This window comes from Prescottella subtropica (assembly GCF_005434945.1).
In the GTDB taxonomy this organism is placed as follows: domain Bacteria; phylum Actinomycetota; class Actinomycetes; order Mycobacteriales; family Mycobacteriaceae; genus Prescottella; species Prescottella subtropica.
Genome location: NZ_SKCH01000004.1, coordinates 115,343 through 230,685, shown reverse-complemented (window position 1 = coordinate 230,685; position 115,343 = coordinate 115,343). Strand labels below are relative to the sequence as shown.

General features: G+C 69.2%; 108 protein-coding genes and 1 pseudogene (2 of these 109 running past the window's edge). 50 read left to right on the top strand and 59 right to left on the bottom strand.

What is annotated here, in order from left to right:
* Positions 1–886, bottom strand: the 5' portion of a protein-coding gene (locus E0497_RS06895) for a glycosyltransferase 87 family protein (protein WP_241665755.1). The gene continues 293 nt to the left of window position 1, outside the view; only the first 886 of its 1,179 coding nucleotides appear in the window; the start codon lies at positions 884–886; its stop codon lies beyond the left edge, outside the window.
* 220 nt (positions 887–1,106) lie between these two features.
* On the opposite strand from E0497_RS06895, the gene E0497_RS06890 reads away from it, so the two are divergent.
* Positions 1,107–1,502 carry a phage holin family protein gene (locus E0497_RS06890; protein WP_137724039.1) on the top strand — a complete coding sequence of 132 codons (396 nt, stop codon included), beginning with the start codon at positions 1,107–1,109 and terminating at the stop codon, positions 1,500–1,502.
* Positions 1,503–1,509: 7 nt separating this feature from the next.
* On the opposite strand, the gene E0497_RS06885 is transcribed toward E0497_RS06890, so the two are convergent.
* Positions 1,510–2,016: a winged helix-turn-helix transcriptional regulator gene (locus tag E0497_RS06885; protein ID WP_137724038.1), complete on the bottom strand. Its 507-nt coding sequence runs from the start codon at positions 2,014–2,016 to the stop codon at positions 1,510–1,512.
* A gap of 57 nt (positions 2,017–2,073) precedes the next feature.
* Between E0497_RS06885 and E0497_RS06880 the strand changes: the two genes are divergently transcribed.
* Positions 2,074–3,465, top strand: coding sequence for an MFS transporter (locus E0497_RS06880; RefSeq protein WP_137724037.1), 1,392 nt, complete (start codon positions 2,074–2,076; stop codon positions 3,463–3,465).
* 56 nt (positions 3,466–3,521) lie between these two features.
* Here E0497_RS06880 and E0497_RS06875 read toward each other — a convergent pair whose 3' ends face one another.
* Complete coding sequence (locus E0497_RS06875; protein WP_137724036.1) at positions 3,522–4,361, bottom strand: NUDIX hydrolase; 840 nt, start codon at positions 4,359–4,361, stop codon at positions 3,522–3,524.
* Between the two features lie 161 nt (positions 4,362–4,522).
* Between E0497_RS06875 and E0497_RS06870 the strand changes: the two genes are divergently transcribed.
* Genes E0497_RS06870 through E0497_RS06860 form a run of 3 tightly spaced genes read left to right on the top strand, consistent with a single transcriptional unit; the run spans position 4,523 to position 9,051 of the window.
* Positions 4,523–5,833, top strand: a complete 1,311-nt coding sequence (locus E0497_RS06870) for a hypothetical protein (RefSeq protein WP_137724035.1) — start codon at positions 4,523–4,525, stop codon at positions 5,831–5,833.
* Positions 5,830–6,810, top strand: a complete 981-nt coding sequence (locus E0497_RS06865; RefSeq protein WP_241665754.1) for a glutamate ABC transporter substrate-binding protein — start codon at positions 5,830–5,832, stop codon at positions 6,808–6,810. The genes E0497_RS06870 and E0497_RS06865 overlap by 4 nt, the downstream gene beginning before the upstream one ends.
* Before the next feature lie 9 nt (positions 6,811–6,819).
* Positions 6,820–9,051, top strand: a complete 2,232-nt coding sequence (locus tag E0497_RS06860; protein WP_137724033.1) for a serine/threonine-protein kinase — start codon at positions 6,820–6,822, stop codon at positions 9,049–9,051.
* 24 nt (positions 9,052–9,075) lie between these two features.
* Here E0497_RS06860 and ctaD read toward each other — a convergent pair whose 3' ends face one another.
* Positions 9,076–10,830, bottom strand: a complete 1,755-nt coding sequence (gene ctaD, locus E0497_RS06855; protein WP_137724032.1) for an aa3-type cytochrome oxidase subunit I — start codon at positions 10,828–10,830, stop codon at positions 9,076–9,078.
* 175 nt (positions 10,831–11,005) lie between these two features.
* Between ctaD and E0497_RS06850 the strand changes: the two genes are divergently transcribed.
* The gene (locus E0497_RS06850) at positions 11,006–11,515 is read left to right on the top strand and encodes a nitroreductase/quinone reductase family protein (protein ID WP_137724031.1); all 510 of its coding nucleotides are present in this window, start codon (positions 11,006–11,008) and stop codon (positions 11,513–11,515) included.
* A 102-nt stretch (positions 11,516–11,617) separates the two neighbouring features.
* Here E0497_RS06850 and E0497_RS06845 read toward each other — a convergent pair whose 3' ends face one another.
* The 4 genes from E0497_RS06845 to E0497_RS06830 form a co-directional block, all read right to left on the bottom strand.
* Positions 11,618–12,220, bottom strand: a complete 603-nt coding sequence (locus E0497_RS06845) for a suppressor of fused domain protein (RefSeq protein ID WP_137724030.1) — start codon at positions 12,218–12,220, stop codon at positions 11,618–11,620.
* A 43-nt stretch (positions 12,221–12,263) separates the two neighbouring features.
* Positions 12,264–13,277, bottom strand: coding sequence for a glucose-6-phosphate dehydrogenase (coenzyme-F420) (gene fgd, locus E0497_RS06840; protein WP_137724029.1), 1,014 nt, complete (start codon positions 13,275–13,277; stop codon positions 12,264–12,266).
* Positions 13,278–13,351: 74 nt separating this feature from the next.
* Entirely contained in the window at positions 13,352–13,828 is a 477-nt protein-coding gene (locus E0497_RS06835; protein ID WP_137724028.1) for an RDD family protein, read from the bottom strand.
* Positions 13,825–14,499: a hypothetical protein gene (locus E0497_RS06830; protein WP_137724027.1), complete on the bottom strand. Its 675-nt coding sequence runs from the start codon at positions 14,497–14,499 to the stop codon at positions 13,825–13,827. The genes E0497_RS06835 and E0497_RS06830 overlap by 4 nt, the downstream gene beginning before the upstream one ends.
* A 151-nt stretch (positions 14,500–14,650) precedes the next feature.
* Between E0497_RS06830 and E0497_RS06825 the strand changes: the two genes are divergently transcribed.
* The gene (locus E0497_RS06825) at positions 14,651–15,625 is read left to right on the top strand and encodes an alpha/beta hydrolase (protein WP_137724026.1); all 975 of its coding nucleotides are present in this window, start codon (positions 14,651–14,653) and stop codon (positions 15,623–15,625) included.
* Between the two features lie 26 nt (positions 15,626–15,651).
* Entirely contained in the window at positions 15,652–16,413 is a 762-nt protein-coding gene (locus E0497_RS06820; protein ID WP_137724091.1) for an HAD-IIA family hydrolase, read from the top strand.
* On the opposite strand, the gene E0497_RS06815 is transcribed toward E0497_RS06820, so the two are convergent.
* The 7 genes from E0497_RS06815 to E0497_RS06785 form a co-directional block, all read right to left on the bottom strand.
* On the bottom strand, positions 16,344–17,207 hold the full coding sequence (locus E0497_RS06815) for an MBL fold metallo-hydrolase (protein WP_137724025.1): 864 nt from the start codon (positions 17,205–17,207) through the stop codon (positions 16,344–16,346). The two genes, E0497_RS06820 and E0497_RS06815, sit on opposite strands and share 70 nt — an antisense overlap.
* Entirely contained in the window at positions 17,207–18,001 is a 795-nt protein-coding gene (locus E0497_RS06810; protein WP_421958316.1) for an ABC transporter ATP-binding protein, read from the bottom strand. The genes E0497_RS06815 and E0497_RS06810 overlap by 1 nt, the downstream gene beginning before the upstream one ends.
* On the bottom strand, positions 17,995–19,017 hold the full coding sequence (locus E0497_RS06805) for a FecCD family ABC transporter permease (RefSeq protein WP_137724024.1): 1,023 nt from the start codon (positions 19,015–19,017) through the stop codon (positions 17,995–17,997). The genes E0497_RS06810 and E0497_RS06805 overlap by 7 nt, the downstream gene beginning before the upstream one ends.
* Before the next feature lie 7 nt (positions 19,018–19,024).
* Positions 19,025–19,912, bottom strand: coding sequence for an ABC transporter substrate-binding protein (locus tag E0497_RS06800; protein ID WP_170312895.1), 888 nt, complete (start codon positions 19,910–19,912; stop codon positions 19,025–19,027).
* A 17-nt stretch (positions 19,913–19,929) separates the two neighbouring features.
* Positions 19,930–21,153 carry an O-succinylhomoserine sulfhydrylase gene (locus E0497_RS06795; RefSeq protein WP_170312894.1) on the bottom strand — a complete coding sequence of 408 codons (1,224 nt, stop codon included), beginning with the start codon at positions 21,151–21,153 and terminating at the stop codon, positions 19,930–19,932.
* A complete protein-coding gene (locus E0497_RS06790) occupies positions 21,150–21,569 on the bottom strand; it encodes a rhodanese-like domain-containing protein (RefSeq protein ID WP_137724023.1) in 420 nt (139 codons plus the stop codon). The genes E0497_RS06795 and E0497_RS06790 overlap by 4 nt, the downstream gene beginning before the upstream one ends.
* Positions 21,570–21,644: 75 nt before the next feature.
* Positions 21,645–22,067, bottom strand: coding sequence for an Rv0361 family membrane protein (locus E0497_RS06785; protein ID WP_137724022.1), 423 nt, complete (start codon positions 22,065–22,067; stop codon positions 21,645–21,647).
* Between the two features lie 253 nt (positions 22,068–22,320).
* Here E0497_RS06785 and E0497_RS06780 point away from each other — a divergent pair, with 253 nt between their 5' ends.
* Positions 22,321–23,685, top strand: a complete 1,365-nt coding sequence (locus E0497_RS06780; protein ID WP_137724021.1) for an FAD-dependent oxidoreductase — start codon at positions 22,321–22,323, stop codon at positions 23,683–23,685.
* Positions 23,686–23,800: 115 nt separating this feature from the next.
* Positions 23,801–24,544 (top strand): amidohydrolase family protein, encoded by a 744-nt coding sequence (locus E0497_RS06775; RefSeq protein WP_137724020.1) that lies wholly within the window; start codon positions 23,801–23,803, stop codon positions 24,542–24,544.
* A gap of 14 nt (positions 24,545–24,558) precedes the next feature.
* On the opposite strand, the gene purT is transcribed toward E0497_RS06775, so the two are convergent.
* On the bottom strand, positions 24,559–25,770 hold the full coding sequence (gene purT, locus E0497_RS06770) for a formate-dependent phosphoribosylglycinamide formyltransferase (protein WP_137724019.1): 1,212 nt from the start codon (positions 25,768–25,770) through the stop codon (positions 24,559–24,561).
* Positions 25,771–25,811: 41 nt separating this feature from the next.
* Between purT and E0497_RS06765 the strand changes: the two genes are divergently transcribed.
* Positions 25,812–26,237, top strand: coding sequence for a hypothetical protein (locus tag E0497_RS06765; RefSeq protein WP_137724018.1), 426 nt, complete (start codon positions 25,812–25,814; stop codon positions 26,235–26,237).
* On the opposite strand, the gene E0497_RS06760 is transcribed toward E0497_RS06765, so the two are convergent.
* Positions 26,234–26,947, bottom strand: a complete 714-nt coding sequence (locus tag E0497_RS06760) for an alpha/beta fold hydrolase (protein ID WP_137724017.1) — start codon at positions 26,945–26,947, stop codon at positions 26,234–26,236. The two genes, E0497_RS06765 and E0497_RS06760, sit on opposite strands and share 4 nt — an antisense overlap.
* Position 26,948: 1 nt before the next feature.
* The gene (locus E0497_RS06755) at positions 26,949–27,326 is read right to left on the bottom strand and encodes a VOC family protein (RefSeq protein ID WP_137724016.1); all 378 of its coding nucleotides are present in this window, start codon (positions 27,324–27,326) and stop codon (positions 26,949–26,951) included.
* A gap of 128 nt (positions 27,327–27,454) precedes the next feature.
* Here E0497_RS06755 and E0497_RS06750 point away from each other — a divergent pair, with 128 nt between their 5' ends.
* Entirely contained in the window at positions 27,455–28,555 is a 1,101-nt protein-coding gene (locus E0497_RS06750; protein WP_137724015.1) for a CaiB/BaiF CoA transferase family protein, read from the top strand.
* Positions 28,556–28,615: 60 nt separating this feature from the next.
* Here E0497_RS06750 and yczR read toward each other — a convergent pair whose 3' ends face one another.
* Positions 28,616–30,079 (bottom strand): MocR-like transcription factor YczR, encoded by a 1,464-nt coding sequence (yczR, locus tag E0497_RS06745; RefSeq protein WP_137724014.1) that lies wholly within the window; start codon positions 30,077–30,079, stop codon positions 28,616–28,618.
* A gap of 63 nt (positions 30,080–30,142) precedes the next feature.
* Between yczR and E0497_RS06740 the strand changes: the two genes are divergently transcribed.
* From E0497_RS06740 to E0497_RS06715, 6 genes are all read left to right on the top strand, one after another.
* Positions 30,143–30,448, top strand: coding sequence for a hypothetical protein (locus tag E0497_RS06740; RefSeq protein WP_137724013.1), 306 nt, complete (start codon positions 30,143–30,145; stop codon positions 30,446–30,448).
* Between the two features lie 208 nt (positions 30,449–30,656).
* Positions 30,657–32,075, top strand: coding sequence for an Ig-like domain-containing protein (locus tag E0497_RS06735; RefSeq protein ID WP_137724012.1), 1,419 nt, complete (start codon positions 30,657–30,659; stop codon positions 32,073–32,075).
* Positions 32,076–32,111: 36 nt separating this feature from the next.
* Positions 32,112–33,281, top strand: a complete 1,170-nt coding sequence (locus tag E0497_RS06730) for an Ig-like domain-containing protein (RefSeq protein ID WP_137724011.1) — start codon at positions 32,112–32,114, stop codon at positions 33,279–33,281.
* A 321-nt stretch (positions 33,282–33,602) separates the two neighbouring features.
* A complete protein-coding gene (locus E0497_RS06725; RefSeq protein WP_137724010.1) occupies positions 33,603–34,187 on the top strand; it encodes a hypothetical protein in 585 nt (194 codons plus the stop codon).
* Between the two features lie 156 nt (positions 34,188–34,343).
* Positions 34,344–35,432 (top strand): S-(hydroxymethyl)mycothiol dehydrogenase, encoded by a 1,089-nt coding sequence (locus tag E0497_RS06720; protein ID WP_137724009.1) that lies wholly within the window; start codon positions 34,344–34,346, stop codon positions 35,430–35,432.
* The gene (locus E0497_RS06715; RefSeq protein ID WP_137724008.1) at positions 35,429–36,055 is read left to right on the top strand and encodes an MBL fold metallo-hydrolase; all 627 of its coding nucleotides are present in this window, start codon (positions 35,429–35,431) and stop codon (positions 36,053–36,055) included. Before E0497_RS06720 ends, E0497_RS06715 begins: the two co-directional genes overlap by 4 nt.
* 80 nt (positions 36,056–36,135) lie before the next feature.
* Here the strand turns inward: E0497_RS06715 and E0497_RS06710 are convergent, their stop codons facing one another.
* Complete coding sequence (locus E0497_RS06710) at positions 36,136–36,741, bottom strand: maltokinase N-terminal cap-like domain-containing protein (protein ID WP_137724007.1); 606 nt, start codon at positions 36,739–36,741, stop codon at positions 36,136–36,138.
* A 44-nt stretch (positions 36,742–36,785) separates the two neighbouring features.
* On the opposite strand from E0497_RS06710, the gene E0497_RS06705 reads away from it, so the two are divergent.
* Entirely contained in the window at positions 36,786–37,328 is a 543-nt protein-coding gene (locus E0497_RS06705; RefSeq protein ID WP_137724006.1) for a DUF488 domain-containing protein, read from the top strand.
* A gap of 92 nt (positions 37,329–37,420) precedes the next feature.
* Here E0497_RS06705 and E0497_RS06700 read toward each other — a convergent pair whose 3' ends face one another.
* On the bottom strand, positions 37,421–38,710 hold the full coding sequence (locus E0497_RS06700) for an adenylosuccinate synthase (protein WP_137724005.1): 1,290 nt from the start codon (positions 38,708–38,710) through the stop codon (positions 37,421–37,423).
* Positions 38,711–38,999: 289 nt separating this feature from the next.
* Here E0497_RS06700 and E0497_RS06695 point away from each other — a divergent pair, with 289 nt between their 5' ends.
* On the top strand, positions 39,000–39,674 hold the full coding sequence (locus E0497_RS06695) for a hypothetical protein (RefSeq protein WP_137724004.1): 675 nt from the start codon (positions 39,000–39,002) through the stop codon (positions 39,672–39,674).
* Positions 39,675–39,740: 66 nt separating this feature from the next.
* Positions 39,741–40,517 carry a site-2 protease family protein gene (locus E0497_RS06690; RefSeq protein WP_137724003.1) on the top strand — a complete coding sequence of 259 codons (777 nt, stop codon included), beginning with the start codon at positions 39,741–39,743 and terminating at the stop codon, positions 40,515–40,517.
* Between the two features lie 55 nt (positions 40,518–40,572).
* Here the strand turns inward: E0497_RS06690 and E0497_RS06685 are convergent, their stop codons facing one another.
* Complete coding sequence (locus E0497_RS06685) at positions 40,573–40,878, bottom strand: chorismate mutase (RefSeq protein ID WP_137724002.1); 306 nt, start codon at positions 40,876–40,878, stop codon at positions 40,573–40,575.
* A gap of 69 nt (positions 40,879–40,947) precedes the next feature.
* Positions 40,948–41,862 carry an aminotransferase class IV gene (locus E0497_RS06680; protein ID WP_137724001.1) on the bottom strand — a complete coding sequence of 305 codons (915 nt, stop codon included), beginning with the start codon at positions 41,860–41,862 and terminating at the stop codon, positions 40,948–40,950.
* A 106-nt stretch (positions 41,863–41,968) separates the two neighbouring features.
* Between E0497_RS06680 and E0497_RS06675 the strand changes: the two genes are divergently transcribed.
* Together E0497_RS06675 and E0497_RS06670 are read left to right on the top strand one after the other, a co-directional pair.
* Positions 41,969–42,931: a DUF389 domain-containing protein gene (locus E0497_RS06675; RefSeq protein ID WP_137724000.1), complete on the top strand. Its 963-nt coding sequence runs from the start codon at positions 41,969–41,971 to the stop codon at positions 42,929–42,931.
* A gap of 43 nt (positions 42,932–42,974) precedes the next feature.
* Positions 42,975–43,436, top strand: coding sequence for a pyridoxamine 5'-phosphate oxidase family protein (locus E0497_RS06670; RefSeq protein WP_137723999.1), 462 nt, complete (start codon positions 42,975–42,977; stop codon positions 43,434–43,436).
* Here E0497_RS06670 and E0497_RS06665 read toward each other — a convergent pair.
* From E0497_RS06665 to E0497_RS06655, 3 genes are read right to left on the bottom strand one after another with little or no spacing between them, the layout of a single operon-like run.
* Complete coding sequence (locus E0497_RS06665) at positions 43,426–44,361, bottom strand: cation diffusion facilitator family transporter (RefSeq protein WP_137723998.1); 936 nt, start codon at positions 44,359–44,361, stop codon at positions 43,426–43,428. The genes E0497_RS06670 and E0497_RS06665 overlap by 11 nt on opposite strands.
* Positions 44,362–44,420: 59 nt before the next feature.
* On the bottom strand, positions 44,421–45,566 hold the full coding sequence (locus tag E0497_RS06660; RefSeq protein WP_137723997.1) for an FUSC family protein: 1,146 nt from the start codon (positions 45,564–45,566) through the stop codon (positions 44,421–44,423).
* Entirely contained in the window at positions 45,553–45,969 is a 417-nt protein-coding gene (locus E0497_RS06655; protein WP_137723996.1) for a DUF3151 domain-containing protein, read from the bottom strand. Before E0497_RS06655 ends, E0497_RS06660 begins: the two co-directional genes overlap by 14 nt.
* A 91-nt stretch (positions 45,970–46,060) precedes the next feature.
* Here E0497_RS06655 and E0497_RS06650 point away from each other — a divergent pair, with 91 nt between their 5' ends.
* Entirely contained in the window at positions 46,061–46,594 is a 534-nt protein-coding gene (locus E0497_RS06650; protein WP_194150308.1) for an Rv0361 family membrane protein, read from the top strand.
* Positions 46,595–46,722: 128 nt separating this feature from the next.
* Here the strand turns inward: E0497_RS06650 and fbaA are convergent, their stop codons facing one another.
* A complete protein-coding gene (gene fbaA / locus E0497_RS06645; protein WP_137723995.1) occupies positions 46,723–47,757 on the bottom strand; it encodes a class II fructose-bisphosphate aldolase in 1,035 nt (344 codons plus the stop codon).
* 191 nt (positions 47,758–47,948) lie between these two features.
* Between fbaA and E0497_RS06640 the strand changes: the two genes are divergently transcribed.
* The gene (locus tag E0497_RS06640) at positions 47,949–48,686 is read left to right on the top strand and encodes a VTT domain-containing protein (RefSeq protein WP_170312893.1); all 738 of its coding nucleotides are present in this window, start codon (positions 47,949–47,951) and stop codon (positions 48,684–48,686) included.
* A gap of 42 nt (positions 48,687–48,728) precedes the next feature.
* Here E0497_RS06640 and E0497_RS06635 read toward each other — a convergent pair.
* From E0497_RS06635 to E0497_RS06620, 4 genes and pseudogenes are all read right to left on the bottom strand, one after another.
* Positions 48,729–49,850 (bottom strand): annotated as a pseudogene (locus tag E0497_RS06635) (glycoside hydrolase family 76 protein).
* Between the two features lie 34 nt (positions 49,851–49,884).
* On the bottom strand, positions 49,885–50,565 hold the full coding sequence (locus E0497_RS06630) for a TrmH family RNA methyltransferase (protein ID WP_137724086.1): 681 nt from the start codon (positions 50,563–50,565) through the stop codon (positions 49,885–49,887).
* Between the two features lie 131 nt (positions 50,566–50,696).
* Positions 50,697–51,854 carry a hypothetical protein gene (locus E0497_RS06625; protein WP_137723994.1) on the bottom strand — a complete coding sequence of 386 codons (1,158 nt, stop codon included), beginning with the start codon at positions 51,852–51,854 and terminating at the stop codon, positions 50,697–50,699.
* Positions 51,854–52,783: a metal-dependent hydrolase gene (locus E0497_RS06620; protein WP_137723993.1), complete on the bottom strand. Its 930-nt coding sequence runs from the start codon at positions 52,781–52,783 to the stop codon at positions 51,854–51,856. The genes E0497_RS06625 and E0497_RS06620 overlap by 1 nt, the downstream gene beginning before the upstream one ends.
* Positions 52,784–52,916: 133 nt before the next feature.
* Between E0497_RS06620 and E0497_RS06615 the strand changes: the two genes are divergently transcribed.
* Both E0497_RS06615 and E0497_RS06610 read left to right on the top strand, forming a co-directional pair.
* Entirely contained in the window at positions 52,917–53,537 is a 621-nt protein-coding gene (locus E0497_RS06615) for a TetR/AcrR family transcriptional regulator (protein ID WP_137723992.1), read from the top strand.
* 25 nt (positions 53,538–53,562) lie between these two features.
* Positions 53,563–54,018 (top strand): hypothetical protein, encoded by a 456-nt coding sequence (locus E0497_RS06610; protein ID WP_137723991.1) that lies wholly within the window; start codon positions 53,563–53,565, stop codon positions 54,016–54,018.
* Here the strand turns inward: E0497_RS06610 and E0497_RS06605 are convergent.
* On the bottom strand, positions 54,015–54,758 hold the full coding sequence (locus E0497_RS06605) for a lysoplasmalogenase family protein (RefSeq protein ID WP_137723990.1): 744 nt from the start codon (positions 54,756–54,758) through the stop codon (positions 54,015–54,017). The two genes, E0497_RS06610 and E0497_RS06605, sit on opposite strands and share 4 nt — an antisense overlap.
* 174 nt (positions 54,759–54,932) lie before the next feature.
* Here E0497_RS06605 and E0497_RS06600 point away from each other — a divergent pair, with 174 nt between their 5' ends.
* Positions 54,933–55,403, top strand: a complete 471-nt coding sequence (locus tag E0497_RS06600; RefSeq protein ID WP_137723989.1) for a MarR family winged helix-turn-helix transcriptional regulator — start codon at positions 54,933–54,935, stop codon at positions 55,401–55,403.
* Positions 55,400–56,650 (top strand): MFS transporter, encoded by a 1,251-nt coding sequence (locus tag E0497_RS06595; RefSeq protein WP_137723988.1) that lies wholly within the window; start codon positions 55,400–55,402, stop codon positions 56,648–56,650. Before E0497_RS06600 ends, E0497_RS06595 begins: the two co-directional genes overlap by 4 nt.
* 125 nt (positions 56,651–56,775) lie before the next feature.
* Here E0497_RS06595 and galK read toward each other — a convergent pair whose 3' ends face one another.
* Both galK and galT read right to left on the bottom strand, forming a co-directional pair.
* Entirely contained in the window at positions 56,776–57,930 is a 1,155-nt protein-coding gene (gene galK, locus E0497_RS06590) for a galactokinase (RefSeq protein ID WP_170312900.1), read from the bottom strand.
* A gap of 2 nt (positions 57,931–57,932) precedes the next feature.
* On the bottom strand, positions 57,933–59,033 hold the full coding sequence (gene galT / locus E0497_RS06585) for a galactose-1-phosphate uridylyltransferase (protein WP_170312891.1): 1,101 nt from the start codon (positions 59,031–59,033) through the stop codon (positions 57,933–57,935).
* A gap of 127 nt (positions 59,034–59,160) precedes the next feature.
* On the opposite strand from galT, the gene E0497_RS06580 reads away from it, so the two are divergent.
* Positions 59,161–59,670 (top strand): hypothetical protein, encoded by a 510-nt coding sequence (locus E0497_RS06580; protein WP_137723986.1) that lies wholly within the window; start codon positions 59,161–59,163, stop codon positions 59,668–59,670.
* 78 nt (positions 59,671–59,748) lie between these two features.
* Here E0497_RS06580 and pyrE read toward each other — a convergent pair whose 3' ends face one another.
* The 5 genes from pyrE to E0497_RS06555 form a co-directional block, all read right to left on the bottom strand.
* Entirely contained in the window at positions 59,749–60,282 is a 534-nt protein-coding gene (gene pyrE / locus E0497_RS06575; RefSeq protein ID WP_137723985.1) for an orotate phosphoribosyltransferase, read from the bottom strand.
* A gap of 84 nt (positions 60,283–60,366) precedes the next feature.
* Complete coding sequence (locus E0497_RS06570) at positions 60,367–60,969, bottom strand: LemA family protein (RefSeq protein WP_241665752.1); 603 nt, start codon at positions 60,967–60,969, stop codon at positions 60,367–60,369.
* A gap of 102 nt (positions 60,970–61,071) precedes the next feature.
* Positions 61,072–61,758, bottom strand: a complete 687-nt coding sequence (locus tag E0497_RS06565) for a type III secretion system chaperone family protein (protein ID WP_137724083.1) — start codon at positions 61,756–61,758, stop codon at positions 61,072–61,074.
* A 62-nt stretch (positions 61,759–61,820) separates the two neighbouring features.
* On the bottom strand, positions 61,821–62,675 hold the full coding sequence (locus tag E0497_RS06560) for a DUF5666 domain-containing protein (protein ID WP_137723984.1): 855 nt from the start codon (positions 62,673–62,675) through the stop codon (positions 61,821–61,823).
* Between the two features lie 90 nt (positions 62,676–62,765).
* On the bottom strand, positions 62,766–63,143 hold the full coding sequence (locus E0497_RS06555) for an RNA-binding S4 domain-containing protein (RefSeq protein ID WP_277751668.1): 378 nt from the start codon (positions 63,141–63,143) through the stop codon (positions 62,766–62,768).
* A 167-nt stretch (positions 63,144–63,310) separates the two neighbouring features.
* Between E0497_RS06555 and E0497_RS06550 the strand changes: the two genes are divergently transcribed.
* Entirely contained in the window at positions 63,311–64,921 is a 1,611-nt protein-coding gene (locus tag E0497_RS06550) for a flavin-containing monooxygenase (protein WP_137723983.1), read from the top strand.
* A gap of 69 nt (positions 64,922–64,990) precedes the next feature.
* On the top strand, positions 64,991–65,575 hold the full coding sequence (locus E0497_RS06545; RefSeq protein WP_137723982.1) for a DUF1707 SHOCT-like domain-containing protein: 585 nt from the start codon (positions 64,991–64,993) through the stop codon (positions 65,573–65,575).
* Between the two features lie 54 nt (positions 65,576–65,629).
* Here E0497_RS06545 and clpB read toward each other — a convergent pair whose 3' ends face one another.
* On the bottom strand, positions 65,630–68,182 hold the full coding sequence (gene clpB / locus E0497_RS06540) for an ATP-dependent chaperone ClpB (RefSeq protein ID WP_137723981.1): 2,553 nt from the start codon (positions 68,180–68,182) through the stop codon (positions 65,630–65,632).
* A 292-nt stretch (positions 68,183–68,474) separates the two neighbouring features.
* Here clpB and E0497_RS06535 point away from each other — a divergent pair, with 292 nt between their 5' ends.
* The 4 genes from E0497_RS06535 to E0497_RS06520 all read left to right on the top strand — a co-directional run bounded on the left by E0497_RS06535 (position 68,475) and on the right by E0497_RS06520 (position 71,752).
* Positions 68,475–69,593, top strand: coding sequence for an FAD-binding oxidoreductase (locus E0497_RS06535; RefSeq protein ID WP_421958314.1), 1,119 nt, complete (start codon positions 68,475–68,477; stop codon positions 69,591–69,593).
* 33 nt (positions 69,594–69,626) lie between these two features.
* Positions 69,627–70,046, top strand: a complete 420-nt coding sequence (locus tag E0497_RS06530; protein ID WP_137723979.1) for a hypothetical protein — start codon at positions 69,627–69,629, stop codon at positions 70,044–70,046.
* 46 nt (positions 70,047–70,092) lie between these two features.
* Positions 70,093–70,851 (top strand): FAD-binding oxidoreductase, encoded by a 759-nt coding sequence (locus E0497_RS06525; RefSeq protein WP_137723978.1) that lies wholly within the window; start codon positions 70,093–70,095, stop codon positions 70,849–70,851.
* Positions 70,852–71,023: 172 nt separating this feature from the next.
* Positions 71,024–71,752 carry a hypothetical protein gene (locus E0497_RS06520; protein ID WP_137723977.1) on the top strand — a complete coding sequence of 243 codons (729 nt, stop codon included), beginning with the start codon at positions 71,024–71,026 and terminating at the stop codon, positions 71,750–71,752.
* A 61-nt stretch (positions 71,753–71,813) separates the two neighbouring features.
* Here E0497_RS06520 and E0497_RS06515 read toward each other — a convergent pair whose 3' ends face one another.
* From E0497_RS06515 to E0497_RS06500, 4 genes are all read right to left on the bottom strand, one after another.
* Complete coding sequence (locus tag E0497_RS06515; protein ID WP_137723976.1) at positions 71,814–73,391, bottom strand: AMP-binding protein; 1,578 nt, start codon at positions 73,389–73,391, stop codon at positions 71,814–71,816.
* Positions 73,392–73,618: 227 nt separating this feature from the next.
* Positions 73,619–74,437 (bottom strand): SDR family NAD(P)-dependent oxidoreductase, encoded by an 819-nt coding sequence (locus tag E0497_RS06510; protein ID WP_137723975.1) that lies wholly within the window; start codon positions 74,435–74,437, stop codon positions 73,619–73,621.
* An 11-nt stretch (positions 74,438–74,448) separates the two neighbouring features.
* Entirely contained in the window at positions 74,449–75,282 is an 834-nt protein-coding gene (locus E0497_RS06505; protein WP_137723974.1) for a mycofactocin-coupled SDR family oxidoreductase, read from the bottom strand.
* On the bottom strand, positions 75,282–76,091 hold the full coding sequence (locus E0497_RS06500; RefSeq protein WP_137723973.1) for a mycofactocin-coupled SDR family oxidoreductase: 810 nt from the start codon (positions 76,089–76,091) through the stop codon (positions 75,282–75,284). The genes E0497_RS06505 and E0497_RS06500 overlap by 1 nt, the downstream gene beginning before the upstream one ends.
* A 155-nt stretch (positions 76,092–76,246) precedes the next feature.
* On the opposite strand from E0497_RS06500, the gene E0497_RS06495 reads away from it, so the two are divergent.
* The 5 genes from E0497_RS06495 to E0497_RS06475 all read left to right on the top strand — a co-directional run bounded on the left by E0497_RS06495 (position 76,247) and on the right by E0497_RS06475 (position 81,497).
* The gene (locus E0497_RS06495) at positions 76,247–77,428 is read left to right on the top strand and encodes a 3-ketosteroid-9-alpha-monooxygenase, oxygenase component (protein ID WP_137723972.1); all 1,182 of its coding nucleotides are present in this window, start codon (positions 76,247–76,249) and stop codon (positions 77,426–77,428) included.
* Positions 77,425–78,606 carry an acyl-CoA dehydrogenase family protein gene (locus E0497_RS06490; RefSeq protein WP_137723971.1) on the top strand — a complete coding sequence of 394 codons (1,182 nt, stop codon included), beginning with the start codon at positions 77,425–77,427 and terminating at the stop codon, positions 78,604–78,606. The genes E0497_RS06495 and E0497_RS06490 overlap by 4 nt, the downstream gene beginning before the upstream one ends.
* 43 nt (positions 78,607–78,649) lie before the next feature.
* Complete coding sequence (bphC, locus tag E0497_RS06485; protein ID WP_137723970.1) at positions 78,650–79,582, top strand: biphenyl-2,3-diol 1,2-dioxygenase; 933 nt, start codon at positions 78,650–78,652, stop codon at positions 79,580–79,582.
* Positions 79,583–79,756: 174 nt separating this feature from the next.
* Positions 79,757–80,548, top strand: coding sequence for an IclR family transcriptional regulator (locus E0497_RS06480; RefSeq protein WP_137723969.1), 792 nt, complete (start codon positions 79,757–79,759; stop codon positions 80,546–80,548).
* Positions 80,549–80,564: 16 nt separating this feature from the next.
* The gene (locus E0497_RS06475; protein ID WP_137723968.1) at positions 80,565–81,497 is read left to right on the top strand and encodes an alpha/beta hydrolase; all 933 of its coding nucleotides are present in this window, start codon (positions 80,565–80,567) and stop codon (positions 81,495–81,497) included.
* Positions 81,498–81,538: 41 nt separating this feature from the next.
* Here E0497_RS06475 and E0497_RS06470 read toward each other — a convergent pair whose 3' ends face one another.
* A complete protein-coding gene (locus tag E0497_RS06470; protein WP_137723967.1) occupies positions 81,539–82,234 on the bottom strand; it encodes a PadR family transcriptional regulator in 696 nt (231 codons plus the stop codon).
* A 151-nt stretch (positions 82,235–82,385) separates the two neighbouring features.
* Between E0497_RS06470 and E0497_RS06465 the strand changes: the two genes are divergently transcribed.
* Both E0497_RS06465 and E0497_RS06460 read left to right on the top strand, forming a co-directional pair.
* Positions 82,386–82,637 carry a hypothetical protein gene (locus tag E0497_RS06465; RefSeq protein ID WP_137723966.1) on the top strand — a complete coding sequence of 84 codons (252 nt, stop codon included), beginning with the start codon at positions 82,386–82,388 and terminating at the stop codon, positions 82,635–82,637.
* A 69-nt stretch (positions 82,638–82,706) separates the two neighbouring features.
* A complete protein-coding gene (locus E0497_RS06460; protein WP_137723965.1) occupies positions 82,707–83,573 on the top strand; it encodes a TIGR03619 family F420-dependent LLM class oxidoreductase in 867 nt (288 codons plus the stop codon).
* 85 nt (positions 83,574–83,658) lie between these two features.
* On the opposite strand, the gene E0497_RS06455 is transcribed toward E0497_RS06460, so the two are convergent.
* From E0497_RS06455 to dnaK, 8 genes are all read right to left on the bottom strand, one after another.
* Positions 83,659–84,378, bottom strand: a complete 720-nt coding sequence (locus E0497_RS06455) for an ABC transporter ATP-binding protein (RefSeq protein ID WP_137723964.1) — start codon at positions 84,376–84,378, stop codon at positions 83,659–83,661.
* Positions 84,378–86,201, bottom strand: a complete 1,824-nt coding sequence (locus tag E0497_RS06450) for a branched-chain amino acid ABC transporter ATP-binding protein/permease (protein WP_137723963.1) — start codon at positions 86,199–86,201, stop codon at positions 84,378–84,380. Before E0497_RS06450 ends, E0497_RS06455 begins: the two co-directional genes overlap by 1 nt.
* Positions 86,202–86,204: 3 nt before the next feature.
* The gene (locus E0497_RS06445) at positions 86,205–87,062 is read right to left on the bottom strand and encodes a branched-chain amino acid ABC transporter permease (RefSeq protein ID WP_137723962.1); all 858 of its coding nucleotides are present in this window, start codon (positions 87,060–87,062) and stop codon (positions 86,205–86,207) included.
* A gap of 43 nt (positions 87,063–87,105) precedes the next feature.
* Complete coding sequence (locus E0497_RS06440; protein WP_137723961.1) at positions 87,106–88,320, bottom strand: ABC transporter substrate-binding protein; 1,215 nt, start codon at positions 88,318–88,320, stop codon at positions 87,106–87,108.
* Positions 88,321–88,685: 365 nt separating this feature from the next.
* On the bottom strand, positions 88,686–89,093 hold the full coding sequence (locus E0497_RS06435) for a heat shock protein transcriptional repressor HspR (protein ID WP_421958313.1): 408 nt from the start codon (positions 89,091–89,093) through the stop codon (positions 88,686–88,688).
* 31 nt (positions 89,094–89,124) lie between these two features.
* On the bottom strand, positions 89,125–90,297 hold the full coding sequence (gene dnaJ, locus E0497_RS06430) for a molecular chaperone DnaJ (protein ID WP_137723959.1): 1,173 nt from the start codon (positions 90,295–90,297) through the stop codon (positions 89,125–89,127).
* An 88-nt stretch (positions 90,298–90,385) separates the two neighbouring features.
* Complete coding sequence (grpE, locus tag E0497_RS06425; RefSeq protein WP_137723958.1) at positions 90,386–90,952, bottom strand: nucleotide exchange factor GrpE; 567 nt, start codon at positions 90,950–90,952, stop codon at positions 90,386–90,388.
* The gene (gene dnaK, locus E0497_RS06420) at positions 90,949–92,790 is read right to left on the bottom strand and encodes a molecular chaperone DnaK (protein ID WP_137723957.1); all 1,842 of its coding nucleotides are present in this window, start codon (positions 92,788–92,790) and stop codon (positions 90,949–90,951) included. The genes grpE and dnaK overlap by 4 nt, the downstream gene beginning before the upstream one ends.
* A 342-nt stretch (positions 92,791–93,132) precedes the next feature.
* Here dnaK and E0497_RS06415 point away from each other — a divergent pair, with 342 nt between their 5' ends.
* Positions 93,133–94,548, top strand: coding sequence for a phytoene desaturase family protein (locus E0497_RS06415; protein WP_137723956.1), 1,416 nt, complete (start codon positions 93,133–93,135; stop codon positions 94,546–94,548).
* A 19-nt stretch (positions 94,549–94,567) separates the two neighbouring features.
* On the opposite strand, the gene E0497_RS06410 is transcribed toward E0497_RS06415, so the two are convergent.
* The 4 genes from E0497_RS06410 to E0497_RS06395 all read right to left on the bottom strand — a co-directional run bounded on the left by E0497_RS06410 (position 94,568) and on the right by E0497_RS06395 (position 101,334).
* Complete coding sequence (locus tag E0497_RS06410; RefSeq protein ID WP_161987389.1) at positions 94,568–96,643, bottom strand: M13 family metallopeptidase; 2,076 nt, start codon at positions 96,641–96,643, stop codon at positions 94,568–94,570.
* A gap of 117 nt (positions 96,644–96,760) precedes the next feature.
* On the bottom strand, positions 96,761–98,230 hold the full coding sequence (locus E0497_RS06405; protein WP_137723954.1) for a dynamin family protein: 1,470 nt from the start codon (positions 98,228–98,230) through the stop codon (positions 96,761–96,763).
* Positions 98,227–100,047, bottom strand: coding sequence for a dynamin family protein (locus E0497_RS06400; protein ID WP_137723953.1), 1,821 nt, complete (start codon positions 100,045–100,047; stop codon positions 98,227–98,229). The genes E0497_RS06405 and E0497_RS06400 overlap by 4 nt, the downstream gene beginning before the upstream one ends.
* 84 nt (positions 100,048–100,131) lie before the next feature.
* On the bottom strand, positions 100,132–101,334 hold the full coding sequence (locus tag E0497_RS06395) for an IniB N-terminal domain-containing protein (RefSeq protein ID WP_194150307.1): 1,203 nt from the start codon (positions 101,332–101,334) through the stop codon (positions 100,132–100,134).
* A 328-nt stretch (positions 101,335–101,662) separates the two neighbouring features.
* Between E0497_RS06395 and E0497_RS06390 the strand changes: the two genes are divergently transcribed.
* The 4 genes from E0497_RS06390 (at position 101,663) to E0497_RS06375 (ending at position 108,729) form a co-directional block, all read left to right on the top strand.
* Positions 101,663–103,285 (top strand): Hsp70 family protein, encoded by a 1,623-nt coding sequence (locus E0497_RS06390; protein WP_241665751.1) that lies wholly within the window; start codon positions 101,663–101,665, stop codon positions 103,283–103,285.
* A 2-nt stretch (positions 103,286–103,287) separates the two neighbouring features.
* Positions 103,288–105,858 carry a LuxR C-terminal-related transcriptional regulator gene (locus E0497_RS06385; protein ID WP_137723951.1) on the top strand — a complete coding sequence of 857 codons (2,571 nt, stop codon included), beginning with the start codon at positions 103,288–103,290 and terminating at the stop codon, positions 105,856–105,858.
* A 25-nt stretch (positions 105,859–105,883) separates the two neighbouring features.
* On the top strand, positions 105,884–107,263 hold the full coding sequence (locus E0497_RS06380; RefSeq protein ID WP_170312889.1) for a S1 family peptidase: 1,380 nt from the start codon (positions 105,884–105,886) through the stop codon (positions 107,261–107,263).
* 152 nt (positions 107,264–107,415) lie between these two features.
* Positions 107,416–108,729 (top strand): S1 family peptidase, encoded by a 1,314-nt coding sequence (locus E0497_RS06375; protein ID WP_137723950.1) that lies wholly within the window; start codon positions 107,416–107,418, stop codon positions 108,727–108,729.
* A 70-nt stretch (positions 108,730–108,799) separates the two neighbouring features.
* Here E0497_RS06375 and E0497_RS06370 read toward each other — a convergent pair whose 3' ends face one another.
* Positions 108,800–109,429, bottom strand: coding sequence for a DUF8020 domain-containing protein (locus E0497_RS06370; protein ID WP_137723949.1), 630 nt, complete (start codon positions 109,427–109,429; stop codon positions 108,800–108,802).
* Between the two features lie 456 nt (positions 109,430–109,885).
* On the opposite strand from E0497_RS06370, the gene E0497_RS06365 reads away from it, so the two are divergent.
* Both E0497_RS06365 and E0497_RS06360 read left to right on the top strand, forming a co-directional pair.
* Complete coding sequence (locus E0497_RS06365; protein ID WP_137723948.1) at positions 109,886–112,993, top strand: (Fe-S)-binding protein; 3,108 nt, start codon at positions 109,886–109,888, stop codon at positions 112,991–112,993.
* Positions 112,994–113,285: 292 nt separating this feature from the next.
* Complete coding sequence (locus E0497_RS06360) at positions 113,286–114,245, top strand: hypothetical protein (protein ID WP_137723947.1); 960 nt, start codon at positions 113,286–113,288, stop codon at positions 114,243–114,245.
* Positions 114,246–114,394: 149 nt separating this feature from the next.
* Here E0497_RS06360 and E0497_RS06355 read toward each other — a convergent pair whose 3' ends face one another.
* Positions 114,395–115,343 carry the 3' end of a dipeptidyl-peptidase 5 gene (locus tag E0497_RS06355; RefSeq protein ID WP_137723946.1) on the bottom strand. Its footprint extends 995 nt past the window's final position, so 949 of the gene's 1,944 nt are visible here — the last part of the coding sequence; its start codon lies beyond the right edge, outside the window; it ends in the stop codon at positions 114,395–114,397.

Here is a 115,343-nt window from a genome sequence, read left to right as displayed (position 1 = left end):
ACGAGAACGGGGACACCGCGGCCGCGGTGAGCCCGGCGAGCGTCACCGCGAGCAACTGCTCCCCCCGTGCATGCAGTCGCACCACGATCCACATGCTGACGGCGACGACCGCGACGGCGAGTGCCAGCCACAGCAGGACCGGCGCGTCCCGGCCCAGCACGTGGGCGATCGCGCCGCGCAGGGACTGGTTCGCCGGGTGCGTGTCGGGGGCGATGCGGGTGGATTCGAAGAACGTCTTCGTCCAGTACTGCCACGAATCGTCCGGCAGCAGCAGCCAACTCACCCCGACGGTCGCGGCGACGGTGGCGACGGCGACCGCCGCGGCCCGCCACCGGCGCAGCACCAGGTAGTAGAGGACGAAGTAGCCGGGTGTCAGCTTGATACCGGCGGCGATGCCGATCCCGACCCCTTTGATCCGACTGCGGTCGCCGCGGGAGACGTCCCACAGCACCAATGCCATCAGCACGAGGTTGATCTGCCCGTAGAACAGGGTGGTGCGGACGGGTTCGACGAACGTGCATGCGAGCGCCAGCAGCCCCGACGTGGCCACCGTCGACCCGGTGATGCGTTCCCCGAGCATCCGCCGGCAGGCCGCGACGATCACCGCCAGCAGCACCAGGTTCGCGACCATCCAGAGGTACTTGTCGTAGCCGCCGGGCAGCAGGCCGAACGGGATGAACACCAGCGTCGAGAACGGCGTGTACGTGTACAGCAGGCCGTAGATGACGGGCTGGGTGTACAGCGGCAGGTCGGACACGATGTGCCGGGCACCGTCACGGTAGACGTCGAGATCGGTTCCGCCGGCGAAGATCCCGGCCTGCGGCGCCCACGGCGGCACCGTCGCGAACACGAGGATCACGGACACGATCGCCCACAGAGCGAGCACGATCGTATGTCCGGTCCGGCGCGACGCAGCCCGTTCGTCGGTCGTCCCGGTCGGTACCGAACCCTCGAACACAGTCTGTCCCCTCGTCGATCTGCGAGCCCAGCCTAGGTAACACGGCCGATGCCGACGTACCCGGGATCACCGCCCGCACTCACTACACTCACGATCGAATGGACCATCCGGTCTTGCACCGTATGCGGCACACCACGAAGGATCGACCATGATGCGTTTCCTCATCCGTTCCGCGATCTTCCTCGGCTCCGCCGCGATCGGCATCCTCGTCGCGGTGCTGCTGCTGCCCGAGGTGTCGGTGAGTATCGGCGGATTCGTCACCGCCGTCGTACTGTTCGCGATCGCGCAGAGCCTGCTGTCGCCGTTCATCATGAAGGTCGCGGCCCGCAATGCCCCGGCGTTCCTCGGCGGGATCGGCCTGGTCACCACCTTCGTGGCGCTGATCATCGCGTCGGTGTTCGGCGGTCTGTCGATCTCCGGTTGGCGCACCTGGGTTCTCGCGACGATCGTCGTGTGGCTGGCCACCGCACTCGCCACCGTCCTGCTGCCGATGGTCGTGCTGCGGAACAAGGTGGCCGAGAAGAAGGACGGCACCGCGGCCTGATCGGGTCTCAGCCCATCGAGCGGCGCGCCTGTTCCTCCGTGATGTTCGGGACCACCCGGAGTTCGTCGAGCGCGACCCGGCGGCCGGATTCGCTGCGGACCTCGACGTGCACCGGTTCGCCCGTGGTGTCGTCGGCGAGGTCGAGCGGACCGCCGCGGTCGCCCTGCAGGTACCGGTCCCCCCACTGCATCAGCGCGATCACCGCCGGCAACAGATCGCGCCCCTTGCCCGTGAGCGCGTACTCGTAGCGGGTGCGCTGCCCGGGCTCCTTGTACGGGCGCTTCTCGAACAGGCCTTCCGCCGTCAGTTCCCGCAGGCGTGCGGCCGCAACCGCCTCGGTGATGCCCACCCGCCCGGCGAAATCATCGAACCGCGTTGTCCCGTAGTAGGCCTCGCGCAGGATCAGCATCGCCGAGCGCGTGCCCACCATGTCCATGGCCTTCGCGATCGAACAGTGCGTGGCACGCCACGCGGTGCGATCGGAGAGGAAACCGTCGAGTCGTGCCGCCTGCATGCCCCCAACCTACCTGCTGACTTGCCAATTCCATAGCCAGGGGTCACACTCCTGGCTATGGAAAAGCAAAGTCAGCGATTCGGCGTGTTGCTCGCCGTCCTCGCCGGGGCACCGTTCGTCGCGAGCCTCGACCTCTTCGTCGTCAACGTCGCCCTCGACGACATCGCCTCGGACTTCTCCGGACCACCCCTCGCCCAACTCAGCTGGATTCTGAGCGGATATGCGATCGTCTACGCCGCCCTGCTGATTCCCGCGGGACGATGGGCCGACCGGGTCGGGCGGCGCCGCGCGTTCCTCGCCGGCCTCACCCTGTTCACCGCCGCCAGCGCCGCGTGCGCCCTCGCGCCGTCCCTGTGGACGCTGGTCGCGTTCCGCTCGGCGCAGGCCGCAGGTGCCGCGATCCTGACGCCGGCGAGCCTCGGACTGGTCATCGCCGCGCTGCCGGAGGAGCGCCGGGCATCCGGCGTCCGACTGTGGGCCGCGACCGGCGCCGCGGCGGCCGCCCTCGGCCCGGCACTCGGCGGCCTGATGGTGGCCGTGTCGTGGCGATGGATCTTCCTGATCAACCTCCCGATCGGCCTGGTCCTGCTGTGGGCGGCCGCGCGCACGGTCCCCGAGTCGCGTGATCCGCACCCCGTGCCCGTCGACGGGCCGGGCGCGACCCTGCTCGGGTTCGGGGTCGGCGCGGTCTCCCTCGCCCTGGTCCAGGGCCCGGACTGGGGGTGGACGCACGCCGGGACACTCACGGCCGCGAGCCTGGGTGCCGTCGCCCTCGCCTGGTTCGCCCGGCGCACGGTGCACCACGACAGCCCCCTGCTCGATCCCGCGATGCTCCGGGTGCGACCGTTCACCTGGTCGAACGTCACCGCGATCGCGTTCAGCGCGTCGTTCGCCGCGGGACTGCTCGCGAACATCCTGTGGATGCAGAACCAGTGGGGGTACTCGGCACTGCGCACCGGTCTCGCCATCGCGCCCGGACCGATGCTGGTCCCGGTGTTCGCCGTCGTCGGGCAGGTGCTGAGCCGGCGCCTGACGTCGGGCACGGTGGCCGCCCTCGGCAGCGCCCTGTGGGGCGTCGGGACCGTGCTCGTGCTCGCGGGTGTCGACACCGCACCCAACTATGCGACCGGGATGCTGCCCGGCTGGCTGATCGCCGGCGCCGGTGTCGGCCTGGCACTGCCGACGATCCTGTCGACGGCCGCCGCGGCGCTGCCACCCGCCCTCGGCGCGACCGGGAGCGCGGTCGTCAACACCGGTCGCCAACTCGGCAGCGTCCTCGGCATCGCGATCCTCGTCGCCGTCCTGGCGTCGTCCGGGTCCACCGCGGCATGGTGGGCGACCGCGGCGCTCGCCGCCGTCGGCGCACTCACCGCACTGGGCATGTCCCCCCACCCCAGCGGGCCGACAATGTCCGCGAAACCGATTACTGCACAGGAACTCTCGTCGTGATCCCATTCACCGGCATCGAACATGTCGTCGTCCGGCTCGATGCCCTGCCGCCGGGTTCAGCCCAGCCAGTCCCACACCGTCGACGGCGACAGCGGCAGCACCGTATCGGGCAGCCGGCTGCGCAGACCCCGGTCCGCGGTGACGACCGCGGTCATCGTGCCGGGAAGAGATGCCTGCCGGGCGAGTTCGTCGTCGCCGCTGCCGCCGGCGACGTGCACGGGGATCCGCGGGTCGGTGTGCCCGGCGCCGCGGGCCTGCCCCTCGAGCACGGCCTCGATCCTCGGTAGCCACCCGAAGCGGCCGTCCGGCAGTTCGATCGTGCGCGGCAACGCCTGCGCCAACTGCTCCAGCAGGTCGGTCGTCGCACCCGCACGATCACGCCACCATCCGTTCGGGCGGGAACCCAGCACGTTCGCGGTGTCGAGCAGCACCCGCACCTCACGGGTCCGCAGCCCCGGCCACGCGTCCGCGAATCCCGGGTGCAGCGGCAACTCCTCCACCTCGGCCTCCCGGACCCAGCGGAGTTCGGTGCTCTCCCCGTTCGGGACGAGTGACAGGACCTTCTCGGAGTCGGCGACGACCGTCGTGTACGTCCAGCCGCCCGCGACGGCCGCGGTGACCCGCTCGGCCCGCACCCGGACCGCGTCGACGTCGATACCGGTCTCCTCCTGCGCCTCGCGCACCGCGGCGTGGACCGTCGTCTCGTGGCTGTCGCGGGCACCGCCGGGCAGCGCCCACGTCCCGCCCTGATGGCTCCACGCCGCCCGATGCTGCAGCAGGACGGCCGCCGAACCGTCGGGCAGCGGCGCACGCAGCAACAGGCCCGCCGCGCCGTACCTGCCCCACTGCCGAACCCCGTCGGGCGTCGTCGCCCAGCCGTCTCCGTCACCGCGCATGAAGTGCCTCTCACCTGCCTGTCCGCCGAGCCTCGTGTCGCCCTCACACACCCCCAGGATGCCACCCCAGTATCGCCTGCAACATCGCGAAACGGCGGAACAACGCGTCGGCGAGACCTATATGCTCGGCAGCAGTCGAGCGGCGAACCGAGGATGAGGCCGTGGTGGTACCGGAGCGGGTGCATGCCCTGCGTGGCTTCATGCCGGTGCGCGCCCGCCAGATGTCGACCCGGGAGTTGCTCCGGGCCACCCCCGCACGCATGCTCCTCATCGGGATCGCCCTGCTGATCGCGACGCTCGTCGCCGGGATGGTCGCCTCGAACATCGCGAACCAGCGCAAACAGGCCCTGGACACGCTGCTGTCGACCACCGAACCGCTGGCCCGCTCGGCCCAGAACCTGTACGCGTCGCTGTCGCTCGCCGACGCCGCGGCCGCCACCGCGTTCCTGTCCGACGGCACCGAGTCCGGTGCTGCCCGCGACCGGTACGCGCAGGCACTCGGGACGGCGTCCGCCGAACTGGTCGCCACCTCGGACGAGCTGGGCGGAGACGACGAGGGCCGGCGCCTGCTCACCTCGATCGCCACGAAACTGCCGACGTACACGGGTCTGGTGGAGACCGCGCACGCCAACAGCCGGGTCGGCAACCCCGTCGGCGGCGCCTACCTGGCGGAGGCGTCGTCGCTGATGCAGGCGGAAATCCTGCCGTCGGCGCAGGCCCTGCACGCCGAACGCGCGGCGGAGGCCCGCGCCCCGCAGGCCGGATTCGGGCATCCCCCCTGGGCCGCGATCGGTGCGCTCGTGGCCCTGATCGCGGCACTCGTGGCGACGCAGGTCGTGCTGGCCCGCCGCACCCGCCGCACCCTCAACGCAGGACTGCTGTTCACGACGGTGGCACTGTCGGCGCTGCTGGTGTGGGTCCTCGGGGCCGGCATCGTCTCGGCGACGGCCGCGCACCGCGCCGTCCGGCAGGGCGCCGACCCGCTCGCGACCCTGTCCCAGGCCCGCATCCTCGGGCAGCAGGCGCGAGCCCAGGAGAACCTGCAACTGGTCCGCCGTGAGGAGAACGCCGTGCACGCGGCCCGGTTCCGTGACGACACCGACCGGCTGCGCGGCCTGCTCGACGACTATCCGCACACGGTCGGCTCCGACGAGGCCGCGGCGGCAGCGCAGGCGCTCGGCACGTGGGTGGCCTCGCATCAGCGCATGACCGATGCACTCGAGGTCGGCGACGTGGCGGTGGCCACCGCCACGATGGTCGGTACCGGCCCCGACTCGTCGGCAACACATGTCGACACCGTCGACGGATCCCTGGCCACCGCCGCCGACCGGGCGCGCGGCGAACTGCGCGACGACGTCGGATACGCGTCCCGGGTGCTGTCCGCGCTGGGGCCCGGTGCGGTGACGATCACCCTGATCGGTGCCGTCGGGATTCCGCTCGGGTTGTGGCCCCGACTGCGGGAGTACCAGTGACCGGCCGCGTGCGGGCCGGGGCGGTCGTGGCCGCGACGGTGGCCGCGGTCGTCGTCGGCGGATGCTCGGCGCCGCCCGGACCGTCGATCGCGCCACCTGCGGGCCCGTACTACACGGCCCCGCAACCGGAGGGGGCGACGGTCGTCCCCCCGACGTCGCCGCCACCGCGCCCCGTCGACTGCCACGAGCCGACCGCGAGCCTGCGGCCGTTCCCCGACGGGGAGCGTCCCACCGGCCCCACCGTCGACGCGATCCGGGCCCGGGGCCGGCTGATCGTGGGTATCGACACCGGCAGCAACCTCATGAGTTTCCGGGCCCCGGCGACCGGCACCGTCGAGGGCTTCGACGTCGACGTCGCCCGCGAGATCGCACGTGATCTGCTGGGCAGCCCCGACGCCGTCGACTTCCGGATCCTGCCGTACACCGAACGTGAGCACGCACTGTCCGACGGTGTCGTCGACATCGTCGCCAAGACCATGTCCATCACGTGCGAGCGCCGGGAGCACATCGACTTCTCCTCGGTGTACTACATTGCCCACCAACGCATTCTGACGGTCGACGGCTACCCCATCGGAGGGGTCGGCGACCTGGCGGGCAAACGGGTGTGCGTCGGCGACGGTACGACGTCGCTCGACCGGATCCGGGCGCTGCAACCGGCCGCGGTCGTCGTGTCGGCACCGATGTGGGCGGACTGCCTGGTGATGCTGCAGCAACGGCAGGTGGATGCGATCACCACCGACGACACACTGCTCGCCGGGCTGTCGACGCAGGACCCGTACACGCGCATCGTCGGCGGCAGCCTCGGCGACGAACCGTACGGCATCGGGATCGCACACCATCACGACGACCTGGTGCGGGCCGTCAACGGCACCCTCGACCGGATCCGCCGGGACGGCACGTGGGAGCAGCTCTACCAGCGGTGGCTCACCGTCCTGGGGCCGGCACCCACCCCGCCGGCCGCGACGTACCGGAACTGAGAGGGTGCCATGACCGACGACGGAACGGATCCCGGGGACCTCGTCCACACGCAGGCCACCGGCCTCGGCGACGAGCCGATCGCGACCGCCGCGCAGGAGATCGTTCCCAGCACCGGCCGCCGTGCCCGCACCCAGCGGGTCCGCACCCGGCGACTGCTCGGCGGCGGACTCGTCGAGGTTCCCCCGGTTCCGGCCCGCGACCCGCAGTCCGTGGTGCTCACCGACCCGGAGGTCCCCGAACGGCGGCGTTTCTGCTGGAAGTGCGGCGCACCGGTGGGCCGCGGCACCGACGACGGTCCCGGGGCGACGTCCGGACTCTGCCCGAACTGCGGGTCGCGGTTCGAGTTCTCGCCGCTGCTGCAGCCGGGCACCGTCGTCGCGGGCCAGTACGAGGTACAGGGCTGCATCGCGCACGGCGGGCTGGGCTGGATCTATCTGGCGATCGACCGCAACGTCGACGACCGGTGGGTGGTACTCAAGGGGCTGCTCCAACTCGGTGACACCGAATCGCGTGCCGTGGCCGTCGCCGAACGCCAGTTCCTGGCCGAGATGGAGCATCCGAGCATCGTCAAGATCTACAACTTCGTCGAGTCGCGCCGACAGGCGGACCTGACCGCGAGCTACCTCGTGATGGAGTACGTGGGCGGCAGCTCGCTGCGGGAGATCCTCGCCCGGTACCGGCGGCCGGAGCGGATGCCCGTCGACGAGGCCGTCGCCTACATCCTCGAGATCCTTCCCGCCCTCGAGTACCTGCATTCGATCGGGTTGGCGTACAACGATCTCAAGCCGGACAACATCATGGTGACCGACGAGCAGATGAAACTGATCGACCTGGGCGCGGTGGCACCTTTCGAGAGTTACGGATACCTGTACGGCACCCCGGGATTCCAGGCCCCGGAGATCACCGAGACCGGGCCGACGGTCGCATCCGACATCTACGGTGTCGGACGGACCCTCGCGGCGTTGACGTTGAATCTGCCGGCCGCCGACGGGCATTACGCGGACGGGTTGCCGTCGGCCGAGCAGTCCCCGGTGCTCGCCGAGTACGGCTCGTTCCACCGACTGCTGCTGCGGGCCACCGACCCCGACCCGCGGCGCCGCTTCCGGTCGGCGACCGAGATCGCCGGGCAGCTCGGCGGGGTGCTGCGGGAGATCGTCTCCCGTCGATCCGACCGGGATCATCCGGCCCTGTCGACGATGTTCACCCGGCAGCGCTCCGTGTTCGGGTCGGACGAGGTGGTCGAGCAGACCGACGTGTTCGCCGACGGGATCGAACGCGACCGCAAACTCAACGCCCGTCGGGTCGCGGCGGCGCTCGCGGTCCCGCTCGTCGACGCCGACGATCCGGGCGCACCGCTCGTCAATTCCGCGGCGCACAGCGATGCGCGGGTGACGCTCGACGTGCTCGACCGGTCCCGCGCGGACCGGGACGACGACACCCCCGAATCCCCGGAACTCGTGCTCGCGGAGGTGCGCGCACACCTCGACCTCGGGGACGCCCGTCGCGCACGCGCACTGCTTCAGCCGCTGGGGGCGGCGCACCCGTACGACTGGCGGATCGAGTGGTACTCGGGCATCGCATCGCTCATCGCGGACGACATCCCTTCCGCCCGAGACTCGTTCGACGCGGTCGACGCGGCACTGCCCGGCGAGCTCTCCCCCAAGCTCGCGCTGGGCGCCACCGCCGAACTGCTGCTCGCCGCGGACGGCGGTCAGGACACCGACCGGTGGCGGCGTTCGGCGACCGAGAACTACCGCACGGTGTGGCAGATGGACCGCAACATCGTCAGCGCCGCGTTCGGGCTGGCGCGTTGCCTGTCCGCCGACGGCGACGTGCACGGGGCCGTCACGGCCCTCGACCAGGTGCCCACCGGGTCCCGCAGCTACGGGGTGGCCCGGATGACCGCGGTCCTGACGTACCTGTCGGTGCGGCCGATCGGGTCGATCGACGAGGCCACGCTGCGCGAGTGCGCGAGCCGCATCGACGCCCTGCCGCACAAGGAGATCCGGCGCCCGCAGATGCGGACCGTGGTGCTGGGGACCGCGCTGCAATGGCTGCTCGCCGGCCACACCTCCACCACGGCACGCGAGCCGCTGCTCGGTGTCCCCTTCACCGAGCGCGGCCTGCGTGCCGGTACCGAGGCCGCACTGCGTGCGATGGCGCGCGGCGCCCCCACCGCCGCGCACCGCTACACGCTCGTCGATCTCGCGAACGTCGTGCGGCCCCGGAGCCTGTTCTGACCGGTGGCCCGTTCCGGCCGGGTGTCAGACGCTCGCCGACTCCTTCGCCTCCGACGCCTTGCCGCCGTGCCCCCACCCGACGTGGGCCTCGGCCCGGATCTGCTCGACCATGTGCGGGTAGTGCAACTCGAACGCCGGACGCTCCGACCGGATCCGGGGCAGTTCGGTGAAGTTGTGCCGCGGCGGCGGGCAGCTGGTGGCCCACTCGAGGGAGTTGCCGTAGCCCCACGGATCGTCGACGGTGACGACCTGGCCGTACCGGTAGCTCTTGAACACGTTCCACAGGAACGGCAGCGTCGACGCACCGAGCACGAACGAGCCGATCGTCGAGAACGTGTTGAGCGTGGTGAACCCGTCGGTGGGCAGGTAGTCGGCGTAGCGGCGGGGCATGCCCTGGGTGCCCAGCCAGTGCTGGACGAGGAACGTGGCGTGGAAGCCGACGAACGTGGTCCAGAAGTGCCACTTGCCGAGACGCTCGTCCATCATCCGGCCCGTCATCTTCGGGAACCAGAAGTAGATGCCGGCGTACGTCGCGAACACGATGGTGCCGAACAGCACGTAGTGGAAGTGCGCGACGACGAAGTACGAGTCGGTGACGTGGAAGTCGATCGGCGGGCTCGCGAGGAGCACACCCGACAGGCCACCGAACAGGAACGTCACCAGGAAGCCGACCGAGAAGAGCATCGGCGACTCGAACGTCAACTGGCCACGCCACATGGTGCCGATCCAGTTGAAGAACTTCATCCCGGTCGGGACCGCGATGAGGAACGTCATGAACGAGAAGAACGGCAGCAGCACCGCTCCCGTGGCGTACATGTGGTGCGCCCACACCGCGATCGACAGCGCCGCGATACCGATCGTCGCGTACACCAGACCGCTGTAACCGAAGATCGGCTTCCGCGAGAACACCGGGAAGATCTCCGAGACGATACCGAAGAACGGCAACGCGATCACGTACACCTCGGGGTGACCGAAGAACCAGAACAGGTGCTGCCACAACATGACCCCACCGGTGGCCGGGTCGAAGATGTGCGCGCCCAGGTTCCGGTCCACCCACAGTCCGATCAGTGCCGCCGCGAGCAGCGGGAACACGAACAGGATCAGCAGTGACGTCACGAGAATGTTCCACGTGAAGATCGGCATCCGGAACATCGTCATACCGGGTGCGCGCAGGCACACGATGGTGGTGATGAAGTTGACCGCGCCGAGGATCGTGCCGACACCGCCGAGTGTCAGGCCGATGATCCACAGGTCCGCCCCCAGGCCGGGGGCGTGCACCGAATTCGACAGCGGCACATAGGCGGTCCACCCGAAGTCGGCGGCACCACCGGGGGTGACGAAGCCGGCCGTCGCGATGAGACCACCGAACAGGTACAACCAGTAGCTGAACGCGTTCAGCCGCGGGAACGCCACGTCCGGCGCACCGATCTGCAGCGGCAGAATGTAATTCGCGAAACCGAACACGACCGGCGTCGCATACAGCAGCAGCATGATCGTGCCGTGCATCGTGAACAGCTGGTTGAACTGCTCGTTCGACAGGAACTGCAGACCCGGGACCGCGAGCTCGGTCCGCATCAGCAGCGCCATGAGACCGCCGACGAGGAAGAAGGCGAACGCGGTGACCAGGTACATGATCCCGAGCACCTTGGGATCGGTGGTCGTGATCATCTTGTGGATGAACGACCCCTTGGACGCGGCTGCACCACGGCGGGCGGGCATCGGCCGCGACGCCGTCGGCGTGCGTGGTGGAGCGAGATCGATCTCGGGGTTGGCAACCATACCGGACATGGTCGGACGTCCGAGGGTTCCGCGGCGAGGGGACAAAGTCCCGTCACCATCGGCCGACCGTCCCCGATTCGCCGGAATCGGGTCGGTGGCGTCGAATCTCGTGCGACGACACGAGTTCGACCGTGACGGCCACCACGTTACCGCCCGTCGCGCATAATCGGCACCCATGAATGATTCGGAATTTCCGGACGTCCGGTGGGGGTCGGAGAACAGTCCCCTGCGCCGCCCCGGCATCGCGTTCGCAGCGACCCGGCTCGGATCGTGGACGATCCGCAATCTCGCCGGCGTGGACCGGCGGCTACTCGAACGCAGCAAGGGCCGGTTCACCGTGCTCGGCCCGATCGGGGCACCCACCGTGCTGCTCAACACGATCGGCCGCAAGTCCGGGCAGCGTCGCACCAGCCCGCTGCTCTACATTCGCGACGGCCACCGACTGGTCGTCGTCGGCAGCAACTTCGGGCAGGCCCACCACCCGGCGTGGACCGCGAACCTGATCGCGCAACCGGAAGCGAGCGTGACGATGGCCGGCGACGACATTCCCGTCCTCGCCACCCTCGTCACCGACGACGAGAAAGACCGGCTGTACACCCGGTTCGTCGACCTCGCCGGCGCCTACGGCGTGTACCAGGGCCGCACCGACCGCGACATCCGAATGTTCGTGCTCACCCGCCGCTGATCCACTTGCCTGTGTGGCCGAATGTCACATCGGTTCAGTTGGACTGAACGCATGTGACATTCGGCCACACAGTGGGGTCAGACGACCTCGGCGGTGCCGAGATCAGACGACCGACGGCCGGTCGATGTTCGACACGTCCGCGCCGGCCGTCTCGAGTCGGGTGAACAGTTCGTCGGTGCCGTAGCGGGATGCGAACTGCAGTTCGGTGTCGGTGATGGGGACGGCCTGCAGCCACGTGTCCACGGCGTCGTCGTGTTCGACGAGGATCTCGAGGTCGGCCCAGATGAACGGGACGACGAGCAGCACGTGCCGGGTGGACCGGCCGGGGTCGGCGTCGTGGACAGCGTTGGGGACGACGGTGTTCGGGGTGACGTGCAGCGATCCGGCTGCGACGTGGAACGCGCACCGGGCGAGGATGTCGGACATGGTCCGGTAGTCGGCGCGGCCGACGGTGATCAGTTCGGTGCGGATCGGCCGGCCGTCGTCGGTGGTGACGTTGGTCGGGAACCGTGCCGTGTCCAGCGTCGCGTACGACGCGTACCCCGGGCCGGGGCAGCCGTCGCCGACCGCGACCGCCACCTCGTCCGGATCCTCCCCGTCCGCGTCGGGGGCGACCGGCGCCCGGAACCGCAGCACCTGGGGTGTTCCTCCGAACACCTCGGCGATGCGGCGTGCTGCGTCCCGGGCTTCTTCGCTGGCTTCCATGGGAAACGAGCCTAGAGGGTGGTCCTCGACGGCTCGTCTCCTGTCACCCCAGTGCGCGCAGGCGCGGTGCGAGGTCGCGTTCGAACAGGTCGAGGAACCGCTTCTGGTCGTGGCCGGGGGCGTGGAACACCAGGTGGTTGAGGCCGGCGTCGAGGTAGGGCTTGATCTGTTCGACGGCGGCGTCGGGGTCGGATGCGACGATCCACCGCTTGGCGACCTGCTCGATCGGGAGGGCGTCGGCGGCGGCCTCCATCTCGATGGGGTCGTCGATGCTGTGCTTCTGCTCGGCCGTGAGCGACAGCGGCGCCCAGAACCGGGTGTTCTCCAGTGCCGCGGCCGGGTCGGTGTCGTACGAGATCTTGATCTCGATCATCCGGTCGATGGCGGCGACGTCGCGTCCCGTCTTGTCGGCGCCTTCGCGCACGGCGGGCATCAGCTTCTCGGTGTACAGGTCCATGCCCTTGCCGGACGTGCAGATGAAGCCGTCACCGGCGCGGCCCGCGTAGCGGGCGACGACGGGGCCGCCGGCCGCGATGTAGACGGGGATGCCGCCGGAGGGGACGTCGTAGATGGAGGCGCCCTTGGTGCGGTAGTACTGGCCCTCGAAGTCGACGCGGTCCCCGGTCCACAGCTCGCGCATCAGCTGCACCGACTCCCGCAGCCGCGCGAACCGCTCCTTGAACTCGGGCCACTCGCCCTGGAAGCCGGTCGCGATCTCGTTGAGCGCCTCGCCGGTGCCGACACCGAGCATGACGCGTCCCGGGTACAGGCAGCCCATCGTCGCGAACGCCTGCGCCACGACCGCCGGGTTGTAGCGGAACGTCGGCGTCATCACCGACGTGCCGAGTTGCAGCCGCCGGGTGCGTTCCCCGACCGCCGTCATCCACGCGATCGAGAACGGGGCGTGCCCTCCGTTGTGCCGCCACGGCTGGAAATGGTCACTGACGGTGACGCTGTCGAGGCCGTGTTCCTCGGCCATCACCCCCAGCTCGACCAGATCACGCGGACCGAACTGCTCCGCGGACGCCTTCAACCCCAACTTCAGTGCCTGTGCCACCGGTTCTCCGATCGTCTACCCGATTCGATTGGTTCGAGTATGCCCGCCGCCGGGACCCGGATGTGGGTCGCGTCTCACTCGTGGTCGGTCGCCAGATGCGGGTCCGGTTTCCAGTCGTAGACGACGGACGTCCGCAGTGCGATGTCCTGCAGGGACCGCCGACGCGGGTCGACGGCCACCCAGGCCAGCCCGAAACCGCACAGCACGCACAGCACGGCGCGGGCCGCGCACCGCGGCCATCGCACCAGCCGCCCGCTCCGACCGACCAGCCGCAGTCCCATCGCGACGGCCCCGATCGTGCGACCGTTCGTCGTCCAGCACACCGTCAGGTAGGCGACGGACAGGACGACGAACGTGGTGGCCGACAGCAGGAACTGGGCCTGCGGGAATCGGAACTCCTGCGGCGAGAACAACAATCGGGTGAACGTGAGCCCCACGTAGATCACCCCCATCAGAAACAACACCACCCCGATGTCGATCAGGGCCGCGATCCCTCGGGTGACGATGCCGGCCGGCCGGTGTTCGGGGTCGGACCTCGCGGGAGTGCTCACTCGGCGCCGCCGTCGCGGCCGAACAGGCGTCCGACGAACCCGGAGACGGCGTCGTCGGCGGCCATACCCTGCGCCCGCGCGCCCCGCACCGCCTCGGTGGACATGGTGCTGGTGGATTCGCGGATGATCCGCTGCAGATCGACACCGTCGATCACCTGATTCGACAATCCGACCAGGTCGATACGCGCGATGATCCGCTGCAGATCGACACCGTCGGCGATCGCATCCACGTCCACGCGGTCCAGGATCGGGGCGATGTCGACCTTCGCAGCGATGTCGTCGACGTCCACCCGGTCGACGATGCGGTCGATGTCGACGGTGGCGACGATCCCGTCGATGTCGATCCGGTCCACGATCCGTGTCAGGTCGACACCCTCGACGATCGCGTCCAGATCGACGTGGTCGCGGACGACGGCCGTGAGGTCCACCTCGGTGAGTGCGACGGCCACCACCTTGCGCAACACGACCCGCAGGACGGCGTCGACGGTCGTTGCCGCGGCTCGGACCGCGGTGTCACCGCGGGTCTCGAGCGCGGCGATCCCGTCCCCGACCACCGGCAGTCGGGACGCGGCATCGAGTGCGGTGCTCGCGGCGGACCGGGCGCTGTCACCGACGAGCGCGACGAATCCGGCGATCACCCGCACCGGGTCGGGAGTTCGGTTGCCGTCCATACCGACATCCAAGACTCTGCGGGCACGAATGTCGATATTCGATCCCGGTCGTGTCCGCGATCGCCACCGCACGCTCCCGCTCGACCTCTATGCTGAGGCGAACATCATTCAGCCCTAATGCAATTCACGCCGATTCGGCGGGAGGTGCGCGATGAGACGCTTCGGTGCGATTCTCGCGATGGTCGGAATACTCGTGCTCGCAACACCCGGTGGTACGGCCACCGCGCAGGCGGCGCCGTCACCCGTCGGGTCCGTCACGGGCACCACGGTGGTGAGCGATCGGGTGACGCGGGTGTCGGTGTTCTCGCCGTCGATGGGCCGCGTCGTCACGAGCGACGTCATCCATCCGGCCGGCGGCGGACCGGCACCCACGTTCTATCTGCTCACCGGCATCACCGGCGGCGAGGACGGCGTCTCGTGGTTCAACAACACGAACGTCACCCAGTTCTTCGCCGACAAGCACGTCAACGTGGTGCTGCCGGTCGGCGGCGCGTTCTCGATGTACACCGACTGGGTCGCCGACGACCCGGTGCTGGGCCGCAACCAGTGGCAGACGTTCCTCACCCGGGAACTGCCGCCGGTGATCGATCGTATGTTCGGGACGACGGGTGTCAACGCGATCGGCGGGGTGTCGATGGCGGCCGGCCCGGTCCTCGACCTCGCGATCCAGGCGCCCGACGTGTACCGGGCCGTCGGGTCGTACAGCGGCTGCGCGGGCACGAGCAGTCCGGGCGGGCAGGCGATGGTGCGGTCGATGGTGGAGTTGCGCGGCGGCGGCAACGTGAACAACATGTGGGGTCCCGGCGGCGGCCCGCTGTGGGTGCAGCACGACCCGCTGGTGCAGGCGGAAGGCCTGCGCGGCAAGGCGTTGTATCTGTCCGCGGCGTCCGGGGTGCCCGGCGCGATCGACCAGCTCGACCCGAGGTGGGCGCTGCCGCAGGCCATCGGCGGCGGAGTGGTTGAGGCCGTCACCGACAACTGCACCCGCATGATGGACACCCGGCTGCGGTCGCTCGGCATTCCCGCGACCGTCGTGTACCGCGACGTCGGCGGGCACACGTGGGGTGTGTTCGAGGCGGAGATGCGGGATTCGTGGGCCGTGATCGGCCCGGCGATCGGAGCGTGACGGTGAGTGGCAGCTGGACCTACCTCATGGACATGGACGGGGTTCTCGTCCGCGAGGAACACATCGTTCCCGGCGCCGACACCTTCCTGGCCGAATTGCAGGACGCGGCAACACCGTTCGTCGTGCTGACCAACAACTCGATCCGCACACCCCGGGACCTGCGGGCCCGGTTGCTGCGCAGCGGACTCGACATCCCCGAGGAGTCGATCTGGACGTCGGCGCTGGCGACGGCGACGTTCCTGAAGAATCAACGTCCGGGCGGAAGCGCCTACGTGGTGGGCGAATCCGGGCTCACCACCGCACTGCACGAGATCGGCTACGTCCTCACCGACAGCGACCCCGACTACGTCGTGCTCGGGGAGACCCGCACGTACTCGTTCGAGGCGATCACCACCGCGATCCGGCTCGTCGAACGCGGCGCCCGGTTCATCGCCACCAACCCGGACGCCACCGGACCGTCGCGGGAGGGATCGCTGCCGGCGACCGGGGCGATCGCCGCCCTCATCACCCGCGCCACCGGCCGGGAGCCGTACTACGTGGGCAAACCGAATCCGCTGATGATGCGGTCGGCACTGCGCGCGATCGGCGCGCACTCGGAGACGACGCTCATGATCGGGGATCGGATGGACACCGACGTCGTGTCCGGTCTCGAGGCCGGACTGCAGACGATCCTGGTACTCACCGGCATCTCCACCCGTGCCACCGTCGAGGCGTTCCCCTACCGCCCGACGCTGGTGCTCGAGTCGGTCGCCGACCTGGTGGGGCGCACCTCCGACCCGTTCGGCTGATCTCCGCACATCACCACGGTGCCGTCGTCGACGACGCGGGCGCCGCACGGCCGCAACCGGTCCGGCAGGTCGACGGGATTGTGGTGGCCGAGATGCACGGCGATCACGTCGGTGCGGTCGGTGACGGCACCGACGTCCCGGAGCGCCGCGAGGGCCTGCCCGAACGTGTGCAGGTCGAGGTGGTCGGGTGCGTGGTCGAGCAGATCCCCGAAGGTCTCCTCGAGGAACACCGTGTCGTATCCGGCGCCGCGCACCTGTTCGAGGGCGTTCGACAGGAAAGGGCCGGTGTCCGTGGCCCACAACAGTTTCCGTCCGGCCCGGTCGGACACCTCGTACAGCACGCAGTCCCCGTCGCGCTGCACGCGATGCGCGGCACCCAGAACCCGCACCCGGTACCCGCCCCGGTCGACGACGTCACCGGGCGCGACGGGAATCCAGCGGACCGGACCATCGGGACCGACCCAGTCCCGGCACAGATCGAGCGCCTCCGACGGGCCGATCACGTCCAGTGGCGCGCCGGTCACCCACGACCGCATCAGCAGCGCCATCGGCCCGACATGGTCGGGGTGGGCGTGGGTGAGCAGCAGGTGCCGCACCCCGGACAGGGATCGTCCGGCCCGCAGCGCGGATCGGGGCGCCTCGTGGCCGCAGTCGAGGAGCAGGACGTCGTCGACGAGGGCCGCGGTCTGGGCGCGGATCTGCCCGCGCGCCAGCATGATCCGGCACGAGTCGCAGTCGCAGAACGGGTTGGGCCAGCCGTCGGCGGCGCCGGTGCCGAGCAGTACGACCTCCATCAGAGGCCCGCGACCGGCAGCACCACCGGGCCGCCCGGCCGGTCGAGGACCTCCACCCGCGCCCCGTACACGGCGCCGATCCGGTCCGCGGTGAGCACCTCGGCCGGCGTGCCGTCCGCGACGACACCGCCGCCTGAGAGCATCACGATCCGGCGTCCGTACTGGCCGGCGAGGGTGAGGTCGTGCATCGCCGCGACCACCGTCAATCCGTCGGACGCCTGCAGCGACCGCACCAGGTCCAGAACCTGCTGCTGGTGGCCGATGTCGAGGGCGCTGGTCGGTTCGTCGAGCAGCAGGACCCGCGGCTGCTGGGCGAGGGCCCGGGCCAGCACCACCCGCTGCAGCTCGCCACCGGACAGGGCGGTGGCCGGCCGGGACGCCAACTCCCGCAGGTCGAGCCGGTCGAGCAGGTCGTCGACGATCGCCAGGTCGGTGGCGGTCTCGGTGCCGAACCGCGGCACGTGCGGGGTGCGGCCGAGCAGGATCAGTTCCCGCACGCCCACCCCGTCGGGGACGATCGGCCGCTGCGCCATCAACGCCACCGACCGGGCCATGATCCGGCGCGGTGTGCGGGCCGGATCGCGGCCGTCGACGGTGACCGTCCCGGTCGCCGGCACCAGACCGGCGAGGGCGTGCAGCAGGGTGGTCTTGCCGGCCCCGTTGGGTCCGACGACCGCCACCCACTCCCCCGGCGTCACCGTGAGGTCGACACCGTCCAGGACGACGGCGCGCCCCCTGTCGACGTGCAGGCCCGCGGCTGTGACGATGCACCGCCCCGCGGTGGTGATCACGATGCCGTCCGGGCTCTGCGCAGCACCAGCAGGAAGAACGGGGCACCGATCGCGGCGGTGACCACCCCGATCGGCAGTTCCGCGGGCGCGGTCAGGGTGCGGGCGAGGACGTCGGCGGACACCAGGAACGCGGCACCGAGCAGCAGGGACAGCGGCAGCAGCAGCCGGTGCCCGGGGCCGACGACGAGCCGGATCGCGTGCGGCACCACGATGCCCACGAACCCGATGAGCCCGCTGACCGACACCACCGCGGCGGTGCCGAGGGTTGCGGCCGCCACCAGCGTCAGCCGCACCCGGGTGGGGTGCACGCCGAGGGACGCCGCCTCGGTGTCCCCGACCGCCATCACGTCGAGGACCCGGCGGTGCAGGGCGATCACGACGGTCGCGACCAGCACGTACGGCAGCACCATCACGACCTGCGTCCAGCCGTCGGTGGCGAGCCGGCCGAGGAGCCAGTTGTACACCTGCCGCAGGGTGTCGTCGTGCCGTTGCTGCAGGAACGTCTGGGCGGCGTTCGCGAACGCGGCGACCGCGACACCGGCGAGGATGATCACCACCTCGCTGCGGGCACCACCGACACCGCGGCCGAGCAGGTAGGTGACGGTCACCGCGAGCACACCGCCGACGAACGCGGCCGCCGGAATCCCGAACGTGCCCAGTGCCAGCCCGGACACGATCGCCGCGGTCGCGCCGAGTCCGGCGCCGCTCGAGACGCCGAGCAGGAACGGGTCGGCGAGCGGGTTGCGGAACACCCCCTGGTAGGCGGCGCCGGCGAGCGCGAGCATCGCTCCGACCACCGCGCCGAGCACCACCCGCGGCAGCCGGATCTGCCACAGGATCGCGTGCTGCTGAGACGTGAGCCCCGAGTCGACGTCGATGCCGGGCACGGCGTCCAGGAGATCGAGGAACACCCCGCGGGCCGTCAACCCGGCCGGGCCGACGGTGATCCCGACGGCCAGGGCCGCCAGTAGCAGGAGCGCGGCGGCGCCGACGACGACGGCCCGCCGGGTGGTCGTCACGTCCGGCTCACCGGGCCGGGGCGGGTTGCGCCGCGACGACGGCGCCGATGTCGCGGACCAGGTCCACCACACGTGGACCCCAGCGGCTCGCCGGGTCCGCGTCGAGGACGTGCACCTGGCCGTCTTCGACCGCGCGGATGCCGGACCAGCCGGGCCGGGCCGCAACGGTGGCCGTGGTGACGCCGTACTCGCCGTCGGCGAGGAAGATCAGGTCCGGGTTCGCGGCCACCACGAATTCCGCGGACAGTTGCGGGTAGGTGTCGGCGGATCCGTCGGCGATGCTCTCGAGTCCGAACAGACCGTAGATCTCGCCGAGGAACGTGTTCCCGGTGATCGTGTACAGGGTGTCGTCGACCTCGTGGAAGTACCGCAGCGGATGCTCCCGGGCCGGGACGGACGTGACGGCGGCGTCGATCTCGCCGCGCATGCGGTCGGCGAGAGCGTTCGCTTCGTCGGTGTGCCCGGTGGCGACACCGACCTGCTCGATCTGTGCGTACACGTCGTCGACGTTCTTCGCGGCCGGCAGCAGCAGCGTCGGCACCCCGGCCGCTTTCAGGCCGGAGACCAGGCCGCCGATGTCGTCGGACGCGACCACCAGGTCGGGGCTGTACCCGAGCACCGCCTCGACGTTCGGGGAGAACCCGGACAGGTCGGTGGTGGGGACACCCGCCGGATAGTCGGACAGCGCGTCGACGGCGACGACCTGGTCGCCGGCGCCGACGGCCCACAGCGTCTCGGTCAGCGACGGGCTGAGTGAGACGATCGCGTCGGGCCGCTCGGTGACGGCGGACTGTCCGTCGCCGGTCGGGGCCGACGAGCAGCCGGCGAGGAGGGCCACGACGGCGGCCGCACCCGCGACCGCCGTCCATCGCAGACGTGAAAACTTCTGTGCCACAGCCGGTTACCTCGACGTCAGCGCAGGGCCTGCGCGATGTCCTCGAGCAGGTCCTCGGGATCCTCGAGACCCACCGACAGCCGGACGACACCGTCGGACAGCCCGATCGCGGCCCGCCCCTCCGGCCCCATCGCGCGGTGCGTGGTGGTGGCCGGATGCGTGATGAGGGTCTTGGCGTCGCCCAGGTTGTTCGAGATGTCGACGATCCGCAGCTTGTTCAGCAACTCGAACGCGCGCTGCTTGCCCTCACCGTCGGCCGCCGCAAGTTCGAACGTGATGACGGTGCCGCCGCCGCTCATCTGCGAGCGCGCCAGCTCGTACTGCGGGTGCGACTCGAGGTACGGGTACTTGACCCAGCTCACGGCCGGATCCGCTTCGAGGAACCGGGCGATCCGCAGCGCCGTGTCGACCGACCGCTCCACCCGCAGCGCCATCGTCTCGAGGCCCTTGAGCAGGGTGTGCGCGTTGAACGGGCTCAGCGACGGGCCGGTGTGCCGGATCAGGTTCTTGACCGGGCCGTCGATGAACTCCTTGGTGCCCAGGATCGCGCCGCCGAGGACCCGGCCCTGACCGTCGATGTGCTTGGTGCCCGAGTACACGACGACGTCGGCGCCGAGGTCGAGGCTGCGCTGCAGCAGCGGCGTCGCGAACACGTTGTCGAGGACGACGGTCGCGCCGGCGGCGTGCGCCATCTCCGACACGCGGCGCACGTCGACGAGGGTCTGCATCGGGTTCGACGGGGTCTCGAAGAACACGGCCGTGGTCGGCACCGACAGCGCCTGCTCCCACTGGTCGAGGTCCTCACCGTCGACGAGCACGGTCTCCACACCCCAGCGGGGCAGGATCTCGTTGCACACCACGAAGCACGAGCCGAACAGGCTGCGGGCCGCGACGAGGCGGTCGCCCTTGCCGAGGAGCGCGGCGAGCGCCGTGAACACCGCGGACATGCCGGACGCGGTCGCGTAGCAGGCCTCCGCACCGTCGAGCGCCCGCAGGCGTTCCTCGAACATCGTGACGGTCGGGTTGCCGTAGCGGGAGTAGACGAAGTGGTCGACCTCGCCGGTGAACGCCTGTTCGGCGGCCTCCGCGGACTCGTACACGAACCCCGAGTTGAGGAAGATCGCCTCCGACGTCTCCTCGAAACCGGACCGCAGGATGCCGGCACGGACACCGAGGGTGGCCGGGCGGACGGTGTCGGGCAGGGTCTTGCGGAAGGCTCCGCCCTGCGGGATGGCGCTCACGATTGCCTCCACGGGAGTCCGAGGGCGCGCCAGCCGGCGACGCCGCGATGTCCGTTCGTATCGAGTCCACCCTCGAAGCCGTCGAGCACGTTGTACGACGGCCCGATCCCGGCGGCGGTGGCGGCCTCGGCCGCGGCGATGGACCGCTGGCCGGAGCGACACAGGAAGACGACGGGGTGCGCGCCGTCTGCCACGATCCCTGCGCCGACCAGTTGGTCGACGAAGGATGTGTTGCGGGCCCCCGTGGGGTAGCGCACCCATTCGACGAGCACGGTCCGACGGTCGATCGACGACGTGTCGGGCACACCGACGTATCGCCATTCCGCATCGGTACGCACATCGACGAGCACGGCTTCCGGATTGTCCCGCAGCAGCTCCCAGGCTTGCTGCGGCGTCATGTCACCTGCGTAGCTCACCGGCTCAGCTTTCCACACGCCCGAATCGGACAGTGCACGTGGACAGGCACGTGGACGGCCGCGGTCAGGTCGCGGTCAGGTGCAGACCAGCCAGCGGTCGTCGCCGCGGACGAACTGCCACGTCGACGTGGTCGCACCCTTGCCGTCGTTCGCGTCGATCCGCACGTCGGCGGTCGCCTCGTCGCCCATGACGCGGGCGTTCGTCAGCTCGTCGACCCGGATCTCCCCGTCGCGGCCGGCGATCGGGGAGCGGTCCGCGGCGAAGCCCTCGCACACCATGCGGTCGGTCGCTTCGGCGTCGTCGTTGTTGTGGGCGCGCACGAAATCGGAGGCGGACGCGGTGAGCCGGTCGGTCTCGGAGCGGTTCTCGTCGGCCGGGGAGAAGATCGACGACAGGACAATTCCGATCATCACGATCGCGACTATTGACACTGCGAGAAGGAACGGCTTGGCCGTGGTCCGCGACGGGTCCTCGGAGGGCTCGGGCTGATCGGTCATACCTGCGAGTTTCCCGTGCGCAGCGGTGCCGGGGCAGACCGGGTCCCGATTGCCTCCGGCCACAAATCTCATTTGTGGGCAACGGGGGTGAAACGCGACACCCGGGCGACCGCCGCACCGGGAGCATGGGGTGCAGTCGCTGCTCGGGTTCTAGCATGAAGACGTGGCCGCGGCCGAGTCGGAGAAATCCGGGCCGGATCCACCGTCCCACACGCACGTTTGTCCGCCCGATCGAAAAGGTAGATCGCCTCAGATGACTGACCAGACTCGTCCCCTGCGCGTCGCCATCGTCGGCGCCGGCCCTGCCGGCATCTACGCTGCCGATGCGCTCATGAAGTCCGACACCGAGGTGAGCATCGACCTGTTCGAGCGGATGCCGGCCCCGTTCGGCCTGATCCGGTACGGCGTCGCCCCCGACCATCCGCGCATCAAGGGCATCATCACCGCCCTGCACAAGGTGCTCGACAAGGATGCCGTCCGACTCCTCGGCAACATCGACTACGGCACCGACATCACCCTCGAGGACCTGCGCCGCTTCTACGACGCGGTCATCTTCTCCACCGGCGCCAACGCCGACCGCACCCTGGGCATCCCCGGCATCGACCTCGACGGCAGCCACGGCGCCGCCGACTTCGTGTCCTGGTACGACGGCCACCCGGACGTGCCGCGCACGTGGCCGCTCGACGCCGAGAAGGTTGCCGTGCTCGGTGTCGGCAACGTCGCCCTCGACATCGCGCGCGTCCTCGCCAAGACCGGTGACGAACTGCTGCCCACCGAGATCCCCGCCAACGTGTACGAGGGCCTCAAGAACAACAAGGCCGTCGAGGTCCACGTGTTCGGGCGCCGCGGCCCCGCCCAGGCCAAGTTCACGCCGCTCGAGCTGCGCGAACTCGACCACTCCCCCACCATCGAGGTCATCGTCGACCCCGAGGACATCGACTACGACGAGGGCTCCGAGGCCGCCCGCCGCAGCTCCAAGCAGGTCGACATGGTCGCCAACACCCTGCAGGACTGGGCCATCCGCGACCAGGGCGACCGCCCCCACAAGCTGTTCCTGCACTTCTTCGAGTCCCCCCACGAGGTGCTCGGCGAGGACGGCAAGGTCGTCGGCCTGCGCACCGAACGCACCGAACTGGACGGCACCGGCAACGTTCGCGGCACCGGCACGTTCAAGGACTGGGACGTCACCGCCGTCTACCGCGCCGTCGGCTACCTGTCCCAGAACATCGCCCAGCTCCCGTTCGACGAGCAGGCCGGCACCGTCCCCAACGAGGCGGGCCGCGTCCTGGACGAAGCGGGAACGCACATCCCGGGCACCTACGTCACCGGCTGGATCAAACGCGGCCCCGTCGGCCTCATCGGCCACACCAAGGGCGACGCCAACGAAACCATCGCCTGCCTCCTCGAAGACGCCCCCACCTTCGCCGGCGCCACCGACCCCGGCCCGGACGCCATCCTCGCGTTCCTCGAAGACAAGGGCATCCCCTTCACCACCTGGCAAGGCTGGTACCGCCTCGACGCCCACGAACGCTCCCTCGGCGAACCCGAAGGCCGCGAACGCATCAAGGTCGTCGAACGCGAAGACATGCTCCGCGCCAGCGAGCCGCACAAGGCCTGACCCGGCCCGGAACACCCTGTGGGGGCCGTGCCCCCGAAACAGCTGAAGGGTCCCTTCGTTCGCCTCAGGCGCATGAAGGGACCCTTCAGCTGTAGGGCGGGGGCATGATGAACGTGTGTTTGACGCGCACGTGCACATCATCGACCCGAAGTTCCCGCTGGTGGAGAACAACGGGTATCTGCCCGATCCGTTCACGATCGGGGACTACCGGGCCCGGATGGCGGGCTTCGGGGTGGACGGTGGGGCGGTGGTGACGGCGTCGTATCAGGGTGCGCTCGGACGGCCGCAGTTGCTGGCGGCGTTGCGGGAGCTCGGCGACGGCTGGGTGGGGGTGACGCATCTGGATCCGGATACGACGGACGAGGACATTCTGGAGTTGGATCGGGCGGGGGTGCGCGGGGTGCGGTTCAATCTGCGGCGCAGTGCCACCGATGTGCAGATCCTGACGCGGCAGGCGTTGCGGGCGTACGACCTGGCGGGCTGGCATGCCGAGTTCTATGTGGATGCGACGCTGTTGTTGTCGCTCGAGCCGGTGTTCGCGAAGTTGCCGTCGGTGAGTGTCGACCATCTGGGTATGTCGACGCGGGGGCTGCGGTATCTGCTGAATCTGGTGGATCGGGGTGCGAAGGTGAAGGCGACGGGGTTCGGCCGCACCAGCATCGACGATGTCGGTGACGTGATCCGGCAGATCCATGCCGTGAACCCGAAGGCTCTGATGTTCGGCACGGATCTGCCGGGGACGCGGGCGCGTCGCGCGTTCGAGGCTGCGGACGTCGACGTCATCGCCGACGCGGTCGGGGACGATCTCGAGGCGGTGCTGTGCACGAACGCCCGCGAGTGGTACCGCTGCCCGGCCTGACCTGCCGGTGACGACTACCCGCTGACGACCCGCACCTTCGACGCGGCCTCCCGGGCCCGGGCTCGGGCGGTGTCGACGTCCGGTCCGGTGGAGACGGCGACGCCCATGCGGCGGCGGGGGAACGCCTCGGGCTTGCCGAACAGGCGCAGGTCGGTGTCGGGGACGGCGAGCGCGTCGGCGACGCCCTCGTAGGCGACGCCGACCGCGTCGACGCCTCCGTAGACGACGGCGGACGCGCCGGGTGCGGCGAGGGTGGTGTCGACGGGCAGGCCGAGGATGGCGCGGGCGTGCAGCTCGAACTCCGAGTAGCGCTGCGAGCGCAGCGTCACCAGGCCGGTGTCGTGCGGGCGGGGGCTGACCTCGGAGAAGTAGACGTCGTCGCCCTTGACGAACAGTTCGACGCCGAAGATGCCGCGACCACCGAGGGCGGTGGTGACCTTCTCGGAGACGTCGCGGGCGGCGGCGAGGGCGGCGGCGCTCATGGGCTGCGGCTGCCACGATTCGATGTAGTCGCCGGCGTCCTGCAGGTGTCCGATGGGTTCGCAGAAGTGGGTGCCGTCGGTGGCGCGGACGGTGAGCTGGGTGATCTCGTAGTCGAAGTCGACGAATCCCTCGACGATGACGCGTCCGAGGTTGAGGCGTCCACCGGAAAGCGCGTATTCCCAGGACTTTTCGAGGTCGTCGGCGCTGCGGGCGACGGACTGGCCCTTGCCGGACGACGACATGACCGGCTTGATCACGCACGGGAACCCGATGCGTTCGGCGGCGGCCCGGACGTCGTCGAGGGAGTCGGCGAACGCGTACGGCGATGTGGGCAGGCCCAGGTCCTCGGCGGCGAGCCGGCGGATGCCTTCCCGGTTCATCGTCAGCTGGGTGGCGCGGGCGGTGGGGATGACGACGGTCAGTCCGCGCGCCTCGGCTTCGACGAGCGCGTCGGTGGCGATGGCCTCGATCTCGGGGACCACCAGGTGCGGCCGCTCGGCCTCGATGATCCGCAGCAGTTCCGCCGGATCACCCATGTCGACGGTGTGGGCGCGGTGCGCGACCTGATGGCCGGGGGCGTCGGCGTAACGGTCGACGGCGATCACCTCGACGCCGAGCCGTTGCAGCGCGATGATCACCTCCTTGCCCAGTTCACCGGAGCCGAGCAGCATCACGCGGGTGGCGTTCGGGCTCAGCGGGGTACCGATCCGGGTGGGGGCGTCAGCGGGGGTGTCTCGGCGCATGGCTGGGACTATATGCGCAAGACGGTGGTCATACTGTCGCGATGGACCTGGGAATCGACACTCGCCTGACACTGCTCGCCGCCGGCCTGATCTTCCTGCTCGCCCTGGTGCTCGGGGTGTGGAAGTACCACGGCATGCGGACGTCTCCGAACCATCTGGCGCACCCGTACGTGGACATCGCGCACCGGTCGGCGCTCCTGTACTCGTTTGCGACACTGCTCGTTTCGGTGTTCGTGGAGCTGAGCGACTGGCCGACGGCGGTGAACGCGGCGTGCGCGGGTGTCCTGGTGTTCTTCTTCGTCGCGGCCATCGGCAGCTACATCGTGCACGGCGCCCGGCGGGACACCACCAACCAGTTCGAGCATCCGGACACCGGGCTGCGTGTGTCGATGATCGCACTCGTGATCGGGGAGATCGGGGCGTTCGCGGTGCTGCTGGCCGGGTTCGCCGCCGGTCAGCTGTTCTAGATCCGGGACAGGAACGCGAGCACGGCCGCGTTGAACGCGTCGGGGCGCTGCGCGGCGCACGCGTGCCCGGCGTCGGGGATCGTCACCAACTGCGCGCCGGGGATCGCACCCGTGATCAGTTCGGTGTGCCGTCGTGGAATCTCCTCGTGCTCGCCGACGACCACGAGCGTCGGCGCGGTGATCGCCGCCAGTGCGGCGGCCGGGATGTGCGGGTGCCGGGCCATGAGCCCCAACAGTTCCCGTTTACGGGCGAGCACCGGCGACAGTGGTGCGACGACCGCCGACACCGCCCAGGCTCCGGTGACGAGCGTCCGGAACTTCCAGCCCAGTCCCCGCGGATCGAGGTTGGCCCCGTTGACGATCAGGGAGCGCACCCGCTCCGGCCGGTGCAGCGCGAGGGTGAGCGCCGTATTGCCACCGTCGCTGTACCCCAGGACGTGCGCACTTTCGATACCGAGCGCGTCGAGGACGGCGCACACGTCGTCGGCGAACCGCGGGAAATCCAGCGGCCCGTCACCACGGGTGGAGCGTCCGTGGGCGCGGGTGTCGAGTGCGATCACCCGGTAGTGCTGCGCGAACACCGGGGTCTGGTCCGCGAAGTAGCCGAGGTTCTCGCTGTTGCCGTGCAACAGGATCAGAGGCTCCCCCGCCCCGGTCGTCTCGTAGTGCAGCCGCGCCCCGGCGGCGTCGACGCATCCTGCGTCCGTCACGTCACCGGTGTGGCTGATGGAGCGAGAGCACGTTGCCGTGCGGATCCCGGAACCAGGCGACGCGGGTACCGTCGGGCGCCGTCCACGCGTCGTGCTCGTCCTGATCCATGCCCTGGTAGCGCAGGAACTCGACGCCCTTGCCGCGCAGTTCCTCGACGCTCGCCGCGAGATCCGCGGTGCGCCAGCCGAGGACCGTGTAGCCGGTGTCGACCTTGGACTGCACCAGCGTGATCCGCAGTTCGGTGCCGCCACCGTCGACGACGAGCGCGAACGGTGTCCGCTCCGTGACGGCCAGACCGAGGGTGTCGACGTAGAACATCGACGACACGTCCAGATCGGTACTGGCCACGAACGCGACGAGAGCTTCCGGGAAGGCCATGCCGTCCACTGTGCCCGCGAACCGCACCACGAACAAGAGGACGAAACACGGTGACCCGGACCACACCGGAGCATTCGGACGGGTTACCGTCACACGAATCGGCTGTTCCATCCAGAAAGAGGTGTGACGTGACAACTGCAGGTGCCGAGCGCAAGGGCCCACTGACCGGGATCCGCGTCGTCGAACTGTCCGGGATCGGCCCAGGTCCGCACGCAGCGCTGCTGCTCGCCGACCTCGGCGCGGACGTCGTGTGCATCCAGCGGGCCGGGCAGCTGCCCACCGAGGGCAAACGTGCCAGCCAGACGCAGCGCAACCGGCGGGTCGTCGAGGCGAACCTCAAGGATCCCGCCGACATCGAGAAGGTCCTCGGCCTGATCGAGCGTGCCGATGTCCTCGTCGAGGGCTTCCGGCCCGGCGTCACCGAACGCATGGGTCTGGGTCCCGACGTGGCCCTCGAGCGCAACCCGCGCCTGGTCTACGGGCGGATGACCGGCTGGGGCCAGGAGGGCCCGCTCGCACAGTCCGCCGGCCACGACATCAACTACATCTCCCTGACCGGTGTCCTGCACGCCATCGGCCGTCGCGGCGAACGTCCCGTCCCGCCCCTGAACATGGTGGGCGACTTCGGCGGTGGCTCCATGTTCCTGATCTTCGGCATCCTCGCCGCCCTCGTCGAACGACAGACGTCGGGGCAGGGGCAGGTCGTCGACGCCGCCATGATCGACGGCACCCTCGCCCTGTCGCACATGATGTGGAGCTTCCGCGGCGCCGGCATGTGGAACGACGAGCGCGGCGTCAACATGCTCGACGGCGGCGCCCCCTACTACGACACCTACGAGACCTCCGACGGCAAGTACATGGCTGTCGGCGCGATCGAACCACAGTTCTACGCCGAACTGCTGCGTCTGCTCGAGTTGGATCCGTCCGCACTACCGAACCAGCACGACGCGTCCCGCTGGGACGAACTGCGGCAGGCCCTCACCGACCGGTTCCTGACCAAGACCCGCGACGAGTGGACCAAGATCTTCGACGGCACCGACGCCTGCACCACACCCGTCCTCACGTTCGCCGAGGCCCCGCAGGACCCGCACATCGCCGCCCGCGGCGCGCTCGTCGAGATCGACGGCGTCACCCAGCACTTCCCGGCGCCCCGCTTCTCCCGCACCCCCACCCGCACACCGGAACCCCCGGCCCGGGTCGCGACGGACATCGACACCCTCTGGCGCTGACACCTGTGCGCCTTTTTGGTAGCTGCTACTACCAAAAAGGCGCACAAGCGGCGCAGCCGCCTACACCACGAGCGCCGGTTCCGCGGGTTCACGGGTGACACCGAGCGCGTCGTAGGCGGACGCGATTCCCGCGACGGCGCGACGCAGTTCGTCGGCGGGCCGCGCGTACGGCAGCCGGACGAAGCGTTCGAATGCGCCCTCCACCCCGAACCGGGGGCCGGCTGCGAGCACCACACCGTGACTCGGGGCCGTCGCCGCAAGCGCCGTCGACACCGGTGCCGGCATCCTCAGCCACAACGACATCCCGCCGGCGCCCACCGTGGGCACCCAGTCCGGTAGCCGCGCCGACAACTCGTCGAGCAGCACCGACCGCTGCACCCGCAGGGTCTCCCGCCGTTCCGCGACCGGGGTGTCCCCGAGCCCCGCCAGGTGCACGGCGGCGAGCTGGTCCATCACGGGTGTGCCGAGATCGTTCGCGGACCGGGCTCCGATCAAACGTGTGATCAGCTCCGGTGCGGCCCGAATCCAGCCGACCCGTAGTCCACCCCAGTGCGACTTGGACATCGACCCGATCGTGACGACGTCCGCGCCACCGCCACGCAGGTACGACGCGACCGGCGGCGGGGGCGGAGCGTCGAGCCACACGTCGACCATCGTCTCGTCGACGACGAGCGCCATCCGAGTGTCGCGGGCGATCCGGACGAGTTCCGCGCGGCCGGTGTCGTCGAGGCACAGTCCGGTCGGATTGTGGAAGTCCGGGACGAGATACGCCATCCGGGCCGCGGTCTGCCGTGCCGCGCTGCGGATCCCGTCGAGATCCCAGCTGTGCGACGCCCCACCTTCCGGGCGCACCGGCACCGGTACGGGGCGGCCGCCTGCACGTCGGATCGCTTCCAGTGCATTGGGATACGTCGGATGGTCGACGAGGACCCGATCGCCGGGCGCGGTGAGTGCCCCGAGCAGCAACTGGATCGCCTGCTGCGCACCGGAGGTGACCATGATCTGCGCGGCCGATGTCTCGAGTCCCCGCGCCCGGTAGCGCGCAGCGATCACTTCCCGTAGCGCGCCGATGCCGTGCGGCTCCATACCGTGTGTGTCGAGGAACGGTGGAAGATCCTGCAGTGCAGCCTCGTACGCACCCCGAACCTCGTGCGCCGGAGCCGCCATCGCCGCATAGCTCAGGTCGACGACATCGCCACCGGCCGCATACCGCGGACCCGCGACGCGAACGTTGCCGACAGCCGCCGGCATCGCGACCGTGCTCCGCGAGCCCTGCCGACTCGACAGGTAGCCGTCCTCCCGCAGAACCGAGTACGCGGTGGTGACCGTGGTGCGACTGACGTTCAGTTCGGCAGCCAGTTCCCGCTCCCCCGGCAACGCTGCGCCGAGTGGAATCCGTCCGTCGTGGACCAACAACCGGATTCCGTCGGCCAGCGCGCGGTACGCGGGACGTCGTCCGGCGTCGTCCCGCCAACCGCCGAGATCGCGGCCGACTGCGCGGGCACTCACGGCATGCATCATCATGCAGGCCAGTATTCGCATTCTGGCCATTCATCTCAAGGCCACTTACCCGACAGACTCGTCAATATGAGCACTCTGGCCTCTTTCACCTGCATCGCCATCCTCGCGTTCGGCGTCTACCACTACCTGCCGCAGGACCACCCAGGACGCCTGTTCAGACTCGAACAATTCTGTTCGGCAGCACCTTTGGCGGGCCTGCTCGACGACGACGGCAGAGGCGACAGGCGGCCGAACGCCGACTCGGACCCCGCCCCCACGGACCGGTCCAGTGATTCGACGCGGGACCGGTTCACGCCCGGGCCCGTCGACGCCCGCGAAGACCGCACCCTACCCGGCGAGAGTCGTTCACCGGAAACAATCCGACCGACCTGATATTTTCCATAGCGCCGCGAACCACCCACGAGCAACTCTCCACCGCAACAGATTTCACGCACAAACCTTCTGGACGACCGTTCAAAATTGCCGCTTGATCGATACAGTTGAAATTTCTCGTATGCCCGCTTGCGAACCGGTGTTAGGTGAAACACGTTCTACTCCGCTCCGGAGACGTCCCCCTCTTCGAAATTCAGGAGTTTCACCCATGACACACCGATGGCGCCGGATCGCGCTCACCACCGCGGCCACGACGGCCGGCACGATGCTGTTCTTCACCGGTCAGGCCGTCGCCGAACCTGCCCCTGCGGCGCCCAACGGGTCACCCATCCAGCTCGCCGACGAACCTGCCGCCGACGAGTTCGCGACGCGGGTCGATCTGACGATGCCGACCCAGGTGAAGACCGGTCTCGAGTTCGATATCAAGGCCCAGGTCTTCGGCATCGAGGCCGACAAGGGCGTCAACGGCGGCATGTTCCAGTTCGTCGTCGACGGCGCACCGGTCGGCGACCAGAAGAAGGCCGGCTCCACCGGCCTGTTCACGTTCAAGCACACGTTCACCACCTCCGGACCGCACACCGTCACCGTCCAGTACCTCGGTGGCGGAACGATCAACAAGATCCCCGGAACCGCCGCGGCGAGCAGCGCCGACGGCGGCATCGGCGCCAGCGAGCAGGACGTCGCCACCGTCGTCGAGATCCTCCCGAACACCGATGCGATCGAGACCGGTGTTCAAACCACCCTCAAGGCGAAGGTGTCGCTGCAGTCCGGCGGGATCCTGCCCTACAAGTCGGGCAACAAGGTCACCTTCTACGACGGCGACGTCGAACTCGGGACCGCGAACACGGTGTCGTCGGCGGACGGCACCGCGAATATCAAGGCCACGTTCCTGCACGCCGGAACCCGCACGGTCACGGCGAAGTTCCTCGGTAACGCGTTCGGCTACGCGGCCTCCGAGTCCGCGCCCACCCCGATCGAGGTGCAGCACAAGGACCTGGCCACCAGCATCTCCCTGCTGGCCCCGAACACCGGCAAGGCCGGCCAGCCCGTGACGTTCACCGCGACGGTGTCCGCGCAGATCCCGGTGGACGGCACCGTCCAGTTCCGGTCCGGCGAGACACCGATCGGTGACGCGGTCCCCGTCGTCGACGGCGAAGCGACCGGCACCCACATCTTCGACGACGCCGGTGACCACACGATCACCGCGGTGTTCACCGGCACCGGATTCGCGACGTCGACGTCCAATCCTGCGCCGCTGAATATTTCGCCGGCACAGCCCGGTGACACCGTCACCACCGTCAACGCGCCGGCGGCCACGCTACCCGCGATCCCGGTGACGCTGACGGCCACCGTCGCCCCGGCACCGTACGGGGGCACGATCCAGTTCTACGTCGGCGACACCGCGATCGGGGCACCCGTCCCGGTGGTCAACGGGTTCGCGTCGACGACGCATTCCTTCGCGCAGACCGGCAAGTTCACGGTCACCGCCCGCTACAGCGGCCACACCGCCGCCAACGAGTCGACGTCCGCGCCCGCCACGGTCAGCGTCGGTGTTCCCGGCGTCGACACCGGTTCACTCGAGTTGCCGTCGTTCGGCTCCCTCGGACAGCTCCCCTTCGGCTCCTGACCGGCTCTCCCCCTTCGAATTCTTTAGGAAGACACCATGACTGACAGGCCTGTCATGCGTTACCTCGCCCCGGTGTGCGCCACCGGTATCGCGGCCGGGATCGTACTGTCGGCGGCCCCGGCCTCGGCCGCGACGGTCACGACGCCGTTCAACGCACAGTGCCGGGCGGACGCGCTCCTCACGGTCCACAAACCGGCCCAGCACGCGTTCACCGTCGACACCCCGGATCGTGTCGATCCCGGCCAGACGTTCACGTACCGGATCCAGCCGGCGCCGTCGTCCTACCCGGACAAGGACAGTGGAGCCACCACCACCAACGTGTCGCGGATGAAGGTCGACTACCAACTGCCGGACAATGCCACGTTCGTCGACGCGACGGTGGTTCCGGGCACCGGTATCGGGCTCACCGGAACTGCGGCAAACGTGTTGCAGGTAAATGAGAACGGTGACGTCGACGACGCCGGCACGATCCTGCGACTGTCCGGCGACAACGAGGTGATCGGCAACAGCCCCAAGGCCGACAAGAAGAGTACCGGCGGCATCTTCGCCGCGAAGACGAAGAACTACCTCGACGGCACCCCCAGCGCCGACGGCTCGACGTGGTTCCAGCTGCCGGCGATCGATGTCACGGTCACAGCCGGTGCGGGCGGTGAGATCACCCCGAAACTGCGTACCGCCGGCACGGCGGCGAACCTGGGCGACGACGGCAACTACAACACCTTCCTTGCCCTCGCGAAGTTCGGTGGCGATCAATGGGCTCCGACGCGGTGCGTCGCGAAGGACGCAAAGGAAGATTCCGCGCCGCTGAACCGTGGCGGCGGCCCGCTGGCCACGATCGCGGTCGGTGAGCAGACCGGCGACGTCTCGGCGACCGCGGTCACGGCCCCCGAGACCGCGGATGCCGGTACGCCCGTGACGTTCTCGGCGACGGTCACTCCCGCGCCGGCGGACGGCAACGTCGCGTTCCTCGTCGACAACATCCAGGTGGGCGAGGTGCCGGTAGTCGACGGCACGGCGACGTTCACCTACACGTTCGACCGCGGCGGCGACCACACGGTGGCGGCGCGGTACGTCGGCAACGGCATCCACCGTCCGTCGCTGTCCACCGATGCGACCGTGACGGTCGAGGGCGGCACGTCGGGCAGCGCCACCGGGTCGACGGAGCTGCCGTCGCTCGGATCGTTGACGGGATCGCTCGGGAACTGACACCCGACCGGCCGGTGAAACGTCTCCCGGCCGAATCACACACCGCGGGTGGATGCTTCACGCATCCGCCCGCGGTGTCGTCGCTTCCTGCGACGATGCACGAAACATGCCGAACGACCCGATGGATAATCACATGGACAGTATTGATTCATCACTGCCGCAAGTGATTTCACATTAAAATTCCGTACGACCCTTATCTCTTTACTTGATCGATACAGTTTCGGTTTCGATACCGATTCGACCCGCGGGTCGTGTTGCATGGTCACTGATCGATCTCCCCTACCAAGGCTTCGACCGTTCGGTCGAGAAAGCAGGAGTCCCATGTCCACGAAGATCTTCCGCACCGGAATCGCCGTGTCCGCCGCCGTCGCGGCCGGCATGCTGGCCTTCACCGCACCCGCCGGCGCCGACACCACCACGCCGGCCGCCCCGTGCACGCCCCCGATCACGACCCCCGAGAACCCCGGCGTAGACGGCGGCACGAAACCCGACGGTCCCACCATCCGCGTTCCGGAAGGCGGGAACAAGGACGGGCTGACCTCGAAGGAACTCGACGACATCCTCCAGAATTACGTCGACATTCTGAACCCGAAGCCCGACAACGGCGAAGGCAACACGCCCGTGGGGCAGATCGGCACCGGGGGCACGGACGACAGCAACTCCAACAACGACATCGTCATCCACATCAAGAAAAATGATGACAGCAACAACTACGGCGACGTCGTCGTCAACGAGTCCTTCAAGTTCACCGCGGCCGCCCTGTCGACCGACTGCGGCGGTGACACCACCGAGCAGCCCGGCACCGGTGGCGAGACCACCGAGCAGTCCGGCCTCGGCTCCGCGGAGGACGCCGACTTCGGTGCCCTGTTCGGTTCACTGTCCTCCCTGGACGGTCTGCTGAAGTAGGTACCGAGTTCGAACCGTGCACCGCGGGTGGGCGCCATGTGCGTCCGCTCGCGGTGTCGTCGTGTCTCCCGCGTGTTCGCTGCCGACTAGCCTCGTACCCGAACGCGTACCGCGTACGGGTGCGCCGCACGATCACCGTCGACGAATGGAGACACCATGCCGCAGCAGGTCCGGGGCGTCATCGCCCGCTCGAAGGGCGCCCCCGTCGAGCTCGTGAACATCACGATCCCCGATCCGGGTCCGGGAGAGGCCGTCGTGAAGATCGCGGCGTGCGGCGTCTGCCACACCGATCTCACCTACCGCGACGGCGGCATCAACGACGAGTACCCGTTCCTCCTCGGGCACGAGGCCGCCGGCGTCGTCGAGGCGGTCGGTGAGGGTGTCGACACCGTCGAGGTCGGTGACTTCGTCGTCCTCAACTGGCGTGCTGTGTGCGGAAAGTGCCGGGCCTGCAAGCGCGGTCGCCCCCAGTACTGCTTCGACACGTTCAACGCCACCCAGAAGATGACCCTCGAGGACGGCACCGAGCTGACCCCGGCCCTGGGTATCGGCGCGTTCGCCGACAAGACCCTCGTCCACGCCGGACAGTGCACCAAGGTCGACCCGTCCGCCGACCCGGCCGTCGTCGGACTGCTCGGCTGCGGTGTCATGGCCGGCATGGGTGCCGCCATGAACACCGGCAACGTCTCCCGCGGCGATTCGGTCACCGTCATCGGCTGCGGCGGCGTCGGCGATGCCGCGATCATGGGATCGCGGCTCGCCGGGGCCGGCACGATCATCGCGATCGACCGGGACCCGAAGAAGCTCGAATGGGCCCGGGAACTCGGCGCCACCCACACCATCGACGCCTCGCAGGTCGACGACGTCGTCGAGGCGATCCAGGACCTCACCGACGGCTTCGGCACCGACGTCGTCGTCGATGCCGTGGGACGCCCGGAAACCTGGAAGCAGGCGTTCTACGGCCGCGACCTCGCGGGCACCGTCGTCCTCGTCGGCGTCCCCACCCCCGACATGACCCTCGAGATGCCGCTCGTCGACTTCTTCTCCCGCGGTGGATCTTTGAAGTCGTCGTGGTACGGCGACTGCCTGCCCGAGCGGGACTTCCCGATGCTCGTCGACCTGTACCGGCAGGGCCGGCTGCCGCTGGAGAAGTTCGTGACCGAGCGCATCGGCCTCGGCGACGTCGAGCAGGCGTTCGAGACCATGCACCGCGGTGAGGTGCTGCGCTCGGTGGTGGTCCTGTGAGCCTCCGCGTCGACCGGGTCGTCACATCCGGCACGTTCGCACTCGACGGCGGAACCTGGGACGTCGACAACAACATCTGGCTGATCGGTGACGACGACGAGGTCGTGATCGTCGATGCCGCCCACACCGCACAACCGATCGTCGACGCCGTCGCCGGCCGCCGGGTGGTCGCGATCGTGTGCACCCACGGCCACAACGACCACGTCACCGTCGCACCCGAACTCGCACAGCAGTTGGACGCCCCCATCTACCTGCACCCCGCCGACGACGTGCTGTGGGACATGACCCATCCCGGCGTGAAGCACCTCGCACTCGAGGACGGGCAACGGATCACGGTGGCGGGCACCGATATCCAGGCCCTGCACACCCCCGGACACTCCCCCGGATCCACCTGCCTCTACCTGCCCGAGGCCGGGGACCTCTTCTCCGGCGACACCCTGTTCTCCGGCGGACCCGGCGCCACCGGACGCTCCTACTCGGACTTCCCGACGATCATCGGGTCGATCCGGGACACACTGTTCGCCCTGCCCGCCGACACCCGCGTCCACACCGGCCACGGCGACGGCACCACCCTCGCCGCCGAATCACCACACCTCGAGGAATGGATTGCGCGCGGGCACTGATCCCGCTCCCCCCTTTCGAGCTGAAGGGACCCTTTGTGCGCCTGGAGCACACAAAGGGTCCCTTCAGCTGTCGGGGCAGGTCAGCGCAGGGACGCCAGCACCCCGCCGCCACCGGACCACTCGCCCAGTAGTGCGGGGCCGTCGGCCGAGTCGAGGGGCCGGTGGTGCACGACAACGGTCACGCCCGTGGCCTCGACGACGGTGTCGGTGCCGTCGAGGGCGACATGCAGATGTGTGGTGTCGGGCAGCGCAACACCTGGCGCACCGCTCCCCGACACGTGCACACTGCTCGGAATCCGTTGCGGCGCAGCATCGCCGACGTGCACATACTGCTCCGCCTCGTGTCCGGCGTCGGCGATCGCCGCGATCACCTGCTGCACGTACACCGGGTCGGTGGTGGCGTCGTGGACGTAGCGGCGGCCGAGTACCGAATGTTCCATCTCGGCGACCACGGTGGCGCCGACGAGCGGCGCCGACCGGTACGTCAGCGGCACCTGGATCGTCGCCCCGTCGACCCGCACGAGATGTGTCTCGATGCCCACCTCTCCCGCCGGATCGTCGAAGCGGAACGCGCCGACCATCTCGATCGGTGCCGTCGGCGCGAGCCCGTACGGCGCCACCGGCAGCCAGGCCGCGACCAGTTCGGGTTTCGTGGGCGACAGCGTCGCGTCGTACAGAAGTGCCATGCGGCTGATCGTATCGCCGCCCCGCTCTGTGAGAGCCTGGAGCGGTGCCGCTGTTCTCGGTGGGGCACGGACGCCTCACACCCGTCGAACTGACCGACCTGCTCCGGTCGGCCGGCGTCGAGACCGTCGTCGACGTCCGACGCTTCCCCGGCAGTCGCCGCAATCCCGGCATGAGCCGCGACGCGATGGCCGGTTGGCTCCCGGACGCCGGCCTCGACTACCACCACGACGTCGCGCTCGGCGGGCGCCGACGCCTGGAACCCGGGCGGCCGGTGGAGGACCCGTGGTGGCGGGTGCCGCAGTTCGCCGCCTACGCCGCCCACACCCGCACCGACGAGTTCCGGGACGGCCTCGCGCGACTGCTGGAGCAGGCGCGACGGTCACCGACCGTCATGCTGTGCAGCGAAAGCGTGTGGTGGCGATGCCATCGCCGACTCGTCGCCGACGTCGCTGTCCTCCTCCACGACGAGAACGTGCAACACATCCTGCCGGGTGGCCGCTGCACCGCACACGTGCCGGCCGCCGGCGCCCGGGTACGCGACGGGCAGGTGTACTGGGATCTCGTGCCGGACAGCGCCGCCCCGTGAACAGCTGAAGGGACCCTTCGTGCGCCAGGAGCGAACGAAGGGTCCCTTCAGCTGAAAAAGTGAGCCGATCCACCGGACCGCTCCGGCGGGTGTCAGGCCAGGATGTCGTACCGGACGATGGTTTCGTCGCGACCCGGGCCGACGCCGATGCAGGACATGCGGGCGCCGGAGAGTTCTTCGAGGCGCAGCACGTAGGCCTGTGCGTTGGCGGGCAGTTCTTCGAAGGTGCGGGCGCCGGAGATGTCTTCGGTCCAGCCGGGCATTTCTTCGTAGATCGGCTTGGCGTGGTGGACGCCGGTCTGGGTGGTGGGCATTTCGTCGACGCGTTCGCCGTCTACGTCGTAGGCGACGCAGATGGGGATGGTGTCGAGGCTCGAGAGGACGTCGAGTTTGGTGAGGAAGTAGTCGGTGATGCCGTTGACGCGGGTGGCGTAGCGGGCGATGACGGCGTCGAACCAGCCGGTGCGGCGGGCGCGGCCGGTGGTGACACCGACTTCACCGCCCTTGACGGCGAGGTATTCGCCGTGTTCGTCGAACAGTTCGGTGGGGAACGGGCCGGAGCCGACGCGCGTGGTGTAGGCCTTGAGGATGCCGAGCACCGTGGTGATCTTGGTGGGGCCGATGCCGGAGCCGACGGATGCGCCACCGGAGGTGGGGTTCGACGATGTCACGTACGGGTAGGTGCCGTGGTCGACGTCGAGGAGGGTGCCCTGTGAGCCTTCGAGGAGGACGGTCTCGCCGCTCTCGAGGGCCTGGTTGAGCTGGAGGCGGGTGTCGGCAATGCGATGCTTGAACCCGGCGGCCTGCTCGAGGACTTCCTCGACGACCTGCTGCGGGTCGAGGGCCTTGCGGTTGTAGATCTTGACGAGCACCTGGTTCTTGAATTCCAGTGCTGCCTCGACCTTCTGGGTGAGGATCTTCTCGTCGAGGACGTCGGCGACGCGCACACCGACGCGGGCGATCTTGTCCTGGTAGCAGGGGCCGATACCGCGCCCGGTGGTGCCGATCTTCTTGGCGCCGAGGAAGCGTTCGGTGACCTTGTCGATGGCCACGTGGTACGGCATGATCAGGTGCGCATCGGCCGAGATCAGCAGGCCGGTGGTGTCGACGCCGCGGGCCTCGAGGCCCGCCAGTTCGTCGAGCAGCACGCCCGGGTCGACGACGACACCGTTGCCGATCACGTTCTTGACGCCCGGCGTGAGGATGCCCGACGGGATCAGGTGCAGTGCGAACTTCTCGCCGTTCGGCAGAACGACGGTGTGCCCCGCATTGTTGCCACCCTGGTACCGAACGACCCACTGCAGGTTTCCGCCCAGTAGATCGGTCGCCTTGCCCTTACCCTCGTCGCCCCACTGGGCACCGATGAGGACGATTGCCGGCATTTCGCTGTCTCCTACGGTCGACGTGCAGACGTATCCGACTGCATGGTTCCTGCCGTGATCTCAGGCAGTGGCCGGACGCACAGTCTAGTCGAGACCGGTGGTCGTCCGGCCTGCGAGTCCTCGAAACCCGTTCGGACCGGACATCTGCGCCGTCGGACCGTTTGCGGCGCCGCCCCGGATTCGGGTAGACATCGAAACGCCCTTGCGCGCGCCGGATCGTCCCTGTCACGGACCGTCCGGTCGCCGCCGCTGTGGCGTGACAGCCCGGAGATCAGCAAGGAGTGCCCGAATGACGCCCGTAGTGCTCAAGTGCGGCGATGCACCGCTACCGCTGGCGCTGCGCTCGCTCGACGTGTTCACCGCACCCGCGATCCCCGAGAAGGACGACCTCGACGAGGTCTTCGCCCGGCTCGAGACGGTCGAGGGTCCACGACTGGTCGTCGTCGGCGGGGATGCCGCCCTCGCGGCCGCGTTGACCCGGCTGATGCGCACCGAACGGTTGCACATCGAACTGGCGTACGTGCCCGAGGAACGCACCGACGCCACCCACGCGTACGGGCTGCGGACCGGATCGAAGGCCGCGACGATCGCGGTGTCGGGCCGGGCGCGGCCGCTGCCGCTCATCCGGGACGACGCCGGTATCGCCCTGGTCGGCGAGGCCCGCATCTACGGCTCCGAACACGCCGGTGAACTGGTCGGCGAGGTGTACGTCGACGACGCGCGACTGTTCTCCGGCACCGTCCCGGGTATCCGTATCGTCCCGACCCCGGAGCTGCCCGGCCTGCGGGCGACCGTCGACAAGCGCCGGTGGTTCGGCGGTCACCGGTGGCTCACCGGTCGGGCCGCGCAACTCGGGTCGCCGTCGGCAGTGGTGACACGGGACGGCGTCAAGACGCCACGCTCGGTCAAACGGTCGACGTTCTACCGGTACGACCAGGACTGGCTGCTCGTCTACGCGGCCTGATCGCCTCGGCACCGCAGCCGGAATGCGCCGCAGCCGGGATGCGTCGCGGCCGGGATACTGGCAGGCATGTTCCCCGAATCTCGGACCCGGTCCGCAGCGGTCCGGCCGAGTCCCGTCTTCCTCGGTATCGTCGCGGTCGCCGTCGCCGGCGGTGTCCTCGCCTGGCGGGCGGGCAGCGACCCGTCGTCCGGCCGGATCGGGGTGTTCCTGCTGGTCGTCGCCGGCTGGGTCGTCACCCTGTGCCTGCACGAGTTCGCGCACGCGTATCTCGCGTGGCGGGCCGGTGACCACGACGTCGTCCTGCGCGGCTATCTCACCCTCGACCCGCGCAGGTACACGCAGCCGCTGCTGTCGATCGGGTTGCCGGTGCTGTTCCTCGCGCTCGGCGGCATCGGCCTGCCCGGTGGTGCGGTCTACCTGAACACGTGGTCGATGCCGCCGCGCACCCGGACCCGGGTGGCACTCGCCGGTCCGGCCGTCAACATGGTCGCCGCGGTCGTGCTGCTGGCGATCGTTCGCCTGTTCGGGGTCGAGAGCGAACACCGGGTGTTCTGGTACGGCCTGAGTTTCCTGGCGTTCCTGCAGGTGATGGCGGCGATCCTGAATCTGCTGCCGGTCCCGGGCCTCGACGGGTACGCGGCGCTCGAACCGCATCTGAAGGCGTCGACGCGCGCGTCACTGGACAAGGTCAAGCCGTACGGGCTGCTGCTGCTCATCGCGCTGCTGTTCGTGCCGCAGATCAACACCGCGTTCTTCGACGCGATCTACACGATCTTCGGCCTGTCGGGGATCCCGGACGTGTACGCCGCGTTCGGCAGCTATCTCATGCAGTTCTGGCGGTGACTCCAGTGACCGCACCTGCCCCGGCCCGCACGGTTTCGGGCCGAGGCGGGTGCGGTCACATGGCATGACCCAGGCGTCCCCGTCCGAGCCGGAGCAGCAGCAACGCGAGCGTGTGCCCCTCCGGTCCCAGGTCGTCGAAGCGCGACAGCACACTCATTTCCCGGGTGTGCACCAGTCGGGTGCCGCCGTCGTGCATGCGCATCTCACCGATCTGACGGGACAGTTCGGTGCGCCGCTGGATCGCCGCGAGGATCTGTGTGTCCAGGAGATCGATCTCACCGCGGAGTTGCTCGATGTCGACGGCCGGTTGACGATCGGCCATCAGGCTCGTCGACACGCTCGAAACCTGTGCGCTGGTCATGTCCTCCACGCTAGGTATGCGAACGCGTGGGGGTCTAGGTAGTTCACTACCCGATCCGGCGGTTGCCGGTTACGGGAGATTCGTGACCCAGCCGTGCAGTTCGTCCGATCGGAGCGCCGACGCGTGCCGTTTGCGCAGCGCCTCGCACACCGGGCCCGGCGTCCCGTCGCCGACGACACGGCCGTCGACCTCGACGACCGGCGCCACCCCCGCCGACGTACCGGTGACGAACACCTCGTCGGCGATGTACAGCTCGGTGAGGTCGACGGTCCGCTCCACCACCGGGATCCCGTCCTCTCCGGCCAGGGTGAGCAGGGTGCGTCGGTTGATGCCGTCGAGAATGTCGCACGAGACGTCGGGGGTGATCAGGGTGCCGCCGCGCACCAGGAAGATGTTCGCGGCACTGAGCTCGCACACGTGACCGGCGCCGTCGAGGAAGATCGCGTCGTCGTAGCCGGCGTCGATCGCGTCCTGCTTGGCCAGCACCGAATTGACGTACGCGCCGTTGACCTTGGCGCGCGACGGGATCGCCGCGTCGGGGATCCGGCGCCACGTGCTGGTCTTCAGCCGCATACCGTCCTGCGGGACGATCGGGACCGCGTCGTAGACGAACATGCTGACGACGGTCCGACAGCCGCGGACCCGGGTGCCGGGGATCGACTCGTCGACGTGCACGGTGGCGCGCACGAACACGTCCGACTCGGGCGCGTTCGCGTCCACGAGTTCTTTTGCGGCGGAGACGAACCGGCCGAAGTTCCAGTCACCCTCGAATCGGTCGATGCCGATGATGCGACACGACTCGACGAGCCGCCGATAGTGGTCTGCCAGCCGGAACGCGGTCCGGGACGGGCCGTCGACGTGCACCGGGAAGACGGTGTAGACACTCAGCCCGTACAACACCGCCGACGTCGCGACCCCGAGCGTCGCCTCGGCCACCGGAACGAGTCGGTCACCGTAGTACACGTGCGGATGCGGGGTCGCCATGCCGGACAATGCTAGCGGCGACGCCGCGGCCGGGAAAGCGAATTGATCCGCGCGCCACCGTCTTCTCCTCCCACCACCACCGTGATCCGCCCGGCACACTGGGACCATGCTGCACCTGCGGACCCTCGCCCCCGCCGACCTCACCGACGAGGCCGTCCGCATCCTCGAGGACGAACCTGCCGTCAGCGGTATCGCCGTCCTCCGCGGTGCCGCGATCCGGCCGCACGGCGACCTGATCCACGCCGACATCGCCCGCGAGGTCGCCAACGACGTGATCGAGAAGTTGCGCGGGACCGGACTACACCACCGCGGCACCATCGAGATCACGCCCGTGCCGACGTGGTTGTCCCGCAGCGGACTCGATGCCGAACTCGGTAGCCCCGGCAGCAGCGCCGACACGGTCGTGTGGGCCGAGGTCGCGCAACGCTCGTACGACGACGTCGAACTCAACTGGACGTACCTGAGTTTCATGACGCTGGCGACGCTGCTGGCGGGGATCGCGATCGTCACCGACTCGCAGATCCTCGTCATCGGCGCGATGGTCCTCGGTCCCGAGTTCGGGGCGATCGCGGCGCTCGGCGTCGCCCTCGTCAAGCGCCGGTTCGTGTTGCTGGCCACGGCGATCCGCACCCTCGTGATCGGATTCGCAGTCGCCATCGCGGCGGCGACGGTGGCCGCGCTGGCGGGCCGGTTGCTGGGCTGGGTGACGATCGACGACGTCACCGGCCCGCGCCCGGAGACCGCGTTCATCTATACCCCCGACAAGTGGTCGTTCATCGTCGCGGTGATCGCGGCCGCGGCCGGGGTGCTGTCGCTGACGTCGTCGAAACTCGGCGGCCTGTCCGGGGTGTTCATCTCGGTGACCACAGTGCCCGCCGCCGGCAACATCGCCCTCGGTATCGCATTCGGCGCGGGACACGAGATCTGGGGCAGCACGCTGCAACTGGTCCTCAACCTGGTCGGGATGGCGCTCGCCGGGTGGGTGACACTCGCGATCCAGCAGAAGGTGTGGTCGCGGGTGTCGGTGCGCCGCGCCCGCGCCCTGGACCACCGGCGTCGCATGCTGTGACGTCCGGGCGCGCGCTGTCGGTGGCGGCCTGCACACTGGGCGCATGGCAACCTGGCAGGAATTCACCGACGCGGCCCCGGCACTGGCCGAGGCCGTCCACGCGCGACTGACCGCGCACCGGCATCACGTCCTCGCGACGCTGCGGGCCGACGGCTCCCCGCGGGTGAGCGGCACCGAGGTCGACCGGCACGACGGCGCACTGGTCCTCGGGTCGATGCCCGGCGCCCGCAAGGTGCTCGACCTGCGGCTCGACCCGCGGTACGCGCTGCACAGCAATCCCGGCCACCACGACATGGTCGGCGGCGACGCCAAGATCTCCGGGCGGGCCCGCGAGCTCACCGGCGCCGAGAAGCGGGCGATCACCGACACCTACCCGGAGGAGATCGGCGCGGCCGACGTGTTCACCCTCGACATCGACGAGGTGGTCCTCACGACGGTGGCCGAGAACCGGATGCACATCGACCTGTGGCGTCCCGGCCGCGAGGTCACCCGGTTCACCAGGTGAGGTCCTCCTGGCAGCGGGAACCCTCGGCGCCGGACTCCACCTGCACGGTGGCGTGACCGAGTCCGTGCCCGTCGAGCACAGTCTTGGCTGCGGCCAGCACCCGCTGCGAGTCGGCGGTGTCGGGCGCCATCGTGAGGTGGACGGTGGCGACGTCCATGCCGGTGGTGAGCGTCCACACGTGCAGGTCGTGGACGTCCGCGACACCGGGCAGCGCGTGCAGGTCGCCGCGGACGGCGTCGACGTCGATGTGCGCGGGGGACGCCTGGGTGAGGATCCGCAGCGCCGCACCGGCGAGGGTGAGGGCGCGCGGCACCACCCACAGCGAGATGAGGACACCGACGACGATGTCGGCGTACGTCCAGTCGAACAGCACCAGTGCGGCACCGGCGAGGAGGACTCCGACGCTGCCGACGGTGTCGGCGAGGACCTCGAGGTAGGCGCCGCGGACCGCGATCGAGTCCTTGGCGTCGGCGCGCAGCATCAGCATGACGACGATGTTGGCGGCCAGGCCGGCGGCCGCGGTGAGCATCATCGGGACACCGGGGATGTCGGGGGCGTCCCCGATCCGGCCGATCGCCTCGTACATGACGAACGCGGCGACACCGAGCAGCAGGACGGCGTTGGCCATCGCGGTGAGCACCTCGGCGCGATGCCAGCCGAACGTGCGGGCCGCAACCGTGGAGCCCTGCCGAGCCAGCAGCAGCGCGGCGAGTCCCATCGACAGTCCGACGACGTCGGTGAGCATGTGGCCGGCGTCGGCGAGCAGCGCGAGGGATCCGGTCGCCAACGCGACGACGACTTCGAGGACGAGGAACCCGATCAGGATGACGAGCGCGAACACCATCTTGCGAATACGTGTCGGCGTCGGACCGGCGCCCCCGGCGCTCGCGGTGTTGCCGTGACTGTGCCCGTGACCTGCACCCATGATCGACCTCCTCGTCGGACGGCCCATCATATGCATACATTCGCATATATGGAAAGGCGTCAGGGCTCCGGCCGGTACGCGGGCTGTGGGACCGTCGGCGGCAACGTCGCGATCGCCGAGATCCGGCCCAGTCCAGCCACCTGCAGCAGATCCACCAGCAGCGAACGGATCTGCGCGAACACGACGGTCGCCGACAGTCCCGCGTTCTCCACCAGTCCGGGTTTCATGCCCGACGACACCGTCCGCAGCACCCGCGCCGCCTCCGCACGATCCGGTTGCTCCCCCGGTTCGGTGAGGATCATCTGCCGCAACACCCCGACGGCATGCGACAGCTTCTCGATCTGATCGACCAGCCGCGGATCGAGGATCTCGTCGTCCCGGACCAGCGACAGCGACCGCCGGGCCAGCACCCGGATGTTGCGCATCGCATTGTCGATCGGGTCCGCGGTCGCGGTCAGCCGCTCGAGCCGCGCCCGACTGCCCCAGTACATCGGCGACACCCGACTGACCTCCCGGCCGCCGGACAGGTTGCCTCGCAGCGAATCGATCGCCGCCTGCGTGTCCCGGGCCCGGCGCAGCGCCGCCTCGATCGGCTTCGGATCGTTCGCGATCAACCCGTCCGCGACCAGTTGCAGCACCTCCGACGCGGTCGCCAGGATCCCCGCCGCGTCCCGCCGGGCCCGCCGCACCGGATGCGTCGGCACCACCGCGACCACCAGGATGCCGACGACACCACCGACGAGCGCGTCGACCATCCGCTCGATCCCGGCCGCGTCCCCCGGCGGCAGCAACGTCGCCACCAGCACCGCCGACGTGCCGGCCTGCATCGAGAAGATCGGGCCGGACCCGATCAGCACCGCGGACCCCATCGCAAGCGCGACCACCAGAGTGATCTGCCACGGGCCGGTACCGATCACCGAGATCAGCAGGTCCCCGACACCGATGCCGACGGTCACGCCGCACACCAGTTCCACCGAACGCCGCATCCGGGCGCCCAGCGACAACCCGAGCGACACCACCGCCGCGATCGGCGCGAAGAACGGTCGCGGATGCCCGATGACCGTCGTCGCCACGAACCAGGCGATACCTGCCGCCAGCGCACACTGGAGGATCGGCAGCGCCGAGACCTTCAGGCGACGGATCGACGCCGCCGCCCGGGCCCGGCCCGCTGCCGGACGTGGAACGAAACGGCTAGCCGAGACCAAGTGCTTCGGCCGCCCGCGGGTCGCTGTCCTCGAGCAGATCCAGGCAGCGGGCGTACTCGTCGTTCTCCCCGATGGCCTGTGCGGCCTTCGCGAGCACCGCGACGCACCGCAGGAAACCGCGGTTCGGTTCGTGGCTGTACGGCACCGCGCCGAAGCCCTTCCACCCGTTGCGGCGCAACTGGTCGAGGCCGCGGTGGTAGCCGGTCCGCGCGTACGCGTACGCGGTGATGGTGCGGCCGTCCGCGAGCGCGGCCTCCGCGAGGTACGCCCACGCGATCGAAGCGGTGGGGTGGTCGGCGGCGACCTTCTCCGGGTCGGCATGGTTGAGCAGTTCCGACTCCGCGTCGTCGTCACCGGGAAGAAGCGTGGGCTGCGGGCCGAGAAGATCACCGAAAGATGTCATGGCGTCCAGGTTACGTCCACTGTGCCCGTTCGTGACGGCGGGCCGATAGGCTGCCCGTCGGTTGATCCGCTCCCACCCCGAGAGGCATCACGTGCCCGACAACGACGACATCCCCGCCCCCGCCACGGGCGTCGGCCCGACACGTATCGCCCCGGCCACATCGGTCTCCGGCACCGCGGTATCGAAGAAGCGCGCATCCGGCGGCCGTCGCGGCTGGGTCGTCGCCTCCACGATCGCGGTGGCCGGGGTCGTCGCCGCGATCGGTGTCACCGGCTTCGTCGTGGTGCGCGGCGGGGACGCCACCGAGAACCGGGTACGCGACACCGTCGAGGAGTTCGTGGACGCCCTCGGTTCGGGGGATCTGCCGGCGCTGCAGGCGTCGACGTGCGGCGCCCTCGCCGACTTCTACCGCGACGTCCCGCCCACCGAGTTCGCCGGCGTCCACCACGACGCCGTCACCCACGGCAGTGTCCCCGTCGTCACGAGCATCGACACCGTGCAGGTCACCGAGGACACCGCGCGCATCCAGGTCACCGCGTACACCCGCGCCGACGCCGTCGCCTCACCGCGGACGTTCGATCTCCAGCGCGTCGACGGTTCCTGGAAGGTCTGCGACCCGGCCTGAGTCGCGGCCGACCCTCCCCCGAAACGCGTTTCGCGCACTTGTCGCGGTCCCCGAATGGGGAAACCGGCGACAAGTGCGCGAAACGCGGGGAAACAGAGCTCACCGCATCCGGTGAGCGGCGCCTACCGTCAGGCGGAGACCGAGCGGCCCGCGGAGTGCAGGTCGTTGCAGGCCTCGATGACGCGGGCGGTCATGGCCGCCTCGGCCTTCTTCAGGTAGCTGCGCGGGTCGTAGACCTTCTTGTTGCCGACCTCGCCGTCGACCTTGAGGACGCCGTCGTAGTTGGTGAAGAAGTGACCGGCGATGGGACGCGAGAACGCGTACTGGGTGTCGGTGTCGACGTTCATCTTCACGACGCCGTTCTTCAGCGACTCCTCGATCTCCGACTTCAGCGAGCCCGAGCCGCCGTGGAAGACGAAGTCGAACGGCTGCGAGCCGGCTGCCAGGCCCAGCTTCGCGGCGGCCGCGGCCTGGCCCTGCGCCAGCACCTCCGGCTTGAGGACGACGTTGCCCGGCTTGTACACGCCGTGCACGTTGCCGAACGTCGCGGCCAGCAGGTACTTGCCGTTCTCGCCGACACCGAGGGCGTCGACGGTCTTCTCGAAGTCCTCGACCGACGTGTACAGCTTGTCGTTGATCTCGGCCTCGACGCCGTCCTCTTCGCCGCCGACGACACCGATCTCGACCTCGAGGATGATGTTCGCGGCCTTGCTCAGCTTCAGCAGGTCCTGCGCGATCTCGAGGTTCTCGTCGATGTGGATGGCCGAGCCGTCCCACATGTGCGACTGGAACAGCGGGTTGCGTCCGGCGTTCACGCGCTCCTGCGAGATCGCGAGCAGCGGGCGGACGAAGCCGTCCAGCTTGTCCTTGGGGCAGTGGTCGGTGTGCAGTGCGATCGTGACGTCGTACTTGGCGGCGATCACGTGCGCGAACTCGGCGAGTGCGACGGAACCGGTGACCATGTCCTTGACACCCAGGCCCGAACCGAACTCGGCGCCACCGGTCGAGAACTGGATGATGCCGTCACTGCCGGCGTCCGCGAAGCCCTTGATGGCCGCGTTGATCGTCTCGGACGAGGTGCAGTTGATGGCCGGGAACGCGAAGGAGTTGTCCTTGGCCCGGGCGATCATCTCGGCGTAGACCTCGGGAGTTGCGATAGGCACGGCGGCTGTCCTCCATGTGACGAATCGGGGGGCGCGACCGACTGACGGCGCACCGGTGTGTCTATGCAGTATGGCAACCCGCGCGCGTGAATGCCTCCCCGGTGCCCGCGCGGGTGCCGGCGACGACGGTCGATGTGTACCGGTTGTATCGGCTCAGCCGGTTCTCAGTTCCCGCCGGTACGCTGGTGCGTGTGACTGTGCTGGCAGCTTCGGAGACCGTGACCACCAATCTGGCATTGCTGCCGGGATTCCTCGATCCGGTGAATCTGCTCAATTCGTTCGGCACGTGGATGCTGATCGGCCTGCTGCTGGTGGTGTTCATCGAATCGGGTCTGCTGTTCCCGCTGCTGCCGGGCGACTCGCTACTGTTCACAGCCGGCCTGATCGCGGCATCGAAGTCCGCCGACGTGGAACCGTTCGCGCCGCTGTGGGTGCTGATGGTGACCATTCCGATCGCCGCGTTCCTCGGCGACCAGGTCGGATACTGGATCGGCGCGAAGGGCGGCGCGGCCCTCTTCAAGTCCGACGACGCGAAGTTCTTCCGGAAGAGCTACATCGACGAGGCGCACGCGTTCTTCGAGAAGCACGGTCCGATCACGATCTTCCTGGCGCGGTTCGTGCCGATCGTCCGCACGTTCGCGCCGCTCGTCGCGGGTGCGTCGAAGATGAAGTACCCGGTGTTCCTCACCTACAACGTCATCGGCGCGATCGTGTGGGGTGCCGGTGTCACACTGCTCGGCTACTTCCTCGGCCAGATCCAGTTCATCGCCGACAACGTCGACCTGATCTTCATCCTCATCGTCCTGGTGTCGGTCGTCCCGATCATCGTCGAGGTCGGCAAGCGTGTCCTCGCCGGCCGCAAGTCCGGCGCCGCCACCGCACCGGCAACCACCGAGCAGGTCGCCCCGCAGAACGATCCGACGGTCTGACCGTCCGACACACCCACCGACGCCGGTGACCGGGCCTCCCGGTCACCGGCGTTTCGGATAGCCCGCCGCCGACACCAGATACGCGGATTCCATCAGCATCCAGCCGCCGAGCTGCACCGACAGGTCCCGTTCGGCGATGTCGGACGGGTTCACCGATCCCCCCGAATACGTGGCGATGTCGCCGCCGAGTCCCGGGAGTTGTGCGGGCAGGCTCCAGTCCTTCCCGAACAGCGGCAGTTCCTCGACCTGCAGCCGGTTCTCCCACGCCGCCTCCGCCGAACCGAGGACGAGTTGCGCGGCGATCTGCCGGGCGCGCACGTCGGCGGGCGCGTCACCGGGCAGCATCAGCGCGACGAGCGTGAGATACCGGGCGAGCAGTCCGTTGAACAGTCCGCCGTCACCGCCGCCCCCGCCACGGATCACGCCGCCGTTCGCGAGCCGCTCGTCGACCGCGTCGACGAGCCGGTGGACCCGCAGCCGGTGCCGCGGATCGCCGATCCGGACCGCCAGTTCCGTCTCGAGGCTCAGCACCGAACCCTGGCAGTACGTGTAGATGTTGCGTTCGAGGGTGCCGTCACGTCGGATACCGTCGAAGATCAGACCAGTGTCCGGGTCGCGCAGTGTCTCGTCGATCCAGTCCGCCATCGCCTGCGCCCGCCACAACCGACCGGTGCGGGCGAGCATCAGAGCGGCGGGCCCGTTGGCGGGGGTGTTGAAGAAATCGGAGTGGCGACGCCACGGAATCCCGCCGCCGGCGTCCGGGGACCACGCGTCGAACAGTTGCCGTTCGAGGCCGGCGAGGGGTTTGCGGTTGTCGATCAGCTGCATCCGCTGCGCCCGCTCGAGCGCCAGACCGAGCCACGCCATGTCGTCGTAGTAGCTGTTGGTCCAGCCGGTGACGTTCCGGACGCGGTGCCCGCGGATGAGTCGTTGCAGCCGACGGCGGCGGCGGGCGCTGGGCTGGCGTTCCGCGGCGTCGACGGCGCAACTGATGAGGTGCGCCTGCCACCAGTAGTGCCAGTTGACGAACATTCACTCGCGGGTCACCGCGGGCCACGCCACAACCGCCAACGCCGTACCGGGCATCCCCCAGACACGGCGAATGTGCCGGGTGGTCACCGCGGTCTCCGCCGCGTCCGCCCGAGCAGACCATTCGCGCTGCATGACTATCGATCTTGCCTGGGGGACGGCGCTTCCGCTACCAGGCGCGGCCGAGATCGGCGTGCTGCCGGATCCAGGCGTGCATCGCGACGCCCGCCGCGACACCGGCGTTGATGCTGCGGGTGGACCCGAACTGGGCGATCGACACCGTCATCGCGGCCGCCGCATGTCCCTGGTCGGTGACCCCGGGCCCCTCCTGCCCGAACAGCAGCAGGCAGTCACGGGGCAGGTCGACGGTCTCGATCGGCACCGATCCGGGGGTGTTGTCGACGGCGACGACCGTCAGCCCGTGCTCCCGTGCGAACGCGGCGACCCCGTCCAGGTCCGGGTGGTGCACCAGATGCTGGTAGCGGTCGGTGACCATCGCGCCGCGCCGGTTCCAGCGGCGCCGGCCGACGATGTGCACGGCGGCCGCCGCGAACGCGTTCGCGGTCCGCACGACGGTGCCGATGTTCGAGTCGTGCCCGAAGTTCTCGATCGCGACGTGCAGCGGATGGCGTCGGCTGTCGATGTCGGCGACGATCGCCTCCCGCGTCCAGTAGCGGTAGGCGTCGACGACGTTGCGCCGATCCCCGTCGGCCAGCAACTGCGGATCGTAGTGCGGGTCGTCGGGGATCGGCGCGTCGTGTTCGAGTTCCCAGGACCCGACGCCGTGCGGGTGCTCACCCCACTCGGTGGGGCCGGGTGTGTCGGCGTCGTCGCCGGCCGCGGCGTGCATCTTCGGTTCGTCGATGCGCGGTTCGTCGGTGTTCGGTTCGCCGGTGTTCGGGTAGCTGCTCACAACATCTCGTTCGGATCGGGGAAGTCCCTCGAACTGTAGTCCGCACGGTTGTCGCGGCCGCCGCGCGTTCAACCCGCCTGCGTCACCGCCCGCTGGTCCGGGGCCGGGTCGGCGGTCGGCGTGGAGCCGCGGGGAACAGTGCACGTCGCCGCCACCGCCGCGATCGCGACGACGAAGCACGCGATCGTGTACCAGAGGTTGCCGATCGGATCGCCGCTGTCGGTGACGCCGTTCTCGGCGGCGAAGAAGTCGGGCAGCGCGCTCGCCCACAGCACACCCATCACCACGATGTACACGGTCGCGTAGACGCGGACGAAGTCGTTCGAATACGCCGGGGTGGTGGCAGTGCCGCGTCGCAGACGCGACCACTGGGCGACCAGCAGCGGGATCGCGACGACGGTGACGGCGACGAGTTCGGCCGCGTACAGGACGCCGCGGACGGTGTCGCTGCCCAGCCCGCCCACGGTCGCCGGCAACGGCAACACGAAGACGCCGACGGACGCGACCAGACCGATCACGACGGTGCGCCACACCAGTTCGAGGCCCCCGAAACTGCGTCCTTCATCCACGTGCCGGCCGACGAAGAACTGCACGCACAGTGCCAACGACATCGGCCACAGCGCCGCGAACACCACGACGCTCGGCAGCGGAACCGCATCGAAGAACGGCAGATTGACCTTGTTGTCGAGCGTCCACTCCCACCAGCGCAGTTGCGGGCCGAGCTGGTCGAAGATCTCGTAGAACGCGTGGTGGACGAAGCCCACGCACACCGCGCCGAGGAACACCCCGTAGCGGCGGAACACGCCGAGCATGCGGACGAGCTCGAACGCCATCGTCGCCATCAACGGGTAGATCGCGACGATGTACAGCGGGAGCCGGCCCCACAGGAAGTCCACCGTGAACACGTTGTGCGCGAACATCGTTCCGAGATATTCCTCGGTGCCGAACGTGGCCGGGAAGTAGATGGGCGGTTCGATGACGAACAGGAACGCGGTGGCACCGAACCACAGCACCAGGTTGGTGGGATCACCGTGCCGGCGCAGCCGCAGGATCGCGTACACCAGGGCGAGGACCGCCCCGAGCACGATCATCGCCTCGAGCACCGGCAGCGTCCAGTTCTCCAGGGCCGCCGGATTACGGAACTCGACGAGCCCACCGGCCTCCTCGCACGAGAAGCCCAGGCGCTCCGCGAGATCCGCGAACGTGGGCGAGCATCCGGCCGCCATCAGTTCGCCCCCGACGCGGCCGGCTCGGACGTGTACCAGCGGGTGCAGTCGTAGCCGTCGTCGTAGCGGGTGAACCATGCATCGGCGAGGACCGGCAGGTTCTCGTGCGCCGGATCGTGCCCGGGGGTCTGACTGAGGGCGGCACCCTTGAGCGCGGTGAGCTGTTCACCGATCGGCAACCCGTCGAACGCACGCGGCATCGGCCCCTTGCTCAGGTACGGCGCGAAGAACGTGAGCACCTTCTGCTTGGCGCGGTGCCGGGCGAACATCGACAGCGAGTCGACCTTGCGTTCGCTGAGCGGCACGTGCTGGTTGAAGCCGGCGCACGCGATCCGGATCACCTTGAGCACGTGCGCGAACACCGACGGCGCCATCCGCATCCGGTACAGCTCGCTGCCGACGACCGCCTTGTAGAGGATCAGCGCGGAGCTGCGGTGCTCCACCTCCTCGACGAAGTGCCACAGGAACAGGGACGCGACCCGGTCGTCACCGCGCCGGAACAGCGTCTCCTCGTTGTCGAGCATGAGCTTGAACACCGGCGTGAACGTGGCCTCGAGGTCGGCGGTGTACGCGAGCCGATAGTTGATCGACGTCGCCTCGGTGAGGAGGTCGAACTCGCCGATCACCGCGTCCAGGGTGTTCTGCAGTCCCGGGTAGCGCCGGATCAGGGCGGCCACGTGCTGCCGGTGCGCGGTCGAGTGGTGACCCTCCTGCCGCATGAATGCAACCGCCTCCTCGGCGACCGTGGGATCGGTCATGAGCGGCTTGGCCTGCAGGATCAGCTTCACGATCATCTTCTCGAAGCCGACGGCGAGGAACGAGACCGCGTTCGACATGCTCGACCACGCCGGGTTCTCGGGATTCCACAGGAACGGGACGTCCCCGTCGTCGAACCCGAAGTCCATCTTCCGGGGTTTGAGATCCGTCATGCGCGCTACCTCGTTCGTCGTTCGTTCGGCTGCCGTCGCGATCATACGAATGACGGATGGTTTGTATGATGACTTTCGTCGAAATCGCCGTGGCCTGCGCCTGGACGGGCCTCGATGCTGGTACCGTCCGCCCGTGGCACGCAGACGAGGATGGGGCGGCCGACCCCCGGTCGATGACGCGGAGGCCGCGCGGCGCATCGTCGAGGTGGCCGTCGAGGCGATCTCCCGCACCGGGTCGGCGGTCGGCATCGCCGAGGTCGCCGACGCACTCGGCGTCATCCGGCAGACGGTGTACCGCTACTTCCCCAGCGCCGACGCACTCATGCGGGCGACCGCGATCGCGTCGGTCGACGCATTCCTCGACCGGTTGACCGCCCGCGTGCACGGACTGCACGATCCGACCGAGGCGGTCGTCGAGGGCGTCGTCTTCACACTCGACGACGTCCGGCGCACCCCACACCTGGGCATCATGCTGTCGGGCGCGCACTCGAACACCCCCGGGATCACGTCGGACGAGGCCCGCATGTTCGGCACGACGATGATCCGACGCTTCGACGTCGACTGGGAGCGCCACGGCTACGACGACGCGGCACTGCTCGAACTCGTCGAGCACCTGCTGCGGACCATGCAGTCGTTCTTCGTCTCCCCCGGCACACCCCCACGATCCGACGACGACCTGCGTCGCTACCTACGACGATGGCTGGCCCCGGCGATCGTGGCGCAGCCCGGATACGGGTCCGATCCGGGCGGCTAGGCTGGGGGCGAACGAGAAGAAGGCCATGAACCATCCCCGCATCGTCCGCACCGTCTGCGTCATCACCGTCAGCTACGTGATCGTGCTGGCGATCTGGCTGGGCCGACTCGTCGAGCACACCCCCGAGGGGACGATCCCCTACCAGATCGGCGGCCTGCTCGCCGCCTACGGATCGGCGCTGGGGCTGGGCATGATGTGGGCCGGGAGTCCCACCCGCTCGGATCGCCGGCTCGCGCGGCACGGACTCGAAGGATGGGCGACGATCACTCGCGCCCAACAGATTCGGAGGACCGGCAACAGCATCGCCGACGCCGTGGTCACCGAACTCGACCTCGACCTCACCGTCCCGGGGTCGGACCCCTATCGCGGCCGGGTGCGGTACGAGGTCTTCCCGGAGGACCGGGACCGGTTCGTCGTCGGCGGGATCGTCCCGATCCGCGTCGATCCCCGCGACCGGGACCGGATCATGATTCTGCCCTAACGGTTTCGTGTCCGGACGATGCCGAGCGCGATCATGCCCTCGACGAGCAGCACCTGCGCGGCCGCGTACGACGCCAGCACCGCACCCTCGGCGACCACACGCGACTTCTCCTGGCGCAGAAACAGTTTGCGTACCACGATCAGCCCGTCCGACCCGGTGAACAGCAGTCCGCCCAGGCCGAGCCAGCTGCGCCGGTCCCGCCGGTTCGGCACCGGCAGTCCGACGACGGCGGCGGCATCGGGTGCGAGCGCCGGATCGGCGGCGAGGGTCGCGGTGGTCCCGAGCAGCGCCCCGTAGCCGGTGAGGGTCGGCGCCACCGCCGGCGCCTTCGCCGCCAACAGGCCCGACGCCGTCGCCCACGCGGCCAGCCTCGGTGCCGCGGTCCCCCGGCGCGGGCGGGCACCGTGCGTGGCGAGCAGCGCCGAGTAGGCGGACTGCATCACCGCGAACGACGTCGCACCGCGGCGCAGACGGGTGTCGTCGTCCGGGTCGATCATGAAGACGTCGCCGACGGTCGCGGCGGCCAGTCCGGTGACGAGCAGCACGGTGTCGGAGGTTCCGAGATCGGCGCGGCGACGCAGCACCCGGGCCGCGAGCGCCGGCGCGATGAGCGGCTTGGCCACCTGCTGGACACGTTCGCTGCCGGCGACGCCGCCGTACACCGTCGCGGCCGCCGCACCGGCGAAGACGAAGTGTTCCGCATGGTCGAGAAGCCACGTTCCGATCCGCCCGAATGCCATGCCCACTCCCTCGTCCGCACCCTCGTGTCCTGTTCGTCACGAACGTACCGGGCCGGTGGCTGCTTCCCCCGCGTTTCGCGCACTTGACGCGGGTTTTCCGGCCCGCCGGTCGCGATAGGTGCGCGAAACGCAGGGGTTTACATAGATAGTTAGCGTATGCAATTATTCGTATCCGTGAGTTCCGCCGACCCCGCGTTCCGAGACCTGTTAGTGCAGCTGGTGAGCAACGCCCATCGCTTCACCCGGCTGGCATCCGCCGTCGCCCACGACGACCGGCCCCGACCCTGGATGCGGGCACTGTCCCTGCTCGAGGAGCAGGGACCGCTGCGGATCAGCACGTTCGCGCGGCTCGACAGTTCGTCGCAGCCGTCCGCGACCGCGCTGCTCAAGCGGCTCGGCGAGGAAGGCCTCGTGTCCCGGCACCCCGACCCCGACGACTGTCGTGCGGTTCTCGTCGACATCTCCGACGCGGGCCGACGCTGGCTCGTCGAAGGCCGGCACGCCATCGCCGACGATCTGACTCCGTACTTCGCGCACCTCGAACCCGCACAGATCGCACTGCTCACCGAGGGACTCGGAGAACTCCGCACCATCATCCGGTCCGCCGCCGTGGACCGCACGACACACCCGAGGAGGGATACGTGAGCACCACGACCGCGCCCACCGCCGCGAGCCCCAAACCCAGCATCCTGCAGCAGCCGAAATCCGTGTGGGCCGTCGCCTTCGCGTCCGTGATCGCTTTCATGGGCATCGGCCTGGTGGACCCGATCCTCAAGCCGATCGCCGAACAGCTCGACGCCACCCCGTCGCAGGTGTCGCTGCTGTTCACCAGCTACATGCTGGTCACGGGTGTCGCAATGCTGTTCACCGGCATGATCTCGAGCCGCATCGGCGCCAAGAAGACCCTGCTGTGGGGTCTGGCGATCATCGTCGTCTTCGCGACCCTCGCCGGCGCGTCGAGCACGATCGACCAGATCGTCGGATTCCGGGCCGGCTGGGGTCTGGGCAACGCCCTGTTCATCGCGACCGCGCTGGCCGCGATCGTCGGTGCCGCGAGCGGCGGCGTGGCTCGCGCGATCATCCTGTACGAGGCGGCGCTCGGTATCGGTATCGCCGTCGGCCCCCTCGTCGGCGGCGTCCTCGGCAACATCAGTTGGCGCGCACCGTTCTTCGGTGTCGCCACCCTCATGGCGATCGCGTTCATCCTCATCGTCGTCATGCTGCCGACGGCCCCGAAGCCGCAGCACAAGACATCGCTGGCCGCCCCGTTCCAGGCACTGCGCCACCGTGGCCTGCTCACCGTCGCGATCACCGCACTGCTGTACAACTACGGCTTCTTCACCCTGCTCGCGTACACCCCGTTCCCCCTCGACATGGGCACGTACGCAATCGGTTTCATCTTCTTCGGCTGGGGCCTGGCGCTCGCCGTGGCCTCGGTGTTCCTGGCGCCGCGACTGCAGCGCCGCTTCGGCACCCTGCCGGTGATGGTCGCCGCCCTGAGCCTGTTCGCACTCGACCTCGCCGCGATGGCGCTGTTCACCGAATCCAAGCCGGTCCTGATCATGTGTGTCGTCCTCGCCGGCCTGTTCCTCGGCGTCAACAACACCCTCATCACCGAGACCGTGATGATCTCCGCGCCCGTCGAACGTTCCACCGCGTCGGCCGCCTACAGCTTCGTCCGCTTCGTCGGCGGTGCCGCCGCCCCGTACGTCGCCGGCAAACTCGGCGAGCACAACGTTCACATGCCGTTCTGGGTGGGCGCGATCTGCACCGTCGCCGGCATCGCCGTGCTCATGTCCGGGCGCAGAGTCCTCACCCACGTCGACGACCACGATCCGGCCCCGCACAGCATCGAGGAGGCCACCGCCGTCACCGTCGGCGACGCCGACTGACATTCGAGTCCCGCTCCCCCGCGTTTCGCGCACTTGTCGTGGATTTCCGGCCTTCCGAGGCGCGACAAGTGCGCGAAACGCGTCGAGGGGCAAGGCGGGCAGCATTGGGCGGGTGGTTGGTCGGGTCAGGACAGTCGACGCGCCGGCGCCGACGCCGTGACCGTCGCGAAGGCCGGGTCCGGGTGATGCCGCTCCGCCGCGAGTCGTCGCGCATGCTCGACGACGTCGGCGGTCCGATCGGCGGGGACGAGGGCGATCGCGGAGCCACCGAAGCCGCCGCCGGTCATGCGGGCACCGAGCGCGCCCGCTGCCATGGCCGCTCCGACGGCGGTGTCGAGTTCGGGGCACGACACCGCGAAGTCGTGGCGCAACGACAGGTGCGATGCGGTCAGCAGCCGTCCGAACTCCGCGAAATCCGTTGCCTCGAGGGCCGTCACGGCGAGCCGGACGCGGTCGATCCCACTGATCACATGCCATGCTCGACGCCGCAGGACGTCGTCCTTCAGCGACCGCACCGCGTCTGCGCCGTCGTGGCCCCGGTCCGCGAGCTCCCGCAGCGATGCGACACCGAGGCGTCGGGCCGCCCGCTCCACCGCGGATCGACGGTTCGCGTACTGTCCGTCGACGAGCCGGTGCGGGGTTCGGGTGTCGATCACGAGCAGTTCGAGCCCGTGCGCGGACGGATCGAACGGCACGTGTCGCGTCTGCCCGGACGCGGAATCCACCAGCAGTGCATGGCCTTCCACGGTCAGCAGCGACGCCGCCTGGTCCATGCCGCCGGTCGGTGCGAGAGCGATCTCGTTCTCGGCGCGCACGCAGGCCGCGGCGAGCACCGTCCGGTCCGTGTCCGACGACACGGCCGCGGCGAGGCTGCATTCCAGGGCCGCGGAACTCGACAGCCCCGCCCCGATCGGCACGCTCGACACGAAGACTGCATCCACCCCGCCCCGCTGGCCGAGCGCCCACAGCACCCCCGCCGGATATGCCGCCCACCCGGCCGGGCACCCCGGACCGACGGCGTCGATACGCCCGTCCCACGACTGCCCGGCCGTCGACCGCAACCGGATCACTCCGTCGGTGCGGGGTGCGACGGCGACGACGGTGCTGTGCGGCAACGCGATCGGCAGGCACAGCCCGCCCGCATAGTCGACGTGCTCGCCGATGAGGTTCACCCGGCCCGGCGCGGCCCACACGAACTCCGGCTCCGCACCGAACTCACGCATGAACAACTCTGTTGCGGCCGAACAGAGTTCACTGTCGGAAATCGGGCGGAACCACATGGTCACGGCGCGACCTCCCGGAATCGCTGCGCGATGGTCTCGGGGGTGGTGTCGGAGATCCACGCGCCCATCCCCGACTCGGAGGCGGCGAGGTACTTCATCCGGTGCGGGGATCGCATGAGGGAGAACACGTGCAGGTACAGCCGACCGAGATCGCGCCCCGCTCCGACGGGCGCCTGGTGCCAGCCGGCGATGTACGGCAGCCGGTCGACGCCGTCGAAGAATCGGTCGAGCCGCCCGAGGACATCGAGATAGACGTGTGACAGTTCCTCGAGTTCGGCGTCGTGCAGTTCGGTGAGATCGGCGACGTCCCGGCGGGGCGCGACGTGCAGGTCGACGGGCCAGCGCGCGGCCGCCGGCACGTACGCGGTCCAGTGCTCACCGTCGACCACGATGCGGGTGCCGGCGCGACGTTCGGCGTCGAGCATGTCACGTAACAAGTTGCGCCCCGTACAATTTCGATGCTGCGCCGCCTGTCGCAGCAGTGTCGTCGTGCGCGGCGGCAGCTCGGGGTAGGCGTAGATCTGGCCGTGCGGGTGCGTCAGCGTCACCCCGATCTCGGTGCCCCGGTTCTCGAAGCAGTACACCTGGGCGACGTCCGGCCTCGCCGACAGCTCGCAGGTCCGGTCGCGCAGCGCCTCGAGCACCGTGCGCACGCGGCCCGGCGTCAACTGCGCGACACTGCGGTCGTGGTCGCTCGTGAAACTCACCACCTCGCAGCGACCCGCGGCCGGCCGCTGTGGCCAGAGGCTCTCCCCGTCGACACATTCCGCGACCGGAAGATCGGATCCCAGTGCAGGGAAACGGTTCTCGAATACGACGACGTCGTAGTCGGCGGCCGGGATCTCCGTCGCCGGGCGTCCCGGCCGCGTCGGACACAGCGGGCACTCGTCGTCGCTCGGCAGGAACGTGCGAGTCATCCGGTGGGCCGCCGTCGTCACCCACTCGCCGGTCAACACGTCGTACCGCATGGTCGACGCCACCCGTACCGGATCGAGCGCCCGGCCGTCGGAGACGTCGCGGGCCGGTAACGGTGCCGTGTCGTCGAAGTAGATCAACTCGCGCCCGTCGGACAGACGGGTGCGGGTGGTGCGGATCGGCATGAACCCACGATAAGCGGACCCCCGGGTTCGATGACGCCTCCGTGGCTGTGCCACCATGCACACGGCTATTTTTCCGACACCCTCGGTTACAGATAGCCGGGGGAATGCACCACCACGGGGGATACACATGAAACTTCGCAACCTTGCCGTGCGCGCACTCGGCGCCGCGGCCGTCACCACTGTCGCCGTCACCGGCATCGCCGGAACCGCGTCGGCCGCACCGGCGCCGGCGCCGCTCGTGCATCTGAGCCTCAACGGTCCGACAATGCCCACTCTCGGGCAGAACGACTTCTGCACCGGCATCATCGACACTGCCGTCGAAACCGACCCCGCGCGCCCCGGCGTGGCCACCATCGCACTGACACCGCGCGGCATGCACGGCGTCGGTCCGGGGTGGGAACAGAACCGAACGTGCCGCGTGCAGGTCTCGATCGTGTCCAGCCAGGGACTCTTCGGTCGCGAACTCCGTGAGGTCGAGATCCTCTCAGGGGAAGCTCCCGGGCCGACCGTCCGCACCGAGATCTACCCGGGACCCGGTGTTCAATCACTCACCGTTGTAGCAGGTTGGATCAACCCGTGGTTCCAACTCCGCCCGCAGATGTCCGTGCCCGTCCAGGGGTACTACCTCGCCCCCTGACCACCCACCTCACGAGCTGAAGGGACCCTTTGTTCGCCAGGAGCGCACAACGGGTCCCTTCAGCTGCAAAGGCGAAGCTCAGTTCAGCCCGAGGTCCCCGAGTCCGAGGAGCGAGCGGTATTCGAGGCCTTCGGCGGCGATGACGGCGTCGGCGCCGGTGGCGCGGTCGACGACGGTGGCGACGCCGACGACGGTGGCGCCGGCGTCACGGAGGGCCTGGACGGCGGTGAGCGGCGAGTTGCCGGTGGTGGTGGTGTCTTCGACGACGAGGACACGTTTGCCGACGATGTCGGGGCCTTCGATCTGACGCTGCATGCCGTGGGCTTTGGCGGCCTTGCGGACGACGAAGGCGTCGATGGGGCGGCCTTCGGCGTGCATGACGGCCATGGCGACGGGGTCGGCGCCCATGGTGAGTCCGCCGACGGCGTCGAAGTCCCAGTCGGCGACCAGTTCACGCAGGAGGGAGCCGATGAGGGGGGCGGCGCGGTGGTGGAGGGTGGCGCGGCGCAGGTCGACGTAGTAGTCGGCTTCCTTGCCGGACGACAGGGTCACCTTTCCGTGCACCACCGCCAGCTCGCGTACCAGCGCAGCGAGCTCGTCGCGATCGGTCATCTGCCGTTCTCCCATCACCGTGTCGGGCAGTTCTTGGTCGTGCCAAAGCCTAGCGAGGAAGCCACGTCACAGTGCTTTCGGCCCTCATGCGGCGGTCTCGTCGGCCGGGTCGTCGAACCGCTCGCCGATGTGGGTGGCGTCCGATCCCGTGACATCCGATCCCGTGACATCCGATTCCGTGGCGCCCACCGGTGGGACCGCGAGGAGGGTGGCCTCGAACAGCGGGGCCTCGCCGATGCCGGCGTGTTTCCCGAGGAGGTTGGCGGGGAAGGTGGTCAGTGCCCGGTTGAGGCTGCGGGCCTGGTCGTTGTAGACGCGGACGGCGCCGGCGAGCCGCTGTTCGGTGAGGTCGAGTTCGTGGGCGGGACGGACGAACGCCCAGTCGTTGGTGAGCTGCGGGTAACGTCGTGCGGTCGCGAGGACGGACTGCAGGGCGTCGGTGAGGGCTTTCTCGGCGCCCGCCTGCCGACCCGGGTCGAGGTCTTCTTCGCGGATGCGCATGGCGAGGGCGCGGGCACCGGTGACGGGGGCGACGAAGTCGCGGCCGACGGTGTCGGCGGCGGCGAGGATCAGCCCCGGAATGTATTCGTAGCGCCGGTCGAGTTCGGTGTGGACGAGTCGGAGGGAGGTGTCGACGTTCGACGCATCGCGCCGTAACCGGTGCAGGCGTGCCACCACCCACGCCACGCAGGCCACGCAGGCCACAACGAAAACAAGGACAACAAGAGACACAACAACCACAGCAGCGGAATCTACTAAGACGACGCGCCCGGTGCTATCCCGGACCGGTCAGGTGGCCGACTCGTGCTCGTCGTCGAACGACTCGTGTGCCACCGGACGGCCCGGGTCGTGGACGGTCGCGGTCGGCGACGGCATCGTGGCCGGCGGCAGGACCCGCAGCATTCCGGACAGGCGTGCGACGGTCTCGATGGCGGCGTCCCAGTCGCGGCCCGAACTGCCGATCGGCAGCGAGCCGAGCGTCCACTCACCCTCGCTCCACAGCATCTGCAGCTGCGGCGGCACCGTCTCGGTGAACGACACCATCCGCTGGTCACACACGCGGCGAGCGATCTCGAGGTCGGTCGCGAAGACGACACGGGGGCCGATCGCACCGAGGAGATTGAGGTCGGTGTCCCGCGGCGGCGGCGTCGACTTGAGGCGCAGGTCGATGTCGACGTCGGAGCCGACGCTGCGGTGCACGGCGACGATCGTCGCCGAGTCCCCGAGGTCGAACAGGACGAAGGAATCACCCCGCCGGGTACCGCGCACGACGTCGACCGCACCGAGGTACTCCTGCTTGGCGAGCGCCGCGCGATGCCACCGTGACGGCAGCTCCTCGTCGGCGGTGACGTACGTGTAGCCCTGCGCCTTCGCCCAGATCTCCCGGACGCGACCGGTCTGGTCGCGTCGCGTGCGATCGACATAGAGCAGTGCCACAGCACCCAGGAGCGCTATCGCTGCCAATCCGAACCACATAGCCGTCATCGGTGGTCAGCCTAGCCACTCGACGGCCCGATCCGGGTATCCGGTGCCGCGCGTCAGTTCCCGAAGTCGGGAAGCGTCGTCCCGATGATCAGTTTTGCCGTGAGGGTCCCGTTCTCCACTGTGTCGCCCTGCACCAGGACGGACTCCCCCGGCTTCAGATCCGCCACCGAGCGGGCGGTCAACGAGATGAGCGTGGTGTCGGCGGTGGTGCGGACGGTGACCTGCGAACCGCCGAGTCCGTCGAGAGTGAGGGTGCCGCCGTCGTTCGCGGTGATGGTGCCCATCGCGGTGCCGGCCTTGCCGATCAGTTCGCCGACACCACCGGGGACGCCCTCGAACGGGGACGTCGTGTCCGGCGCGGTCGTCTGACCCGGAGCTTTCGTGGTGGGCTGCGGCGGCGCGAGCCGGCCCGTCGTGGGGGCGGCTGCGGTCGGGGTGTCCTCGGAGCCGCCGCCGGAGACCAGCAGGCCAACGATCAGCCCGAGCGCCAGCAGCACGACGCCGGCACCGACGGCCGCCCACAGTCCCACCTTGTGCCCCGACTTCGGGCCGGGGGCGGGGTCGAAGGCAGGCTGCTGCCCGGGCGGCGGATAGCCGCCGGTGCCGTAGTAGGTGGGGTACGCCTGGGTCGGGTTCGGCGGGGCTGCCTGCGGGTCGAGCCGCGGATCGTACGTCGGGTAGGTCTGCGTCGGATTGGTCTGCGTCGGATTGGGTGCCTGCGCGCCGTACGCCTGGTAGGGGTCGGGCGTGGAGTACTGCACCGTCGGCTGTTCGGGTGCGCCTACGGCCCCGATCTGCCGGGTCGCGTCGTCCTCCGGGCGCGCCCACTGCACGGTCGCCTCCGGTGTCTGCTCGGCCGGGTCGTAGGCGCGTTCCTGCGGGGTGCGCGGATCGTCGGGGTTCGTCATGACGGGCTCCCATTCGTCGACTGCTGCGACCTTCCGGCCGAAACCACAGCGTAGAGCCGGACTCTGAGAGCCGTCTGAAGCCTCGGGCGTCTACTGGCTGCGGAACTTCTCCATGTCGCGACGCTCCCGTTTGGTGGGCCGGCCGGCCCCGCGGTCGCGTCGCGGGATCGACGCCACCAGTTCCGGCGTCGGCGCAGGCGGGCTGTTGTCGATCAGGCACTGCGCCGCGACCGGCGGGCCCACCCGCTTGGCGATCGGCCGGACCACCACGACGATCCGTTCGACGCCTGCCGCGCGCACCCGCACCTCGTCGCCCGGACCGATCGTGGTGGACGCCTTCGCGGTGGCACCGTTGACACGAACGTGTCCGGACCGGCACGCGGACGCGGACTGCGAACGGGTCTTGAACAGGCGCACCGCCCACATCCAGCTGTCGACGCGCGCGCTCTCGGAGGTCGAAGTGGTCACGTCGACCAGGCTACCGACCGGGACGAACGTCCCCGCCGAAGGGAAACGACCCGCTGGGCGGGACGGCCCGGTGCCGGGGCCGTTCGCACCGCCATAGCGTGAAATTCGACGCCCGAGGGGTGAGGTTTCCGGGTCTTGTCGGCCCGCGCTCGTGGAAGGACTTTCTCGTGAACGAACAACTGTCGGTGGACGCGTCGTACGACGTCGTGGTGGTCGGCGCCGGTATCGCCGGACTGTATGCGCTGCACCGGTTTCGGCAACAGGGCCTGACTGTCCGCGCCTTCGAGGCGGCGTCCGGGGTGGGGGGTGTCTGGTACTGGAACCGCTACCCGGGTGCCCGCTGCGACGTCGAATCCGTCGACTACTCGTACTCGTTCTCCCCCGAACTCGAGCAGGAGTGGGACTGGAGCGAGAAGTACGCGACGCAGCCGGAGATCCTGCGGTATCTCGAGCACGTCACCGACCGCTTCGACCTGCGTCGTGACATCACGTTCGACACCCGGGTCACGTCCGCGACGCTCGACGAGGACACGCTGCGGTGGACGGTCCGCACCGACCGCGGCGACGCCGTCTCGGCACGGTTCTTCGTGGTTGCTGCCGGGCCGCTGTCGAACGCGAACACGCCGGCCTTCGACGGCCTGGATACGTTCTCCGGCAACGTCTTTCACACCGCGCACTGGCCGCACGAGGGTGTCGACTTCACCGGGCAGAAGGTGGGGGTGATCGGCACCGGGTCGTCGGGGATCCAGTCGATTCCGCACATCGCCGAGCAGGCCGAGAAGCTGTTCGTCTTCCAGCGGTCCGCGAACTACAGCATCCCGGCCGGCAACACGCCCCTCGACGACGCGGCGCGTGCCGAGCAGAAGGCGGACTACCCGGAGCGGCGACGCCTGTCGTGGGCGTCCGGCGGTGGCTCCCCGCACCGACCGCACCCGTCGAACACGCTCGACGTGTCCGAGGACGAGCGTCGCGCCGCGTACGAGCAGCGCTGGCAGCTCGGCGGCGTCCTGTACTCCAAGACGTTCCCCGACCAACTGACCGACCGGGCCGCCAACGAACCCGCACGCGTGTTCTGGGAGGAGAAGATCCGGGCCGTCGTCGACGACCCGGCGATCGCCGACCTGCTGATCCCCACCGATCATGCGATCGGCGCCAAGCGCATCGTCACCGACAGCGGCTACTACGAGACGTACAACCGGGACAACGTGGAGTTGGTCGATCTGAAGGCGGCGCCCATCGTCTCGATCGACGGGGACGGCTTGAACACCACCGACGCGCACTACGCTCTCGACGCGATCGTGCTGGCCACCGGATTCGACGCCATGACCGGCTCGCTCGAGAAACTCGACATCGTCGGCCGCGGTGGCCGCCCCCTGCAGGACGTGTGGGCCGCGGGCCCGCGCACCTATCTCGGGCTCGGCATCGACGGCTTCCCGAACTTCTTCAACCTCACCGGCCCCGGCAGCCCGTCCGTGCTCGCGAACATGGTGCTGCACTCCGAACTGCACGTGAACTGGGTGGCCGACGCCATCGCCTACCTCGACGACCGCGGCGCCACCAGCATCGAAGGCACTCCCGACGCCGTCGCCGACTGGGTCGACGAATGCCGCACCCGCGCCGAGACGACACTGCTCAACACCGCGAACTCGTGGTATCTCGGCGCCAACATTCCCGGCCGGCCGCGCGTGTTCATGCCGTTCATCGGCGGCCTCGCTGCCTACAGCGCGATCATCGCCGAGGTCGCCGAGGTCGGGTACAAGGGGTTCACGATCGAGTAGGCGCCCGCCCCGTCGGCACGCCTACGATCGGTACGCACACGATCCGGGCCCGACGGGGAGGCGACGACAGTGACCGGCACATCCGGCGACGGTGAACTGAGACTGAGCGACGACGAACGCCTGCATGCGCTGAACTCAATCAGCGAGCACTATGCGGCAGGGCGGTTGGACGTCGACGAGTTCTACGAACGCACCGGCAGCATCGCATCGGCCCGCACGCTGGACGTCGTGCAGCCGTCGTTCCGGGATCTGCCCGGCGGGGTGCCGTTGCGTGCGTCCGGTGGCGCGATCGACAAGGTGCCGTTCACCGTCGGCGACACCGCCGGCATCGCCGCCGCCGCACCGGTTCCGTCGAAGAGCACCGAGTCCGAACTCGCATCGCTGCTGCGGCGCGGCAAGTGGATCGAGTCGCTCGACTGGCTGATCCTCGGTCTCACGCTGGTGTCGTTCCTGGTGTTGAACAACGTCGTCGACTGGGACTACGCGTGGGTGGTGTGGCCGAGCCTGATCGTCACGCTCGGTCTGCCCCGGATGATCCTGGGATTCAGTGATTCCGACGAGGAGATCTACGAGGAACTCAAGGAATCCGAGGACGCGGACCGCAAGCAGCGGCTGCGTCAGGCCGCCGAGCGGATCAAGGAACTCGAGTCCTGACGTGTGGTGCGCCTGTCCGGTAGTGGTCACTACCGGGCAGGCGCACCGCGCGTTCTATCCGAGCACCAGGTTCTCGCCGTTGTCGGACACGACCACCGGGACGGTGTCGCCGTCGCGGACGGTGCCGGCGAGCAGCAGCTTGGCGAGCTGGTCGCCGATGGCCTGCTGGATGAGCCGGCGCAGTGGGCGCGCCCCGTACAGCGGGTCGTAGCCGCGGACCGCGAGCCAGAACCGCGCCGAGTCGGACACCTCCAGGGTGAGTCGGCGGGCCTGCAGCCGGGTGGCGAGCTGGTCGAGCTGGATGTCGACGATCGACTCGAGTTGCTCCTCGGACAGCGGATCGAACACGACGACGTCGTCGAGCCGGTTGACGAATTCCGGCTTGAACGCCGTCCGCACCGCCGCCATCACCTGGTCCCGGTCACCCCCGGCCCCGAGGTTGGAGGTGAGGATCAGGATGGTGTTGCGGAAGTCGACGGTGCGGCCCTGCCCGTCGGTGAGGCGGCCGTCGTCGAGGACCTGCAGCAGGATGTCGAACACGTCCGGGTGTGCCTTCTCGACCTCGTCGAACAGTACGACGGAGTACGGGCGGCGCCGCACCGCCTCGGTGAGCTGGCCGCCGGACTCGTAGCCGACGTAGCCGGGGGGTGCACCGACGAGCCGTGCCACCGAATGCTTTTCGCTGTATTCGGACATGTCGATGCGGACCATGGCGCGTTCGTCGTCGAACAGGAAGTCCGCCAACGCTTTCGCGAGTTCGGTCTTGCCGACGCCGGTGGGTCCGAGGAACAGGAACGATCCGGTGGGCCGGTTGGGGTCGGCGACGCCGGCGCGGGCCCGCCGGACGGCGTCCGACACCGCTTGCACGGCTTCGGTCTGCCCGACGACACGCTTGCCGAGTTCGGTTTCCATCCGCAGCAGTTTCGCGGTCTCGCCCTCCATCATGCGGCCGGCGGGGATCCCGGTCCAGGCGGCGACGACGTCGGCGACGTCATCCGGGCCGACCTCTTCCTTGAGCATGACGGCACCGTCGGACGCGCCGTGCGACGCTTCCGCGGCAGCGGCCAGCTGCTTCTCCAGTTCGGGGATGCGGCCGTACCGCAGTTCGGCGACCTTGCCGAGGTCGCCGTCGCGTTCAGCACGCTCCTCCTCGCCGCGCAGCGTCTCGAGCTGTTCCTTGACGCCGCGCACCGAGTCGATGGCGTTCTTCTCGTTCTGCCACCGGGCGGTGAGCTGGCTCAGCTTCTCGCGTTCGTCGGCGAGTTCCTCACGGAGTTTGACCAAACGATCCTTCGAGGCGTCGTCCGTCTCCTTGGCGAGGGCCATCTCCTCGATCTCGAGCCGGCGGACGATGCGTTCGACGGAGTCGATCTCCTCGGGACGCGAGTCGATCTCCATGCGCAGCCGGGACGCGGCCTCGTCGACGAGGTCGATCGCCTTGTCCGGCAGGAAGCGCGACGTGATGTAGCGGTCCGACAGGGTCGCGGCCGCAACGAGAGCGGAGTCGGTGATCCGCACACCGTGGTGCACCTCGTAGCGTTCCTTGAGTCCGCGGAGGATGCCGACGGTGTCCTCGACGGACGGCTCGCCGACGAGGACCTGCTGGAAGCGGCGTTCGAGAGCAGCGTCCTTCTCGATGTACTTGCGGTACTCCTCGAGGGTGGTGGCACCGACGAGCCGCAGCTCACCGCGGGCGAGCATCGGCTTGATCATGTTGCCGGCGTCCATCGCCGACTCGCCGGTGGCACCGGCCCCGACGATGGTGTGCAGTTCGTCGATGAACGTGATGACCTGTCCGGCACTGTTCTTGATGTCGTCGAGGACGGCCTTGAGGCGTTCCTCGAACTCGCCGCGATACTTGGCCCCGGCGACCATCGACCCCAGGTCGAGGGATACGACGGTCTTGCCGCGCAACGACTCCGGGACGTCGCCGGCGACGATGCGCTGCGCGAGACCCTCCACGATCGCGGTCTTACCGACACCGGGCTCACCGATGAGGACCGGATTGTTCTTAGTGCGGCGGCTCAATACCTGTACGACGCGGCGGATCTCGGTGTCACGTCCGATGACCGGGTCGAGCTTGCCCTCACGTGCGCGGGCGGTGAGGTCCGTCGAATACTTCTCGAGCGCCTGGTAGCTGCCCTCCGGGTCGGGACTGGTGACGCGGGCGCTGCCGCGGACCGCGGTGAACGCGTCCCGCAGGGCCGCCGGGGTGGCGCCGTGGCCGGTGAGGAGCGTGGCGACGTCGGACGCCTCGGACGCGAGTCCGACCATGACGTGCTCGGTGGAGACGTACTCGTCGTCGAGTTCGGTGGCGAGATGCTGGGCGGCGGTGATCGCGGCGATCGCTTCCCGGCCGAGCTGCGGCTGCGTGGTGGCACCGGTGACCTGCGGCAGCCGGTCGACGAGCGACTGCGCCTCGCGACGGACCACCGTCGGGTCGACGCCGACGGCCTTGAGCAGCGGTGCGGCGATGCCGTCGGTCTGGTCGAGCAGGGCGACCAGCAGGTGTGCGGGCCGGATGTCGGGGTTGCCCGCTGCGGAGGCGGACTGCAGGGCGGCCGTCAGCGCGGCCTGGGTCTTGGTGGTGGGAGAGAACGAGTCCACTGGTCACCTTCCTCGAAACGACGAACAAGATCATTGTGCCTGGGTGAAGCGTTCCACCCGGCCTGTCGTTCTGCTCAACGCACGAAAGGTTGAGTCTGTTCCGCTCAACTTTAACGAGTTTGCCGAGATCTGTCCCACGGTCCGCGCAGGCACCGTTCACGCACCGCCCCCGACGGTGCACACTTGTTACGGCACCGATACGCGATCGTGCGGTTCGGGGCGCCGGGAACAGGCGAGGGAGGACACCGTGGACACGGCTGCAGTCGGGCTCATCCGCACACATTTTGCTGCCGTGACGGCCTCCCCGGAGCGACGTGACCGGTTTGCCCGCACGTTCTACACCCAGTTCTTCGGACGGCTCCCGCTGACGCGGTCACTGTTCCCGGCGGGCATGGACAGCCAGCGCACCAAGATCGTCTCCGCGCTCGAGTACATCGTGAACGGGGCCGACGACACCGCGCGGATGCTGCCGTTCCTCGCCCAGTTGGGCCGCGACCACCGCAAGTACGGCGTCGACCGCGAGCACTATGCGGCCGCCGGTAATGCCCTGCTCGACGCGATCCGCGAGGTCGACTCGAGCGCGCCGTGGACCCCGGCCGCCGATACCGCGTGGCGGGAACTGATCGCGCTCGTCACCACCACGATGTCCGACGCCGCCGACGCCGACGACTGTCCGGCACTGTGGGAGGCGACGGTCGTCAGCCACGAACGGGTGCTGCGCGACCTCGCCGTCGTCCGCCTCGAATGCGACTCCCCCGTCCCCTACGCGCCCGGCCAGTACGTGAGCGTGCAGATCCCGCAGCGACCACAGATGTGGCGATACCTGTCGCCGGCGATCCCGTCGAACCCGTTCGGCCAGCTCGAATTCCATGTCCGACGGGTCTCCGGCGGCTGGGTGAGCCCGGCCATGGTGAACGAGACCGCCGTCGGGGACCGCTGGCAGATCAGCTCCCCCCTCGGCGGCCTGCACGTCGACCCGGACTGCGGCAAGGACGTCCTCATGATCGCCGGCGGCACCGGCCTGGCACCGCTGCGCGCCCAGGTGATGGACATGGCGCACCGCGGCATCAACCCGCGCGTCCACCTGTTCGTCGGCGGCGCCTACCCGTGCGACCTGTACGACATCGAAACCCTGTGGCACCTGTCGCTGAGCAACCCGTGGCTCACGATCGTCCCCGTCACCGAGGAAGACGAAAACCCGTGGTGGCATCCGTATCCCGTCCTCGAACCCCCACACGGACTGCACCAACGGCTACGCGGCCCCATCGGCTCCGTCGTCAGCAGCTTCGGCACCTGGTCCGACCGACAGATCCAGATCTGCGGCTCCCCGGCCATGGTCAAGACCACCGCCTACGCCCTGCAACGCGCCGGGACGCCGGTCGAGGCGATCGCCTACGATCCGCTGCGCTGAGCAGCTTTCCCTGAAAGGATGTCCGTGGACGGCATGCGATCGGCTTCCAGTTCTCCCGAGCCCCGCAACCGCCCCTGGCTCGCCGCTCTCTCGATCACGGCGATCGTGATCGTGGCGATGCTGTTGACTCTTACTCCTCCGTCGACGACCACGGCGGTCGCCGGGGTGGTGGTGACGGTCGTCGGGGCCGGATCGGCTGCGGCCGGAACCGCGCGGGTCCTGCGGGAGAACCGGGGCCATCGGGTGCCGTGGCGGGGCTCCCCACCGGTTCGGCCACGGCAGTGGGATCTGTTGACGGGCACCGGTTCCCCGATGGCCTTCTACGGGCCGGTCGTCACCGCCCGCAGCGTCGACGCCCTGCCCGGCTGGACCCCGCTCGCCGTCTGCGGCCTGCTGATCGCCGTGCTGTACACGGCCCTGGCCCTGCACAATCGGCGTCTCGCGACGGCCTGACACCCGCCGGCGCGCGCATCGCGTGTGGACCCGGACAATAGAGACCATGCAGCAGGAGTCTTGGACCGCGACCGTCGTCGAACATCATCGTCTTCGTGAGGATGTGGCGGTGGTGCGGTTGATCGGTGATCCGGTGCCGTTCCGGTCCGGTCAGTACGTCGACGTGACCGTTCCCCAGTTTCCGCGGTTGCCGCGCCGGTTGTCTCCGTCGTTGCCGCCGTCCCGGGACGGGAAGCTCGAGTTCCATGTGCGGAGTGTTCCGGGCGGGTGGGTGAGCGGGGCGATCGTGTCCGAGACGGCACCCGGTGATGTGTGGACGATGTCGGCGCCGCGCGGTGAGATGAGCGTCGACGTGGACGGTCCGGCGATCGTGATGGTCGCGGGCGGAACGGGTTTGGCACCGATGCGGTCGCTGATCCTCGATCTGACACTGGTGGACAGTCCGCCGCCGGTGTACCTGTTCGTCGGCGGGCGGACCGGCCGCGACCTGTACGCGTCGGACATGCTGTGGCTGCTGACGCAGCAGTTGCCGTGGCTCACGACGGTGCCCGTCGTCGAGTCCGTGACCGATCCGGGCGCCCCCGACGAGTGGTACGACCGGATCGTCGAGCAGGTCGGTCCGGTGAGCTTCCACGAGGACGACCTGCTGGAGGGAACCCTCGCGGACGTCGTTGCCGACCACGGTCCGTTCACCGACCATCAGGTGCTGGTGTGCGGGTCGCCGGGCATGGTGGCCGCCACCCGGGAGCGGTTGGTGGCGGGCGGCACGCCGGTGGAGGCGATCGTGTCCGATCCGATCCATTAGCAGTTCCCACGACCCGATGCGGGCGAATCGCGCGAATCCGCTGCAGAACTAGACGGACGTCCATATAGTCCTGCGTGGACGTGTTTCGGGGACACGGCACGGGGAGATGCGGTGTCGTGTGCGTCCGACCGGCTACCGCAGCCGACGCCTTTCGACTGAATGGAGCTCTTCCGTGAACCACACGACACTTCGACGCGTTGCCGCCGCAGGCGCCGGTGCCGCCATGCTCGCCACCGGCCTGACCGTCGCGGTCGGTGCCGGAACCGCCGCCGCCGCCGAATCCACCTGCCAGCCGACCCGGAACTTCAAGGCCGACGGCATCATCCTCGAGCAGACCGCCGACAAGGCCGAGGTCGCGCCGGGCGGCACGATCACCTACACGACCAAGGTGAGCCGTGAGAGCGGCGCCTGGATGCTCAAGGAGATCGGCCAGTTCCATGATCCGGCCCTGACCCTGAAAGACTCCCGACTGAACGTCTCGTGGGCTGCCGGTGGCCAGAAGTGGGGCGAAACGCACCTCACCAACGACGCCGCCAAGAACCTGTACTGGGAGCGCACCAACAACGGCTGGGCTATGGCCGGCGGCAAGTACGCTGCCCTCGAGATGACCTACACGGTGTCCGAGGACGCGAAGCCCGGTACCCAGCTCGTCAGCGGCGTGCAGGCCAAGCCCGGCGACTGGAACAGCCAGGAGTGGCCGACGGAGGGTGCCTGCGTCACGGTGCGCGACAAGAACCCCGTCGAAACCGTCACCGGCAGCCTCGATTCCAGCGGCCTCGGCTCGATGAACACCGCCAGCACGTCGATGTTCGGTTCGCTGACCAACCCGACCGGCTCGATCACCGACGTCATCAACGGCATCGACTTCGGGAAGATCATCGGCGGCGCGATGGGCAGCTGACCTTCGAAACCGGAAACGCCCGGCCGACGAATCCTCGTCGGCCGGGCGTTGTCGTGTGCGTCTATACCGAGCGCGCGGCACCCGCCCAGAACTGGGCGCGCAGGGCCTTCTTGTCCAGCTTGCCGATGGGGGTGAGCGGCAGCGAGTCGACGAAGTCCAGCGACTTCGGCGCGTGCACCGAACCCTTTGCGGCACGGACCCGTTCGACGAGGTCGGCGGCGTCGACGGCCTGCCCGTCACGCAGCACGACGCACGCCTTGACGGCCTCGCCCCACTTCTCGTCGGGCACACCGACGACCGCGACGGATGCGACGGCGGGGTGCGCGGAGATGACGTCCTCGATCTCCCGGGGGAACACGTTGAAGCCGCCGGTGACGATCATGTCCTTCTTGCGGTCGACGATGTAGAGGAAGCCGTCGGCATCGGCGCGGGCGATGTCACCGGTGTGCAGCCAACCACCGCGCAACGCGTCCGCGGTCTCGGCGGGCTTGTTCCAGTACTCCTTCATCACGAGCGGGCCGCGGACGCAGATCTCGCCGAGCTCCCCCTGGGCCACCTCGCTGAGATCGTCGTCGAGCAGGCGCACGTCGAGCCACGGGACGGGACGCCCGCACGACGCGAGCCGTTCGGGATTCTCGGGGTCGTGCTCTTCCTTGCGCATGACGGTGATCGTCATGCCGCACTCGCTCTGCCCGAAGTACTGGAAGAAGATCTGCCCGAACTTCGCGATGCCCTCCTGCAGCCGCGTCGGCGACATCGCGGCGGCGCCGTAGAACAGGGTCTGCAGGCTCGAGACGTCGCGGGTCTTCAGGTCCGGGTGGTCGAGCAGCATGTAGATCATGGTGGGCACCAGCATTGTTGCAGTGATGCGGTACTTCTCGATCGCCTCGAGCACGGCGCCCGGCTCGAACGCCGGCAGCACCACGAGCGAACCGCCGCGCAGCAGCGTCGGCACGAAGAACGCCATACCGGCGTGCGAGAGCGGCGTGCACGCGAGGAAGCGCATCTCGTCGGGGAACTGCCATTCGGCCATCTGGATCTGCGGCAGCGTCACCCCGGACGCGAAGGTGTTGACGACGCCCTTCGGCTTGCCGGTGGTGCCGCCGGTGTACACCATGCTCGACGGATCACTGCCGTCGACGTCCGCGGCCACCAGCTTCTGCGGCGCGAACGTCGTTGCGAGCGCGAGGATGTCGACGCCCACCTCCGACGGGCCCAGCGAGAACAGGTTCTTCAGGGTCGGGACGGCGGCCTGCAGTTCGGCGGCGCGCCCCTCGAACGCCGTCGGGTCGAAGATGAGGGTCTCGATCTCAGCGTCACCGAGGATGTAGCCGTGGTCGTCGACCGACCCCATCGGGGCGAGCGCGGTGTTGCGGCAGCCGAGCACCATCTGCGCGCCGACACTGATGAGCACCTCGGGCCGATTCTTCGACAGCATCGCCACCGTCGACCCCTTGCCGATCCCCAGCGCTGCGAGTGCCTGACCGAACGAGCTGATCTGGTCGCGCATCTGACCGCCGGTGAGCACGACGTCACCGAGGTAGAGCGCGGGCCGGTCAGCGTTGCGGTCGAGGGCGGTGATCAGCAGGTCCGCCAGGTAACGGGGGCGGTGGAGGACGTCGGCGAGCTCGTCGGTCATGTGCGTTCCTTCTGCGTACTCGTGCCGCGACGGCTCGCAGTGCGCCCGCCGCACCACAGTCGGCCGGTATGTGGTCCGGGTCACCGTCACGATAACCCCATTCCCGCAAAACTGGAACCTGTTCCACCTGCTCGTGCAGTCCTCCCCCTTGCGTTTTGCGCACTTGTCGCGCCGATCCGGGGTCGAAAACCCGCAACAAGTGCGCGAAACGCGAGGGGATGGAAGCGTCAGTTGCGGCCGTCGAAGAGGTCGTCGGGGCGCAGCTTCTCGCCGAGCAGCCGGGCGCGCTTGGACGCGAGACGCTCGAACGACTCGGGATGGGTGAGGATCCAGAAGTCGTCGCGGGCGATGCCGTCGAACAGTCGCGCCGCGGCGTCGTCGGCGGTCATGCCGGCCCGGATCTCCTCGCGCCAGTAGCCGGCGTCGGCGGTCGTCGCGTCGTGCACCGGTGTGTCCTCGAAGATGCGGGTCGCGACCTGCGCCGGGTTGAACACCGACACCGTGATCTGCGGGAACGCTTCGGCGCACTCGAGATAGAGCCCCTCGGTGAGGGCCTGCACGCCGTGCTTCGACGCCGCGTACGCCATCATCCGCGGGGTGATCGCGACGCCCGCCACCGAGCACGTGTTGACGATGTGCGACGGCCGCGGGTCGGCACCCATCCGCGGCACGAACGACCGGACTCCGTGGAAGACGCCCGACAGGTTCACGTCCATCACCCGCCGCCACTCGTCGGCCGGAATCTCCCACGTGTACCCGAGCGACTCGAGTCCTGCATTGTTGAGCAACAGTGTGACCGAACCGAATTCGTCGTATGCGGCGTCGGCCAGGTCGTCGACGGCCGACGGGTCCCGCACATCGGTGGGAACCGAGAGCACCTTCACGCCGGCCAGTTCGGCGGTGACGGCTGCGATCCGGTCGGCGGAGATGTCGGCGAGTACGACGTTCATGCCGAGCGCGGCGGCGCGGCGGGCCGCGGCCGCACCGATACCGCTGCCGGCCCCGGTGACGACGGCGGTTCCGCCGGCGAGATCGTCGAGTTTCACGACGTTCCCTCCTATTTCACGCAGTGGCCCGCATCGACCGGCAGGGTGACGCCGGTGATGTAGCGGGATTCGTCCGAGGCCAGGAACAGGCTCGCATTGGCGATGTCCTCGGGTTCGATGAGCGGGACGGGCAGCAGGTGCATCGTCTGCGTGCCGGCCTCGAACTGTTCCTGCGTGGGATGGTCGACGCCGGGGCAGAACGAGCGCATCGTGCCCGGATTCTGGATCATCGCGGTACGGGTGTTCGCCGGATGGATCGTGTTGACGCGGACCCGGTGCGGAGCAAGTTCCTTCGCCAGTGAACGCATCAATCCGACGATGCCGTGCTTGGCTGCGGTGTAGTGGCCGACGCTGACCAGGCCACGCAGCCCGGCGATGGAACTGATCAACACGATCGAGCCGCCGCGTCCGCCGTCGAGGATGTGCGGGATCGCGGCCTTGCAGGTGCGCCACACGCCGGTGAGGTTGACGTCGAGCATGGCCTGCCACTGCTCGGACTCCATCTCGACCGTCGCACCGGACGAGCTGATGCCGGCGGTCGCGCACACCACGTCGAGCCGCCCGAGCGCCTCCACACCCGCCGCGACCGCAGCCGAGAGCGCCTGCTGGTCACGCACATCCGCCTCGAACGCACAGATCTTCCGGCCGAGGGACTCCACCTGGCGGACCGTCTCCGCGAGATCCTCCGGCGTCGCACCGGGCGTCGTCGAATGGTCGACGGGTGCGCAGAGGTCGACGGCGATCACGTCGGCACCCTCCTCCGCGAACCGGACCGCCTGCGCGCGTCCCATGCCGCGGGCGGTACCGGTGACCAGGGCAACCTTGCCGTCGAGACGTCCTGCCATCACGCCACCTTCTGGGTCTGTCCGGCGTCGACGACCATCTGCAGGCCGGTGACGTACCGGGATTCGTCCGATGTCAGGAACAGCACCGCATTGCTCACGTCGACGGGTTCCACCCACGGCACCGGCAGCAGCATCCGGCGCGACAGCACCTCGGCCGCGTCTGCGGCGGTGGGGTTCTCGATGTCGGGGCACAGCCGGGCGAACGTCGCCGGGTTGAGCGTCATGGGTGTGCCGACGGCGCCGGGATGGACGGTGTTCACCCGGATGGAGCGGGCGCCGAGTTCGTTCGCGAGCGTCTTGGCGAGCCCGGTGACCGCCGTCTTGGCCGCCGAATAGTGCGACGCGCCGGGCACCGCCTTGATCGCGGCCGTCGAACTCGTGATCACGACCGATCCACCGTTCGGGCTCATCTCCGCCACACCGGCTTTGATCGTGTGCCAGGTTCCGGTGACGTTCACGTCGATCGACCGGTTCCAGACCTCGTCGTCGATCTCCCACGACGGCCCGGGATTGTCGGAGATACCGGCGTTGGCAACGATCGTGTCGAGCGGGCCCAGTTCCTGCACACCCGCGCGCACCGCGGCGGTGACTGCGTCGAAGTCACGGGTGTCGACACCGGCAGTGACCACACGGGCGCCGTGCTCCCGCGCGGCGCGGGCAGTTTCGGCCAGAGCCGCCTGACCGTGGTCGCCGGGTAGATCCAGCGCGACGATGTCGGCGCCCTCCTCGGCGAGCCGGACCGCGCATGCTCGTCCGATCCCCCCACCCGCTCCGGTGATGAGCACTACCTTGCCGGTCATCCGCGCCATGGTCTTCCTTTCGTCGCACTCCGACGCTAACGAGCACGTCACAGCACCGGGGAGGGGGCGTTCCATCCAGCGGGAAACCCTCTGTCGCACGGAACACGCCGCAGAGTTCCATGAGACTCATCACAGGACAGCCCCCTGACGGCACGGAGGATCCCATGTCTCTCGACACTGCTACCACCCCCGATACGACCACCGACGAGGCCGAGGTCCGCGAGATCGAAGCCGCGGCCGCACCCACTCGGTTCGCCCGCGGCTGGCACCTGATCGGCCTGCTCCGCGACTTCAAGGACGGCAAGCCCCACTCGATCGAGGCGTTCGGCACCAAGCTCGTCGTGTTCGCCGACAGCAAGGGCGATCTCAAGGTTCTCGACGCGTACTGCCGGCACATGGGCGGCGACCTGAGCCAGGGCCAGATCAAGGGCGACTCGATCGCCTGCCCGTTCCACGACTGGCGCTGGGGCGGCAACGGCAAGTGCACCGACATCCCCTACGCCCGCCGAGTGCCCCCGCTCGCGAAGACCCGTGCGTGGACGACCCTCGAGCGCAACGGCCAGCTGTTCGTCTGGCACGATCCGCAGGGCAACCCGCCGCCGGCCGACGTCACGATCCCCGAGATCGAGGGCTACGGCACCGACGAGTGGACCGACTGGGAGTGGAAGAGCCTGCGCATCAAGGGCTCCCACTGCCGTGAGATCGTCGACAACGTCGTCGACATGGCGCACTTCTTCTACATCCACTACTCGTTCCCGCGCTACTTCAAGAACGTCTTCGAGGGTCACATCGCGACCCAGTACATGAACTCGACCGGTCGCGAGGACATCATCACCGGCACCAACTACGACGACCCGGACGCCGAACTGCGTTCCGAGGCGTCGTACTTCGGTCCGTCGTACATGATCGACTGGCTCGAGACCGACGCCAACGGCCAGACCGTCAAGACGGTGCTCATCAACTGCCACTACCCGGTGAGCAACGACGAGTTCGTGCTCCAGTACGGCGCGATCGTCAAGAAGCTGCCCGGCATGTCGAGCGAGGAGTCCTCGGCGATGGGCGCCCAGTTCGCCGAGGGCGTGCAGCTGGGCTTCGAGCAGGATGTCGAGATCTGGAAGAACAAGGCCCCCATCGACAACCCGCTGCTGTCCGAGGAGGACGGCCCGGTCTACCAGCTGCGCCGCTGGTACCAGCAGTTCTACACCGACGTCGAGAACGTCACCGAGGACATGACCAAGCGTTTCGAGTTCGAGATCGACACCACCCGTGCGGTCGCGAGCTGGAAGCAGGAAGTCGCCGAGAACCTGGCCCGGCAGGCCGACGAAGAGAAGGAACCCACCGCATGAGCTACGAAGTCCTGGCCGCTGTCGAGGCTGCTGCCGACGAACTCTTCATCGAGGGCGAGGAGGCGGAGCGGATCGGTAAGGTCGCCGATGCCACGGCCAAGAAGATGAAGGAGTTCGGCTCCATCCGCATGCTCCAGCCCAAGGAGCACGGCGGTATGGAGGCGCACCCGCGCGAGTTCGCCGAGACCGTCATGCGGACCGCGTCGATCAACCCGTCGGCCGGCTGGGTCCACGGCATCGTCGGTGTGCATCCGTGGCAGTTGGCGTTCGCCGACCCCAAGGTGCAGCAGGAAGTCTGGGGCGAGGACCAGAGCACGTGGATGGCGTCGCCGTACATGCCGGGCGGCATGTGTGTTCCGGTCGACGGCGGCTACACGTTCTCCGGCAAGTGGTCGTTCTCCTCCGGAACCGACCACTGCGACTGGGCTTTCCTCGGCGCGATGGCGTGCAACCCGGACGGCAGCATGGAGATGCCTCCCCGCATGCTGCACGTGATCATCCCGCGTTCCGACTACGAGATCATCGACGACTCGTGGGACGTCGTGGGCCTGCGCGGCACCGGTTCCAAGGACGTCGTCGTCAAGGACGCGTTCGTGCCGGACTACCGCGTCATGGACTGCGACGAGGTCATCGACGGCACCGCTGTCCGCAAGTACGGCCGCACCGAAACGCTGTACCTGATGCCGTGGTCCAACATGTTCCCGCTCGGCATCACGTCGGCCACCGTCGGCATCTGCGAGGGCATGCTGCACCACGCGAACGAGTACCAGCGTGAGCGCATCAACCCGCAGGGCACCGCGATCAAGGACGACCCGTACACGATGTTCGCGATCGGTGAAGCCACCGCGAAGCTGCGTGCGGCTCGGGATTCACTGCTGGCCAACGTCGATCGCATGTGGGATCTGGTCGACGCCGGCAAGACCCCGACGTTCGAGCAGCGTGCTCTGGGCCGCGAGACGCAGGTCAACGCGGCCTGGCAAGCAGTGATGGCGGTCGATCAGGTGTACGCCCGTTGCGGCGGCAACGCACTGCGCATGGACAAGCCGATGCAGCGGTTCTGGCGTGACGCCCACGCCGGCCTGCACCACGCGATCCACGTGCCCGGCACCGTGTACCACGCGGCGACGCTCAGCGGTCTCGGTGTGGACCCGCAGGGTCCGCTCCGCGCGATGATCTGATCCCCCGAATCCACAGTTTCGAATTATCAACGGAGACAAAGGTATGACCAACAGCAATGTCGGCGGCTTCGGTACCGACATCCGCGGTCTGGGCTACGTGAAGGTCCAGACGAACGACATGGAGCGCTGGCGCACCTTCGCGTTCGACGTGCTCGGCTTCGCGAAGGGCACCGGCCCCGACGAGAACGCCCTCTACCTGCGTATGGACGAGCGGGCCGCCCGCATCATCATCGTCCCCGGTGAGACCGACGAGGTCGTCACCATCGGCTGGGAGGTCCGGGACCACGACGCGCTGGTCCGGGTCACCGAGGCCGTGGAGAAGGCCGGTATCGCGGTCAAGCCGCTGTCGCTCGAAGAGGCCGACGCCCGCCGGGTCGAGGAAGTCGTGACGTTCGTCGACCCGTGTGGCGCGACGCTCGAGATCTTCCACGGTGCGGTCCTCGACCACAGCCCCGTCGTCACCCCGTTCGGCGCCAAGTTCGTCACGGGCGCGCAGGGACTCGGTCACGTCGTGCTGCCGACGATGGATCCGAACGGCTCGTTCTCGTTCTACACCGACGTGCTCGGGTTCCTGCCGCGCGGCGCATTCCGGATCCCGGCACCGCCGGAGTTCGGTCCGATGCGGGTGCGTTTCATGGGTGTCAACGAGCGTCACCACAGCCTCGCGCTGTGCCCCGCCCCGCACGGCGGCGCACCCGGGCTCGTCCACATCATGGTCGAGGTCGACACCCTCGACGCCGTCGGACAGGCACTCGATCGTGTTGTCGCGGACGGCTTCTCGGTGTCGTCGACGCTGGGCCGGCACACGAACGACAAGATGGTGTCGTTCTACGTCCGTGCTCCGGGCGGCTGGGACATCGAGTTCGGCACCGAGGGCACGAAGGTCGACGAGAAGTACTACTCGTCCGAGGAGATCACCGCGGACAGCTACTGGGGCCACGACTGGTCGGGCAGCGAACCGCTCGCCGCGATGTAGCCGCAACCGAACGAACGTTCGTCGAGGGGGAATCCGACCGGATTCCCCCTCGACGCGTTTACCATCAGAGTGACCTGCTTCACAAACGCTCACTTCTGTGTCATTATTCCTAATCGAAACACCCATGTCAGATGGGTCTTGCTGCTGCGCTCGACAGAAGTGAGGGAGACATCCATGACTGCATCCGTAACCGCCGACGGAGCCCCGACCGCCATTCTCGAGCGGGTGTCGCTCGTCCTGGACGCGTTCGACGGCCCCGGTCGTCTCACACTCGCCCAGGTCGTCAAGCGCACGGGACTGCCGCGGTCGTCGGCGCACCGGATGCTCGAACGCCTCGTCGACATGCGATGGCTGCGCCGTGAGGGCCGCAACTACGAACTCGGCACCCGGCTGATGGAACTCGGGTCGATCGCCGTCCACCAGAACCGACTGCACGCCGCGGCTGCCCCGATCCTGCAGGAGTTGCACCGGGTCACCGGATACGTCGTCCACTTCGGCGTACTCGACGGCTCCGACGTCCTCTACCTCGACAAGATCGGCGGCCGGCTCGCGGCCGAACTGCCCACCCGCGTCGGCAGCCGCTACCCGGCGCACAGCTCGGCGATCGGCAAGGCGCTGCTCGCCTACGCGCCGAGCACCGGGGACAACCTGGTCCAGTTCACCCCGGAACTGCACAAGGTCCGCGAGATGGGTGTCTCGTACGAGGTCAGCCAGATCTCCGGCGGCATCGGCGTCATCGCCGTCCCGATCGGCACGGTGGGCGATGCGACTGCGGCCCTGTCGATCTGCGGTCCGACCGGGCACCTGAAATTCGACCACCGACACGCGGCACCGGTCCGGATGGCAGCCAACTCGATCCTGCAGTCCCTGACCGGACGCGGACACGGCACCGCCCCGATCACACACCGCAACCGGCTCCAGAGCATGCCGACCGTCGCCGGTCGCGCCCACCTCCAGTACGCCTGACACCCCCAGGAGCACCATGCCGATCGATCCCGAGGTCCAGTCCATGCTCGACGTGCTCGACGCCGGATTCCCCCGCGTCGAGACCATGACGGGTGCCGAGGCCCGCGCCGTCGTCCGGTCCCGCTACCAGCCGAACCCGGACCCGGAACCGGTTGCGTCCGTGCAGGACCGCGAGATCGACGGACCGCACGGTCCGATCCCGGTGCGGATCTACCGCCCCGCGGAGTCCGGGTCGACCCCGCTGCCGGTGGTCGTGTTCGCGCACGGCGGCGGATTCGTCTTCTGCGACCTCGACACCCACGACGGACTGTGCCGGGCGATGGCGAACGGGGTCGGCGCCGTCGTCGTCTCCGTGGACTACCGGCTCGCCCCGGAACATCCGGCCCCCACCGCATTCGACGACGTCTACGCCGCGCTCGAGTGGGCGGCCGTGCACTGCGCCGATCTCGACGGTGATCCGCAGCGGCTCGTCGTCGCCGGTGACAGTGCGGGCGGCAACCTGGCCGCCACCGTCGCCCTCGCCGCCCGGGACCGCCGCGGACCGGATGTCGCCGCACAGGTCCTGCTGTATCCGGTGATCGACGACGACTTCGAAACCGACTCGTACCGAACCTATTCCACGGGACACTTCAACACGCGCGCCGCCATGCAGTGGTACTGGCAGCAGTACGCGCCGGGCGGCGCCGACAGCACCCTGGTCTCCCCGCAACGCGCCGACACCCTGTCCGGGGTCGCGCCGGCCGTCGTCGTCACCGCAAGCCGCGATCCGCTGTCCTCGGAAGGCGACGCGTACGCCACGCGCCTGGCCGCCGACGGCGTCCCCACCGTCCACCGCGTCTACGACGGGCTGTTCCACGGGTTCCTCACGATCCCCGTGCTGTCGATCACACAGATCGCACGCAAGCAGCTGTGGGAGGACCTGCGATCGGTCCTCGCTTCACCGAACTGACGTTCGGGACCGCGCCGACGTTCCGGGCCCGGAGTGGGCGGTCAGGACCGACCGTCCGCCTCGAACCCTGCGACGAAATCCTCCACCTCACGCCATGATCCGGCCACCTCCGGCAGCGGATTTCCCAATTCGTCGTGCTCGTGCACACCCGCGAACTCCGTGGCCGCCTCGTCGATGTCGTCGAGCATCTGCCGAGCCAGGTCGATCTCCGCACGGTAGTAGCGTTCCGCCCACTTCAGGCTCATCTTCGAGTACGCCCACGACGGTTCCCGGGTCGCGTTGGCGGCGTGCATCGCGGCCCGCTCGCGCAGCGTCTCCATGTTCTCGATGTGTGCCCGGACGAGTTCCTTGAGATGTTCCGGCTCGTTGAGGTGGCCCATCCACATCCGCAGCAGCAGGCCGTGCTTGAGCACCGGCTGCTCGACGGGCGCGTCCCGCGACCAGTTCCGCACCGCCCGCGTCCCGGGCCCGGTGATCCGGTAGACGCGCCGTCCCCGCTCCCCCGGCTCGCACACCTGCTCCGACGACACCAGGCCGGCCGCTTCGAGTTTCTTCAGTTCGCCGTACACCTGACTGGTCGACGGACTCCAGTAGAAGTAACCGAAACTCCAGTCCGCCCACTTCTTCAGGTCGTAACCCGTGAGGCCCTCACCCAGGGTGAGCATCCCCAGAACCGCCCAGCTCGTGGCGGGCAACTGCGGGTATCCGACGTCGTCGGCAGGCTCGGTCTCGGACATGAGGAAAGCGTAACAGCCCAGGTAGACGACTGATTACACGTCAGTAACCTCGACCCGCCGAGCGGGAACGAATCTCCCGCTGCGTGGGAGCACGGCAGACGGCAGGGCCACCCGGTGGCTACCGTCGTAGGCGAACGCCAGGAGGTTCGTCATGGAAAGCCTCAACTGCACCAGTTGCGGAAATCGTGTCCTCGTCGAGAAGTACAGCGACGCCCACACCAGCATCCAATGGCTCGAGGACGCCTCGACCGTGTGCCCCGAGTTCGAGGAGTCGCGGACCAAGGATGGCCGCGTGTTCGTCCCCACCTGCCCGAAGCTGCAGGAATCCATCGACGACCTCACCATGTCCGGGCAACTCGGACTGTCGCTGCGCAGCTATCCCGTTCCCGGCCGCCTGGAGTGACACCCCCGTAGGTCCCGACCCTCGGGACCTACACCACCACACCGGCTTTCGTCGACCTACGGTCGAGTCATGAAGTGGGCACTGTCGGGCGCGATGATCGCGACCCCCGAACTGATCGACCTGGCGCGCGTCGCCGACAACTACGGCTACGACGCAATCGCCCTACCGGACTCCGTATTCTATCCCGAACACATCTCCGCCGGCTACCCGTACTCCCCCGACGGCAAACGCATGTGGTCACCGGACACCCCGATGCCGGACCCGTTCATCGCGATGACCGCACTCGCCGCCGTCACCGAACGGTTGCGGTTCTACACCAACGTGCTGAAACTACCGCTGCGCGACCCGCTGCTCACCGCCAAGCAACTCACCTCGATGGCAGTGCTGTCCGGCAACCGCGTCGCCGTCGGCATCGGATTGTCGTGGATCCCCGAAGAATTCACGTTCACCGGCACCGACATGCGCACCCGCGGCGCCCGCACCGACGAGGCCATCGACATCCTGCGGATGGTCTGCGCCGGCCGCGGACCGGAATGGGTCGAACACCACGGCAAACACTACGACTTCGACCGACTGATGATCAGCCCCGCACCCGACGTACCCGTACCGATCTACGGCGGCGGGCACTCCGAACCGGCACTGCGCCGCGCCGCCCGCCGCACCGACGGCTGGATCTCCGTCAACGCCACCCTCGCCGACCTCACGACCGCCATCACCCGACTGCACGAACTGCGCACCGAATACGGCCGCGACCACCTCCCCTTCGAAATCGACGCCTCCCCCACCGACGTCACCGACATCGACGGCTACCGCCGCCTCGCCGACCTCGGCGTCACCCGCATCCGCGTCTCCCCCTCACGAATGTACGACGCCGACCCCACCGACCCCGCCGCCCGACTCGACGCGGTCCGCCGCTTCGCCGACGCCGCCATGTGACGGTGGTCCCCCGGCACAGCTGAAGGGTCCTTTTGTTCGGCAGAGGCGAACAAAAGGACCCTTCAGCTGACCACGGGGGCAGGCCTCAGACCCGCCCGAAGTAGGCGTCCTGGAGTACCGCCATGTCGTCGATGTCGGATGCCGGCGCATCCATGACGACCTTGCCGATGTCGAGGACGGTGACGTGGTCGGCGACGCGCATCGCGGCTTCGACGGCCTGCTCGACGAGCAGCACGGCCAGTCCGGTCTCCTTGAGGAGTTGGACGCGTTCCATGACTTCGTTGACGATGACGGGGGCGAGGCCGCCGGACGGTTCGTCGAGCAGCAGCAGTCGTGGGTTCGACATGAGGGCGGCGCCGATGGCCAGCATCTGTTGTTGTCCGCCGGACATGGAGCCGGCCAGCAGGTTCCGTTTCTCGCCGAGGATGGGGAACATGTCGTAGATGCGGTCGACGTCGGGTTGCAGTGCCCGTCGCCGTAGCCGGCGGGTGTAGCCGCCGAGGAGCAGGTTCTGTTCGACGGTCTGCTTGTGGAAGACGCGTTTTCCTTCCTGCACGTACGCCATGCCGCGGCGGACCCGTTGGTGGGCGGTGACACCGGAGATGTCGTCGCCGTCCATTTCGATGGTGCCGCCGTGGACCTTGTTCAGGCCCGAGATCGCGCGCAGTGTGCTGGTCTTGCCGGCGCCGTTGCGGCCGAGGAGGGCGGTCACCTTGCCGGGGTGGACGTCGAAGGAGACGTCCCAGACCACTTTGAGGTCGCCGTATCCGGTCTGCAGGTTCTTCACGCTCAGAACGGGTTCCATCACTCCACCCTTTCCAGCTCGGCAGCGGTGTCGCTGTCGGGGTCGATGCCGAGGTATTCGCTGAGGACCCGTGGATGCCGTTCGATCTCGGCGGGGGTACCGGTGGCGATGACTTGTCCCTGTGCGAGCACGACGATGGTGTCGGCGAGGGAGAGCACGAGCCGGAAGTTGTGTTCCACCAGTAGGACCGTGGCGCCTGCGTCACGCAGTGCCCGGATGAGCACCGACAGGCGCACGAGTTCGTCCTCGTCCATGCCGGACGCGATCTCGTCGAGCAGCACCACCCGCGGCTGCGCGACGACGGCGCGGGCGACTTCGAGCATGCGTCGCATCCCGAGGGGCAGGGACGTCGCGATCTCACCCCGCAGGTGCGACATTCCGACGAGGTCGAGAACGCGGTCGGCCTCGGCGAGGTCGGCGGCCGCAACCTTGCGGAAGCTCGGCAGCCGCAGCACCGCGGACAGCATCGACGCCCGATCGGTCATGTAGCGTCCCGACGCGACGGCCTCGAGGACGGTGACGTTCTCGGGGATGTTCGGGGTCTGGAAGGTGCGTGCGACGCCTTCGCGGGCCACCCGGTACGACGACAACTCCTGAACCTCGGTGCTGCCGACGATGATTCGCCCGGCATCCGCGGTGTAGAAACCGCAGATCATGTTCAGCATCGTGGTCTTGCCGGATCCGTTCGGTCCGATGAGCGCCGTCACCTGTCCCGGCTCGGCTCGCAGCGACGCATCCTTCAACGCCTGGTTGCCGCCGAACGCCTTGGAGATGCCGTCGACCTCGAGGACAGCACCGGCGATCGGGTCGACGACGGGAATCTCGTTCGGGTCCCGGGGTTCCGGTCGTTCGGCGACACCGATGCCGGCCTTGCGGTCGAGCCTGGCGGCCAGTCCCCGGAACACCTTGACCAGGCCGCCGGACAGCAGCACGCCGCCGAGGATGAGGAATCCGCCGTAGAACAACAGCGAGTACTCCTGGAACGCGGTGGACTGGTTGGGGCCGAACTGCATGATGGCTGCGCCGATCACGGCACCGTAGACACTCGCCGAGCCGCCGAGGATCGACGCCGCCAGGACGGCCGTCGCGAACGTGAACCCGAACGCCTCGGGGGCGATGAACAGGTCGGTGTTCGCGAACAGTGCGCCCGCCAGGCCCGCCGGCAGTGCACCGATCGCGTAGCCGAGCAACTTCATCCGATACACCGACACGCCCTGCGACTGTGCGAGCACCGGCGACTGCTTGAGCGTCCGGAACGCGATGCCGTGCCGCGACACCACCAGGTTGCGCATCACCACGAACCACAGGATCGTCACGGCGACGACGACGTAGTAGAAGTTCTTGTCGATGTCCTGCCCGAGCAGTGTCGGCGGTTCCATCCCGGACAGTCCGTTGCGGCCGCCGGTGTTGCCACCGAAGATCGCGAGAATGTCGGGTACCAGCAGCACCAGGAAGAACGACGTCATTGCGAGCGACCAACTACCCAGTCGCAGACCGGGAATGCCGGTGACGATGCCGACGACGAGCGCGACCGCCCCCGCCGCCACCAACTGCAGCAGGATCTCGGTGTGCCCGGCCTGCGACATCAGTCCGGCCGTGTAGGCGCCGGCCGCGTACATCGCCGCCTGACCGAGTGCGAGTTCACCGGCGTAGCCGAGACTCAGGTTCAGGCCGCTGACGACGAGCGCCAGGATGCACGCGAGTTGCAGCTGCCGAGTGTCGGACGCTGCGAGTCCCAGCATGGGCGCGAAGAACACGGCCGCCGCGAAGACGAGTGCGAAGACCCATCCGGGGATCGTGCGGATTGTTCGCCAGATCTGCATGGGTCACACCACCCGTTCCTTGACTGTGCCGAACAGTCCGGCCGGCTTGACCATGAGGACGACGATCAGGACGGTGAACACCGCGATGTTGCTGTACTGGCTGCCGGCCCACAGTGCGGTGAACGATTCGACGAGACCGACGGTGAGTCCGCCGATCAGGGCACCCGGCAGCGACCCGAAGCCGCCGATCGCGAGCGCCACGAAACCCTTGAGCGCCAATGCCGCTCCGAGTGTCGCGACCGCGAACGTCTTGGGGCCGACGAACAGTCCGAGGACACCGGCGAGCGCACCGGAGAGCGCGAACGCGCCCATCGCGATCCGACGCACGTTGACGCCGCGGAGCATCGCGGCCTCCCGGTCCTCGGAGACGCCCATGAGCGCCAGGCCTGTCATGGTCTTCTTGCTCAGCTGCCCGAGCCCGACGACGAGCACGATCGACAGCACCAACAGCGCGATCTCGTACGGGTAGGTGCGTCCACCGAGGACGGTGATCGGATCACTGGATCCGAAGAACGGGACAGTGAGCGGTTCGCTGCCCCAGATCAATTGGGTGGCGCCGTTGAGCAGTGTCGCCACACCCAGGGTGGTGACGAGTTGGTTCTGGTGATCGGCGACCGGTCTGATCGCGATCTGTTCCTCGATCGCAGCGAGGATCATCACGGTCACCGTCGCCATGACCGCCACCACCAGGACCGGAAGTTTCAGCGTCACCAGGCCGGTGTAGGCGACGAACGTGCCGACCATCATCAACTGGGCCTGAGCGAAGTTGAACGTGTTCGACGAGACGAACACGATGTTGTATCCGATCGCGACCAGCACGTACACGGCGCCGAGCGCGAGCCCGGACCACAGAATCGTCATCGCAGTTCCCTCCTCTCCGTGAGGTCTTCGGGAGTCGTCGGTGTCACGCGGCCGGGTTTCCGAACTGGCCGTTGACGACCCGGGTCGGCGCGATGAACTTCATCTCGTCCTGGTTCGGGTTGGGGCCGTGGTTGTCGGCGGTGAAGTTGTAGCGCGACAGGAACGCCGTCTTCGCGTTCTTCTGCACCTCTTCGGTTTCCAGTGCGGCGGCGAGCTTCTCTGCGTCGGTGGTGGTGCCGGCCTTCTCTGCGGCAGCAGCAACGAGCGGGAACGCATCGTAGTTGTCGGCGATGATCAGCGTCGACGAGATGGTGCCCAGCGATGCCATGGTATCGACCATCTGGTTGACCAGTGCGTTGTCCGGATCGTAGACGGTGCTCGTGAACACCTGGGAGACAAGGTTCTTCATCTCCGGCGTGCCGAGCACACCGTTCGGGGGCTCGTTCGCGACGAGGTTGGTGCTCGACACCGACGTGTTGCCGATGATCGGCACGTCCCAACCGAGGCGCTGCATGCTCTGCAGTACGTAGCCGAGCGGCGCGCCGTACGCGTCGAGTGCGATCGCCTTGGCACCGGCGTTCTTGACCGACTGCAGCTGCGCGGTCATGTCGAGTGCGGTGGACTCGTACTCCTCGTTGCCGACTTGCTTCAGTCCGGCCTTCTCGATCGCCGACGTCATCTCCTTGCCGAACAGCTCACCGTAGGCGGTGCTGCCGTGGATGACCCCGATGTCGGTGTAGCCCTTCTCCTTCGCGTGCCCGACGATGCCGCGCGCGTTGTCGGCGGCGCCGGGTGCGAGGTCGAAGTTGAGTGGGAACTTCGCCGGATTCGTCGAGTCCTCCGTGGGCGAGACGTTGAACGAGAGGATCTTGTTCTGCTTGAGGATCGGTAGGGTTGCAGCACCGATCGACGACGGCCCGGAGTTGAGGACCAGGTCGGGCTTCTGCTTGTTGATGGCGTCGCGCAGCTTGGTGACCGCGATGGTCGCATCACCGGCGTCGTCGACGACGGTGAGCTCGATCTGTCGACCGCCGATACCGCCGACCGCATTCTGCACCTGCACACCGGCTTTCGCCGCGAGGATCGAGGTCTCGGCGTTGGCGGCGAGCACACCCTGGGCACTGATTCCGCCGGTGACGAGGACGCGGTACGGCTGATCCGCACCGCCGGTCTCCGTGGAGTCCGCACTGCTGCACCCGGCGAGGGCCAGGGCCGACACCGCGACTGCCGCAATGAGAACTGGACGCCGATTTCGCATGACTGTCCTCCTAGGACACAGAAGCACACCGAACCAGGCACTCGCATGGCTCGATCGGACGGACGAGGCCCACCGCGGTACCGACACTCAGGGGTTTCGACATCCGGGTACGACCTTTCAAGCAACCGCTTGGTCACCAAGCAACCGCTCGATCGGGAGCCTAAGGTGTGACGCAGGTCTCGTCAACCGGACGCACCGCTCGGTGGGAAGTACACCCCCACAGCAGCTGAAGGGTCCCTTTGTACGCCCGGGGAGAACAAAGGGACCCTTCAGCTGACGAGGTGGGGTGCCACGGAAACGCCGAACGGGAACCCGGTGCACGTTTCCTGTCGAGAAGCGTGCGCTGGGTTCCCGTTCGGTGGGTGTCAGCGTTCGTTGCGGGGTTTCCACACGACGAGCGCGTTGCTGCGGGTGATAGGGACGAGGTCGCGGCGGTAGCTGGCGTGGACGCGGGCGATTTCGGTGGCGAGTTCGTCGACGCGGTGTTGGAGGGCCTCGACCTGGTTGGTGAGTTCGATGATGCGTTTGATGCCGGCGAGGTTGACGCCTTCGTTCTGCGACAGGCGTTGCACTTCACGGAGCAGTGCGACGTCGCGGGGCGAGTAGCGGCGGCCGCCGCCGCGGGTGCGGTGCGGGGTGACGAGGCCGAGTCGGTCGTAGTTGCGCAGGGTTTGCGCGTGCATGCCGGCGAGTTCGGCGGCCACCGAGATGACGAACACTCGGGCGTCGGGGTCCGGTGAGGCGTCCGACGTCGTGCGGTCCTTGTCGCTCATCATGGTTCACCCGTTCGGTCGGTGCGGGCCGTCAGGCGCCGGCCCATCCTGCCCGCGGATCGAATCCGCTGGCCTTCTCCGCTTCCAGGTACGCCTGGAGTGCCTCGGTGGCGGGGTCGTCGAGTTTCTGCGGGATGGAGACCTTGACGGTCACCAGCAGGTCTCCGGCGCCTCCGCCGCGCTTGGGCACGCCGCGCCCTCGCACCCGTAGTATTCGCCCGTCCGCGGTTCCGGCCGGGATCTTCACGCCGACACGGCCTTCGAGGGTGGGCACCGAGATGGTGGTGCCGAGGACGAGTTCGCCGTAGCCGACGGGGACGACGACGGTGAGGTCGTCGCCGGTGCGGCCGAACACCTTGTCGGGGCGCACGTGCACGGTGACGAACAGGTCGCCGGACGGTGCGCCGCGCAGTCCCGCCTCACCCTGTCCGGCGAGCCGGATCTTGGTGCCGTCGCTGACCCCGGACGGGACGCGGACGGTGATGCTGCGGGTGCGGTTGGTGATGCCGTTGCCGTGGCAGTCGGTGCAGGGGTCGTCGATGATGGATCCGGTGCCGCGGCAGTCGTCGCACGGCTCACTGAATCCGAACGCACCCTGGTTGCGGCTGACGATGCCGGTTCCGTTGCAGCGCGGGCACACCCGCGGGCTGGTGCCGGGCTTGGCGCCGCTGCCGTGGCAGGTGGTGCACGACGACGGGCTGGTCAGTCGCAGCGGGACGGTGACGCCGAGTGCGGCCTCCCGGAACTCGAGGGTCGTCTCGGTTTCGACGTCGCTGCCGCGGCGGGGCCGCGAACCGGTCGTGCTCCGACCGCTGCCCCGGTTGAACAGGCCACCGAAGATGTCGCCGATTCCGCCGTCCGCGCCGCCGGCACCGCCACCGCCACCGAACAGGTCACCGATGTCGAAGCCGCCGTTGAATCCGCCACCACCGGACTGGTATCCGGCGTGAGGGCCGAATCCGCCGGACGCGAACAAGCGGCGGGCCTCGTCGTATTCCTTCTTCTTCGCCGGATCGGACAGCACCGCGTTGGCTTCGCTGACGGCCTTGAACCGCTCCTCGGCCGCGGTGTCACCCGGGTTGGCGTCGGGATGCAGTTCCCGCGCCAGCTTCCGGTACGCCTTCTTGATGTCGTCGGACGAGGCGTCGGACGAGACACCCAGATCCTTGTAGAAGTCCTTTTCGATCCACTCCCGCTGACTCACTGGGCGTCTCCTCCTTTCTCGCGCCTACGGCACCTGTGCGCCTTTTTGGTAGTGGGTACTACCAAAAAGGCGCACAGGCACGTAGTGCCTAGTTGTTCGTCACCGTGACCATGGCGGTCCGCAGGACGCGGTCGCCGAGGCGGTAGCCCTTGCGCAGGACCGCGCCGAGGACGGGGGTGTCGCCGTCGCCGTCCATCTGCACGGCTTCGTGCAGGTCGGGGGCGAAGGCGTCGCCTTCCTCACCGAACGCGGCGAGGCCGAGTCCGTCGAGGACGCCGGACAGCTTGTCGGACAGGGCCTTCAGTGGCCCGGTCTCGAGGTCGCCGTGGGCGCGGGCGCGGTCGAGGTCGTCGACGAGGTCGAGGAACTTCGACACGACCGCGACCCGTTCGTCCTCGATGGCCCGGTCGATGCGGGCCAGCGAGTTGCGGCGGATGTTGGCGATCTCGGCCTTCGCGTAGCCCAGTTCGGTCTCGAACTGGTCCCGCTCGGCGGTGACCGTGGTCAGCGCGTCCGGCTCGGCAGCCTCCGAAGACTCGACAGCCTCGGCAGCGTCCGAGGGCTCAGCAGCCTCTTCGGAGACCGCCTCGTCGAACGGATCGACGACGACGCCGTCGGTGACGACCGGCTCCCGCTCGGGGTGCTCGGTGGTCACTTCTTGTCCTGGTCGGTCGGCTCGTCGACGACCTCGGCGTCGACGACGTTCGGGTCGGCCGACTCGGCGGCGTCACCGGCGGCACCGGCGTCGGCGGCCTGTGCGTCGTAGATCGCCTGGCCGAGGGCCTGCGACTCGGTCGACAGCTTCTCGACGGCAGCCTTGACGGCCTCGAGATCGGTGCCGGCGAGTGCCGTCTTGACCTCGGTGACCGCGGCCTCGACCTTGTCCTTGACGTCGGCCGGGACCTTGTCCTCGTTGTCCTTGACGAACTTCTCCGTCTGGTGGACCAGCGAATCGGCCTGGTTGCGGACCTCGGCCTCCTCGCGGCGGGCCTTGTCCTCCTCGGCGTGCGCCTCGGCGTCCTTGACCATCCGGTCGATCTCGTCCTTGGACAGGCCGGAGCCGTCCTGGATCTTGATCGTGTTCTCCTTGCCGGTGCCCTTGTCCTTGGCGGTGACGTGGACGATGCCGTTGGCGTCGATGTCGAAGGTGACCTCGATCTGCGGCACGCCGCGCGGGGCCGGCGGGATGCCCGCGAGCTCGAACGATCCGAGCAGCTTGTTGTGCGACGCGATCTCACGCTCGCCCTGGAACACCTGGATCTGCACCGACGGCTGGTTGTCGTCGGCCGTGGTGAAGGTCTCGGAGCGCTTGGTCGGGATCGTGGTGTTGCGCTCGATGAGCTTGGTCATCACGCCACCCTTGGTCTCGATACCGAGGGACAGCGGGGTGACGTCGAGCAGCAGGACGTCCTTGACCTCGCCCTTGAGGACACCGGCCTGCAGGGCCGCGCCGACGGCGACGACCTCGTCAGGGTTGACGCCCTTGTTGGGCTCACGGCCACCGGTCAGCTCGCGCACCAGGTCGGAGACTGCGGGCATACGGGTGGAGCCGCCGACGAGCACGACGTGGTCGATGTCCTTGACGGCGACACCGGCGTCCTTGACGACCTGCTGGAACGGCGCGCGGGTGCGGTCGAGGAGATCGGAGGTGATCTTCTGGAACTCGGCGCGGGTGAGCTGCTCGTCGAGGAACAGCGGGTTCTTGTCCGCGTCGACCGTGATGTACGGCAGGTTGATGGACGTCGACTGCGAGCTGGACAGCTCGATCTTCGCCTTCTCCGCGGCCTCACGCAGACGCTGCAGGGCCATCTTGTCCTTGGTGAGGTCGATGCCGCTGGACGCCTTGAACTTGTCGACGAGCCATGCGACGACACGCTCGTCCCAGTCGTCGCCACCGAGGTGGTTGTCGCCGGAGGTCGCGCGGACCTCGACGACGCCGTCGCCGATCTCGAGCAGGGACACGTCGAAGGTGCCGCCGCCGAGGTCGAAGACCAGGATGGTCTGTTCCTTCTCACCCTTGTCGAGGCCGTATGCGAGCGCGGCCGCGGTGGGCTCGTTGACGATGCGCAGGACGTTCAGGCCCGCGATCTGTCCGGCTTCCTTGGTGGCCTGACGCTGGCTGTCCTCGAAGTAGGCGGGGACGGTGATGACGGCGTCGGTGATCTCCTCACCGAGGTACGCCTCGGCGTCACGCTTGAGCTTCATCAGCGTGCGGGCGCTGATCTCCTGCGGCGTGTAGTTCTTGTCGTCGATGGCGACGGTCCAGTCGGTGCCGATGTGGCGCTTGACCGAGCGGATGGTGCGGTCGACGTTGGTGACCGCCTGGTTCTTGGCGGGCTGGCCGACGAGCACTTCACCGTTCTTGGCGAACGCCACGATCGACGGGGTGGTGCGTGCGCCCTCGGAGTTGGCGACCACCACAGCCTCGCCGCCTTCGAGAACAGACACGACCGAGTTGGTGGTCCCGAGGTCGATTCCGACCGCACGAGCCATAGTGATCCCTCACTTTCCTTCTGCGCAGCCTCATGAGCTGCGGTTTCGCTTATCTACGCTGTGTACATGAACCCCATGTGAGCGTATCCGGCTCAAGTTTGCATTCGGTTCGAATCGAAGTCAACCCGAAACTTGAGTCTTCCACGCTCAGGTTCTCGTAGGGCTCAACGGACCCCTCCACGAATTTGTTCCCGTCCCCCTGAACCCGCCGGTCACCGATACGATCCGGTACGTGGACCGACCCGTGCACCGACCACAGCCTCCGCGCCCGGACGTCGTCGTCGCCCCCCTGCACGACGCCGGTCCGCCGCTGTCGGCATGGCTGCATCACCGGGGCACCCCGTGACCGACGCGGTCGTCGTCGGCGCCGGCCCCAACGGGTTGGCGGCGGCGGTGACGCTCGCCCGGCAGGGAGTGTCGGTGACGGTCGTCGAGGCCTCCGACACGATCGGCGGCGGCACCCGCACGAGCGAACGGATCCTGCCGGGACTGCTGCACGACGACTGTTCGGCGGTGCATCCCATGGGGGCGGCGTCCCCGTTCTTCCGGTCCCTCGACCTGGCCGCGCACGGACTCGAATGGCGTTCCCCGGACGTCGATCTCGCGCATCCTCTCGACGACGCGGCGCCCGGCGTGCTCACCCGGTCGCTGGACGCCACCGCCACCGGACTCGGCGCGGACGGCCGAGCGTGGCACCGGCTGTTCGCGCCGCTCGCCGACCGGATCGACGATCTCGCCGACGACGTGCTGCGCCCGATCGTGCACGTCCCGGAGCATCCGATCACGTTGGCGCGCTTCGGTGTCGACGCACTGCTTCCCGCGGCGTGGACGGCCCGACGCTGGCGGACCCCGCAGGCGCGGGCCCTGTTCGCGGGGGTTGCCGCGCACGCCTACCAGCCGTTGACACGGCCGACGACGTCGGCGGTGGGACTGCTCATGATCGCGGTGGGGCACCGGCACGGGTGGCCGGTGGCGCGCGGCGGGTCACGGGCGATCACCGATGCGCTGGCGTCGCTGCTACGCGCGCACGGAGGCCGTATCGAGACCGGACGCCGGGTCCGCTCGCTCGGGGAACTGCCCCGCACCGAGATCACGATGCTCGACGTCTCCCCCACCGGCGCACTCGAACTCGCCGGAAACCTGTTGCCCGCCCGGGTCGCCCGCGCCTACCGCCGGTACCGGTACGGGCCGGCCGCGTTCCGGTTCGATCTGGCCGTGGACGGCGGTATCCCGTGGCGGGACGACGCGTGCCGCCGCGCCGGGACCGTCCACCTGGGTGGGACGCTCGAGGAGGTCGCGGCCGCGGAACTCGGTCTGCATCGGGGCCGGATGCCGCAGCGCCCGTTCGTGCTGATCGGCCAGCAGTATCTGGCGGACCCGTCCCGTTCGGTGGGCGACGTCCACCCGGTGTGGGCGTACGCGCATGTGCCGCACGGATATACCGGTGACGCGTCGGAGGCGATCCTGCGGCAGATCGAACGGTTCGCGCCCGGAGTGCGGGAGCGGATCGTCGGCACCTTCACCCGGTCGGCGGTCGAGATGCCCGTCTACAACCCGAACTACGTGGGCGGTGACATCGCGTCCGGCGCCAACGATCCGTGGCAACTGCTGGCCCGGCCGAGGCTCGCTCTCGACCCGTACGCGACCGGGATCCCCGGCGTCTACCTGTGTTCGGCGTCGACGCCACCCGGTGGCGGCGTGCACGGCATGGGCGGATTCCATGCGGCCCGGTCTGCACTGCGGCACCTCGGACGCTGACGGCCGTACCGGCCTCAGCTCACCACACCACCACCAGGTCGTTCCCGGTGTGCACCATCGGGTCGCCGGCACCGCAGCCGAAGGCCTGCGCGAATCCGGGGATGTTCGGCACGACTCCGTTGATCCGGTACCGGCCCGGTGAGTGCGTGTCGGTGGCGAGTCGGGTCACCGCCTCTTCGTCGCGGGTGTTCATGCGCCAGATCTGCGCGTAGTTGAGGAAGAACCGTTCGTCGGGGCGGTAGCCGTCGATCGTGGTGCCGGCCGTCTCCGGGGCGGCGGCGAGCGCGGCCTGCAACGCGTCGTATGCGGCGTTCACGCCACCGAGGTCGGCGATGTTCTCCCCCAGGGTGAGCCGGCCGTTGACGTGGAGGTCGGGGCGGCCGGGGATCGGCGCGTATGCGCTGTACTGCTCCACCAGTCGATCTGTGCGGGCGTCGAATTCGGCGCGGTCGGCGTCCGTCCACCAGTCGGTGTGATTGCCGGCGGCGTCGAACTGGCTGCCGGTGTCGTCGAAGCCGTGGGTGATCTCGTGGCCGATGACCGCGCCGATCCCGCCGTAGTTGACGGCATCGTCGGCGTCGGGGTCGAAGAACGGGGCCTGTAGGAACGCGGCCGGGAAGTTGATCGAGTTGTCGGACGGGCTGTAGAAGGCGTTGACGGTCTGCGGACTGGTGATCCACTCGGAGCGGTCCGTCGGGGTACCGATCTTCGCCATGTCGTCGGCGTGATGGAACCGCTCGGCGGCTGCGAGGCTGCCGAAGAAGTCCCCGGGGGTGATCGTCAGGCCCGACAGGTCGTCCCAGGTGTCGGGGTAGCCGATCCGCGGCAGCACCGCCGCGAGCTTGTCGAGTGCCTTGTTCTTGGTCTCCGGGCTCATCCAGTCCAGATTCTCGATGCGCACCCGCATCGCGGCGATCACCCGCTGCACCAGATCGTCCGCGCGGTCCCTCGCCGCTTCGTCGAACTCCCGCTCGACGTACAGTCGGCCCATCGCGTTCTCCATCGTGCCGTCGACCGCGGCCACGGCGTACTGCCAGCGCGGCGCCGGTTCGTCCGTGCCGCCCAGCAACGATGCGTAGCCGAAGTTGTTGTCGCGGAACTCCTTCGACAAGCGGTTGTCGTAGCGGTGGACAAGGCTCGACCGCAGGAACGCCTGCCACTGCGGGATCGGGGCACCGACCAGCAGTTCCTCGACCTTCTCGTAGTACTGCGGCTGCGCCAGCGAGAATCCGTCACCGACATCCGCGCCCTGCGCCTCGAAGTAGGCACCCCAGTCGAACGACGGGGTGGTGCGGTTCGCGTCGGCGACGGTCACCATCCGGTACTGGTTCTCCGGGTCGCGCTGTTCCTCGGGGCTCAGCGACACCGCCGCGAGCTGCCGTTCGACATCGAACGCCTGAGCGGTCTGGCCCGCGGCGTCCGCGACCCCGGCCAGTTCGAGCGCGGTGGCCGTGTAGTCGCGGTAGGCGTCGGCGATCTCGGAGTACTGCGGGTCGGTGTAGTAGTCCTTCGTCGGCAGCCCGAGACCCGTCGGACTCACATCCGCGATCCGGCGGGTCGCGTCCTGCTGGTCGGCGTCGCTGCCCGTCGCGAACAGGACACCGCCGCCCCCGACCGCGTCGTCGCGCAGGTACCGGACGATGTCGTCCCGGGTGGCGATCGCGTCGATCCGGGCCAGCAGCGGCGCGAGCGGCATCGCCCCCACCGCCTCGAGCGTGTCCACGTCCATCGCGTCCCGGTACAGGACGCCGATCTTGTCGCGGTCCGACGACGGGACGCCGTCCCCCGACCAGTCGTTCGCCGCGCTCTCGGCGATGGCACGCTGCGCCTCGAGGGTCCGGTTCACCACCACCGTCAACGAGCCGATCTGCGTCTTGTCCGCCGGAATCATGTTGCTGCGCTTCCAGTTTCCGTTGACGAAGCCGTCGAGGTCGGTGCAGACGCCGACGGCGCTGTCGAATTCGGTGACGTCGAGCGCCGCGGCGGTCACCGCGGCGTCGCCGGGGTCCGCCTGTCCCGTGGAGCATCCCGCGGCGCCGGCCGCGACCACCCCGGCCGTCAACGCCGCCGTCCACACCCGCGTTCTGTTCCGCACCGGTACACACCCCTGACTGTGATTGCCGAACCCGACTTTGCGGACACTGTAACCGGGCATGCAGCCCGGTGTCCGGCGTTCCGTGCAGGATTCCGCCCGCCCACCGACGGGAATCCTTCACAGCTCGCCGAGTTCGGCGAGTACCCCCTCGGCACTGCGGGCGGCGGTCCGGCAGGCGCGGACGGTGAACGGGTCGAGCAGCGGATGGTCGGCGCGGGCCCGCCACGCGCGTACTGCGGCGAGGGCGCCGACGCGTAGAAAATCGGGGGACGCGTCCGGCGCCAGCCCGAGCCGCTGCGCGGCACCGATCCCGAATCCGCCGAGGAGGCGGTGCAGTTCGGTCAGGTCGTCGGGCGGCAGGCCGGCGTCGCCGGTGCGCAGCCGGCCGAGCATACGGAGTTCCGCGAAGCCGTGGACGTCGGCGAGCAGGCGCCGAGCCTCGACGAGCAGGTCGGGGGACTGCTGCGTCGGATACGCGGCGAGGACGCGTTCGAGGGCGACGAGCGCCGAGTGCGCCTTCAACTGGTCGGCCCGCTGCCCGAACTGGATGTCGATCACCTGGCGCAGCCCGTCGAGGCCGCTGAGCTGCACCAATCCTGCTGCGAGCGAAGGGGAATCATGCACCCCGAGACGGATCAGGGTGATCGCCGAACGTATCCCGAACAGCCCGAACCGGTCGGCCAACTGCCGGCGCAGCGCACCGTCGACGGGCAGTGCGATGTCGTCGCGGCCGAACCGGTCCGCCGACAGCATCGCCGCGGACAGTTGCTCGGACGGTACGGCCGCGAGCGCCTCGAACGCCGCGAACTCGCTGTGCCGCAACGTTCGTGCCCCCAGCGCCAGCAGTCCCGCGACCGGGACGACGGCCTGGCACAGCCCGGTCGCCTCGAGTTCGGACGCGAACCGGGCCGCCACGTCCTTCGCGGACAGCATCGCATCGGCCCGCCCGGCCCCGACCTCGTCGGCGCGCGAGACCACCCCGACCACACCGAGCGGCCCCGACTCGCCGCCGACGTGGGCGCCGATCCGGCCGAGGAACTGCACGTCGGACGCGCTGAGGCTGCGCAGCAGGTAGACGACGGCGTCCGCGCCGGACACCGCGTTCTCCGGGGTGAGCATGTCGAGGGTGCGGGCGGAGACGTCCGTCGACAGCGACGACGTGCCCGGGGTGTCGATGATCGTGGTGCGGGTCAGCGCGCTGGCCGGCCAGTCGACGTCGATCCGGTCGACCCGGTCGGCGGTGAGGGCGCCGAGGTCGAAGGTGAGGCGCCCGGCGGGGCGTTGCACCGTGACGGGGGCGGAGCGGTCCCCGTCGTAGTGGGCGGTGACGGCCGGGGTGACGGCGTTGCGGTACCAGGTGACGACGCGGGTGCATTCGGTCGCGTCGGTGGGGGCGATGTCCTGACCGACGAAAGCGTTGAGCAGCGTGGACTTTCCGGCCTTGAGCGATCCGGCGAGCGCGACCCGCAACGGTTCGTCGAGCCGGGCCGCGCACGCGGCGAGCCGGGTGCGTGCGTCGCTGTCCGTCGGGTAGCTCGCCCGGGCGGACGCGACGAGCCGGCGGACCCGCTCGAGCGACGCCGTCACGCGCTCGCCTCCTCGCCCACCGACGCGTCCACCGGGAACAGGTGCGCCGCCCGGCTCTTCAGCCCGGACAGCACCGCGAGTTGCTTCTCCACCTCGTCGGCGCGGCGGGCCCGTTCCCCGGCGGCGACACCGGCCGCCTCCTGCGCCGCCTTCAGCGAGTCGGCGAGCGACCGCAACGTCTGCTCGGCGACGGCGGTGAAGTGGTCGCGCAGCAGCCGCTGGATCAGCCGCAGCCGGTCCTTGGATTCCTTGCCGACCTGGAAGCTGACGTCGTCGGTGAACCGTCGGATCGCGATCTTGGCGTCGCCGCGCCGACGGACCACGCGGGCGTCCCGGTCGTCGCGGTACGCCTTGGTGCCCAACAGGACTCCCGCACCGATCGACACCGGGTTGACGAGCGCCATCCCCATCAGGGTGGTGACGAGGCCGAACATCAGCACACCACCGTACGAGCCGCGCATCCCGACGAGAACCTTCTGGGTGAGCCCGATCCGGCCGGACTCGAGATCGCCGAGTTCGGCGACCGGCTCGAGGACACCGTCGAGGCCGGCGACGTCGAGGAGCGGCAGGTCCACCGTCCCGGCCGCCGCGAAATGCTCGGCGACGACCTCCGCGAGCCACCGGGCCCGGTCGTGCGCCCACACGAAGTTGTCGCCCACCGACTGTGCGACCTGCCCGGCGAGCCACTCCCCCAGTTCGGTCCACTCGCGGCCCGGATCCCCCTCGTCGACGGCCTTCTCGGCCTCCCGCGTCACCTGCCGCAGCCGGTCCCGCAGGTCGTGGTCGATGTCCGCGGCCAGGTCGGCGATACCGTCGGCGAGGGTCTGCTGCCAGCGGGCCGTCTTCTTCTGCAGGTCCTCCGTGACGGTTCCGGCCCGCCGCAGTTCCGCGACGGCAGCCGACCCCTTCTCCGGATCACGCAGTGCGGCAAGCTCACTGACGAGTGTCAGTTGCAGATGCTCGACGACGCCGTACACGTCGACGGACACGGCGCGCCGCAGACCGCCGGCCGCATGGTCGACCACCCGGGTCCGCAGGAAGTCGTACAGGGCGGCGAATCCGGATTCCTCGTGCAACGACGGGTCGTCGAGACGCAGCGCGTGCGACCGCAGCAGCGACGAGATCGGCAGCAACGGCACCTCCAGCCCGGCCCGCTCGAGATGCCCGCGGTCGGCGTCGACGATCCGCCGCCAGTGCGGATACAGGTCGGTCTTGCCGACCAGGCAGGCGACCGCCGGACACAGGCCCGTCACCTGACGCAGGAACGCCAACTCGGGTTCGGTGAACTCCTGGCTGGCGTCGGACACCACCAGGACCGCGTCCGCGGCCGGCAGCAACCCGAGGGTCGCGGCCGCGTGCGGGCTGCCGTGCCCGCCCACCCCAGGGGTGTCGAGGAACACCAGACCGTCCGCGAGCAGCGGGCTCGGCACGTTCACCTCGAGCCGGAGAATGTCGCGCCCCGCCGCGAGCGGGGACCCCGGGCCGATCGTCTCCACCTGGCCCAGGGGAACGTCGACCCGCATCGGCGGACCGGACGACGCCGCGAGTACCAGCTCCGCGAACGTACGATCCGCATACTGCACGACGGTGGGGACGGCGGTGGTCTCGTGGTCGCCCACCGAACACACCGCCAGGTCGAGCAGCGAGTTCACGAACTGGCTCTTACCCTGCCCCGACCTGCCCACCACGACGACCCGGAACCGAGGATCGGTCACCCGGGTCCGGGCCACGTCCAACCGCTCCACCAGGTCGCCGCGCCCGGCCGAGTCCGCGATCCGCGCGGTCCGATCGAGCAGGTCCACCGTCGCATCGTTCATATCCGCCACCCCGATCCTCTACTGCCGACATAGCGCGGCGGCGGCCCCGTCCGTTACAGCCGCCGCGCCGTCACGCGGAGCGGATCACGGCAGCAGATCCTGCCCGAGGTCGGGCAGGGGATGGTCGACGGCCGCCGACCCGAACGCATCGAGACCGGCCGAGAGACCACCGTGGAGGCCGGCCTCGAGACCCGCCTGCAGTCCCGCATCGATCCCCCCGAACAACCCGGTATCCGAGTGCGCCGACCCGAACGCGTCGGTATCGATCGACGACCACGCGTTGGTGGCGTCCGCGACATGACCGGCCGTGCCGATCGCGGCGCCGAGGTCGAGACCGCCACCGATGCTGCCGTCGACGCCGAGACTGCCACCGGCCGACAGCGCCGACTCGAGCGCGCCGGTGAGCGACGTCGTCAGATCACCGCCGACGTCGAGGCCGCCACCGAGGGCCGTGCCGAGGCTGCCGCCGAGATCCGCCGTCCCCTCGAGGCCGGCGCCGAGCCCTCCCCCGAGCCCGGCACCGGCGTCGAGCGCCGCGTCGAAGAGCCCGCCGAGGGCGGTGCCGAGCTCCCCACCGAGCTCACCTCCGGCCCCGAACGCGCTCTCCAGCGCGGCAGTCAGTGCGCCGTCGCTCGACAGCAGTCCCCCCAGGTCGACACTGCCCACGTTCCCGAGTGCCGCGTTCAGCGACGCCCCGAGATCGGTGACGAGTGAGCCGTCGACGTTCAGTGCGCCGCCGAGCGCGGCCGCGAGATCGCCGCCGATGTCGGCGCCGCCGGCCGGGTCGAGTGATCCGCCGAGCCCCGACGCCGCCTCGAGCGCGGCCCCCAGGGCACCCCCGAGACCCGCGCCGATCGCGCCTCCCGCCGCGAGCACCCCGCCGAGCGCGGCCGCCAGATCCCCACCGAGGTCGACGCCACCGGCCAAGTCGCCGTCCACATTCCCCCCGAGGCCCAGGCCACCACCGAGATTTCCGCCGAGGCCGAGTCCCGCACCCAGGCCCAGGCCGTCGCCGAGACCCGCGCCGAGACCGGCACCGCCGGCGACCACGCCCAGCATGCCGGCTGCCCCGGTGCCGGCCGTGAGGATCGCGCCGAGGTCGGCGGCACCGGAGCCGAACAGCCCGGATTCGGCAACCGTGGGGGCGACGGCGGCGATGTCGGCGGCGCACACGTCGGGCAGTCCGGCCGCGGCCAGTGCCGCCTGCGGGTCGGCGCAGTATGCGGCGGCCGCATCCTCGTCACGGAGGAGTCGGAGAATGAAATCGAGAACTGCGTTGCCGGCCATGGGGATCACTCCTGACGTTCGGGAGGCGAGTGTGGTGTCCACGTTACGAATCCGGGAGGGTTTCGGGAACGGGGTCGCTCCCCGACTGTCGTCCAGGGCGTGTCGCCACCCCGGATAGGGGGTCGGCGGCGGTTAGGGGGACAGCCCCGTACCCGAGCCGGGCGCGGCCGGATTCCGTAACGAACCCCCGTCGGGGGCCGACAATCGCCATACCACCGGCGGTTCCGCAACCCGCCCGAACGGATGGGAGTGACGCATGTCTGCTGGGCTCGGAATTGCTGTCGGAACCGCCAATTCGGGCACAGCGTACATTTCGGAAGACGGGTCGGTGTCCGATTCGGCGGTCACGTCCGTCCGGACCACCGACGGACCCGGCTTCCTCGATCGGGTCGGCGACCCGGTGGGGGTACTCGACGACACCGGCCGGACCCGCCCGGGCGAGGACCTGTTCGCGGACACCGTCGCGGGACTGGTCGCCGCCGTCGAACCGTCCGGCCCTGCCGGTGCCGTCGTCGTCACGCATCCCGCCGGGTGGAGCAGTTACACCGCCGGGGCACTCGAGGCGGCCCTCGGACGACGCGGGCCCGGGCACACGAGCCTGATCCCCGACGCCCTCGCGTGCACGGCGTGGCTCGACGCCGTCCACGGCCCACTCGGCGACGGTGCGGTGGTCGTCTACGACGTGGGCGCGTCCGGCCTGACCGTGACCGTGGTGCGCACCGGCGACGAGCCGTCGATCCTCGGCCGCTCCCTGCACAGCGACGAGTTCGGCGGTGACCGGATCGACCACCTGGTGACGCGACACATCCTGGGATCCGTCGCCGGCAAACTCGACGGACTCGACACGTCCGATCCGGCGACCACGGCCGCGCTGGCGGACCTGCGCCGCCGCTGCCGGGACGCGAAGGAGTCGCTGTCCACGGACACCGAGACCGTCGTCGCCGTCGCCCTGCCCGGGTTCGAGACGAGTGTGCGACTGGTCCGGTCCGAGTTCGAGGATCTGGTCCGGGAACCACTGTCCCGTTCGCTCGGGCTGATCCGGGAGGCCCTGTACACCACGAACATCGGGCTGTCCGACGTCGGTGATGTGCTGATCGTCGGCGGCGGCGCGGCGATCCCGCTGGTCGCCGAACTCGTTGCCGCCGAGTTCGGATCGACGGTCACGGTCGCTCCCCGGCCCGTCCTCACCGCGGCACTCGGGGCCGCGCACCTCGCGCGCGACCGGGCGACCGTCACCGCACCGACGGCGACGGTGGTCGTGGACGACCTACCCACCTCCGAATACCCGGTGGCAGCACCGGTTTCCGCCGGGTTCCCGACCCGACGGAACGAACGCCGCCGCGGATGGAGCACGCAGCGCCGGCTGGCGGTCGCCACCTCGGCCGCGGCGGCCGTCGCGGTGCTCGCGGCGGGTGGGCTCGCGCTGGGTACAGCCTCGAATCCCGTTCCGGCCCAGTCGCCGTCCTCTGTCGAGAACGCCCCCGTCGCCGGTACCACCCCGGCCGGGGACGGGACACCCGCAGGGCCGGGCGGTGACGCGACGGCGGTCACCGTCGGCCGTGGCGGTGCGGCGGCGCCGACGGTCGTCGACGCCGCGACCGGGCGGACCGTCCCGGCGGGGACGCCTGCACGACGCGGCACCGCATCGGTCCCCGCGCCCGGCACCCCGGATACCCCTGAGGTCCCCGGAGTCCCGGCGCTCCCCGACCCCCCGGCCGCACCGAACCTGCCTGCGGCACCGGCCGATCCACCGCCCGCGTACACACCGCCGCCCGGCCCCGACGCGGGACAGATCGGCACCGGAATCGGTAACGCCGCCACCGGGATCGGCAACGGCCTGGGTGGGGTCGTGACCGGGATCGGCAACGGGCTCGGTGGGGTGGTCAACGGACTCGGCGGCGTGGTCGGGGCCGTCGTGGACCCGGTGACGGGTCTGTTGATCGGACAGTGACGATGCCGACCACCCGAACCGGCCCTGCCGTCGACGCCACACTCGTCGGCGTGCCGGGGGCACGCGAGTTTCTCGACGCACTCACCGCGTCCACCCGGTGCATCCTGGTCCGCGGCGACGCCGGAAGCGGCAAGTCGCTGCTGCTCGGTGCCGCCCGGCACCTGTTGGCGTCCACGGGCAGCGACGTCTGCGTCAGCCTCGACGACCCCGGCACCGGACCGCTGGTCCTCGACGGTGCGCACACGTTCGGGGACGACGCGCTCGCGGCACTGCAGCGAACCGTGCAGGGCGGTGAACGGACCGTCGTCGTCGCCGTCGAGGCCCGCCCGCACCGCGGCGCCCTGGCCGACGTCGTGACGGCGTTGCACACGCGCGGACCGGTGATCGATCTGCGTCCCCTCACCGCCGGCGAGATCGCGACACGGGCCCACGGTCGGGGTTTCGCACTCGCACCGGACCGTCTCGGCGTACTGCACGACACCACCGCCGGTGTGCTCGCCGCGGTCGACGCCGGTCTCGACTCCCTGCACGTCACCCCCGGCGCCGACGGCGCCACGATCCGGACGGCGGTGACCGCGTACTGGCACGACGCGCTGCGTCACCTCGACTCCGACATGCTGGCGGCCCTGGCGTTGTGCGCGTTCGGGTTCGGCGTGGACACCGGTGATCTCGCGGCCGTTCTCGATGTCCCGTCGGAGGCCGCGCGCACCGTGGCCGACCGGGTGCGGGCGAGCGTGTTCGTCTCCCGCGCGGACACCACATCGCCGGCGTTGCGGCCACTGATCGGTGCCGCGATCGGGGTGACCCGGCTGCGGGATCTGCAGGTGCGACTGCTCACGGCCCGGCTCGCATCGTCGACACTCGACGAGCCGACCGCCCTGACCCTCGTCGGCACCGGGCTCGAGGATCCGCGTCTGGCCCGGTTCCTGTGCGACTGTGCCGATTCCGCGGGGTCGGATTCCGCGGGGACCGATTCCGCCGCGCCGGGGCGGACGTCACGTCTGCTGGATGCCGCGGTCCGGGCCGGGGCCGGGGCCGACACGCTCGCGTTGCGGCGGGCCGAGGCGAGCCTGCTCGACGGCGACCTCGACGCCGCGGAAGCCCTCGCGGACGGTCTGCTCGTCCGCACCGACACCCTCACCGCCGGTGAACTCGTCTCCGCGGTCCGTGTCTCGGCCACCGTCGCCGCCCTGCGCGGCGCGGTCGTCCGCAGCGCCGACCTCTACGAATGGCTCGGCCCCGACCGGGTAGGTGGGGACTCCGCGATCGCCGCGACCGTCCTGCTCGCGGCGGGCCGGCCGGAATCGGCGGCGGCCGTGTCCTCGACCGGGCACACCGGTCCGCCCACGTCCGGGACGGCCGGTGCGGCACTGCTCGCCGACGGTGTGGCCCGGTCCGTGGAAGGGCACGGCGGGCTCGCGATGAACTCGCTGAGCCGGGCGATGTCGCTCCTGGGGTCGGGCGCGCACACGCGGATCCTCCCGGACACCGCGACCGCCGTCACCGCACTGCTGTGCCTGCATTCCGGTGAACTCGCGCACGCGAATTCGGTGCTGCGCCGGGCACTCGACGCCCACCCGGACGCCGGTTTCCCGCGCATCCGGCATCTCCTGCTGTCGGCGTGGACCGCGATGGTCGGCGGCGATCCGGCCGCCGCAGCAGCGACGCTGGCGTCGCTTCCCGACGGCCGTCCCCTGTCCGGACGTGACGCCCTGTTCGCGCACGGGCTGCGGGTGGGGCTGGCCCGCCGCAGCGGCGACATCGGTGCACTCCAGAGTGCATGGGCGGCAGCGCAGCCCGTCGTCGCCGGGTATTCGGCCGACCTGTTCAGCCTGCTGCCGCTGGGGGAACTATGGCTGGCGGCGGTCCGACTCGACGACGAGCAGCGGATCGCGCACCTCGTCGAGCAGGCGCAGCACCTGCTGGCCCGGCTCGGCGAGCCGCCGCTGTGGGGGTCGTCGCTGCACTGGTACGGCGTGCAGGCCGCGATCCTCGGCGAGAACCCGGCCCGGCTGCTGCCGCACGCGCGGGCGCTCGCCGCGGCCGCCGAGGTCGGTTCCTACTCCGCCGGTCTGGCGGCCGCGGGACGCGTCTGGCTGCGACTGCTGCGGGAGGAGGCGGACGCGTCCGAGGTGGAGGCCGCGGCCCGAACACTCGACCGCATCGGATTGCCGTGGGACGGTGCGCGACTCGCCGGTGAAGCGGCCCTCCGGGTGCCGGACACGAAGGGGGCGACGACACTGCTGCAGGTGGCGCGGTCCCTGCGCGACACGGCCGCAGCGTCGTCGCCGACCACCGATCCGGCCGCCACCGACACCGGCGGTTCCACACTCACCGATCGGGAAGCGGACGTGGCGGGACTGCTGCTGCTGGGGCTCACCCACCGCGAGATCGGGGCCCGGTTGTACATCGCACCGAAGACCGTCGAGCATCATGTGGCGCGGATCCGGCGTCGGCTCGGCGCCCGGTCCCGCTCGGAGTTGATGTCGATGTTGCGGGCCCTCGGCCACGGCGAGTCCCGCCCGGGCGATTCCCGGCGCGGCCCGGCATCGTCCCCTATTGTTGGTGGCTGATCCCGAACCCCCTTAAGGAACACAAGTGCGTACCTCGCTGGCGCCACGCGCCTCCGTGCAGTCGTCGGCCCGGCGTGTCGCCGTTGTCGGATCGTCCCTGCTGCTGCTCGCGGTGCCGCTGTCGGCGTCCGCGCAGGCCGCTCCCCCCGACACGTCCGGAGGTTCGGTCCGGCAGTCGGCGGCCGAGGATCTGCCCGCCGATCTGGTGGAGGCGATCACCCGCGACCTGAAGATCAGTCCGCAGGAGTACCTGGACCGTGCGGCCCGCGCGCAGGAACTCGACGCGTACGCGGCCGACTTCCGGGCGTCCCATCCGGACGAGTTCGCGGGCGCCTGGATGGGTCAGGACGGGCATCCGGTGGTCGCGGTGACCACGACGGCGGCCGCGCAGACCGCGGCCCGCGACGGCTACCGCACCCGGCTGACGCCGGTGTCGCTCGCGGGCCTCGAGAATTCGCTCGCCGACTTCAACCGCTGGGTCACGAGCCTGCCGCAGCAGATCGCGTCGCAGATCGGGTCCGCGACGATCGACCTGCTGAACAACCGGCTCGTCGTCGACATCGCGAACAGCCCGGCCGGGCGTGCGATCAACCTGCCGACGTGGCTGGCGGACGTGCAGGTGCAGTTGTCGTCGTTCGGTCAGGTCCCGGTCGACCGCACCACGATGGGCGGCGACACGTACGTCACCGCACCCGGGGCGATCGGCACCACTGATCCCGCCGACATCGGTATCTGCTCGTTCGGGTTCAACGCCGTCGACCGCAGCGGCACCCCCGTCAACATCAGTGCCGGGCACTGCGATCCCGCCCCCGGCACCAAGGCCGGCGTGTACCTGCCCAACCGGGAGGACGTCGGCGCCAGCACCCGCGTGGGCACGTTCGCCAGGTCGCAGGTCGGCGGCGGCGAGTTCCTCGACTACTCCCTCATCCGACTCGACGACGCCGGCGTGCGCGCCGGACTCGACCGTCCGACGGTCCGCGGGGCGGGCGGCAGCACCCTCACCGTCACCGGCACGGCCGTCCCCGTCGTCGGCGCCCCGATCTGCAAGTCGGGTCAGACGTCGGCGTTCACGTGCGGTGTCGTCTCCGCCGACCGCGTCGAGGCGTCGCTCATGATGCTCGACGGCACCGCCCGCACCGTCCGCGGCTTCGCCGGCACCGCGTGCACGCTCGCCGGCGACAGCGGCGGCGCCATCGTCACCGGCACCCTGGCGCTCGGCATCACCAGCGGCTCCAACTCGAGCGACGCCCCCAACTGCACCGAGGCCAACCTGGTGCTCGCGATCGACGGCGGCACATCCAATCTCGGAATCCCGATCCAGAACATCACCGCCGCGGCCGACGCCTCGTCCGGTGGCGGATTCGGCGCCGGTCTGTCGCTGCGGACCGCCCCCGCCGACCACTGACCGATCCGGCCCGCGCGATTGCTCGTTTCGGTGGGCAGGGCGGTGTCGACGCCATATAGTCGACTCCGACGCGGGGCACCCTTTCGACGGGGTGCTCCTTCTCTGCGCTCCTCGGGGACCACGGTCGCAGGGCACACCACAGAAAGGCCCACATGCGCAGCTCGCTCGCACGTGCCGCGGTCATCGGTTCGACCGCGCTCCTGTTCCTCGGCCCTGCCGTGTCCGTCGCCCAGGCGCAGCCCGACGAGCCGGGTGTGTCGGATCGGGCGGCGCACCTGCCCGCCGAATTGGCCGATGCAGTGCAACGCGACCTGCACCTGTCCCCCGACCAGTACCTCGAGCGGTCCGAGCTGGCGCAGAGGCTCGCCGAGTTCGCGAAGACCGCCCGCGACCGGTTCCCGGACTCGTTCGCCGGCGTGTGGATCGACCAGGCCGGCACCCCCACCGTCGGGCTCGCCGCGAAGGACCGCGACACCGCCCGCACCGAGGTCGAGAAGGCCGGCTTCACCGGCAAGGACGTCACACACAGCCAGAACCAGCTCGACGCCACCCGCACCGCCCTGAGCAACTGGGTCGACAAGCTGCCCAAGGAACTCGCTCAGCTGGTTCGCGGCGTCACCGTCGACATCGCGAGCAACGACGTCGTCCTGCGCGTCGACAACACGGCCGTCGACCTGTTCACCCTGCTGCCCCCGTTCCTGCAGGAAGCGGCCCGCGTCGTCCTCGGCCCGGCCATCGCACCGCTGCAGCCGGTGGAACAACCCCAGCCCACCGCCCAGTACTCGTCCGACGCGTTCCTCGCCGGCGACCCGTACGCGTCGTACGGCGGCGGCATCGGCCTCAAATGCTCACTCGGCTTCAACGCGATCGACGCCGGCGGGGCGCCGGTCAACATCAGCGCCGGCCACTGCGACCCCAGCCGCACCTTCGCCGGCACCGAACACGCATCGCAGGCGTACTCCATGATCGGGGACAGCTCCGGCCCCATGATCGGCACCTTCGAGAAGACCGACCTCGACGGCATCGACTACTCGATCCTGCGGCCCACCGCCGACGCCGCCCAGCGGTTCGTCAACAACGGGGTCCGCGTCCCGAACGCCGCGCCCCTGTCCATCACCGGCACCGCCGACCCCGTCATCGGCGCCCCCGTCTGCAAGGCCGGCAACACCTCCGGCTTCAACTGCGGCGTCGTCACCGCCGTCCACCAGGTCATCCCCGTCGGCCAGCGCACCCTGAACGACGGCTTCGCCACCGACCTGTGCGCCCTCCAGGGCGACAGCGGCGGCCCCATCGTCACCGGCACCCTCGCCCTCGGCATCTCCAGCGCCTCCAACGTCGGCAACTACAGCAGCTGCGACGTCGCCGGCGTCGCCACCACCGTCATGGGTGAAACCCCCGAACTGTTCGCCACCCCCGTCAACGCGATCCTCGCCGACAACCCCGGCCTGACGATCCGCACCTCGTAAGAGACGCACTCCACGAGAAAGGCTCCGCCCCCGGAAACCGGGAGCGGAGCCTTTCTCGTAGATGCTGCGGTTACGCCGGGGCGTTCAGCATGGCCGAGCCGTTGCCGGCGAGGACGGTGCCGCCGCCAGCGATGGTGCCGAGAACGCCACCGATGCCGGCACCGGTAGTGATGCCGGCGACGCAACCTGCGGGACCTGCCACGCACCCGACGACAGCACCGACGACCGTACCGATGAGCGACCCGATCGTGACGGCATTGCCGACGCCGGCGGAGAGCTTCTCGAGGTTCTCGGGGCTGAAGTCGAACGGCGCGGCGACGTCGGAGACGGGCGCGGCCACGTCGACGGCGGTGGCCTTGGCCGGGTCGGTCTCCGGGGTGAGCGTCAGGGTGCGGCCCTGGTTCTCGATCAGCGGGGCGATCGAGTATTCCTTGCCGCCGAACTGGATCGTGAGCGGCAGCGTCTGCAGCACGGCGCCGGCGTCGTTGCGGAGTTCGACGAACTTGCCGTCGGAGGTGAGGTGGAATCCGCCGAACTCGAGGACGGTGACGACCGAGCGGCCCTCGACGGCCGTGTGGTGGCCGATCGTGTTCTGCACCGGCGCCGGGTTCTGGGCCGGGGTCGCGTACGCGGTACCGGCGGTGACGCTCAGGGCGGCGATGGCGAGTGCGGACGATACGGCGAACTTCTTGAGCTTCATAGGTTGCTGCTTCCGTTCTGTGATTGCCACGAATGGCCCCCCGACCTATGTGGATGTCCCAGTCGAACGCGCCGATATTCCCCACCCGCGCGAACAGGTCGATGAGAACCCGATGCCGGCGAAGCATAACCCAGCCTTACCCGGCACACCTGACGAAGACCGGAGAAGCGTCAAGTTAGGACTACCTGCGCGACGCGGGTCACCCGGTCACCGCATACCGTTTACCGAATCGAAACCGGACCGCGCGGTTCAGCTCGCTCCGCAGACCTCCGCACCACCGCCTCGCGTCGCCCTCTCGGGTGCGCGTCGGGACGCAACGATGCAGGATGTCGGGCCACGCGCTATGTTACCGACAGGTAGTAGCCTCAAGTTACTGGCGAGTAACTTGTGAGCGGCTAGGATCTGTGGGCTGACCCCAGGCGGCACGCGTGCTGCCCCGAAACGAAAGGCATCGACATGAATGCCCTGACGATTACGTTGGGCACCGTCGGCGTCCTGCTGAGCCTCGTCTGTTGGGCCTCGTTCCTGAGCGGGGCCTGGCGGATGGCCAAGACCGTGCAGATCGGTCAGCCGGCGCCCGATCGCTGGCGACCCTTCCTCCCGCGCTTCAAGCAGATGATCGTCGAGTTCATCGCGCACACCCGGATGCAGAAGTTCCGCACCGTCGGCTGGGCGCACTGGCTGGTGATGATCGGCTTCCTCGGCGGCTTCCTGCTGTGGTTCGAGGCGTACGGGCAGACGTTCAACCCCGAGTTCCACTGGCCGATCTTCGGCAACACCTGGGCCTGGCACCTGTGGGACGAGATCCTCGGTATCGGCACCGTCGTCGGTATCCTGGTGCTGATCGTCATCCGTCAGCTCAACCACCCGCGCCTCCCGGCCCGGCTGTCCCGTTTCGGCGGCTCCGTGTTCTCGGCCGCGTACTTCGTCGAGATCGTCGTCCTCATCGAGGGCATCGGCATGATCATGGTGAAGGCCGGTCGCCTCGCGATGACCGGGCACGCCAACCCGGCCACCGACTTCTTCACGATGCAGATCGCCAAGCTGCTGCCGTCGAGCGCCGTCATGGTGTCGGTGTTCGCGTTCGTCAAGCTGATGTCCGGCATGATCTGGCTGTTCGTCGTGGGCCGCAAGATCACCTGGGGTGTCGCCTGGCACCGCTTCTCCGCGTTCCCGAACATCTACTTCAAGCGTGAGGACGACGGCGACGTCGCCCTCGGCGCCGCCAAGCCGATGATGTCTCAGGGCCGCGCCCTGCTCGACGCGGAGACCGTCGACCCCGACACCGACACGATCGGCGCCGGACGGATCGAGGACTTCTCGTGGAAGGGTTGGCTGGACTTCACGACCTGCACCGAGTGCGGTCGCTGCCAGTCCCAGTGCCCCGCCTGGAACACCGGCAAGCCGCTGAGCCCGAAGCTGCTCATCATGTCGCTGCGCGACCACGGCTACGCCAAGGCCCCGTACCTGCTGGCCGGTGGCCGCACCGACATGGGCGGCGACGAGATCGGTCTGGTCGATGCCGACGGCAAGCCCGACGAGGCCGCCCTCGCCAAGATCCCGGCCGACGCCCGCGCCGAGGCCGGACGCAAGCTGGTCGGCGAGACCGCCGAACTGGTCGCCGCCGGTGAACTCGCCCCGGTCATCGACACCGAGACCCTGTGGTCGTGCACGTCCTGCGGTGCCTGCGTCGAGCAGTGCCCCGTCGACATCGAGCACGTCGACCACATCATCGACATGCGCCGCTACCAGGTGCTCATCGAATCGGAGTTCCCGACCGAGCTCGCGGGTCTGTTCAAGAACCTCGAGAACAAGGGCAACCCGTGGGGTCAGAACTCCAAGGACCGCCTGAACTGGATCTCCGAAATGGATTTCGAGATCCCGGTCTACGGCCAGGATGCCGACTCCTTCGAGGACTACGAGTACCTGTTCTGGGTCGGCTGCGCCGGCGCCTACGAGGACCGCGCCAAGAAGACCACCAAGGCCGTCGCCGAACTGCTCGCCACCGCGGGCGTGAAGTTCATGGTCCTCGGTGCCGGTGAAACCTGCACCGGTGACTCCGCTCGCCGTGCGGGCAACGAGTTCCTGTTCCAGCAGCTCGCGATGCAGAACATCGAAACCTTCAACGAGCTGTTCGACGGCGTCCCGCAGGAGCGTCGCAAGATCGTCGTCACCTGTGCGCACTGCTTCAACGCACTCGGCAACGAGTACCCGCAAGTCGGCGGCACCTACGAGGTGGTCCACCACACGCAGCTGCTCAACCGGCTGGTCCGCGCCAAGAAGCTCGTCCCCGTCGCCAAGGTGGCCGAAGACGTCACCTACCACGACCCGTGCTTCCTCGGCCGCCACAACAAGGTGTACGACGCACCCCGTGAGCTGATGGAGGCGTCCGGTGCCAAGCTCACCGAGATGCCGCGACACGGCGAACGATCCATGTGCTGTGGTGCCGGTGGCGCCCGCATGTGGATGGAAGAGCAGCTCGGCAAGCGCATCAACATCGATCGCGTCGACGAAGCACTGTCGACGAGTCCTAAGAAGATCGCGACGGGCTGCCCGTTCTGCCGCGTCATGCTCACCGACGGCGTCACCGCCCGCCAGGAGCAGGGCCAGGGCGAGGGCGTCGAGGTCGTCGACGTCGCACAGATGATGCTCGAGACGGTCACCCGCCTCGACCCCGCACAGCTCACCGCGAACCTGAAGGTGGAGCAGCGGGCCAAGGCCCCGGCTGCGGCTCCGGCCGCGCCTGTCGCTGCCGCTCCGGCTGCCGAGGCTGCTCCTGTTGCCGAGGCTCCGGTTGCCGCCGAGGCTGCTCCGGCCGCGGGTAAGGGTCTGGCTATGAAGGGCCTCGCCAAGGCCCCGGGTGCGAAGGCCCCGGGCGGCAAGGGCCTCCAGATGAAGGGCGCCGCGAAGGCCCCCGGCGCCAAGGCCGAGGCTGCTCCGGCTGCCGAGGCTTCCGCTCCTGCTGCTGCACCGGCCGCCAAGCCCGGTGGGCTCGCCATGAAGGGTGCCGCCAAGGCCCCCGGCAGCAAGGGCCTCCAGATGAAGGGCGCGGCCAAGGCGCCGGGCGCGAAAGCCGCTCCGGCCGCTGCCGCCCCCGAGACTGCTCCGGCTGCTCCGTCGGCTCCGGCTGCCAAGCCGGGTGGGCTCGCCATGAAGGGCGGCGCCAAGGCCCCCGGTGGCAAGGGCCTCCAGATGAAGGGCGCCGCGAAGGCACCGGGTGCGAAGGCAGCGCCTGCTGCACCTGTCGCCGAGACTCCCGCGCCTGCTGCACCCGTCGAGGCTCCGGTCGCCGAGGCCGCTCCGGCCCCGCAGGCCAAGCCGGGCGGGCTGGGCGGGCTGGGCTTCAAGTCCGGCGCCAAGGCCCCCGGCGCCCGCAAGGCTGCAGCACCGGCGTCCCCGGCCGAGGCTGCACCGGCTGAGGCCGCTCCCGGCGAGACTGCACCGGTCGAGACTGCACCGGTCGAGGCCCCGAAGTCGGAGGCGTCCACCCCGGCGCCGCCGCAGGCCAAGCCCGGCGCGCTGGGCTTCAAGTCCGGCGCCAAGGCCCCGGGCCGCAAGAAGTAGCAGTACCGGTCAGCGCCCCCACCGCGAACGGTGGGGGCGCTGTCGTGTCCGGGGTGCCCGGGGTTACTGCCCCTCCCCCACCATCGCGCCTCCGAGCTGCGGCACCTACACGTTCCCCGGCGTCACACCCCTTTTGTTGACAACACACACGCGTTCACTGTCCAGACGGTGTGTGACTCCGAGAAAACGTGTGTGGTGCGGGCCTATCCACAGCTCCGCATTCATCCACAGGCCGGATTTTTCACCTGCGCCGGCGTCAAGCCCCACGACCGGCTCACGGCACGATGTGCCCATGGGGGAACACATCATCCGGCGTGACGAGGCGTTGCAGCGCGGTGCCGCCGACCATCAACTGCAGCGGATGTGCCGTAACGGCACCTGGCAGCGGATTCGCCCCGGACGCTATGCAGACCGTGCTCTGTTCGACGAACTCGGCGTCTACTCACAACACCGGTTGCTCGCGGAGGAAACGCTGCTGTCCGCGTCACGGGATGCTGTGCTCAGTCACCAGTCCGCCGCCGTCGTGCACGGTCTGGATCTGTGGCGCACCCCGCTGCGCCTGACACACCTGACTCGTGACCGGCCCACCGGCGGCCGGCGCACCCGGCACCGTCATGTGCATTCCGCAACCCTGACCCCGAACGAAATCACCGAGGTGGATGGTCTGCGGGTGACAACCTCCGCACGAACGGTGGTCGACCTCGCCCGGACCTTGCCGTTCGAACAGGCTGTCGTCGTCGGCGATCACGCACTGCACTCTCTTCCGCTCACATCCGTCGACTTGGCTGCCGCCGCAGATCTGCTCCCCGCACATGCCGGGCGCCGCCGCGCCCACCGCGTCCTCACTCAGTTGGACGGCCGCTCCGAGTCTGTCGGTGAATCGCGCAGTCGCGTGCTGATGATCCGTGAGCAACTGCCCCTACCCGACTGCCAGTCCGTGCTGTACGACGCTGGTGGAAAACGCCTCGGCAGGGTGGACTTCCTGTTCGAGTCGCTCGGCGTGGTGGGCGAGTTCGACGGCAGGATCAAATACGGCCGACTCGTCTCAGAGGGAGCGGTGCCGGCCGACGTGCTGTGGGCGGAGAAGTTGCGTGAGGACGCGATCCGTGACACCGGCTGGCAAGTGGTGCGCTGGATCTGGGACGAACTGGATACCCCCGATCTGGTCGCCCGTCGGATCCTGGATGCCGCCACCCGGGCACAACGCTGCCCACCGCCACTCGGACGCGTCGTGCACTCGGAACGTCCGTGACGCCGGACTGCCACCGTCCCGTATCCCACGGGATCACACACGTTCTGCCGGGCTCACACACGTTTTCGTCAACGAACCCGTGTGTGATGCCGACAGAAGGTGTGTGACCTCGCCGCGACGACCCCGCGGCACCCGCACCGACAGCGCCCCTACCCCCGCCACAGCTCCAGGGCCGGTACGCCGGGTGTCTCGAAACCCATGACCTGGCCGTAGAAGGACAGTTCGGATTCGCGGGCGTCGACGATGGTCTCGACGCGGCGGAATCCGTGGGATTCGCCTTCGTAGGCACGGTAGGCGTGGGGAATGCCCTTGCGCACCAGTGCGTTCCGGAATCGTTCGGCCTGTGCGGGCGGGACGATCGGGTCGGCCAGGCCCTGCAGCAGCAGGACGGGGCAGGACAGTCCGTCGACGTTGTTCAGGGGTGCGCGGCGCTCGTACAGGTCCCGCGCCTCGGGGAGTGGTCCGACGAGTCCGTCGATGTACCGGGATTCGAAGTCGTGGGTTTCCTTCACGAACTCCGTCAGCTCGGCGACACCGAAGTATGATGCGCCGCACGCGAACACGTCCGAGGTGGTGAGCGCGGCCAGCACCGTCCAGCCGCCGGCGGAGCCGCCCTCGACGGCGAGCCGGTTCGGGTCGGCGAGTCCGGCGTCGGCGAGGCCGCGGACGGCGGCGACGGTGTCCTCGACGTCGACGACGCCCCACTGTCCGCGCAGCCGGCCCCGGTAGTCGCGTCCGTAGCCGGTGGAGCCGCCGTAGTTGATGTCGACGACGCCGATGCCGCGGCTGGTGAAGTACGCGTACACGAGGTTCACGGCGGGTGCGACGTGCGCGGTGGGGCCACCGTGGACGAATGCGACGTACGGGGGCAGTTCCCCGTCCGGTGCGGTGTGGTCGGGGTTGCGGGGCGGATACACGATCGCGTGGACCTCCCGCTGCGGGCCGTGGAACGTGCGGAGCTGTGCCTCCGGCAGGTAGGCGATGTCGGGCAGATCATCGACGGACAGCCGGACGTCGGTGAGCACACCGGTGGCGAGGTCGAGGATCCGCAGACCGGAGACGACCCGGGCTCCACCGCAGCGCAGCAGGATTCGCGAT

What these genes read in the sequence shown, in the direction of transcription:
- E0497_RS06890 (WP_137724039.1), top strand. Translation starts at nt 1,107, where the DNA reads ATGATGCGTTTCCTCATCCGTTCCGCGATCTTCCTCGGCTCCGCCGCG.
- E0497_RS06885 (WP_137724038.1), bottom strand. Translation starts at nt 2,016, where the DNA reads ATGCAGGCGGCACGACTCGACGGTTTCCTCTCCGATCGCACCGCGTGG.
- E0497_RS06880 (WP_137724037.1), top strand. Translation starts at nt 2,074, where the DNA reads ATGGAAAAGCAAAGTCAGCGATTCGGCGTGTTGCTCGCCGTCCTCGCC.
- E0497_RS06875 (WP_137724036.1), bottom strand. Translation starts at nt 4,361, where the DNA reads ATGCGCGGTGACGGAGACGGCTGGGCGACGACGCCCGACGGGGTTCGG.
- E0497_RS06860 (WP_137724033.1), top strand. Translation starts at nt 6,820, where the DNA reads ATGACCGACGACGGAACGGATCCCGGGGACCTCGTCCACACGCAGGCC.
- ctaD (WP_137724032.1), bottom strand. Translation starts at nt 10,830, where the DNA reads ATGGTTGCCAACCCCGAGATCGATCTCGCTCCACCACGCACGCCGACG.
- E0497_RS06850 (WP_137724031.1), top strand. Translation starts at nt 11,006, where the DNA reads ATGAATGATTCGGAATTTCCGGACGTCCGGTGGGGGTCGGAGAACAGT.
- E0497_RS06845 (WP_137724030.1), bottom strand. Translation starts at nt 12,220, where the DNA reads ATGGAAGCCAGCGAAGAAGCCCGGGACGCAGCACGCCGCATCGCCGAG.
- E0497_RS06830 (WP_137724027.1), bottom strand. Translation starts at nt 14,499, where the DNA reads ATGGACGGCAACCGAACTCCCGACCCGGTGCGGGTGATCGCCGGATTC.
- E0497_RS06825 (WP_137724026.1), top strand. Translation starts at nt 14,651, where the DNA reads ATGAGACGCTTCGGTGCGATTCTCGCGATGGTCGGAATACTCGTGCTC.
- E0497_RS06820 (WP_137724091.1), top strand. Translation starts at nt 15,652, where the DNA reads ATGGACATGGACGGGGTTCTCGTCCGCGAGGAACACATCGTTCCCGGC.
- E0497_RS06815 (WP_137724025.1), bottom strand. Translation starts at nt 17,207, where the DNA reads ATGGAGGTCGTACTGCTCGGCACCGGCGCCGCCGACGGCTGGCCCAAC.
- E0497_RS06785 (WP_137724022.1), bottom strand. Translation starts at nt 22,067, where the DNA reads ATGACCGATCAGCCCGAGCCCTCCGAGGACCCGTCGCGGACCACGGCC.
- E0497_RS06780 (WP_137724021.1), top strand. Translation starts at nt 22,321, where the DNA reads ATGACTGACCAGACTCGTCCCCTGCGCGTCGCCATCGTCGGCGCCGGC.
- purT (WP_137724019.1), bottom strand. Translation starts at nt 25,770, where the DNA reads ATGCGCCGAGACACCCCCGCTGACGCCCCCACCCGGATCGGTACCCCG.
- E0497_RS06765 (WP_137724018.1), top strand. Translation starts at nt 25,812, where the DNA reads ATGGACCTGGGAATCGACACTCGCCTGACACTGCTCGCCGCCGGCCTG.
- E0497_RS06755 (WP_137724016.1), bottom strand. Translation starts at nt 27,326, where the DNA reads ATGGCCTTCCCGGAAGCTCTCGTCGCGTTCGTGGCCAGTACCGATCTG.
- yczR (WP_137724014.1), bottom strand. Translation starts at nt 30,079, where the DNA reads ATGATGATGCATGCCGTGAGTGCCCGCGCAGTCGGCCGCGATCTCGGC.
- E0497_RS06740 (WP_137724013.1), top strand. Translation starts at nt 30,143, where the DNA reads ATGAGCACTCTGGCCTCTTTCACCTGCATCGCCATCCTCGCGTTCGGC.
- E0497_RS06735 (WP_137724012.1), top strand. Translation starts at nt 30,657, where the DNA reads ATGACACACCGATGGCGCCGGATCGCGCTCACCACCGCGGCCACGACG.
- E0497_RS06730 (WP_137724011.1), top strand. Translation starts at nt 32,112, where the DNA reads ATGACTGACAGGCCTGTCATGCGTTACCTCGCCCCGGTGTGCGCCACC.
- E0497_RS06725 (WP_137724010.1), top strand. Translation starts at nt 33,603, where the DNA reads ATGTCCACGAAGATCTTCCGCACCGGAATCGCCGTGTCCGCCGCCGTC.
- E0497_RS06720 (WP_137724009.1), top strand. Translation starts at nt 34,344, where the DNA reads ATGCCGCAGCAGGTCCGGGGCGTCATCGCCCGCTCGAAGGGCGCCCCC.
- E0497_RS06710 (WP_137724007.1), bottom strand. Translation starts at nt 36,741, where the DNA reads ATGGCACTTCTGTACGACGCGACGCTGTCGCCCACGAAACCCGAACTG.
- E0497_RS06700 (WP_137724005.1), bottom strand. Translation starts at nt 38,710, where the DNA reads ATGCCGGCAATCGTCCTCATCGGTGCCCAGTGGGGCGACGAGGGTAAG.
- E0497_RS06695 (WP_137724004.1), top strand. Translation starts at nt 39,000, where the DNA reads ATGACGCCCGTAGTGCTCAAGTGCGGCGATGCACCGCTACCGCTGGCG.
- E0497_RS06690 (WP_137724003.1), top strand. Translation starts at nt 39,741, where the DNA reads ATGTTCCCCGAATCTCGGACCCGGTCCGCAGCGGTCCGGCCGAGTCCC.
- E0497_RS06685 (WP_137724002.1), bottom strand. Translation starts at nt 40,878, where the DNA reads ATGACCAGCGCACAGGTTTCGAGCGTGTCGACGAGCCTGATGGCCGAT.
- E0497_RS06680 (WP_137724001.1), bottom strand. Translation starts at nt 41,862, where the DNA reads ATGGCGACCCCGCATCCGCACGTGTACTACGGTGACCGACTCGTTCCG.
- E0497_RS06675 (WP_137724000.1), top strand. Translation starts at nt 41,969, where the DNA reads ATGCTGCACCTGCGGACCCTCGCCCCCGCCGACCTCACCGACGAGGCC.
- E0497_RS06670 (WP_137723999.1), top strand. Translation starts at nt 42,975, where the DNA reads ATGGCAACCTGGCAGGAATTCACCGACGCGGCCCCGGCACTGGCCGAG.
- E0497_RS06665 (WP_137723998.1), bottom strand. Translation starts at nt 44,361, where the DNA reads ATGGGTGCAGGTCACGGGCACAGTCACGGCAACACCGCGAGCGCCGGG.
- E0497_RS06655 (WP_137723996.1), bottom strand. Translation starts at nt 45,969, where the DNA reads ATGACATCTTTCGGTGATCTTCTCGGCCCGCAGCCCACGCTTCTTCCC.
- E0497_RS06630 (WP_137724086.1), bottom strand. Translation starts at nt 50,565, where the DNA reads ATGCACGCCGCGGCCGGCGACGACGCCGACACACCCGGCCCCACCGAG.
- E0497_RS06625 (WP_137723994.1), bottom strand. Translation starts at nt 51,854, where the DNA reads ATGGCGGCCGGATGCTCGCCCACGTTCGCGGATCTCGCGGAGCGCCTG.
- E0497_RS06620 (WP_137723993.1), bottom strand. Translation starts at nt 52,783, where the DNA reads ATGACGGATCTCAAACCCCGGAAGATGGACTTCGGGTTCGACGACGGG.
- E0497_RS06610 (WP_137723991.1), top strand. Translation starts at nt 53,563, where the DNA reads ATGAACCATCCCCGCATCGTCCGCACCGTCTGCGTCATCACCGTCAGC.
- E0497_RS06605 (WP_137723990.1), bottom strand. Translation starts at nt 54,758, where the DNA reads ATGGCATTCGGGCGGATCGGAACGTGGCTTCTCGACCATGCGGAACAC.
- galK (WP_170312900.1), bottom strand. Translation starts at nt 57,930, where the DNA reads ATGTGGTTCCGCCCGATTTCCGACAGTGAACTCTGTTCGGCCGCAACA.
- galT (WP_170312891.1), bottom strand. Translation starts at nt 59,033, where the DNA reads ATGCCGATCCGCACCACCCGCACCCGTCTGTCCGACGGGCGCGAGTTG.
- E0497_RS06580 (WP_137723986.1), top strand. Translation starts at nt 59,161, where the DNA reads ATGAAACTTCGCAACCTTGCCGTGCGCGCACTCGGCGCCGCGGCCGTC.
- pyrE (WP_137723985.1), bottom strand. Translation starts at nt 60,282, where the DNA reads ATGACCGATCGCGACGAGCTCGCTGCGCTGGTACGCGAGCTGGCGGTG.
- E0497_RS06565 (WP_137724083.1), bottom strand. Translation starts at nt 61,758, where the DNA reads ATGTGGTTCGGATTGGCAGCGATAGCGCTCCTGGGTGCTGTGGCACTG.
- E0497_RS06560 (WP_137723984.1), bottom strand. Translation starts at nt 62,675, where the DNA reads ATGACGAACCCCGACGATCCGCGCACCCCGCAGGAACGCGCCTACGAC.
- E0497_RS06530 (WP_137723979.1), top strand. Translation starts at nt 69,627, where the DNA reads ATGCGATCGGCTTCCAGTTCTCCCGAGCCCCGCAACCGCCCCTGGCTC.
- E0497_RS06525 (WP_137723978.1), top strand. Translation starts at nt 70,093, where the DNA reads ATGCAGCAGGAGTCTTGGACCGCGACCGTCGTCGAACATCATCGTCTT.
- E0497_RS06515 (WP_137723976.1), bottom strand. Translation starts at nt 73,391, where the DNA reads ATGACCGACGAGCTCGCCGACGTCCTCCACCGCCCCCGTTACCTGGCG.
- E0497_RS06505 (WP_137723974.1), bottom strand. Translation starts at nt 75,282, where the DNA reads ATGGCAGGACGTCTCGACGGCAAGGTTGCCCTGGTCACCGGTACCGCC.
- E0497_RS06500 (WP_137723973.1), bottom strand. Translation starts at nt 76,091, where the DNA reads ATGGCGCGGATGACCGGCAAGGTAGTGCTCATCACCGGAGCGGGTGGG.
- E0497_RS06495 (WP_137723972.1), top strand. Translation starts at nt 76,247, where the DNA reads ATGTCTCTCGACACTGCTACCACCCCCGATACGACCACCGACGAGGCC.
- E0497_RS06490 (WP_137723971.1), top strand. Translation starts at nt 77,425, where the DNA reads ATGAGCTACGAAGTCCTGGCCGCTGTCGAGGCTGCTGCCGACGAACTC.
- bphC (WP_137723970.1), top strand. Translation starts at nt 78,650, where the DNA reads ATGACCAACAGCAATGTCGGCGGCTTCGGTACCGACATCCGCGGTCTG.
- E0497_RS06480 (WP_137723969.1), top strand. Translation starts at nt 79,757, where the DNA reads ATGACTGCATCCGTAACCGCCGACGGAGCCCCGACCGCCATTCTCGAG.
- E0497_RS06475 (WP_137723968.1), top strand. Translation starts at nt 80,565, where the DNA reads ATGCCGATCGATCCCGAGGTCCAGTCCATGCTCGACGTGCTCGACGCC.
- E0497_RS06470 (WP_137723967.1), bottom strand. Translation starts at nt 82,234, where the DNA reads ATGTCCGAGACCGAGCCTGCCGACGACGTCGGATACCCGCAGTTGCCC.
- E0497_RS06465 (WP_137723966.1), top strand. Translation starts at nt 82,386, where the DNA reads ATGGAAAGCCTCAACTGCACCAGTTGCGGAAATCGTGTCCTCGTCGAG.
- E0497_RS06460 (WP_137723965.1), top strand. Translation starts at nt 82,707, where the DNA reads ATGAAGTGGGCACTGTCGGGCGCGATGATCGCGACCCCCGAACTGATC.
- E0497_RS06455 (WP_137723964.1), bottom strand. Translation starts at nt 84,378, where the DNA reads ATGGAACCCGTTCTGAGCGTGAAGAACCTGCAGACCGGATACGGCGAC.
- E0497_RS06450 (WP_137723963.1), bottom strand. Translation starts at nt 86,201, where the DNA reads ATGCAGATCTGGCGAACAATCCGCACGATCCCCGGATGGGTCTTCGCA.
- E0497_RS06445 (WP_137723962.1), bottom strand. Translation starts at nt 87,062, where the DNA reads ATGACGATTCTGTGGTCCGGGCTCGCGCTCGGCGCCGTGTACGTGCTG.
- E0497_RS06440 (WP_137723961.1), bottom strand. Translation starts at nt 88,320, where the DNA reads ATGCGAAATCGGCGTCCAGTTCTCATTGCGGCAGTCGCGGTGTCGGCC.
- E0497_RS06435 (WP_421958313.1), bottom strand. Translation starts at nt 89,093, where the DNA reads ATGAGCGACAAGGACCGCACGACGTCGGACGCCTCACCGGACCCCGAC.
- dnaK (WP_137723957.1), bottom strand. Translation starts at nt 92,790, where the DNA reads ATGGCTCGTGCGGTCGGAATCGACCTCGGGACCACCAACTCGGTCGTG.
- E0497_RS06400 (WP_137723953.1), bottom strand. Translation starts at nt 100,047, where the DNA reads ATGAACGATGCGACGGTGGACCTGCTCGATCGGACCGCGCGGATCGCG.
- E0497_RS06395 (WP_194150307.1), bottom strand. Translation starts at nt 101,334, where the DNA reads ATGGCCGGCAACGCAGTTCTCGATTTCATTCTCCGACTCCTCCGTGAC.
- E0497_RS06385 (WP_137723951.1), top strand. Translation starts at nt 103,288, where the DNA reads ATGCCGACCACCCGAACCGGCCCTGCCGTCGACGCCACACTCGTCGGC.
- E0497_RS06375 (WP_137723950.1), top strand. Translation starts at nt 107,416, where the DNA reads ATGCGCAGCTCGCTCGCACGTGCCGCGGTCATCGGTTCGACCGCGCTC.
- E0497_RS06370 (WP_137723949.1), bottom strand. Translation starts at nt 109,429, where the DNA reads ATGAAGCTCAAGAAGTTCGCCGTATCGTCCGCACTCGCCATCGCCGCC.
- E0497_RS06365 (WP_137723948.1), top strand. Translation starts at nt 109,886, where the DNA reads ATGAATGCCCTGACGATTACGTTGGGCACCGTCGGCGTCCTGCTGAGC.
- E0497_RS06360 (WP_137723947.1), top strand. Translation starts at nt 113,286, where the DNA reads ATGGGGGAACACATCATCCGGCGTGACGAGGCGTTGCAGCGCGGTGCC.